The organism is Janthinobacterium sp. 75 (genome assembly GCF_004365495.1).
GTDB lineage: Bacteria > Pseudomonadota > Gammaproteobacteria > Burkholderiales > Burkholderiaceae_D > Janthinobacterium.
In genome coordinates this window covers 3,022,364-3,135,181 of sequence record NZ_SORD01000001.1, presented here as the reverse complement: position 1 = coordinate 3,135,181, position 112,818 = coordinate 3,022,364, and the positions used below count along the sequence as shown (strand labels likewise).

The window sequence follows — 112,818 nt, the reverse complement described above, 5'->3', positions numbered from 1 at the left end:
TCGCTCGAGCCAGGCCTGCTGCGAGCCTGCCTGGATGGCGGCCTTGTGTTCCGTCTCGTGCGCACCCATCTGGAAGCGGCCGCTGGGAATGAGCACCAGTTCCGGCCCCTGCCCCGGGCCATCGAGGAAATCATCGCGCAAGATGCCTTCGGCATTGGCCACCGGTGCCACGTGTTCCGTTTCTGCTGCCGGCACGGATGCCGGCGCCGGGACAGATGCGGCGGCGGCGCGGCTGGCCTCTTCCCTGCGCGCGCGTTCCTGCTCGGCGCGATAGGCCGCCTCCGCCTTGGCGACGATGGCCTTGCGCTGCAATTCCTGGTGTTCCTGCAAGGCGGTGGCGGCATCAGCTTCGCGGCGCGCGCGCAACTGGCCGCGCAGCGCTTCCTTGCGCAGCTTGCGCGCCTCTTCGGCTTCGAAATGGCGCTGCGCCTCCTGCTCGCGGCGCAGTTTGTCCTGCCGCTGCTTTTCCAGCGCAGCGGCCTGGATTTCCGCCTTGCGCCGCTGGTCCAGTTCTTCCTGGCGCGCGCGCGCTTCCTTCAGCGCCGCTTCGCGGGCCTGTTCGGCGGCCAGCGCCGCCTGCTTTTGCTGCTGCGCCGCCCGCGCCTGCTGCTGGCGCGCCTGTTCCGCCAGTTCTTCAGGCGACGGTCCGGCGGCGCGCTCCAGCCCTTCCAGCAAGGCTTGCACGGATTGCGGCCGCAATTCCGCCATCAAGGAAAAGCCGTTCTGCAGCACCTGCCACTGCGCTGCATTGAGCGACTGCGGTGACGACGGCAAATGGCTGGCGCTGCGCGCATCGTCGAACGGCATGCGCCCTTCGAGCATCTGGTAAATCATCACGGCCACCGCATAGACATCCAGGCGCGGGCTGGGCTGGCGCTGATTGGCGCCTGCCTCGGGCGCCCGATAACCGTGCGTGCCCGCATTCGGCGTTTCCAGCGCCAGGCTGCTGTCCGCATTGCGCACGCGTGTAGCGATGCCGTAATCGAGCAGCTTGATGTCGCCTTTCGCCGTCAGGAAGACATTCCCCGGCTTGATGTCGCGGTGCACCAGCTTGTGTTTTTCCCACGCATACGACAAGGCATCGGCTACCGGCTGCAGCAATTGCTGCACGGTCGACAGAGGCAGCGTGCCCTGGCGCCCAAGATAGTGCTCGAGGTCTTCTCCATCGAGGCATTCCATGATGATGAAATAGCTGGCCGTGGCCGGGTCTTGCGCCCACTCATAGACGCGCACGATGTTTTCATGCGCGAGTTTGCGCGCCTGGGTGGCTTCCTCGATCAGCAGCTTGGCATGCGTGGCGCTCTGCGTCAGCTGCGCCGGCAAGATCTTCAGCGCCACCATTTCGCTGCTGCCCAGCTCCGCGTGAGTGGCCAGGTCGGTGGCTTGCCACACCTGCCCCATGCCGCCCGTGCCAATCAGCCGTTCGAGCCGGTAGCGGCGGTTTTGCGGGCCGATTTCCTGGCCCGTCATGAAGCCCAGTTCCGTACCCTGGCGCACGGGCAGAGGCGCGGGCGCGGCGCCCGGCGGCGCGTACTCGGCGTCAAGGATGGCGTTCTTGCGGCGTTCAAATTCCTGCTCGCTGAGCAGCCCGTCGTCGTGAAGGGCGCGCAGTTCCCGCAGTTTGTCTCGTGCTTTTTGCATCATCTGGGGTGAAACGCTTCCATCAAGGCTGCAGGGCGACGCCGCAGGCGGCGCAGAATTTATCTTCCGGATGGCCCGCGCGCTGCGCATGGCCGTTCTTGCAGCGTGCCGGCGCGGCAGCGGCGGCACCGGGCTGCAGCGCCTGCGCCACGGCCACGCCCAGCTGCGCCTGCGCCGACAGGCCATGCGCGTGCGCAGCGTTGTGCAAGTTGATCAGGTCCAACTGCTGGCGCCGTTCACGCTCCGCCTGGCCTTCCAGGTAGCTGCGCTCCTGCGCCACGCTGTCCTGCGCCATGCGCATGGCATCCAGCGGCGCGACGCTGTTCTCGGCCGCCGCCAGCGCAGCCAGCGCGTGGATCTGCTCGGCGCTCATGCCTGCCTGCAACTGTACCTTCAGCACTTGCGCCAGCGCGGCCGCATTCTGCCCGGCGGCCATGGCCACCTTGCCCGTGTCGCTCAGCGTGCCGATTTTCTCGATGCGATCGATGTCGATGCGCGCCAGTTCGGCGGCATGCGCCTGTTGCGCCAGCAAGGCTTCATATTCGCCCTTCCAGCGCGCGTAGTCGCTTTCGCGCTGCTGCGCCATGGCCAGCAGATCGCGCTGCCATTGCGCTTCCTGCTCCAGTTGGCGCAGCTGCTGGCGCTGTTCTTCGATGGCCAGCGCGTCGAGCTGCGCCAGCTGTGTTTGCTGCTGCAACTGGCGTGCGTGCACGCCATCGGCCTCGATGGTGCGCAGCAGCTTTTCCTGCTGCGCGATGGCGTCCTCGCGCGCGCCGCTGCGCCGCAGCACCGCCACTTTTTCCGCGATTTCTGCCGCCTGCACCTGGGCCGCTTCATCCTTGTGCGCCTCGGCGCGCAGCAGCTCGCGCTGGCGCGCCAGCTGCATCTGGTCTTCCCACTCCTGCACCCGCTCGGCTTCGCGTTTGCGCGCCGCATTCGCCAGCATCAGGCCCTGCCAGGCTGCCTGGTGCTGCTCCGCCTCCAGCTGCGCCTCGCGCTGCGCCGCATCCGCTTCGGCCTGGCGCAGGCGCGCCAGCTGGGTGCGGCGCCCGGTTTCGTCGTCGATCAGCAGCGCGCTTTCAATTTGCTGCGCGATCGACTGCAAGTGGACTTGATGGGTAAAGCGCTGCTGCGCCAGCTGGATTTGCTCGCGCCCATGCAGTTGCGACAGTTCCAGCTCGCTGCGCATCTTGATGGTGGCCAGCGCGCGCACGTGTTCCCAGTTGGCCGCTTCATCGGCGCGCTGCGCGCCCTTTTGCGCCAGTTCCTGTTCCAGCTCACCCAGCGCCAGCGCGGCGCCATGGTCGAGCGCCTGGCGCCGCGATTTCGCTTCCAGGATGCGGCCATACAGGTCGATCTGGCGCCCGCGCAGCGCTTGCAGGCGCTCCGCTTCCTGGTAGCCCTGCTCCGCCTTTTCCACCGTCGCATCCTGCTGCAGCTCTGCGCGCCGGTGCGCATGGCGCGCCGCCAGCTCTTCGCGGCGAATGCGCTGCCACTCTTCCTCGTCATACAGCTGGTCGAGCTGCTTCATGCGCTCCAGGCTGTGCTGTTCCAGTTCCTGCGCCGGCAAGCCGCCCAGCCACAGGGTGCCGATGGCTGCGTCGCCGTTGCCCTCGCGCTTGTCGTGCCGCAGGCTGAGGGTGTCCACGCGCGCCACGGCCAGGCCGCTGGGCGCCAGGCGTTGGGTCAGGGCCGATTGCAGGCGTTCGTTCAATTCGGGCCGCAAGTCGGCATTCGCGTCCATTTCGCGCAGCGCGCGGCTGCCGATGAATTCCAGCGCAATCTGGCGCACGGACGGCAGCAGCAAGGCGTGCAGGTGGGCGCGCGTGACGGCGCCCGGCGCGCGCATGAACTGGCGCGCGAACGCATCGGGCTGGCCCAGCGCGATATCTACGCGCAGGGATGCGGCGACGTTCAGCAACTCCGTGCTTGCCAGGCCGGGCAGGTCGAATTCCAGGCTGACCGCGTCGGCGCGCGCAATCAGCACTTCCGCCGGACGCGCCGGCAGCAGCGCAGGCAGGCGCGCAAAGAAGGTGGCGCTATCGTAGTCGCCGGCTGGTATCAAGGTGAAAGCGTCCGATTGCACGATCCAGGCACGCGACTCGGCGGGCACCTGCAGGCGGCGCGCCGCGCCGCCGAACAGCGAGGACAGTTCGCGCACGCCGAAGAACAGGGCCAGTTGCCCATCGGCAAGATGCCACTGATTGGCGTGCAGCACCGCGTCGCTGTCGGGGGCGCCCAGCGACAAGCCGCAATGCGCGCAATAGCCGGCGGCAGCGCCGTTCTTGTGCTCGCAGCGCGGGCAGCGGGCGCCGCCAAAACCAAACAATTGGAACATGTGTGACTCCTGATGAGAATGATTGTGTGCACAAGCATGTGCAACACCGCTGCCATGCCGATTCTAGCAGGACAGCTGGCGCAGCACCTGGCACGCGCCATGTGTGCGCGACGCGGCTCACAACAGGCGCACAACACTGTGCAGTGTCAAATAATGCCATAGGGCAATTGCATTCATATGCAGGGATACAGGGCGAATTAGGCCTCAATTCAAGCGGTCGCCCGCCAGCACAGGGCGCAGGCATTTCAGCGCCGTTTTTTTGCAGGCCATCCCGCCAAAACCACGGCTGGTCGCATGCGCATGGCGCATGGGCGCGCGCATGGCTACAGTGCAGACATACCCACCCGCCACCAGAAAGGAACGATCATGAAAGCCTTGAAAAACATGGAAGCCATCTTTACCGTCGCCGTCGCCATCGCCTGCGGCGCCAGCTATGCCAGCTTCGCCCAGCCAACGGCCACGAAAACAGCCGCTGCGACGCAAGCCGGCGCCATCCCCGTGGTGGTGGTCAGCGCCAAGCGCCTGACGGAACAGGAAAAGAAAATCTCGCTGATCGAGGAACGGCAAGCCTTGCTGGGCAACGCCACCGCCAGCACCATGTGAAGCATCCATGCTGACTCCACGCCGCCTGGCGCCCCACGGCTAGCCAACGCGTCAGGCCGCCATTTGTATCTGCCACGGATACACGGACACACATTATTGTGTCAATTGTAATAAGTTGAATCAAAGGCGAAAAACCGCCAGCAAGCGCCTATAGTCCATTTCATGCAATCACCGAAATGGAGAACACCATGAAACCCATCACACTCTACGCAGCAGCCATGCTTGCCATCAGCGCCGCGGCCTTCTTGCCCGTGCAGGCCATGGCACAGAATCAGCTCGGCGTCAGCATTGTCGTCGGCAACGCCCCGCCTCCCCCACGCTTTGAAAGCGCGCCAGCTCCGCGTGCCGGCTATGTCTGGGCACCGGGCTACTGGAACTGGGATGGCCAGCGCCATGTCTGGAACAGCGGCGAATGGCTGCGCGAACGCGGCGGCAACGAGTACCGCCGGGCCGCCTGGATACAAGAAAACAACCGCTGGCGCCTGGACCGTGGCGGCTGGGTCGCCGCGCAAGTGCAGCCCGTGCGCTATGACGAGATCCGCATCGCCCCGCCGCCACCGCGCCGTGAAGCCATCCCGCGCGCGCGCCACGGCTACATCTGGGCGCCCGGCCACTGGGAATGGCGCGGCCAGCGCTACGCCTGGACGCCAGGCGTGTGGATCGCCGAACGCCCCGGCTATGTGTATGCGCCGCCCGCCTGGAACCAGCGCGATGGCCGCTGGCAGATGGAGCAAGGCCGCTGGTCGCCACGCGGGCCGAACGGCGACCGCGACCGCGACGGCATCCCCAACCGCTATGACCGCGACAATGGCAATCGCCACGACCGCGACGGCGATGGGGTACCGAACCGCGACGACCGGCGTCCGAACAACCCGAACCGCAGCTAATACGCGGCAGTAGTTCTCACCAAGGCCACCCATCGCGGTGGCCTTGTCATTTTCCGGACATATCCGTGTATTAAAATCGCGCGACGATCAATCACACTGCACGAGAAAGATTCACGATGGCGATGGAAACTGCCGGTTTCACCTATGGTTCGGACACCTCGGGCCTGGTCTGGGGCTTCCTGTTTGGCCGCGCGGTGCAGCCGCTGGCGCTCGACTCGACGGCCGCGCTGGCCTGGCTGGCCGATGGCGCAGCCAGGCCGGCGCAGGAATTTGTCTGGCTGCATTTCAATTTGTCGCATGCGGCCAGCGAAAAATGGCTGATGACGCATACGCAGCTGGCCGACGAATTCTATGAAACCCTGCACCAGGGTTCCCGCTCCACGCGTATCGAACAGGCGGAAAACACCCTGATCGCCGTGGTCAACGATGTGGTGCACAATTTCTCGTTCGAAGCGTCCGATATTTCCACCATGTGGGCCAGCGTGGCGCAAAACCTCGTCATCACGGCGCGCCGCGCGCCACTGCAGTCGATCGAGCGCCTGCGCCAGGCCGTCATCAAGAACCACGAGCCGATCCGCTCGTCGGTGGAACTGCTGATCCATCTGCTGCGCGACCAGGCCGACGTGCTGGTCAACATCGTGCGCGATGCCGTGGCACGGGTCGACGATATCGAAGACCATTTGCTGGCGGGTCGCCTGGTGCCCAAGCGCGAAGACCTGGGCGCCATGCGACGCGTGCTGGTGCGGCTGCAGCGCCTGCTGGCGCCGGAACCGGCAGCCCTGTTCCGCCTGCTGCAACGCCCGCCGGCGTGGGTATCGGAGCTGGACAGCCTGGAACTGCGCCAGTCTACGGAAGAATTTTCCGTGGTGCTCAGCGACATGTCGTCCTTGCAGGAACGCATCAAGCTGCTGCAGGAAGAGATTGCCGCCAGGGTCAACGAGGAAAACAGCCGCAGCCTGTTCGTGCTGACCATCGTCACCGTGCTGGCCTTGCCGATCAATATTATCGCCGGCATGCTGGGCATGAATGTGGGGGGGATTCCGCTGGCCCAGCACCCGCAGGGTTTCTGGATCATCGTTGCCATTATCATCACGTTTACCGTCGTGGCGGGATGGCTGGTGGTGCGCGTGCAACGCAATAGCTAATGATTGGAAACACGGCCAGACAGGCGAACGGCAGGCGCCGTCCGCCATCACGATTTAACGGTGGTATTCGCCGGCCCGTTCAGGCTGATAAACGATTTCCTCGATCTTCACCTTCACCACGCCGCCCGGCATGGGCCAGGCGATGCTGTCGCCGATGGATAAGCCCAGCAGTGCGCTGCCGACGGGCGCCAGCACGGAAATGCGATCAGCCTGGCCTTCCACATCCTTCGGATACACGAGCGTCAGGCAGAATTCCTCCTTGTTTTCTACCGTGAAGCGCACGGTAGAATTCATCGTCACGACGGTGGGCGGTATTTCTTGTGGCTCGAGCACCTCGGCACGGCCCAGCTCATCGAGCAAGGCGGCCTTGTCCGGCGACAAGTTATTTCCCAAGGCATACAACAACGCTTCCAGTCGTTCCAGGTCTTGTGACGACAAAATAATTTTTGGTTTTTTTTCCAAGATATCCTCACTATTGATCATTAGGGCGACGTCCGGTTTTGCTGGCGGCAGTTTACTTGGCCGCGGCAGACAAAACAAACAGCATCAGAACGTCCATCATCAGCGGATTATGGACGAACTCGCGGAGCAAGGCCATAGCGTTCTCGCATTCTTCATTAAAATTTATTAAAATCAATGACTTGCAATGCCCGATACAGACAAAAATATTAATCCCTGCTGAGATGACAGGAGGCAATCAAGTTATTCTTCATGACATTTTGTTTACCTGCAGCATGTTTTTAAGAGAAAAAACCCACTAGCAAAAAAAGGATTAAAATTCAGTCTGCATTATTATTAGAAAGACACGCCCCGCATTTTCCGCCTGACTTGTCGCCTTGCATGCGGCCATCGGCCTGCGGCATGGCCACTAAATTGCCGCGCACCCTGTACTTTCACGCTGCGAAATGACAATATATCGGCCTTAACAACACGTTGAGAGTTCCGGCTCACTTCGGTTTTCATCAGACTGGAACGTAAAGTATGGCAGGGCGAGGCGGGATCACACGGGGCGGCGGCAAGCGGGGCCGGCAGGAGAATGCGTCATGATGGCGCCATTGATGCTGCCCTTGGTGCAGTTGCGTGGTGACCGAATAGCCAGGCTGAATCTGCTGGCCGCAGCGGCCATGCTGGCCACGGCCAGCATGCTGCTGATCCTCTTCCAGTTGTTTTCCCTCCAGGCATCTTTCCAGCGCAATCTGCGCATCCACGCCGACATGCTGGCGCCTGCTGCGACACTAGCCATGCGCCGGGATGATCGTCTTGCGGCGCAACAGCTGCTCGCTCCCCTCGCCGCCGTCCCGCATGTCCAGCAAGCGCTGCTCTACAGTCCGTATGGCACGCCATTCGCCCGCTACGCACGCAGCGCCAGCGACGCCGCGCCCACGGCGCCGCGCACCGGCCTGCAGATCGATTACCTGGACGGCAGCGCCGCCCTCCTCCAGACCTTGCCCGGCGGCGGCGCACTGTATCTGCGCGCCAGCCTGGCGCCGCTGTTTGGCAGCCTGGCGCAATTTGCCACCTTCACCCTGCTGGTCTGCCTGTGTGCCTTCGGCCTGACGCTCCTGATGGTGCGGCGCACGCGCACCGCCGCCGAGCAAGCGGAAAGCCATTTGCACTACCTGGCCCACGTCGACCCTGTCACGCAACTGCCGAACCGCCATGAATTCAACGGCGCCCTGGCCTACGCGCTGGCGCGCGCCGACCGCCAGGACAGCAGCGTGGGACTGCTGCTGCTGGACCTCGACAACTTCAAGGTGGTCAACGATACGCTGGGTCACCACTGCGGCGACCAGCTGCTCAAACTCGTTGCCGAACGCCTGGTGGAGATCCTGCGCGGCACCGACATCACCTGCCGCATCGGCGGCGACGAATTCGTCGTCATCGTCGAACCGGCCGACGACGCCTCGGAAATGGCCAGCGTGGCGCGCAAGATCCTCGCTGTGCTGGCCCCGCCGTTCGCACTGGAAGGCCACCAGCTGTATGTCAGCGCCAGCATCGGCGTAAGCCTGTATCCGTTTGACGCGCAGGACGTGGCCACTCTGACCCGCAATGCCGACACGGCCATGTACCACGCCAAGCACCAGGGCAAGAACCGCTACGCCGTGTTCAAGGCCGAAATGGAATTGCGCGCCCAGCGCCGCCTGCGCATGGAAGCAAACCTGCGCAAGGCCCTGCAAAACGAAGAACTGTATCTGCACTACCAGCCGCAAATCGACTTGCGCAGCGGGCGCATCGTCGGCGTGGAAGCGCTGATACGCTGGCATTGCCACGAGATGGGGCAGCTCAGCCCCAGCGAATTCATTCCCGTGGCCGAGGAAAGTGGCATCATCGTCGAACTGGGGCACTGGGTGCTGCAAAGCGCCTGCCGCCAGGCGGCCCTCTGGTGCAAGGCCGGCCTGCTCGATTCGCTTGAACACGTGGCCGTCAACCTGTCGGCCTGCCAGGCGCGCGACCCAGGACTGATGGACGGTATCCGCGCCATCCTGCAGGAGACGCAACTGCCGCATGGCTTGCTGGAGCTGGAAATCACGGAAGGGGTCTTGATGGACAATATTCACGCCAACGTGGAACTGATGCGCCGCCTGCAGGAAACGGGCATCCACCTGTCGATCGACGATTTCGGCACTGGCTATTCCTCGATGTCGTACCTGAAGCGCCTGCCCATCGATCAATTGAAAATCGACCGCAGCTTCGTGCACGACCTGCCCGGCGAGGGCGAAGCCATCGTCACGGCCATCATCGCCATGGCGCACAGCCTGCATCTGAAAGTGGTGGCCGAAGGCGTGGAAACGGTGCAGCAGGTGGAGTTTTTAAGAAAGGCCGGCTGCGACAACGTGCAGGGCTTTTTCTTTGCGCGCCCCATGACGGCGGCGCAGTTGACGGCATTGCTGCTGGAGCGGCGCGACTGGAGTACGCGCACCGTCATGACGGCATAAAAAAAGGCAGAACCGCTGGTTCTGCCTCTCAAGCTTACTGCAGATGCATCAAGCCAGCTTGGCCGAGTGTTCCCGCGTCGCATGGAACGTCAGCTTCGGCCAGCGCTCTTCCGTCAGGCGCAGGTTGACGCCCGACGTGGCCAGGTAAGCCATGTTGCCGGCCGCATCGTAGGCCACATTGTGGCCCAGTGCGTTCTCGAAGTCCTGCAGGACGCGCTTGTCGTCGCAGCTGACCCAGCGGGCGCTGCTGATGCTGGTGCCCTCGAACACGGCATCGACGCCATACTCGTTGAGCAAACGGCTGGCCACCACTTCGAACTGCAGCACGCCGACGGCGCCCAGTACCAGTTCGCCGCCCTGCACCGGCTTGAAGACCTGTACCGCACCCTCTTCGCCCAGCTGCTGCAAGCCCTTGTGCAACTGCTTGATTTTCAAGGGATTACGGATGCGCACGGAGCGGAAGAAGTCTGGCGCAAAGTACGGAATGCCCGTAAAGGTCAGCATCTCGCCTTCGGAAAAACTGTCGCCGATCTGCATGTTGCCGTGGTTCGGCAAGCCGATGATGTCGCCCGCGTATGCCTCTTCCACCTGTTCGCGCGAGGACGCCATGAAGGTCACCACGTTCGATACCTTGATCTCACGCCCCAGGCGCAAGTGCTTGACCTTCATGCCGCGCTCGAAACGTCCAGAGCACACGCGCAAGAAGGCGATGCGGTCGCGGTGCGCCGGGTCCATATTGGCCTGAATCTTGAAGACGAAACCGGTAAACGGCTGCTCGGACGGCGCCACCGACCGTACGGTCGCGTCGCGCTCGCGCGGTGCGGGCGCCCAGTCGACCAGCGCGGAGAGAATCTCGCGCACGCCGAAGTTGTTGATGGCAGAACCGAAGAACACGGGCGTCTGCACGCCGGAGAGGAATTCCTCCAGGTTAAACGGATTCGACGCGCCGTGCACCAGCTCCACTTCCATGCGCAACTGATCCATCTCCAGCGGGAACATCTCCTGCAGGCGCGGGTTGTCGATGCCCTTGATGATTTCGAAGGCGCCGTCAGCTTTTTCTTCGCCGGCCTTGAACAGCATGATCTCGTCATTCAGCAGGTGATACACGCCGCGGAAGTTCTTGCCCATGCCGATAGGCCAGGTGACGGGCGCGCACTGGATCTTCAGCACCGATTCGAGTTCGTCGAGCAGGTCCAGCGGATCGCGCGTCTCGCGGTCCATCTTGTTCATGAAGGTGACGATGGGCGTATTGCGCATGCGGCAGACAGCCAGCAGCTTGATCGTCTGCGCTTCCACGCCCTTGGCCGCATCGATCACCATCAGCGCCGAGTCAACTGCCGTCAGCACGCGGTAGGTATCTTCCGAGAAGTCCTGGTGGCCCGGGGTGTCGAGAAGGTTGACGACGTGGTCGCGGAATTCGAACTGCATCACCGAGGATGCGACGGAAATGCCGCGCTGCTTCTCGATCTCCATCCAGTCCGATGTCGCGTGGCGACCCGATTTACGGGCCTTGACGGTACCGGCCATCTGAATCGCACCCGAGAACAGCAGCAGTTTTTCCGTCAGGGTGGTCTTGCCCGCATCCGGGTGGGAAATGATGCCGAAGGTGCGGCGGCGTTGTACTTCACGCGCGATCACGGCAGGCGCCTTGCTGCTGACTGACGCTGCGGCGTTGTCCGCATTGTCAGTGGAATCGGGGGTAGTGATGTCGTTCTCGTTGGCCATATTGGTGACCATAATATGGCCCTCGCAAAAAACCCTCGATTTTACAGAAGGATCGCCCTTCCGTGTGAACTGCTTCACTGTGGCGGAAAGCAAAATCGCCCACTTCATCAAGGGGTCACAATCCGCAGGCAACATTGCACTGCAGAAATGTTGTAACCCTACCCTGGAAACCCGATGAAAATCCTCCTCACTCCCGCCATCCGACTCATGCAGCGCTTGCGCCTGCTGCCCAAATTCATGCTTGTCTGCCTGGTCTTCCTGCTGCCGCTGGCGCTGGCGACCACCTTGCTGATCTCGGAGCTGGGCAAGTCGCTGGCCCAGGCGCAGGATGCGCAGCGGGGCGTGACCTATGTGCGCCAGCTGCAGGAAAGCACGCGGCTGCTGCAGCAGCGGCGCGGCCTCGAGCACTTGCGCCTGAACGGCAAGTCGGGCATGGACAACTCGGCCCTGAATGCGCGCATCACGGCCGCGCTGGCCTCCCTGGCGCGCTTGCCCGCAGGTGCTGGCCTGCCCCAGGCGGCCGAGCTGACGAAGCAGTGGCAAGCCCTGCTGGGCCGCCAGGCGGGCCTCGCGGCGCGCGACAGCTACGCGGCGCACACGGCGCTGCTGCGCCAGGCGGCCAAACTGGGCCAGCTGGTAGCCGACCGTTCGCACCTGAGCCTGGACCCGGACGCAGGCGCCAACCACCTGAGCGCGGCCTTCACCGCCACCCTGCCCGACCTGGCCGAGAGCCTGTCCGACATCGCCGGGCGCGGCGCCGCCTACATCGACACGGGCCTGTTCGAAGCGAACGAAGATCAGCTCGTCAACGCCAACGCGCTGATCGCGCGCCACGAACTGGAGCGCCTGCCGGCACGCTTCGACGAAATCATCGCTGCCAAGCCGGAATTGCGCACCAGTCTGCAAGGGGTGCTGAAAGCAGTGCCTGCGGCGCTGGCCTTCCTCGAACGCACGAAAAATGAAGTGACGAATTCCTACGACCAGACCTCGGGCGCGCAATTCCACGCCGGTGGCATGCAAGCCATCGACGCCTTGCAGGCGCTGTCCGGTGCCTCCGCTAGCGCCCTGGACACCCTCCTGGCGCAGCGCATCGCCCGCGACGAGGCGCGCCGCGGCCTGATCCTGGCGGCCATGCTGCTGGTGCTGCTGGCCGCCGCCTACCTGTGCGCGGGCTTCTACGCCGCCTTCGCGCGCGACGTGACGCAACTGCGCGTGGCCGTCGGCGCGGCGGCGGCGGGCGACCTGTCCCAACGCATCACTTCGCAGGCGCACGACGAGATCGGCGACCTGGTGCGCGACTTCGGCGCCATGACGCATGGCCTGGCCACCCTGGTGCAGGAAATCCGCGGCGGCGCGGCCGTCATCGCGGCGGCAGGCGCCGATATCGCTCAGGGCAATGCTGCCCTGTCCGGCCATACGGCCACGCAAGCGGACGCGCTGGGCGCCACCGTGGACTCGATGCGCGAGCTGACGGCCACCGTGGGCCGCAACGAAGCCCATGTAGGACAGGGGCGAACCCTGGTGGCCACGGCGGCCGACGTGGCCCTGCGCGGCGGGCAGAGCGTGGGCGCCGTGGTCGAGACCATGGCCTCGATCAAGGCCAGCTCGCACAAGATCGTTGACATCATCGGCGTCATCAACGGCATCGCCTTCCAGACGAATATCCTGGCCCTGAACGCGGCCGTGGAAGCGGCGCGCGCGGGCGAGCAAGGGCGCGGCTTTGCCGTCGTGGCTTCCGAAGTGCGCAGCCTGGCGCAGCGCTCGAACGAGGCGGCGCTGGAAATCAAGCGCCTGATCGGCGATTCCGTGGCCACCGTGGATGCGGGTGGCGACCTGGTCAATGCCGCCGGCAGCACCATGCGGCAAGTCGTCGATGCGGTGCAGCAAGTAGCCGTGGTGATCGGGCGCATCAGCAGCGCCGGCGCCGAGCAGAATGGCGAGATCGCCCGCATCAACCAGGCGCTGGCACAAATCGACGACATGACGCGCCAGAACGCAGGCCTGGTCGACGAGGCGCGCGCCGGTTCGCAGCGCCTGCACCAGGAAGGCGAGGCCCTGACGCAGGCGGTCAGCCGCTTCCGTCTGGGTGAACACGAGGTGCCTGGCGCGCGCCAGGCGAGCGCCGCGACCATGCGCGACGGCTTGCCCAGCGTGCGTCCGGCCGGCCTGCGGAGCGCCAATAAACCACGCGTCATATCACAAAATCGCGCAGAACGGCGCAAGGCTAGCTAGTCAAAAGTGTGCGCGTAGGACAAGGACTACAAATCCGCCTCAAAAGAGACTACAAAGTGGCGACTGCTAATCTTATGTTCGCCACTTACATAAGCTTTTAAAGTAGCTACATCGCGATCTGCAGCGCGCGGTCGAAAAAAACGTCGTTACCACTTTGAGTCGGCGGCTTTTTTGACCAACAACGCGGCAGTCGCACTCCGATGTAAAAAGCCTGTGAGGAATACTATGAGCCATACTCAACTTATCGCCCCGGTCCAGAAGAACCAGTTGCTGCCGCGCGCCATGCCGGCGGCAGGACGGGAAATCAAGCTTGCGTCGCGGGTTAGCCTCAGCAGTGCACAACAAAATGAATTGCTGGCCGCCCTGCCGCGCGCCGCGCTCGAATCGCTGTTCGAAGACCTGGAACTGGTGGAACTGCCTTTCGGCAAAGAACTGTATGCCTACGGTAACAACCTGGAATACAGCTATTTCCCCACTACAGCCATCATTTCGCTGCTGTATGTCATGGAAGATGGCGCCACAACGGAAATCGCCGTCGTCGGCCATGAAGGTGTGGCTGGCGCCTCGCTGCTGGCAGGCGAGCGCGCCATGTGCACGGCTGTCGTGCAAAGTGCCGGCTACGGCTACCGCCTTAAAACGCAAAGCTTGCGCGATGCCTTCAATCAAGGTGGCGCCCTGCCCCAGTTGCTGATGCGCTATACCAACGCCTTGTTTGCGCAAATGGCGCAGAACGCTGTTGGCGGCCGCCACAGCTCGATCGAGCAAAAACTGTGCCGCTGGCTGCTGGACCGCCTGGACCGTTCACCATCGAACGAATTGAAAGTGACGCAAGAGCTCATTTCCATCATGCTGGGCGTGCGCCGCGAAAGCATCACGGCCGCCGCCGGCAAGCTGCAGGAAGAAGGCTTGATCCATTATCGCCGTGGCAATATCACGGTGCTGGACCGCGCCGGCCTGGAATGCTATGCGGGCGAATGCTACAAGGTCGCCAAGACGGAATATGACCGCTTGCTGCGCGACGTGTCACGCTGCTGATGCGAAACGGCCGCTGACACGGCAGCATGAACAAAAAAATGGCCGGGCTATATGCCCGGCCATTTTCTTGCATCCAGAAACACTCAAACGCTGGCGTCTTCGTCGATCTCTTCCGGTTCCGGCGTCAGCGGCAAGGGAATCACGGCTTCCACACAAGTTCCCTTGCCTTCCGGCCCCTGGCGCACAGTCAGGGTGCCGCCCAGCAGCAAGGCCCGTTCGCGCATGCCCAGCAAGCCGTGCGACATGGGTTTTTGCAGGGCATCTTCGGTGATGCCGATGCCGTCATCGGTCACGCGCAGCACCAGGCCATGTTCATTGCGTTTCAAGGTCACGCTGACCATGCCGGCGCGCGCATACTTGAGGATATTCGTCAGCGATTCCTGCACGATGCGGAACAGGGCGATCGTCAGGGTCGCTTCGCGGTTGTCGATATTGATGGCCACGTCCGTTTCGCAGCGCACAGAGCTCATGCGGGCAAAATCCTCGCAATAGCTTTCAATGGCAGCACACAGGCCCAAGTTATCCAGCAGGCTGGGGCGCAAATCCTCGACGATGCGGCGCTTCAGTTCCACCGTTTCCAGCAAGGTGGCCTTGGCGCGGCGCAATTGCGCGGCCAGTTCCGGCCGCGTGTGGGCCAGTTGCTGCGTGACGGCGCCCAGGTCCATGCTGATCGAGGTCAAATTGGCGCCCAGTTCATCGTGCAGCTCACGCGCCAGGCGCGCCTTCTCCACTTCATTGACGCTGATCAAATGGCGCGACAGCACGGATAGCTGCTCCGTGCGCTTGCTGACTGTCGATTCCAGGTTGTCGTTGGCATTTTGCAGCGCATACTCGACGGCCGCGCGGTTCTGGAAGCTGCGCCGCACCAGCTGGTAAAACATGATCAGCACGAGGATGGCCAAGGCATTGATACCGATGCCAAGCAGCACGGCTTTCTGGTACTCATGATAAAAAGCCGCACTGCCGGACGACAGTGCCTCATTCTGCTCGCGCGTCATGATCACCACCTGCAGTCGGATTTCGTCCATGGTGGCGCGATCATCGGTCACGCGCGAGATATTGACGATTTCGGCCAGCCCGCCCTGCTTGTAGACCTCGATCGACTCTTGCAGCATCGACATCTTGCGACGGATCAAGCTTTTCAGCTGGCCCAGGTTTTTCAGCTGCGTGGGACTGCCAGCGAGCAAGGTTTGCAACTCCTTGAATTCGTTTTCGATTTCGGTGCTAGCCGTCTTCGACGGCCCCAGATATGTTTCGGAGCCGGAAATGAAATAGCCGCGCAAGCTGCTTTCCGCGTCCAGCACGAGCACGTTCAAATACTGCAGGCGGTCCGCCACACGGGCGCTCTGGCTGAGCAAGGCGTTCGTGCCCTTCAGCGATTGCAGATTATGGAAGAGACTGAAACCATTGAGTACAAGCAACAAGGCGCAAGCCACGCACAGTATCGTCTTGTAGAGGGGCAGGCGGTGATTCGGGGCCGGTTCAACGGTGAAATACATCCTGATGTGCATCCTTAGCAAGGTTCGGCGCGGGAGAAAGCGCCGGCGCCGGCCAATTATAGTCCTCGCCACAGACTGCTGCACCGCACAAATCGTGCTGGCTAGCTGGCTGAGCGATCATGTTTCCATGATCGCACTGCAGCGCTAGTCAAGCAAATTGTTTTTCATTGCGTAATAGGTCAAGTCGCTGTTCGATTGCAAGCCCATTTTTTCCATGATGCGCGTACGGTAAGTACTCACCGTCTTGATGCTCAGCGACAAGGCCACACCGATATCGGACACGGTGGCGCCACGCGCCAGGCGCAGGAAGACCTGGAATTCGCGGTCCGACAATTCTGTATGCAGTGCGGCATTCGTGTCGCGGTCGAACGACTGCGCCAGCAACTCGCCCACGGTGGAACTGACGTAGCGGCGCCCCTGGAACACGGTGCGCACGGCCGTCATCAGCTCATCGGCTTCGCATTCCTTGTTCAAATAGCCATTCGCGCCCATCTTGAACAGGTTCAGCGCGTATTGTTGCGCGGGATAGCCGCTGAGTATCAGCACGGGCAATTCCGGCTGGCCCTGGCGGATCGTGCGCAAGGTATCGATGCCGCTCTGATCGGGCATGGCGATATCGAGCAGCAATACATCGCATATTTCGCGGCGGGCGATATCGAGCGCTTCACGCCCCGTACCGGCTTCCGCCACCACACTGAAATCGCTTGACGACGAAAAAATTTGCTTGAATCCAGCTCGTACTATTTGGTGATCATCACAAATGGCAACGCGTATCATTGTTTCCCCTTAAATTTTCCTGGCCTGGGAAAGACTACCGGAACCTGAACGCTGCTCCGGCTTAGCGTCACTAACAAAAACGCAACATTAACATTATATTCAAAATAGGGCGCGCCGCAGGCTACCGGCAGCGCCCGGGCAGCCAGCCCATGCAATATAGTCAGCCCGTATTGGACAACCCCACCTATATTGGTACAAATCTTATTTTAGCAAGTTTAAAATCGCAATTAATTCATTGCGTATCCACGCGCGGTCCAGCGGCTCTTCCTGCGGCGCGACGGGCATGGCCGGCAGCACAGGCAACTCATCAAGGATGGCATGCGATGCACCACGGCTATCGAGCTTGTTGCGCGCACCACTGATGGTAAAGCCTTGCTCATACAGCAATTCGCGGATACGACGTATCAGCAGCACCTCGTGGTGCTGATAATAACGGCGATTGCCACGTCGTTTGACCGGCTTGAGCTGGGAAAACTCCTGCTCCCAGTAGCGCAGTACGTGCGGTTTGACGCCGCACAACTCGCTCACCTCGCCGATCGTGAAATAGCGTTTCGCCGGAATGGGCGGCAAGGCGATCAACTCGGTTTTACTGATGCGCTCGTTCATCGCCACTCACTCAGGCAGCACGTGCCAGCGGACTAGTCTCTTCGACCATGCTCTTCAGCTTCTGGCTCGCATGAAAGGTCACGACACGGCGTGCGGTAATGGGAATCTCTTCGCCCGTCTTCGGATTGCGGCCCGGCCGCTGCGGCTTGTCGCGCAGTTGGAAATTGCCGAAACCAGACAGCTTGACGGCCTCGCCACGCTCGAGCGCATTGCGGATCTCATCGAAAAAGGTCTCGACCATATCCTTCGCTTCGCGCTTGTTCAGACCCACTTGCTCGAACAACAGTTCGGCAAGTTCCGCCTTGGTCAAGGTGGGTAAATCTTTTTCCGCTTCCTGGCGCACTTTGGCAACCAGCATGGCCCGATGCAGATCGGCGGCCAGTGCTGATTGCAGTACGGCGGAATCAACGTCGCTGTTATTAATTTTCCTGCCCTGCCTTTTCTGTGCGCCCGAGCCCGCCACATGGCAGGCTCGTCTACTGTTGACGACGGAAAGGCCGTCACGCTAGGCGACGGCCAGTCCGCAAATTACGAACGCAGTTTAGCGTCGTGGCCCTGCTTGGCGGCATCGATCAGAACAGCCATCAAGCCATCGACGACATCGTCCTGCAGGGTGTTTTGAGTATCTTGCAAGCTAATCCGGAAAGCAAGGCTTTTTTCATCCGCTTCCAGCCCTTTTCCACGATATTCATCAAATAAAACAATGGCTTGCACGATACGCGCTGCAGGGCTTGCCTTGACGGCAACGTGGAAGCTGTCGAGCAGATCCTGCACCGCCACCGATTGCTTGACGACCACGGCCAAGTCGCGGCTGGCGCCAGGGAATTTGGAGATTTCCTGGTACACGGGCACGACTCTTTGCGTCAAGGCAGCGGCGTCGACTTCGAACAGCACGGGCGCCAGCGGCAAGTCGTACTTTTGCATCCAGCGCGGGTGTAATTCGCCGATGAAACCGATGACTTTGCCATCGAGTTCCACGTTGGCCGAACGGCCCGGATGCAGGGCCGGGTGCTCCGCCTTGGTGAAACGCAAGACCAGCGGCGCGAACAGCGCTTCCAGGTCTGCCTTCACGTCAAAGAAATCGACCGTGCGTGTAGCCTGGCCCCACTGCTCGTCGGCCACCGGGCCATACGCCATGGCTGCCACACGCTTCGGCTGGGCGTAGCCAGCCACCGACAAGGGGCCGTTTTCCACGCTGTCATCGCGCTGGTAGATGGCGCCCACTTCGAAGATGCGCACGCGGTTCGTCTTGCGGTTCAAGTTGTAGCGCACATTGGCGATCAGGCTGCCGATCAGCGAGGAACGCATCACGCTCATCTGACTGGCGATCGGATTCTGCAATTTGATAGGATTCGTGTTACCCGAGAAATCGCGCTCCCATGCCGTATCGACAAAGCTCATATTAACCACTTCCTGGAAGCCCAGGTCGGCCAATTCATGACGTACCGCAAACAGGGAGCGAGTATTTTCTGGTGCAATCTGCATCACGTTCGCTGCCACGGGCGGCAGGGTCGGGATGTTTTCAAAGCCGTACACGCGCGCCACTTCCTCGATCAGGTCTTCCTCGATCTCGATGTCGAAACGGTAGCTGGGCGACGTCACGGAAAAAACGCCGTCCGCCAGGGTGAATGGCAGGGCCAAACGCGTGAAGATATCGGCGATCAACTCATCGTTGAGCGGCACGCCGATGACCTTTTGCGCGCGCGCCGTGCGCATGGACACTGGCTGGCGTTGCGGCAAGTTCACAACATGGTCGTCCACGGGGCCGACGGTCGTTGCCGGCGTACCGCAAATTTCCACGATCAGGGCCGTGATGCGCTCGATGTGCTCGACGTTGGTGGCGAAATCGACGCCGCGCTCGAAGCGGTGCGCCGCATCGGTGGAGAAATTCAAACGGCGGGCGCGGCCTTGAATCGCGTTAGGCCACCAGAATGCCGCTTCCAGGTAGATGCTGTCCGTATCGTCCGATACCGAACTGGCGTCGCCACCCATGATGCCTGCCAGCGATTCGATTTCCTGGTCATCGGCAATGACGCCGATCCACTCGTCGACGGCGACGGTATTGCCATTCAACAGCTTGACCGATTCGCCCGCCTTGCCCCAACGCACGTCGAGGCCGCCGTGGATCTTCGCCAGGTCGAACACGTGGCTGGGACGGCCCAGTTCCAGCATCACATAGTTGGAAATATCGACCAGGGCCGACAAAGGACGCTGGCCGCTGCGCTCGAGGCGCTGCTTCATCCAGTCAGGCGTGACGGAACGGGCGTTCAAGCCGCGGATGACACGGCCCGTGAAACGGCCGCACAGGTCCGGCGCGCTGACTTTTACGGGCAAGACTTCGTCGCTCGACACCGGCACGGTGCGGAACTGCGGCACATTCAGCGCCACGCCCGTGAGCGCCGACACTTCACGCGCCACGCCCAGCACGGACAGGCAGTCCGCTTTGTTCGGCGTCAACTTGATGGTGAATTTCAAGTCGTTCAAAGCAAAGTAATCACGGAAATTCTGGCCGATCGGCGCGTCATCCGGCAATTCCATCAAGCCGGCGTTTTCTTCCGACAATTTCAATTCGCGCGCGGAGCACAGCATGCCTTGCGACTCGACGCCGCGCAGCTGGCCAACCTTGATTTCAAACGGCTTGCCATCGGCGCCAGGGGGCAGCACGGCGCCCGCCATCGCGCAAACGACTTTCAAGCCCGGGCGCACGTTCGGCGCGCCGCAGACGATGTTGAGCATGGTGCCCGTGCCGACATCGACCTGGCACACATTCAGGCGGTCCGCATTCGGATGTTTTTCCATCTCCAGGACCAGGCCTACCACCACGTTCGAGAACGGTGGGGCGACGGGATCGACGTCCTCGACTTCAAGACCGGACATGGTCAGCAGATGGGCCAGTTCGTCCGAAGTCATCTTCGGATCGACCATGGTACGGAGCCAGTTTTCGGAAAATTGCATAATCAAGCCTTCAAAGGGTCAAAGCTCACAGCGCGAGCGCACAGGCGCTCAAGCGCCATGAATCAAACGGAACAACGCTTTAGTTGAATTGCTTCAAGAAACGCAAGTCGCCTTCATAGAACAGACGCAGGTCGTTGATGCCATAGCGCAGCATCGTCAAGCGTTCCAGGCCGGAGCCGAAAGCAAAACCGATGAATTTCTCAGGGTCGAGGCCGAAGTTCTTCACCACGGTCGGATGGACCTGGCCGGCGCCTGACACTTCCAGCCAGCGGCCCTTCAATGGACCCGAGCCAAAGGCGATGTCGATCTCGGCCGACGGTTCCGTGAACGGGAAGTACGACGGACGGAAGCGCACTTGCAAGTCGTCCGTTTCAAAGAAGGCCTTGACGAAATTCAGGTACACGCCCTTCAGGTCGGCAAAGCTGATGTCTTCGGCGATCCACAGGCCTTCGACCTGGTGGAACATCGGCGAATGGGTAGCATCGCTGTCGACGCGGTAGGTGCGGCCCGGCGCGATAACCTTGATCGGCGGCGTATGCGTGCGTGCATAGCGCACTTGCATCGGGCTGGTATGCGTACGCAGCAGCAAAGGCTTGCCATCCGTGTCGTTACCGTCGATATAGAAGGTGTCCTGCATGGAACGGGCTGGATGGTTTTCCGGGCTGTTGAGCGCCGTGAAATTGGTCCAGTCGTTTTCGATTTCAGGGCCGTCGGCCACGTCAAAGCCGATCGAGCGGAAGATTTCCTCGACCCGCTCCCACGTACGCATCACGGGATGGATGCCGCCGGGCATGCGGCCACGGCCTGGCAGGGTCACGTCGATCGCTTCGGCGTTCAGACGGCCTTGCATCTGTGCATCGGCGAGTGCATCACGGCGCGCCGTCAGCGCATCCTCGATCTGCACTTTGACGGCATTGATCAGGGCGCCCTGCGCCTTGCGCGCGTCCGGGTCCAGTTTGCCCAGGCCCTTCATCATTTCGGTAATCTGGCCAGTCTTGCCCAGGTAGCGGGCTTTGGCGTTTTCAAGTGCGGCAGCGTCTGCGGCGGCGATAAAGTCAGCCTGAGCCGAGACGACGAGTTCTTCTAGGGAGTTCATGCGGCATTTCCTGTTTTGGACATCAATTCTGGACTCGGTTATCAAAAGTCCAACAATCAAAAACGGAAACGGGGCATAAGGTTCACACCCCTGCCCCGCTCTTTATGACGTCACCCTACGGATGACGTTGTGCAATCACCGATGCTTACGCAGCGATTTTTGCTTTAACTGCGTTGACAATCGCAGCGAATGCTGGCTTGTCCATCACAGCCATATCGGCCAGGACTTTACGGTCCAGTTCGATATTTGCTTTTTTCAAGCCGTTCATGAATACGCTGTACGTTACGCCATGCTCACGGGAAGCGGCGTTGATACGGGCGATCCACAGGCGGCGGAAAACGCGCTTCTTGTTGCGGCGATCGCGGTAAGCGTATTGGCCAGCGCGCATAACTGCTTGCTTGGCAACACGGTATACACGGCTGCGGCGACCACGGTAGCCTTTAGCTTGAACAAGAATCTTTTTATGACGGGCACGAGCTGTAACCCCACGTTTTACTCTAGGCATAGTAACTCCTTAAATTGAGTGTGAGATTAAGCAGTCGGCATCATGCGGTAGACGGATTTCACGTCAGACGCAGCGACATTGGTGGTACCGCGCAGAGCGCGTTTCAGCTTGGTGGTTTTCTTGGTCAAGATGTGGCGTTTGAACGCATGACCACATTTAACAGTTCCACCCGGACGCACGCGAAAACGTTTTTTCGCAGAGCTTTTGGTCTTCATTTTAGGCATAGCAATCTGTCCTCTTACGGACAGCTCCATTTATAACAGGATTGCAGGTGGCAACACGACGCTGCGCTTAGATGCCTGCTTTCACATGTTGTGCAGCGGATGCGAGTCCGCTACAGTTTGCGCGGCCCGCACATTGCTGAGCGGGCCGCGCAAATTCTGCCTGGAATCTGGTGTCGCACCAATGCTGGCACAAACCACGTCGATCCACAGTAAAACGCTATTGTAGCTTACTTCTTCTTCTTAGGCGAAAGAACCATGATCATTTGGCGCCCTTCCATCTTCGGGAACTGCTCGACCTGGCCGTACGGCTCCAGATCGGCTTTCAGACGTTCCAGCATGCGGAAGCCAATATCCTGATGCGCCATCTCACGACCGCGGAAACGCAGCGTGATTTTGGTTTTATCGCCATCCTCAAGGAACTTGATGAGATTACGCAACTTGATATTGTAGTCACCATCATCAGTCCCCGGACGGAATTTGACTTCCTTCACGAGGATGATCTTTTGCTTCAATTTGGCTTCGTGAGCTTTCTTTTGCTCCGAATACTTAAATTTGCCGTAGTCCATCAAACGGCACACCGGTGGCTGCGCGGTAGGCGCAATTTCCACCAGGTCGACGTTTGCCTCTTCCGCCAGGCGGAAGGCTTCAGCCAAACTTACGATACCGAGTGGCTCGTTATCGACCCCGCTTAAACGCATTTCAGGGGCAGTGATTTCGCCATTGATGCGATGTGACTTGTCAGTAGCTATTGTAATTTCCTTTAAAAATCTTGTAAGACGGTCGTGCAGCGAGTTTCCTCGTCAGGCCTTGGTGTCGACTTCATGTTTGAGTCGCTCAATCAGGGCATCGACGGACATGACGCCCAGATCGACATTGCCCCGCGCCCGCACGGCCACTGTATTTGCATCCCGCTCTTTGTCGCCAATTACTAAGATGTAAGGCAATTTTTGTACGGAATGTTCACGTATTTTATAGGTAATCTTCTCGTTACGCAAATCAGCCTGTACGCGCAGCCCCGCTTTGCGCAGTTTTGTTGTAACTTCCTGTACATAGTCAGCTTGAGCGTCGGAAATATTCAACACCGACACTTGCACCGGCGACAACCACAACGGCATGGCACCCGCATAGTGCTCGATCAGGATGCCGATGAAACGCTCCAGCGAACCCACGATCGCGCGGTGCAGCATGATCGGCACCTGGCGCGTGTTGTCCACGGCCACGTATTCGGCGCCCAGACGGCCTGGCATCGACGGATCGATCTGCACGGTACCCACTTGCCATGCGCGACCCAGACTATCTTTCAGGTGATATTCGATCTTCGGACCGTAGAACGCGCCCTCGCCCGGCAATTCCGTCCATTCCACGCCGCAGGCGCGCAGGGCCGAACGCAAGGACTCCTCGGCGAAATCCCAGGACTCTTCCGTGCCGATGCGATTATCGGGGCGCAAGGCCAGTTTCACGTCGATATTCGTAAAGCCGAAAGCCGTGTACACATCCATGGCCTGCTGGTGGAAAGCCGTCACTTCGCCGGCGATCTGTTCTTCCAGGCAGAAAATGTGACCATCATCCTGCGTAAAGCCGCGCACGCGCATCATGCCGTGCAAGGCGCCCGATGGCTCGTTGCGATGGCATTGACCGAATTCGCCGTAGCGCAATGGCAGGTCGCGGTAGCTGCGCATGCCATTGTTGAAAATCTGGATATGGCCAGGGCAATTCATCGGCTTCAGCGCATACGCGCGGTTTTCCGATTCCGTGATGAACATGTTTTCACGGTAATTGTCCCAGTGACCCGTTTTTTCCCACAGGCCGCGGTCGAGGATTTGCGGCGCCTTGACTTCCTGGTAACCATTGACTTGGTACACATTGCGCATGTATTGCTCGACCTGCTGCCAGATCGACCAGCCCTTCGGGTGCCAGAAGATCAGGCCTGGCGCTTCTTCCTGGAAATGGAAGAAATCGAGTTGCTTGCCCAACTTGCGGTGATCGCGCTTTTCGGCCTCTTCCAGGTTGTGCAGGTACAGTTCCTGGTCTTCCTTCTTGGCCCAGGCCGTGCCATAGATACGCTGCAGCATCTCGTTTTTCGAGTCGCCGCGCCAGTAGGCGCCAGCCAGCTTCATCAGCTTGAAGACTTTCAGCTTGCCCGTCGATGGCACGTGGGGGCCGCGGCACAAGTCCGTAAACTTGCCTTCGGAATACAGCGACACTTCCTGGTCGGCCGGAATCGAACCGATCAGCTCAGCCTTGTAGGCTTCGCCGATACCCTTGAAGTATTCGATGGCTTCATCGCGGGCAACAACCTTGCGCGTGACTTGCTCGTCCTTCTTGGCCAGTTCGGTCATTTTCTTTTCGATCGCCGTCAAATCTTCCGGCGTGAACGGGCGTTTGTAGGCGAAATCGTAGTAAAAGCCGTTGTCGATCACGGGACCGATGGTCACTTGCGCTTCCGGGAACAATTCCTTGACGGCATACGCCAGCAAGTGAGCCGTCGAGTGGCGGATCACTTCCAGGCCATCGGCGTCCTTGTCCGTGACAATCGCCAGTTCCGCGTCTTGCTCGATCAAATAGGAGGTATCGACCAGCTTGCCATCGACCTTGCCGGCCAGTGCAGCCTTGGCCAGGCCAGTACCAATATTGGCCGCAACCTGGGCCACGGTGACCGGCCCGTCAAATTGACGGACGGAACCATCGGGAAGTCGGATTGTAAGCATATTGATCTCCATATCGGCGCTGACGCCAGGTAAAACTGCGATGTGATGGGTGAAATAACTGAAAGGAAAACGCAGACGCAAAAAAACGCGGACTAGCCGCGTTTTTCACTTTCTTGAGACAAAGGAAACCCGTTCGACTAGCGTCACTCCCAAAGCTTGGTAGTAGTTCGCGGTGTCATAACCGGTTTTACCTTTCTCTCTAACTGCATTCTGGTGGGCGGTGAGGAATTCGAATCCCCGACCCCTTGGATGTCGACCAAGTATTCTAACCAGCTGAACTAACCGCCCGTAAAACTTTTGTTGATCATTGTATTTCAAATGACCGCTTGCGGCTTGCGCCAGCTTAAAACCATCTACTGCCAAATTCTGGTGGGCGGTGAGGAATTCGAATCCCCGACCCCTTGGATGTCGACCAAGTATTCTAACCAGCTGAACTAACCGCCCCGAAGACCAGCATTATAGAGAGGCTTTCCCAGAATGACAAGGGCTGTTTTGCAGGAAACTTTAATCTGTTTTTCATCCGCCTCCCAGGCGTCAGCCCCCTTTATACAGAGTCGGCCCGGCGCACGCGGAATGCCGCTAGAATCGCGGCATGAACTCCACCTTATTAGCCTGGCTGAAAACCCTGAGCCGCGTCTGCGGTTTCGAAACGGCCGATTCCTTCCCGCCCGGCCACCCGTATGCGCGCACGCGCTGGAATGCGGCGTACTTCGATATCGCTTCCGACGTGAAACCGGACGAGATGGAACGGCGCATCTGCGCGGCCATTGCCAACACGCCGAGCGTCTTCGCCTACATCAGCAATCCCACGCCGCGCATGCAGCGCGCGCTGCTGAGCGTGATCCACGACCGGCTGCGGCGCCAGCCCGGTGCGGGGGCCACGGACCTGGTCTTGTTATTGATCAATGCCTACGCCAGTCCCCACATCACGGAAGCCGTGCCCGGCCTGCGCACCCTGATCTTCAACACGGAACATGAAGACACAAATCTGCGCGTGCATGCCATCCTGGAATTGCTGGTGGGCACGCCACGGGGGCTGGACGTGATCGATATGTAGTGAACGAGCTGTCAATCAGGCGTGATTGGCGGGCACATAGCGCGCCCGCAAGCGCATGAATGGTGTTTCCACCACTCTATACAAGAGCCAGCCCGTGACGATGCTGAGCACTATCATCACCAGCATGGCCGGCAAGCTGTCCGGCCCGTAACCCATATCCTGCAAGATCGGGCGCAGCAGGATGCACAACTGCTTGTGCAACAAATAAATCGCATACGACCACAACGCCAGGCTGGCAGCACCCGGCACGCGCACTGTGTAGAGGACACTGGCGGGACTCAGCGCGGCAATCAGCAGCAGGGTAAAGCTGGCGGCCAGCACCGGATAGCCGAACACCGTCACCCAGTAGCCATAATGATCGGCAAGAAACACATAAAACATCAGTGCCGTACCAGCGATACCCGCCAGCAAGGCGCGGTTGCCATATGAGGTCAGGCGCGTCCAGGCGCCCGGATGGTAGTTTTTCAGCAGCGCCAGCGCCACGCCCGCCACCAGCTCGTCGAAGCGGCACCAGGATGCGTAGTAAATGTACTTGTAATAGCCGAGGCCGCCGCGCGGCACTTGCACATATTCATCCCACAGAGTCGCGCGCACCAGCATGCCGACGATAAAGCTGGCGGCCACGGCCACCCACGCCCACAGCAGCGACTTGCGGCAGGCGGCGACAAGCAAGGCCACGGCCGGCAGCAGCACATAGAACTGCTCTTCCACACATAGCGACCATGCATGGGAAAACGCCGTGCCCGGTGTCAAATTGATGTTTTGCGTAAAGGTGAGGAATTTCCACAGGGGCAGCAGCGCACTATCGCCGCGAAACGCGGGCCACAAATAATACAGGGCCAGCACGACATAGAAATTGGGCAAGGTGCGAAGGAAGCGCCGCGCATAGAAGCGGGGCAAGGAAAAGCCGCGTTCGCTGCGCAAGGAGGCGAAGATCTGGTTGCCGATCAGATAGCCGCTAAGGGCAAAGAACAGGTCCACACCCGTCCAGCCGATTTCTCCCCAGAAACCAAATGCCCCGCCATCGCTGACGAACAACAAATAGTGGTTCATGAATACCAACACGATGGCCAGCGCGCGCAAGGTATCGAGACCGTACAGGCGTGAAGAAGATGAAGACGACATGGATATCAGCAATGGAAAACAACGGTGGCGCCGATCATGCCATGCCGCACACTGCCATGGTCAACTTTTTCCAGGCGGCCAAGGCGAATCCCGCTAAAATATGCCGACCCCGCTTTCCCTTCCCGCAACCGCATAGGATATGTCCAGCATGAGCAGCGCACTCCACTTCAAGTCCATCAACTACACGGGCCAGGGCAGCGGCCCGCGCCTGATCGTCACGGGCGCCGTGCACGGCAATGAAACCTGCGGCACCAAGGGCATCCACCGCGTAATGGCTGAACTCGACAGCGGCGCCCTCTCCATTCTGGCCGGCAGCGTCACCTTCGTGCCCATCACCAATCCACTGGCCTACGCCAAAGGCGTGCGCAGCGGCGACCGCAACCTGAACCGCAATCTGTTTCCGAACGACAATCCGCAGGATTTCGAAGACCGCATCGCCAACTGGCTGTGCCCCTTGCTGGGCCAGCACGACGTGCTGCTGGACTTGCACTCGTTCAATGCCGACAGCCAGCCTTTTGTCATGGTGGGACCGCGCAACAACGACGGCCCGCTGCAACCGTTTCAACATGAAGACAAGGAACGCGCGCTGGCGCGCCGCCTGGGTGTGCGCCGCTTCGTTGATGGCTGGCTGCACGCTTACGGCCAGGGCGTGCAACGCCGCCTGGGCAATAGCGACCAGGTGGGCCTGGTCTTGCGCTACGGCGTGGGCACCACTGAATACATGCGCTCGACGGGTGGCTACTCCTTGACCCTGGAATGCGGCCAGCACGCGGACCCTGCTGCGCCGGATGTCGCCTACCGCGCCATCAAGAATACGCTGGCCTTCCTCGGTTTCATTGATGCACCGCAACCGGAAGCCATCGCGGACGCCGACATGGAAGCACTCAATATGGTCGTCGTGCACGACAAGCTGCACGCGGACGACCGCTTCATCAAGACCTGGTCCAGCTTTGACAAGCTCAAACAGGGCGAGCAGATCGGCGTGCGCGCGGACGGCACGCCCGTGACGGCCGAATTCGACGCCTACATCCTCTTCCCGGACGTCAACGCGCAAGCCAATGCCGAGTGGTATTACCTGGCAAGAGTTGCCGCCAGTTTCTGATTAATGACCCACTGACTTGGAGAAAAGGTTAATCACCAGCACGCCGGCAATGATCAGCCCCAGGCCGATCAAGGCTGGCGTATCCAGGCTCTGCTTGAACCAGAACCAGCCCACGGCAGAAATGAGCACGATGCCCACGCCGGACCAGATCGCATACACGATGCCGGTAGGAATGACCTTCAAGGTCAGGGACAAGCACCAGAAGGCGATACTGTAGCCGACCACGGTGATGACGCTGGGCCACAAGCGGCTAAAGCTCTCGGACGCCTTCAAGGCGCTGGTAGCGACGACTTCGGCGACGATGGCGATGGCCAGGTAGAAATACGTCATGGCAAGGCTCATGCGACAGTCCTTTCAAGGTAAATAGGAACAACAACGCCCCGCCCGCCCACCGCCTGTTCGATCATGGCGGCACGGCGGCGCAGGGCGCATCGGGGAAAACCACGTTACTGCGGGCTGAGCAGCTTCAAGCCCAGGATGCCGGAGACGATCAATGCGATGCAAGCCAGCGCAGCCGCCTTAGGTATTTTTTTGCTAAATACGGAAGCGATGCCCTCCCCCACCAGCCAGCGCCCGTCGCGGACTTTGCAAACCTGCACCGCACTGTTTTCAGCAAAACCTGTCTGCGCCGGTACGAAGGCATTCGATCAACTGTCGCTGAAAAAAGTAGCGCTCTGTTTTTTCGAAGACAACCTTGGCATCAGTCATGATGCGAAAACGCACGTCATTGATTTCAGTCTTTCCGTAATTTCATCCATGGCGATTCCCAGCTGCAGCAGACTCGGAGCCTCACCCTGGCAACCGCCATTATGACCCATATGGTGTTATCAAACTTCAGGATGCCGCAGCCGCGCTCGCATGGCCGGCGAATGCCGGAAGCAGTGAGGGCCCTCTTCGAGATCTTCGCCACCGAATAGTCCGGCAGATACCCTCTTCGCCACTTGAACACAATGTTAGATCGCTCGCTCCAACTGAGATTGCAATATGACCGGTGCATAAACCTCAACAGTCACCGTCAGCCTGAAGCTGCGTGGATGGTTCAGCCCTCCATTGCGACTCCCCGATGTACTACTGTATCCATTCTGCATCCCTTCGGAAAATAATGAGCGCCACTTTGGGCTCTGGCACGAAGAAGGTACAGCCGGTGTCGCTAATTCGCCCACTTTGTCTATGTCGATCAGAAATTCATGGATGGAAAGATTGACCCCTTACAGCCAAGCTAAATTATGCCCCCTGAAGCAGTCAATTTGATCTGACAGTCACAGGCTTGAAACCGAATAATTGTCAATGATAGCTCGATCATTACAGCTCGATCCGTTCGCATGTCACTAGCCCATGAAATGTCTACCTGGATTTCCTCAACTCCACCGAAGAATTCGAACTCTTAATGGCCTTTATAGTTACATAAAAGATATTATTGCCATGATTGAATTTATAATGTAGAGTTGCAAGAAAATTCACTAAATACTTCCTGGAGTGGACTGTCAAGTGTGTACGATACTTCCCGTCGAGGAAAACACGATTTCTCAACGACTGATCCGGCGGATAGCCATTTTCTTGCGGGTTCGGCTCGCAATCACTAATGTGATTTTACTTATTCCAGTGGCATTTTGCACAAACGCGCTCGCGGAGAATTTTTCTTATATGCATAGCCTAAAGTCAGCTGAGAAGTCCATTGGGGATCTAGATATTTTTTCCAGGCTTGAAAACTTGAGCCCGGACAAAGTAGAGTCGCTGTACGAGAGCAAGGGCAATGACATTCAGAAACTAATGACAATGCGTTCTCTTACTGGAGACTCAACCGGTGCGGCTGAAGCCTTCCGCTGGCGGTATTTTCTGTCAAAATCAAAACCAAGCATTGCTCAAGAAAATCAGGAAACATTGGAATCAGTAACTGCAGAAAATGCACTTGAAGCGATTGTGGCAAAGGCAAAAATGCATCAAATCGTTATCCTCAATGAAGCTCACCAAGAACCGATACATCGTGTTTTTGCGGCTAAGGTCGCCCGCGAGTTGAAAAAAATCGGATTCAATTATCTGGCAGGTGAAACGTTCCGGCCGAACATTCCACAAAAGCCAGGGTACGTCGACACCAGTATGGGGTTTTATTTACGCGAACCTATGTTCGGAGAATTTATACGGAATGCGATTAAAGACAAATGGAACTTCGTTGGATATGACGTCTATCCAGAAGGACCAAATATCGCCGATCTGGCCAGGGAACGGGAATTTGGTGCGGCGCAAAATATCATCCGCCAGATTTTCTCCAAAGATCCTAATGCCAAGGTATTTATTTATGTCGGCTACGGACATGCCCGAAAAGAACCCGCATATACGGACGAAAAAACATACGCTTCATTGGCAGCAGTGCTGCAGCATCGGCTCGGTGTAGAACCACTCACAATCAATCAATCGGATATGTTTAGCCACGGCGATAAAGAAACAGATAATCCAGTATATCGGAAGGTTCTTGAGCGCTTTCCAAGTTCAAATCCCATTGTTCTCAAGAAAACAGAAGGAGAATATGCAGTTTTAAGCGGCCGACCGGGATATGACATGGAGGTATTTCATCCCGATGGCACAATGCTGTCAGAGACTGGACGCCCAATTTGGATGCAGAAAGCAGCTGGCCTGTATGCTCTCGCTATCCCGTCTGAGCTTTTACCGAAGGACAGGCGACGACTAATCCAGGCATTTCACGTAGAGGACGGTCCGAATGCCGTTCCAGCTGACATGGTAATGGTTGAAGTCGGTCGCCCGCCCAAGGCTTTAATGCTACCAGCAGGCAAATTTCGTCTGACTTACGAGGAGTGAACAACCAGTACCCCCCCCCCATTTTTAGAGCGCGCGAAAAGTAGCGGTTGAGCAGCAAAGACAAGCTTTTGTTTTGGCGTGATGCCGCCAAGTGCCATGTTGGGCCGGTCGTGATCGTAAGCCCACCACCAGCGGCTTGCGAAATCCTGAATCTCATCGAGCGTTTCAAACAGGTGATGGGCCAACCAGTCATAGCGCGCCGTGCGGTTATAGCGCTCGACATCAGCGTTCTGCTGCGGCTGGCCAGGCTGGAAAAAACGATGCGTATGGCACGCCTGGCGGCCCAGGCCAGCGTCACAGCGCCGATGTACTCCGGGCCGTTATCGCCGCAAATGACCTGGGGTTTGCCACGCCATTCGGTGATCCTGTCGAGGAACCGGCTGACTGGAGGATTACCACATGGCGCATCAGGAAATGTATTACTGCGGGCTGAGCAGCTTCAAGCCCAGGATGCCGGAGACGATCAATGCGATGCAGGCGATGCGCGCGGCGCTGGCCGGCTCACCGAGCACCATGATGCCGAAAATGGCAGTGCCGACAGTACCGATGCCGGTCCAGATGGCGTACGCCGTGCCCAGCGGCAAGGTGCGCAAGGCCAGGCCCAGCATCACCACGCTGCCCAGCATGGAAACGGCCGTCAGTACGGAGGGCACGAGGCGGGTAAAACCGGCACTGTATTTGAGACCGATGGCCCAGCCAATTTCAAGCAAACCCGCCAATACCAGAATGATCCACGCCATCTCTTTTCTCCCGAGGCGGCAGGGTCGTCCCCGCCATACAGCCCCCACATCGAGCGGGGTCGTCCCCACAGGAGCAAAGGGAAAAGTATACCATTGGGTGAAAAGTCTTGCCGCAAGCACACTATCGCTAGTACGGCCGCTCTAATCGAAAATTGCCAGAAAACAGGCGCTTGGCAGCATAATTGCTGCATCCATTCACTCTCGGGAACAATGATGCTGCTTATGGCCCAAATCCTTACCGCCCTCATCTTGCTGCTGCACGTCTACATCGTGCTGCTGGAAACCGTGCTGTTCGATGCGCGCGGACGCAAGGTGTTTGGCCTGTCCAAGGAAAAAGCGGAGATCGTGCGCCCCGCCATGTCGAATCAGGGTTGCTATAACGGCTTTCTTGTCGCGGCGCTGGCGCTGGGCTTTTTTCACCCGGACGCCGCCATCGCCCATGCGTTCACCGTGTTCGGCCTGGCCTGCATCGCCGTGGCCGGCGCGTGGGGTGCGGTGACCGTCATGACGCGCATCCTTTACCTGCAAACCGTGCCTGCCGTCATCGCCCTGCTGCTGTTCCACTTCAATTGATTCCTGCCGGGCGGAGCTGACGGCCGCCCATCCCCTTCCCTCCTTGAAAAATGCACGCCGCCAGCACGTTATTTACATATATCGTACTATAGCGATATTGAAATTTGCAAAAGACGATACATATATCGTCCACAGACGAACATCGACAGGAGAAACACCATGGACATCGACGCCATCCACAAGGCGCTGGCCAATCCCGTGCGGCGACAGATCCTGCAATGGCTGAAGGAGCCGGAGCAGCATTTCGCCCAGCAAGACCATCCGCTCGAATTCGGCGTCTGTGCCGGACTGATCGACCGCAGCCTGGGCCTGTCGCAATCGACGGTCTCGGCCCACCTGGCCACCTTGCAAAAGGCCGGCTTGATTTCCGCCAGAAAAGTCGGGCAGTGGAGTTTCTTCAAGCGCAATGAAGCCACCATCCAGGCTTTTCTGGAACATATGCAGCAAGGTTTGTAACCGTAGCCCATCCATATCGCCGTCCGCGGCACTCTCGACAGGAAAAATAGCAATCATGACAACCTTATTCGACCCCATCACCATTGGCAGCCTGCAACTGAAAAATCGCATCATCATGGCGCCGCTGACGCGTTCGCGCGCCGGCAATCCTGGCCGCGTCCCCAACGCCCTGATGGCCGAGTACTACACGCAGCGCGCTTCGGCCGGCATGATCATCTCGGAAGCGACGGCTGTCACGCCGCAGGGCGTGGGCTATGCCGACACGCCGGGCATCTGGTCAGAGGAACAGGTGGAAGGCTGGAAACACATCACCAAGGCCGTGCATGACGCAGGCGGCTTGATCGTGCTGCAACTGTGGCATGTCGGCCGCATTTCGGCGCCCGCCTTCCTCGATGGCGACTTGCCCGTGGCACCCAGCGCCGTCAAGCCGGCCGGCCATGTCAGCCTGCTGCGCCCGAAACAGGAATTCGTCACGCCGCGCGCGCTAAATACGGAAGAAATTCCCGGCATCGTGGCGGCTTACCGCCTGGGCGCCGAGAATGCGAAAAAAGCCGGCTTCGACGGCGTGGAAATCCACGGCGCGAACGGTTATTTGCTCGACCAGTTCCTGCAGGACAGCACCAACTTGCGCACCGACAACTACGGCGGCTCGATTGAAAACCGCGCACGCCTGATGCTGGAAGTGACGGATGCATGCATCGAGGTATGGGGTGCCGACAAGGTGGGTATGCATCTGGCACCGCGCCGCGACGCGCACGACATGGGCGATTCCGACCCGCGCGCCACCTTCGGTTATGTGGCACGCGAGCTGGGCAAGCGCGGCATCGCCTTCATCTGCGCGCGCGAAGCGCTTGGTGAAGACCGCCTGGGTCCGTACTTGAAGCAGGAATTTGGCGGCGTATACATTGCCAACGAGAAAATGGACAAGGCGGCGGCCGATGCCTTGCTGACCAAAGGCGAAGCCGATGCCGTGGCCTTTGGCCTGTGGTTCATCGCCAACCCCGACCTGCCCATCCGCCTGCACAGCGACGCGCCATTGAATCCCCTGAATCCGGACACGCTGTACGCACCCGATGCGGCCGGCTACACGGACTACCCGGCACTCGCGGCACAGGCTTAAACAACACTCCGGACGACAGCAGCGGCACTTCGTCGCTGCTGTCTGTCCCTCAGCGCCATCGGCGCCTTGCCGGCCGGGCCGGGCGGCGCGCGTGCACACTGCTGAACACACGGCGTATCACCTCGGCCGGCACCGCGAGCCCACGCAAGCAGGCTGTCGCCACCGTCCGGCCAAGGGCGTGATGAAACGCCACACCCCGCTCGACGAGCCCGGCCATCACCTTGTCCGTTCGGACATGCTCCCCCGCCACTTCATCGATACTGTTTTTCATGCCATGGCTCCCTGTCGCGTGGATCTACCTTGCATCAAGTTTTGACCACATTGTGTGCATTTGGTGCCCGGCACTGTGGCAAAGCATCGTTAAAATAGCAGCAATAAACACCCCGATGCCGCATGAATAGCGGCCTCGGCTGCTTGTCGCCACCGCCAGCCCCGTATAGAATGCCTGCGCAGAATTTTTGCTTCAAGGAAAATGGCCGCTAGCGCCATCCCATTAAGAATAGTGTCACTGAAGGGTATCAATGGACGATTTATTTGTACAAGCGGGCGACTTGCCGACCTGGCACCAGCGTTGCGCGCTGCGCGTGCTGCAGCTGTTTGGCTGGCGCATGCGCTTCCGCCCCTTGCCGGGGCCGCGCGGCATCGCCGTCGTCTACCCGCACACGTCCAACTGGGATTTCATGGTGGGCCTGTTCGGCAAATGGGCGCTGTCCCTGCCGTTCCGCTGGCTGGCCAAGGATTCCTTGTTCCGCGGCCCCATGGGCAAGGTGCTGCGCTACCTGGGCGGCGAACCCGTCGACCGCAGCACCACCAGCGGCACCATCGGCCGCCAGGCCGAGCGCATGCAGGCCGCCGACTGGTACTGGCTGGCCATCACGCCGGAAGCGACGCGCAGCTACCGACCGAACTGGAAAAGCGGCTTTTATCACCTGGCCCTGGCCGCCAAGGTGCCCTTGCTGCTGGTCTATATCGACTATCCGAACAAGGTGCTGGGCGTCGTCGACCATTTATACTTGACGGGCGACAAGGACGCCGACATGGCGGCCATCGCCGCCGTGTATGCGGGCCACCAGGGCTTGCACCCGGAAAAGGCGGCGCCCATCGTCTTGTCGGACAAGCGCCCCGGCGCTTAAGCAAGCCCCATCAAGACCACGCCGGCGGCCGTCAAGGCCACGCCGGCCACGCGCAGCATACGCTCGGCCAGCACCTGGCCAAGGAGACGCCCGGCACACAGCAAGCTGGCCGAAGCCAGCATGAAGCCGCACGCGGCCGAGGCGGCTGGCAATTCCTGGCCATGCGCATTGCCGTGCGCCAACGCAAATACGCCCACCAGGCCCATGCCGAGCCAGTTCGGCAAGGCCAGCGCCAGCGCGATGGCCAGCCCCACCAGGGCCACCGTGGCGGCGACGCCCGTTTCCAGCCCGGGCACCGTCAAGCCCGCCATGCCGGCCAGCGCACCGAGCAGCATCATGCCGAGGAAGGTGGCGGGCTGGGCCAGGCTGCGGCGCTGCTGGCCGCCCCATATGCCCACACCCAGCATGGCCAGCAAATGGTCGATGCCCGTGAACGGATGGGCAAAACCAGCCAGGAAACACGCGCTCTCGCCATGGCCGGGATGCGCCATGACTGGCAAGGCCAGCAGGCACAGTGCCGCCACGGCGGCTGTTTTTATCATCACTCTTGCGCTCATTGCAGCTCCTTGCCTGGTTGGTCGAGCAAACCTTGCTCGCGGATAAAATCGATGACGACCTGCACACCGTCGCCGCTGCGCAGGTTGGTAAACACAAAGGGGCGCTCGCCGCGCATGCGCTTGGCATCCTGCGCCATCACGTCCAGATTGGCGCCCACATACGGTGCCAGGTCCGTCTTGTTGATAATGAGCAAATCCGAGCGCGTGATGCCGGGACCTCCCTTGCGCGGGATTTTTTCGCCACCCGCCACGTCGATCACGTAAATCGTCAGGTCCGACAGTTCCGGGCTGAAGGTGGCGGCCAGGTTATCGCCGCCCGATTCGACCAGGATCAAGTCGAGATTCGGAAAATCAGCTTGCATGCGCGCGATCGCTTCCAGGTTGATGGATGCATCTTCGCGGATGGCCGTGTGCGGACAGCCGCCCGTCTCCACGCCCATCAGGCGCTCGGCCGGCAAGGCGTCCGCGCGCAGCAGAATTTCCATGTCTTCCTTGGTGTAGATGTCATTCGTGATGACGGCCATGTCGTAGCGCTCGCGCATGCCCTTGCACAGCATTTCGCACAGGGCCGTCTTGCCCGAGCCGACCGGGCCGCCGATGCCTACGCGCAGGGGATTTGAGGTAATCGATGTCATGTTGTAGTCTCTCGGTGTAGTGTTCAGGAACGGTACAAACGGCTGTACTGCACTTCGTGCCGCATCGACAGCAGCGACAGGCCGGGCGCCCAGTTGTCCATCTCTTCGTCTTGCAAGGTTTGCGCCGTGCAGGCCGCCGCTTCCAGCTCCGGCCGCAGCGACAGCAGCAAACGCTGGCCCGCTACCTGCCCCAGCGGTACGGATTTCACGCAGACCAGCACCTGGTTTTCCGCCCAGGCGAACAGCATGGCCAGCAGCGCCTCTTCGCGCGGAATGGCCAGCGCCGCCACGGCGCAGGCATAGGCCGTGGGCAGCGCCACTTCCGGCTGGCCCTGCAGCATGTCGATCAACACGCCATCAGCCACGCCCAGCTCGGCCAGCAGCTTGGTCAATGAATAACCCATCTGAATGGTTTCGGCGCGAAATTCCGCCGTGTCGCGCGAGGCGATGAAGCGTTCGCTCCAGCGCTGCACGCCATACAAATCCTGCGCTTCGAAGGCCTGTATCAAACGCCAGCACAGGGGCGCTTCCCAGCGCGCCACCACCAGCGTCAGATGCTGCGCGATCCAGTCGCGCGCCGTGGCCGCATCCACCACCAAGCCGCATTCCAGGGCCGCTTCCAGCCCCTGCGAATAGCTGTAGGCGCCAATCGGCAAGGCCGGGCTGGCGAACTGCAGCAAATGCAGCAGGGCCGATGCCTGCATCATGCGGTGCCCGGTGTGTCGCTGGGGCGGTGAATCTTCTGGCGCAGCGGCACGGGCGCCAGCAAGTGCTGGCCATGGCCGTCGTGGTGGCCATGGCCGCCGCCATACGCGCCCGCTTCCGGCTCGAATGGCGCGCTTTCCTCCGTCACACTCGCCTGCAAGCCTTCCAGCATCTCCTTCAGCACCACGTCCTTGCGGATGCGCAAAAAGCCGTCACCCACCTGCGCCTGCGTGTGGCGGTTACCCAGGTGGAAAGCGCAGCACAGCAGGGTGTGGGCGTCAAGGCAGCGCACCAGGTAGGTCGGTTCGCGCGCGGCGACGATCTGCACTACGAGCCCTTCCGGTCCCGTCATGCGCTCGCCGTCGCGCAGCACCGTGCCGCGCACGGTGAACACGGCTACCTCGTCGCCATTCGACAGCACGGCGCGCAGCCGGCATTTTTCGCGCTGGTCGTAGGGCAACACAAGTTGGGCAACGGCGGCGCGACTATCGTCAGCCGCCAGCTTGGTATGCAAAGTGAGCATGATGTCTCCTGCTTAAAATAGAAAATAGCGCTGCGCCATGGGCAGCACGGCGGCCGCCTCGCACACCAGCAGCTGGCCGTCGGCGCGCACGGCATAGGTTTCCGGGTCCACTTCCATGTGCGGCGTGGCGCTGTTATGTATCATGTCGTGCTTGCGCAAGCCGCGCATGTTCTTCACGGCGATGACGGATTTATTCAGTTTCAGCTGATGCCCGATATCGAGGTCGTAGGCCGCCTGCGAGACAAAGGTGAAAGACTTTTTCAGACCGCCGCCGAAGGCGCCGAACATCATGCGGTAATGCACGGGCTGCGGCGTGGGAATCGACGCATTCGGGTCGCCCATCTGCGCAGCGGCGATCATGCCGCCCTTTAAAATCATCGATGGCTTGACGCCGAAGAAGGCGGGCTTCCACAGCACGATGTCGGCGATCTTGCCCGCCTCGATGGACCCGACCACGTGGGAAATCCCATGCGTGATGGCCGGGTTGATCGTGTACTTGGCGATATAGCGCTTGGCGCGGAAGTTGTCGCTGCGCGCCGTGTCGGGCGCCAGCGGCCCCCGCTGCACCTTCATCTTGTGCGCCGTCTGCCAGGTGCGCATGATCACCTCGCCGACCCGGCCCATGGCTTGCGAGTCGGACGACATCATCGAGATGGCGCCGATGTCGTGCAGGATATCTTCCGCGGCGATGGTTTCGCGGCGGATGCGCGACTCGGCAAACGCCACGTCTTCGGCAATCGCCGGGTCCAGGTGATGGCACACCATCAGCATGTCCAGGTGCTCGTCGAGCGTGTTGACGGTAAACGGGCGCGTCGGGTTGGTCGACGAGGGCAGCACGTTGGACTGTCCCACGGCGGCGATGATGTCTGGCGCATGGCCGCCGCCCGCCCCTTCCGTGTGAAAGGTGTGGATGGTGCGGTCCTTGAAGGCGGCAAGGGTGTGCTCCAGAAACCCGCCCTCGTTGAGGGTATCGCTGTGCAGCGCAACCTGAATATCCATGCGGTCCGCGACGGACAGGCAATTGTCGATGGCGGCCGGCGTGCTGCCCCAGTCCTCGTGCAGTTTCAGGCCGATGGCGCCCGCGCGCACCTGCTCTTCCAGTGGCAGCGGCAAGCTGACGTTGCCTTTCCCCATGAAGCCAAGATTCATCGGGAAGGCGTCGGCGGCGGCCAGCATGGCGTGCAAGTGCCATGGTCCCGGCGTGCAGGTGGTGGCGGCCGTGCCCACGGCCGGCCCCGTGCCGCCGCCCAGCATGGTCGTCACGCCGCTCATCAGGGCTTCCTCGATCTGCTGCGGGCAAATGAAATGGATGTGCGTATCGACGCCGCCGGCCGTAACGATCATGCCTTCACCGGCGATAATCTCGGTCGCGCCGCCGATGGGCAAGGTTACGCCAGGCTGGATGTCCGGGTTGCCCGCCTTGCCGATGCCGAAGATCAGCCCATTCTTCAAGCCGATATCGGCTTTCACGATGCCCCAGTGGTCGAGGATGACGGCATTCGTGATGACGGTATCCATCACCTCGGCCGCGCAGCGCTGCGACTGGCCCATGCCGTCGCGTATCACCTTGCCGCCACCGAATTTCACTTCTTCGCCGTAGATCGCATAGTCATGCTCGATCTCGATGAACAGTTCCGTGTCGGCCAGGCGGATGCGGTCGCCCGTGGTGGGGCCGAACATTTCGGCGTATGCGCTGCGGGGAATGCTGGCCATCTCAATCCTTTCCTGGTGGAGTGTCTTGCAGTTCGCCCATGACTTCACCATTGAAGCCGTAGACCTTGCGCTCCCCCGCCAGCGCCACCAGTTCCACCGTGCGCTGCTGGCCAGGTTCGAAGCGCACGGCCGTGCCGGCCGTGATGTTCAGGCGCATGCCGTAGGCGCGCCAGCGCTCGAAGGCCAGCGCCGGGTTGACTTCAAAAAAGTGAAAGTGCGAACCGACCTGTATCGGCCTGTCGCCCCGGTTGGCCACCACCACGGTGGCCGTGGCGCGGCCCACATTGAGGCTGATTTCGCCTTCTTCCAATTTGTATTCGCCTGGGGTCATGAGGGACTCCTTCAAAGATCGCGTTACGCTTGCCGGCGGGTCGCCAGCGCAAAAACAGCCATGACGCGGGTGGCGCCCTGGCCAATCAAAAAACTACGGTATCGGGTGGTGCACGGTTACAAGCTTGCTGCCATCGGGAAAGGTCGCTTCCACCTGGATATCGGGGATCATCTCGGCGATGCCATCCATGACGTCCGCGCGTGAGAGTATTTTCGTACCGTCCGACATCAGCTGCGCCACCGATTTTCCATCGCGCGCACCTTCCATGATGGCGGCGCTGATCAGGGCCACCGCTTCCGGGTAATTGAGCTTCAAGCCGCGCGCCAGGCGCCGTTCGGCCAGCAGCGCGGCCGTAAAAATGAGCAGCTTGTCTTTTTCGCGGGGAGTCAGGTCCATGGTTTTCCTTGCGCTTCTTTCCTGATTAAGTGTTCCAGATGCGGGGCACGACGGCGTCGCGTCCCAACATGGCGGGGCGTAGCAGCTGCCAGGCGGCCAGCATGATCGTGCGCGCCGCCTCGCTGTCGCCGCACAGCAGGCGCACCACCACCAGCGATTTCATCTGCGTGGCGCCAAACGCGGCGCCGGCAGGCACCTTGATCTCGCGCAAGGCAGCCAGCACGGCGGCAGAAACGGGTGTGCCGACGGCGATCAGGGTGGCGCACACCGTGTGCCCCCCCAGTCCCAGTGGGCTGGCCATCAGCGCGCCGCCGGCGGCCAGCACGCCCTGCTCCCACCACAGCAGCTTGCCGCCGCGGCGGATCTGCACCTGCTGGGCGATGCTGCCTTCATTAAAAATTTCGCCAGAGGCGCTGCGGCCCAGGCAGACGATGTCGCAGCCGATATAGCTGGCGTCCGCCGCCAGTTCCACCTCGTGACGCAGGCGCACGCACGCCTGGTCGAAGAAAATGCTTTCCTGCGGCAGCCACTCGATGGAAGCGCCGCTACCGGCGCGCAGCACGATGTGCTGGCCCGAGACGTGGCCATTCGCGCGGTACCACTTGGCCGCCCCCGGCGACGTGAGAAACGCGTGCGCGCCTTCGCCCACCGTGACGTCGACAGCCAGCTGGTCGCCGCCCACCACGCCGCCGGGCGGATGGATGATGATGGCGTGGCAGACGGCATCGCCTTCCGGATACAAAGGCTTTTGCACGCGCAGGGGGCCGCTGTGCGTGCGCTCGACCAGACGGCTGACGCCATCGTGCCAGGCAAATCCCAGGCGCAAGTGCGCCTGCCAGGCGTCATGTGCGCTGGCCTGTGAGGGCATGGCTGGGTGAGTACTGTCTGGCATGCGGGGCAATCGCGTAAATAAGCGATTACCTAAGCAGGATATGTGCCAGCATCAAGGGATGGAACCGTGAGAATTGCGCACCACGCTGCGGCAGACGCACCCGCATGGTGCATCGGCCGCACCGCGGCGTCTACGCCACGGCCAGCGCGCGCCGTTCGCGCAGCAAGGCCGTGAATGGTGCAGCAGCCAGGGGACGGCTGAAATAATAACCCTGCATTTCGTCGCAGCCGTGTTCCGTCAGGAAGTCCACCTGTTCGCGCGTTTCCACGCCTTCGGCGATGACGCGCATGTCCAGGTTGTGCGCCAGCGAGATGACGGAACGCGCGATGGCCGCGTCGCTGCTGCTGGTGGTGACGTCGTCGACGAAGGATTTGTCGATCTTCAGCACGTCGATGGGAAAGCGCTTCAGGTAACCCAGGCTGGAATAGCCGGTGCCGAAGTCATCGAGCGAAATGCCCACGCCGATATCCTTCAGGCGCGTCAGGGCGGCCACCGCCTTGTCCGGGTCGCCCATCACCGTGCTTTCCGTGATCTCGATGCCCAGGCAGGCGGGCGCGATGCCGTATTTGCGCAATGCCGCTTCGACGAAAGGCACCGTACGGTCCTGCGCGAACTGTTTACCAGACAGGTTGACGGCCACCTTGATGCTGCCCAGGCCCGCGTCGTGCCAGGCACGGATCTGCGCGCAGACGGTTTCGAGCACCCATTCGCCGATGGCGGTGATCAAGCCGTATTCCTCGGCCAGCGCGATGAACAGACCGGGCGGCACCTTGCCCAGCACCGGGTTATTCCAGCGCAGCAGAGCCTCCGCGCCCAGCATGGCGCCCGTGCGCAAACACATTTGCGGCTGATAGTGCACTTCGAATTCCTCGCGGCCGATGGCGCCGCGCAGCTGCTGCTGCATGGCCAGGCGGGCGCGGATATCGCTGCCCATGCGCTCCGTGAAGAAAGCGTAATGATCGCGCCCCATTTCCTTGGCGCGCACCAGGGCCGTGTCGGCGTGGCGCAGCACGTCGTCGAGGCTGTCGCCGTCGGCCGGGCACATGGCGATGCCGATGCTGGTGGTCAGCGCCAGGCGCTCGCCACCGACACTGAGCTCTTCGCGCAAGCCGGCCAGGATGGTCTGCGCCAGCGCCAGCGTGCGGCCCAGCAGGGCATCGTCCTGCAGCAGGATCTGGAATTCGTCGCCGCCCTGGCGCACCACGGTGTCGCCCTCGCGCACGCAGCCGGACAGAAAACGCGCCACCACTTGCAGCGCCTTGTCGCCCACGGCCTGGCCGTGCGAATCGTTGATGTTCTTGAAGCGGTCCAGGTCCAGGCACATCAGCACCACTTGCTGGCTGTCGCGCAGGGCGTTGGCGCGCGCCTGTTCGAAGCGCTCGCGCAGCAGCACGCGGTTCGGCAAGCCAGTCAGCGCGTCGTGGTAGGAGAGGAAGTCGATCAGATGCTGCTCGGCCTTGCGCTCGCTGATATCGAGGAAGACGCCCACGTAGTTGACAACGCCGCCGTCCGGGCCATGCACGGTGGACACGCTGAGCAAACAGGGATAGGTGTCGCCGCTCTTGCGCCGCGTCTGCACCTCGCCCGACCAGCAGCCGCTGCTGCGCAAGCCCTGGCGCATGGCCAGCAGCACCGCTTCGCCCGTATATTCGGCGTGCAGGCGCATGATGTCCGTGCCCACCACATCCTGCGCCGCGTAGCCAGTGATGCGGGTAAAGGCGGGATTGGCCGTGACGATGATGCCGGCCGGATCCGTGATCAGGATGGCGTCCTGAGTGGCTTCGAAGACCTGGCCCGAGAGGCGCAGCAATTCCTCGTTGGCGCGGCGGATCTGCACTTCGCGCGCCAGGGTGCTGGCCACCTGTTCCAGTTCGGCCGTGCGTTCGGCCACGCGCCGTTCCAGGTTGGCACGCTCCTGCGCCAGCTGCAGCTGCGCCCGCGCCAGGCGCACATGCGCATCGGTGCGGGCCAGGATTTCCTCGGCCTGGAAGGGCTTGGCGATGAAATCGACGGCACCCAGCGCAAAGCCGCGCACCTTGTCGTCCGTATCGTACTGGGCCGACAGGAAGATCACTGGCACCTGGCGCAGGGACGGAATCTCCTTCAGGCGGCGGCAGACTTCAAAGCCGTCGAGACCCGGCATGCGCACGTCGAGCAGGATCAGCTCAGGCGGGCGCGCCTGAGCCGTCCACAGGGCCAGCTCACCGTTCGGCGCCTGGCGCACCGCATAGCCGGCGCCGCCCAGCAAATCGCTCAACAGCTTCAGCGAAGCCGGCGTATCTTCAACGATCAGTACTTCGCCCTTAGCATTCACTTCGGAAAAATCGCGGTGCATGTAGCAGTTCTCTCAGCTTTGGATGAGGCGCGGCGGTCAGTTGCCACGCTGGACAAGACATTTCTTTGCGGTGAACTACGTACTATCATCATAATCTTTATTGCAATTTAGCACCATCCATCGGCGGCACTTAGTCCGTCTTTTCATCGAATCCGATGTTGTCAGCCCACACTTTCAGGCATGTGCCAGCGCGCCCTCGCTATCCAGCAAGACACACAACTGACGGTACTGGTGCTGGTCGAGCATGGCCTGCAGCGGCGCCAGCAACGGCGCCGCCGACGCAGGCAGGGCCGCCAGCAGCTGTGCCACCCTGGCCAGGTTCAATTCGCGCAGCGCCACCAGCAAGGCGGCGCGCTCTTCCCAGGCCAGCAGACGCAAGTCTTGCGCCTGCAGTGCCGGCAGTACTGCCGCCTGCGCTGGCGGGGCCGGCGGCACGGATGGCAGCATCCGTACCTGCGCCGCCTGCGCTGGAATACTGAAACGGAAGGTGGCGCCCATCCCCGGCGAGGACTCCACCGTCAGTTCGCCCTTCATTAACTGCACGAATTCGCGCGAGATGGCCAGGCCCAGGCCCGTGCCATCCTTCGGTCCCGCGCTATCGGCCTGCACGAAGGGTTCGAAGATGCGCTGCTGGTCTTCCGGGGCGATGCCGATGCCCGTGTCGCTGACTGCGAAAGACAGGCGCCACGTGGCATCGTCGCGCCGCTCGCCGCGCACGCGCAAGGTAACCTTGCCGCTGCCGGCGAACTTGACGGCGTTCGACATCAGGTTCAGCAGCACCTGGCGCAAGCGCGTCGCATCAAGCAGTACCGCAGCCGGCAGGTCCGCGCAATCGAGTTGCAGGACCAAGCCCTGCTGCTCGGCGGGCATGCCCAGCATGTCCATCACTTCCTGCAACAGCGGCGCCAGCGCCACCACGGTCGCCTGCGCCTGCAAGCGCCCCGCCTCGCCCTTCGACAGTTCGAGGATTTCATTGATCAATGTCAATAAATGATTGCCGGAGCGGTGGATGATGGCCAGGTTGCGCTTTTCATCGTCCTGCATGTTGGGCGAGGCGGCCATCAGGCGCGAAAAGCCGATCACGGAATTCAAGGGCGTGCGCAGTTCATGGCTCATGTTCGCCAGGAAGGTGCTCTTGGCGCGGTTCGCCGCCTGCGCCTGGCTGACGGCCACCGACAGGGCGCTCGTGCGCTCGACCACCAGTTCTTCCAGGTGATGGCGGTGGCGCAGCAGTTCCAGTTCGGCCTCGCGGTGCGCGGTGATGTCGTAGTTGGAACCCACCAGGCGCATGGGGCGGCCCCGCCCGTCGCGGAAGATCACGGCATCGGCCTTGATGTAGCGGATGGCGCCATCGGGCCACAGGATCCGATACTCGTGCGTGAACGCATGGCCTGTGCCCAGTACGGCGCGCAAGGCCTCCTTGGCGGCCGGCACATCGTCCGGCACCAGCGCCGCGCGCCAGATCGCCGCCGGCGACATGTTGCCGGACGCATCGGCCTTGAATTGCGCGTACATCTGTTCATCCCACTGCAATGCGTCGCTGCTGACGTTCCAGTCCCATATGCCGATGCTGGCCGCGCCCGTCGCCATCTGCACGCGCTCCTCGCTGCGTTGCAGGGCGCGGTAACGGCTGTCGAGCAGCGCCACCATGTCGCGGATGGAACGGTACAGGGTGCGCAGCTCGCCCAGGAACCACGCTTTCGGCGGCGTGCCGAAGGCTTCGCCCTGCCCCGCCTTGACGCCGGCCGCATACTGGCCAATCGCCTTCAGGGGCTTGAGCATCAGGCACCACATGAGCAGCCAGATGCTGGCCACCAGGATCACGTCGAGCGCCACGATCATGGCGCCGATGCCCAGCGCGCGCTGCCGCAGCTGCGCGTGCAGCAAGGCCGGCGTCGCATACACGGCGACGCTGCCGATGACTTGTCCACCCATCGTCACGGAGCGCCGCTGCACCAGCCAGCCCGGTTCGGCGGGCAGCGCGGCGAGGCTGTCGATGGCGCCGTCCGCATTGCGGCGCAGGACCAGCGCTTCCTTGCCGATGCCCGGCGTCAGGGAGCTGGCCACCAGTTCGCGCTTGCCCAACATGCTGCGCATGATGGCCTGCATCTGCTTTTCATCCAGGTTCCACAAGGGCAGTTCGATGGCCACGGCCAGCTGGTCCGCGCTGACGGCCAGGCTTTGCTGCAGCTGCTGCCAGCGCTGTTCGCGCTCGGATTGGTAAAACAGCACGGCAAACACCAGCAGCAGCACGGTGACGACAAAGGTCAACGTTACGCTGACGGCCAGCACGATGGACACGCCGCCCAGGCGGGCGCCCTTGGGTGCGTAAAAAGTCATGCGTCTTCGCCCTGCGGTTCGCTGGCCATCTGCGCCAGCAAGGCGCACAGTGGCTGGTACTGGTGTTGTTCCAGCATGGCGGCGATATGCGCGGATAGCTGCGGCAGGCCAGTTGCCACGCTGGCCAGCACAATGGCGCTGCGCCGCAAATCGAGCGCCTGCACGGATTCGAGCAGCGCCTGCCGTTCGGCTGCACCCAGCTGGCCCAGCGCCTGCGACAGGTCAAAGGCCGGCGCGGGCACGCGCGGCGACGCGGCGGTGGTGCGCTGGAAGCGCACGCCCAGTTGCTGCTCCAGCATGGCGAACAGGTGTTCCTGTTCGATCGGCTTGCGCAGGAAACCGTCGGCGCCGGCCGCCAGCGCCTCCTGCTTTTCTTCTTCGAAGGCGGAGGCGGTCATGATCACCAGGCGCGGCTGCACCAGCACCGGCTGCGCGCGCAGCCAGCGCGTCAGCGCCAGGCCATCCATGCCTGGCATGCGCCAGTCGCTCAACACCATGTCGTAGCGCTGCGCCGCCAGCATGGCTTGCGCCTGCGCGCCGCCCGCCGCTTGCTGCAACTGGAAGCCCAGTGGTGCCAGCAAGCCGGCCAGCAGCTTGCGGCAGTTGTCGTCATCATCGACCAGCAGCACCATGCGCCCGCGCTGGCCCGGCGGCAGGCGCGCCACGCGGCCCGGCGCCAGCGCCGCGATGGCCGGTTGCTGCAGCACCGGTGCGCGCAAGTCGAAACGGAATACGGAACCCGCTCCCAGCGTGGAATCGACGCGCAACTCGCCGCCCATCAGGCGCACGAATTCGCGCGAAATGGTCAGCCCCAGTCCCGTGCCGGCCTGCGCCACGGCGCTGTCGGCCTGCACAAACGGTTCAAAGATACGTTCCAGATCCGCTTCCGCGATGCCGCTGCCCGTATCGCGCACGGCAAACGACAGCGCCGTCTGCCCATCTTCTGCCGCCTGGCACGCCAGCGACAAGATCACACTGCCCTGCTCGATGAATTTGAGCGCGTTCGACAACAAATTGAGCAGCACCTGGCGCAGCTTGGCGCCATCGAGGCGCACCAGCGGCGGCACGCCGGAACGTTCGATCTGCAGCGCGATGCCCTGGTCGCTCGAGCGCATGCGCACCATCTCGAGCACCTCGTCGAGCAAACCATTCAAGTCCACGGGTCCCGTTTGCAGCTGCATGCGGCCCGCTTCGATTTTCGACAATTCCAGGATATCGTTGATCAAGGTCAACAAGTGGTGGCCGGCGCGGTTGATGATGGCCAGGTTATGCTTTTCTTCCTCGAACATGCTGCTCGAATCGGCCATCATCTGCGAAAAACCGATCACGGAATTCAATGGCGTGCGCAATTCGTGGCTCATGTTGGCCAGGAAAACGCTTTTCGCGCGATTCGCCGATTCGGCCTCGGTGACGGCCACAGACAGGGCGGCCGTGCGCTGCTGCACCAGTTCTTCCAGGTGGTCGCGGTAGCCGAGCAATTCCTGCTCGCTGTGCTTGCGCTCGGAAATGTCGACGATGCCGCTGCGCACCAGGCGCCGCCCTTCCATGGGCAATTTGACCAGCCGCACCTCGCAGGGAAAAGTGCTGCCGTCGGCACGCCGCACATTGCGCTCCACCAGGACAGGCTCGCCCAGCATGGCGCGGCGCAGATGCTCTTCCATCATCAGTCCCAGCGGAAGGCCATCGGGCTGCTTGCCGGTATACAGGTCGAACGGCCCGCGCGCCAGCAGCGCTTCGCGCGACAGGCCCAGCATGCACTGCGCGCTGCTGTTGGCGTCGACGAAGCGATCCAGGTCCAGGTCGTACACCAGGATGGCTTCCGGCGCATGCTCGACCAGGATGCGAAAGCGCTGCTCGCTCTCGCGCGCATCGCTCTCGGCGCGCCGCAGGCGCCGCCGCTGCAGCAGCAAGGCACTCAGCAAGCCGACCATCACGATAAAGACGCCGCCCACCAGCAGCACGGCAACGCGGTGTTCATGCCACAGTTGCGGCGGCCGGTTAAGGAACAGCGTGTGCGGCGGCAGGCGGCTGATGTCGGCATCCCAGCGCTGCAGCTGTTTCCAGTCGTACATGGGCACCGGGCGAGCGGGCTGCAGCAAGGCGCCCGGTGCGGCGGGCGCCTTGCCCGCCAGCACTGCGAGCGACATTTGCGCCACCTGCTGCGCGGCCTGTTCGATGTGCAGGATGGAGCCACCCAGGATGCCCTTGCCGACCGTCGCGTTGTACATGCCAAAGGTGGGCACATTCGCCAGCCGCGCCAGTTGCACGGAAAACTGCACGGGCGTGGCGATGGCGCCGTCCACGTCGCGGTTGACATTGCCCGCCACCAGCACGGCATCGGAGGGCAGCCGCGCCACGGCCGCGCGCATCTGCTCCAGGGTCAGGTTGTCGAGGTAGCGCATGGCCACCTTGCCCTGCCACGCCAGCGCCGCCTGCTGCATGTTGCGCTTCAAGACCTGGTCGGCCTCGCTGGTGCCGACGGCCATGACGATGGTCTTGGTGTCAGGGAACAGCGCCATGGCTTGCGCCAGTGTGCCGGGAAAATCGACATTCGCCTTTTGCTGCCAGATGGCAGCCGGGCTGCCGGCAGGCAAGGCCATGCCTGAGGTGTTAATCGCCAGCACGGGCACGTCGCGCGCCAGCGGCGCCAGGTCCGACAGCAAAAAATCGAGCGCTGGCTGCTGCATGGCGACGATCAGGTCGGCCTTGCGTCCCATTACCTCAGTGTATCTTAAAAGCAACAAATCGCGCATCTCATTGCGCAGCGCCGGGTCTCCCTGGGTATTCATGTTCAGGTGCTCGACCATGATGTCTTCGCTGGCCAGGCCCGCGGCGGCCATGGCGGCGACATAGGTGCGCGTGTACGATTCCACGCCGGCGCGGCCATAATCGTAAGCGTTGAGGAACAGCACGCGCTGCCCCTGGTGCGGCGACGCGGCGGCGGGCGCCGATGCCGGCAAAGCGGCGCAGGGCGCGGCGACACAGAACGCCAGCAGCAATACGCGGCAGCAACGGCGCACCGCTGCCCTGCCCTGCCCTCCGCCCGGCACTTCACGCATCACTCGCCATGCCCATGCTCACTCCCGCCTGTCACCATGTTTCAACCATGCGCTGGCTGGTCAGCCACCGACACTTACAAAAACATGATAACGTCAACTGCAGGGGCAAGTCTATTGCTTAGGACAATCTTTTCACGATGCACCCAATCCCAACGCCAACCATCGTTACGCGGCGGTGCCGCTGATACCGAACAATTCCAGCTTCAGCCCTTTTATACCAGACGGCACATAAATCGCAATCGCCTGGGCCTTGATCATGCTGTCATAAATACTGCCCTTGTTATCGATCGAAAAGTAATACGTATTCGGGCGCACCGGCACTTCAGCAGGAACCTGTGCCATATGGCGCAACTCAGCACCCGGAAGTGCCCGGCTCAGTAATAGTTCGATATTGTCCGGAGACGAAATTTTGAATTGCAACGGCACCGTGGCGACCAGTTCCAGCGCAGGCATATCGGCGTTTACCGCAAGACAGAATTCGGTCTGACGGTCAATCCGCGTGGCATCGAGCAAGCCGTGATAGTGGGTGTTTTGTTGCATGTCATTGTTCAATGCAATCGGGAAGTAACGCGACAGGAGCACAGTATCGATCAGGTCGCGAATGATGCCATCGAGCTTGCCGAAACCGGGAGCAGCGTCATCGTGACGATAAGCCGGCAAGTCGCTCAATGTGTATTTTTTGGAAAATGTCATCAAGCCGCCAGCCAATGCCATCAATTTTTCAAACAAATACACGGGATGGTGGCGCCGGTAACTGGCGCAATGACTGAGCGTGGCACCCGCCGTGCTCAACGTATTGAGCATCCAGAACGAGGAGACGTCCCCGCCATGAAATTCAACCGTATTTTTACCGGGCTGACGGTGACGGCTGTACAGCGCTTCAATTTTCGCGCCCATACGATCGATCAGCGAATCGAGCATTTTCTGCAGCGAAGACTCGGCGCTGATGGTCAGGCAAGGCGGAATGAAGGAAGTATCGATTTCAAAGCCGCCGTTACCCGCGCGGTACAAGCGGATCACCGGGATGGCAAGGTAATCATTCAGTGGGTCCAGTTGCGACAGCAGGTGCACGCGTTTTTTCAGGTAGGCCACGTCTATGCTGACTGCCTCGCTGTACAAATCCGGGGTCTCGATATCCGCCTGGACATAGCGCGCGCCCGCAGAGCTCAAATTGCCGCCATGTGCCTGCATCCCGGGCAGCGCGGCATAAAAAGTAAAACTATGTTCACTGGAAGGTAGCTTGGACAGGTCTACAGCACTGGGCAGTACATCGCCAAGCGGCGCTTCGAACAGTTCTCCATCCTGAAAGACGAGCGACATGGTGTCCGCCCGCAGGCTATTGTTGGCCAGTGCATCCGCATTCCAGCTGACGCCATGCACGCCCCATAAATGTGGATTAATTAATGAGGCCAGACGCTGCAGGCGCGCTTCATGGTAGCGGTCCAGTTGCTGGAATTGCTGGGGACCGATGGCCAGGCCCTCGGACCACAGTAATTTGGATGGCAATGTCATTGCGTTCTCCATGTTGACCGTTGGAATCTTGCTGCCTTGCCATTTTGATGTTGCCAGCTTGGACGTCCTTGATGTTGCGCAGCAACCCTGTTCAATTATTTGCGCAAACGCAATTTCCCCTTGAGCAAACGCTCGGATACTGGCCATTCCACCGCAAAGACACAGGGAAAGTGAGATGGAGGACTTGCTGCCGTATTTCGAACGCGAGCTGGTGATGCTGCGGCGGCATTGCCGTGAGTTTGCCGAACGTTATCCGAGAATCGCAGGCAAATTGCACATGTCCGGCGAGTCTTGCGAAGATCCGCACGTCGAACACTTGATCGAATCGGTGGCCATGCTGGCGGCACGCATCTCAAAACGGCTTGATGACGACTTTCCGCAATTTACCGAAGCCTTGTTCGAAGCCCTGTTCCCACATTATCTGCGCCCCTTCCCATCGTGCACCATCGTGCACCAGTCCGCCCCGACAGCCGGAGCGGGCGTATTGCACCTGCCGGCCGGCAGTGAAATGGACGCAACGCCTGTGCGCGACGTGCGCTGCCGCTTCAAGACGGCCTACGACATGACGACAGGAGCATCGATACTGGAAAGCGCAGGTTTCGATGCGAAGATCAAGGCACCGCCTGGCGTACGCCTGCCAGCATCGGCCAGCTCCTCGCTGAACATCGGCATCCGGCATCTCGATGCGGCGCCCGCATCCCTGCGCGTGTTCATTGATGGTGAAGCTTCTTTTTCCGCCGCATTGCGCGATGCCTTGTTCATGCACACAGTCTGCGCTTTTGTGTCAATCGACGCGGCACAATGGATGGCATTGCCCGCCGTGCCTTTGACGCCCGTCGGCTTCGCCGACACGGATGCCTTGATACCTTTCGGTGCCCGCTCGCAGCCGGCCTACCGCATCTTGAGCGAGTATTTTGCATACCCGGAAAAATTCAATTTCTTTGACATTGATATCGCGGCGCTGGGTGCGGCCCTGCCACCTGGTTGCCAGCGCTTTGGCCTGCATCTGTGCATGGCCGGCTTGCGGCCCGATTCCGCTTCGGCACGCATGTTGTCCAGTATTTCCAGCGCAAACTTGAGACTGGGCTGCAGTCCCGCTGTCAATCTCTTCCGCCAGGAAGGCGTGCCGATTGCCGTCACCCGGCAGAAAACCGACTATTCCGTGCTGGCACATGCTACCCATGCCCATGGTTACGAAGTCATCACTGTCGATGCGGTGCGTTTGTTGCGCCAACGGGGAGGCGAAAGCACGCTGACCGAATTTCGCCCGCTGTACAGCCTGCGCCATGGAGAGGGTTCGGCGCAACAAGGCCATTACTGGATCATGCGGCACGACATGGCTTTGGCCATCAGAAGTCCTGGCCATGAAAAGAAAATCACATTGGTCGATAGCGACTTCAATCCCCTGATCCATGAAAAGGCAAGCCTGTCGCTGTCGCTGACATGCAGTAACCGAGATCTTCCCCTTGCACTCAAATACGGCCAGCCGCAAGGAGACTTGCAGCCGTGTGACGGCGGACCTGCGCTGCACATGCTGCGACGCCCCAGCCAGCCACGGCGTTTTTCACCGGGCGCGGGCCTGCACTGGCGCCTGATTTCGCATCTGGCGCTGAATCATCATGCACTGGTCCAGGAAGGCATGCCGGCGCTGCGCGAAATGCTGACGCTGTACGACTTATCCCAATCGGCCACCTCGCAACGCCAGATCAGCGGCATCGTCGCGTTGGCGCACTCGCCGACCACGACGTGGCTGCGACACAAGCGCGGCACCTCTTTGGCGCATGGCGTGGAAGTGCGCATCACGCTTGACGAGGAAGCGTTCGTCGGCAGCGGCATGCACCTGTTTGTGCAGGTGATCGATCACTTCCTTGGGCTGTATGTGCAAATCAACAGTTTCATCGAACTGGTGGTGCTATCACTGCAAAGCGGAGAGGAGCTGATCCGATGCAAACCAAGAAGCGGACTGCAGAATCTGGTGTAGTCCGACACTTGCTAGCCGAGCCGTACCGTTACCAGTTCGTGCAGGCGGTACGTATTCTGCTGTGCTGGCTACGTAGTCAGCATGTGTCACAGGCGCAAGCCTTCAGCCAGGTGTTGCGCTTCAAGAACAGCATGTCCTTGAATTTCCCCGCCAGTGAAATTGAGCACCTCTCGCTCGACGACAATGAACAACTGATATTGATACCGACGTTCATGCGTTTTCTGGGCGTCGGCGGCACCTTGCCCTTGCACCACTCAGAACGCATTGCCGCCTACCGCATGTCGAGCAAAGACGCTGGCGTCTCGGCCTTCCTCGATATCTTTTCGCACCGCATGGTCGTGCTGTATTACCAGGCGTGGGAAAAGTATCGATTGGAATCCACGCTCCAGACCCAGGCAAACGATGCCCAATTGCCCTTGTTGCTGGCACTGGCCGGCGTGCGGCGCACTGCGCTGCCGTCGAGCGCCGAACCTGAAGCCGTGACACAGGACGTCGCGGCCTGGTACGCGGGTCAGCTGCGCTGCCGCCCCGTCTCCGCGCAAGCGATTGGCCCCGTACTGGCCGAGTACTGCGGTGTGCCAGTCGTCCTGCAACAATTTGTCGGTGGCTGGGACTATCTGGGAAAAAATCGGCGCAGCCTGCTGAGCAGTGCCAACTTTACCCTGGCGCGCGGCGCAACCGTTGGCCTGCGGCTTTGGCGCCAGGACATGCGCGTATGCCTGCATATCGGCCCGCTGGATCCCGCCGGCCTGCAACGTTTCCTGCCGCGCAGCGCAGGTGCGGCGGCACTGGCAAAGATGCTCGCGCTGTTCGGCGTACCAGACTTGCAGTATGAAGTTCGGCTGATATTGAGTCCGCCATGCATTACGCCCCTTCTCCTGAGCTCCCAACCTTCAGAAAGGCGGCGCCTTGGCTGGACGACGTTCTTGCAGACCGCACAAGGCAAGGCAGGCGGCGCGGAAGTGCGTTACTTGCTGCAACTGACTTGAGCAGTCATCCCTGGAAAGCGAGGCAAACATGAAACATGCGGGACGCGGCGTCATCCGGCTAGGAGACGCAACTGATCACGGCGGGAAGGTCACCAGCGCATCGTCTGGCAGCACCGTGATGGGGAAGACGGCGGCGCTGGCAGATGACACGACCTTCTGCCCAAAGTGCAAAGGCAGCTTTCCGATCACGCCGGATGGCGCTGGCGCAAAACACATGGGCAAGGCGTACGCCTATGACGGCGATGCCACCGCCTGTGGCGCCCACCTGATCACATCCCTATAACGGAGGCAGGCCATGCATGCAAGCATCCAGGCGGCACTGTCGGCCTTCGACCTCGCCGCGCAAGAACGGCGCCTGCTGAAGATCGACTTCCCCCATGAAGATGGACCGGGCGGCACCATCCTGCTGGTCAATTCGCTGACCGCCAGGGAAGAGGTATCGCGCGACTTCCGTTTCGAGGCCGAATTGCTGTCCGATGACGCGCACATCGCGCTCAAGGCCATGATGGGCCGCATGGTAACCATTTCCATGGTGCGCGACGATGGCACGCTGCGCCACTTTAACGGCTATGTGGGCGAGTTTTGCCTGCTGCGCGCTGATGGCGGCTTTGCCTGGTACCGCATGGTGCTGCAACCCTGGCTGGCCTTCGCCCGGCTGCGTCAGGACAATGTGTCCTTTCATGGCAAAAGCGTGATGCAGTTGACCGAAACAACATTTGCGCACTACGAGCAGCGCGACTGGAAAACCAGCATTCAGGGCGACGATCCACAGCTCACCTGCGCCAATCAGCACAATGAAACCGACTACAACCACCTGCACCGGCGCTGGGAAGCGCTGGGCTGGCATTACTGGTATGAGCACCGCGCCGACGGCCATACGCTTTGGCTCGCAGACAACAGCACCCTGGCGGACATGATCGCCACGCTATCGGGCGACGGCGCGATGCGCTTCCACTGCGAATCGGGTTCCATGGAAGACGATGGTCTGCAACAGTGGCAAGCCGTGCGCCGGATCGGCTCCGAGCAGCTGACCTTGGCCAGTTTCGACTATAAAAATCCGCAGCCACGCCTTGCCAGCGGCTACTCCCTGAACCGCCAGGGTGATGTATTTGCCCACGAACTGTACGAAAACACGGGCGCCTATGGCTATAAGAATGTCGATGTTGGGGAATCGCTGGCACAACGCCGCATGGAAGAAAGCGACCATCTGCGCCAGTATTTCGAGGCGGCCGGCAATCACCGTGGCGCACAGTCTGGCCTTTGTTTCCGGCTCGATGGACATTTCAGCGCCGAGGAAAAACGCTACCAGCCTGGCCAGGAGCGCCCTGACAGTATTGCCGAACGCGAATACCTGATCCTGTCAGTGCTGCATAGCGCCAGCAATAATTATCAGGTTGGCCCGAACGCCCCCTCCCACTATGTCAACAATATGATGTGCGTGCGCCGGGACATCCGCTGGCGGCCGGGCCGTGGCTACAACAGCGCGCCATGCATCGTTGCCGGCGTGCAGACGGCGCTGGTGGTCGGGCCGGCCGGAGAAGAAATCCATACCGATGCCCTGGGACGCATCCGCCTGCAATTTCACTGGGACCGCCTGGGTACATTCGATGAGCGCAGCTCGCCATGGATACGCGTCATGATGCCGATGGCGGGCCCGCAAATGGGGCAAATCGCCTTGCCGCGCGTGGGTCAGGAAGTCGTCGTGCAATTCCAGGACGGCAATATCGACCATCCCATCGTCATCGGCGTGGTCTACAACAGCGCCAATCCGCCTCCTTGGCAATTGCCACAGCAACGCGCCCTGTCCGGCTTGCGCAGCCGCGAACTGGGCGCCCGCAGCGCCAACCATCTCGTGCTCGACGACACCAAGGGCGCGATCCAGGCACAGCTGCGCAGCGCGCACCAGGATAGCCGGCTTTCATTGGGCAATATCACCCGCATCGACGACAATGCTGGTCGCAAGGAAGCGCGCGGCGTTGGCTTTGAATTGGCCAGCAACGCCTGGGGGGCACTGCGCGCAGCCAAAGGCATGCTGATCACCACCGAAACATCAACAGGAACGGAATCAGTCAAACAGCTCGACGAAACACAAGCCCTCCTGGCGCAGGCACGCCAACTGCAAGAGGGACTGGCCGGCATGGCCGTTGACGCGGGTGCGCAAGACAGCGCCGCACAACAGGGCGCCGTCGCCGTATCCATCCAGCGGCAAAACGCCGCCATCAAAGGTGCCGGCGACGATTTCCCTGAGCTGTCCGAACCACATCTGCTGCTGGCCAGCCCGGCCGGCATCGAACTGAGCACCGCGCAGTCCATCCACCTGGCCGCCAGCGAGCATGTGGCGCTCAGCAGCAGCAAGCATATTTCACTCGCCAGCGGCGACAGCATGTTTGCCAGCATCGCCAAAACCTTCAGCCTGTTCGTGCACAAGGCCGGTATGAAACTGATCGCCGCCAGCGGCAAGGTGTCCATCCAGGCGCACAGCGACGAGGTCGAAATCCTCGCCCAAAAAGTGCTGTCGCTGATCAGCGAAGCAGACTGGGTCAACATCAAGGGCAAGAAAGGCATACGCCTGCACGGCGCCAACCACATGCTGGAAATCAGCGACAAGGTGCAGTTCTTCACCTCATCCCCCGTGCTCTTCAACGGCAACCTGGAAACCTTGGCGCCGAAGAGCGTGTCGCAGGAATTTAATGAACGGCCAGTAGCGCGTTTTGATCAGGCCGTTCGACTGCTGCAAGTCGATGGCACACCCGCTCCCGATATAGCTTTTGAGTTAATACGCGAAGATGGCCACAGAATCAGTGAAAAGAGTAGCAGTGGTGGACTTACCCCAGTACAGAAAGGGGACGGCATGGATAGCTACACAATACGCTACAAAGGAGAACTTCCATGAATGACGATACGGATCTGAATGAACACGGCAATCACCAAGACGAGTTTCGGCAGAGTGTTGGCGGATGGGCTGAATACACCGTCAATATGACTGAAATAATAGATACGATTCGTCATGACGTAACTATTCCGCCCAGGAAAATAATACCAATCATATTTCTACCGGGTGTTATGGGTAGTAACTTAAGAATGACAAAAAAACGTCAAGATGATCTGAAGCGACCAGATAACAGATCATGGAGGCCTGATGACATGGTAGACAAATCTGGAAATTTGGCGGTTGCAACCGGTAGCGGTCTAGGTGGTTGGTTCAGGAGTGCGTCCCCCAGAGATCGACAATTGGCTTTTGATCCGAATGAAACTGAAGTTGAGTACTATCAATATTCAATTGAAAATGAACGCTTCTTTCCAGGTGGTGATATCACCAAAGGATCCGACGTACGCCACAATAATGTTCCTGACGATTTCCTTGGAGTTCCACCATTGATTTCTGTTAGCACTAAAAAGAATGCACAAGTAGATTCTATTCAGAAACCTGGAGTAATGGGAAGATTTATTCCCCGCGAGGTACGTGAAACGCCAGCACATATTGCACGGTGGCGCGGATGGAGTGAAGTTCTTTTCGCCGGAGCCTATGGAGAAATGCTTCAAAAGACAGAATTTTTCATGAATAATATAACAAGAAAAGGACAAGTTTTACCTCATTGGAAAATTGATCCTTCCGATCAACAAACTGGTAGATATTCATTTGGCCAACAAGCCTACCCACCTATTGCCAAGCTTCTGATAAAAGATCCAAAAGAATTTGGCGGTTCTTCCGGAGTACCAATTAACAATTCTGACATGCTAAAGATTGCTCCATGTTGGTATCCGGTTCATGCGTTGGGATACAACTTCCTACAGAGCAATGCCATTTCTTCCACTGTTATTGCCGAACGCATACGCGGCATAGTAAAAGGATATCAGAAATGCGGCTTCAAATGCGGCGAGGTCATTCTCGTCACGCATAGTATGGGAGGTTTGCTCGCCAGATCCTTGATGCACCCTAGATATGGAAATATGCTTAATGACAAGGATATAAAAATACTTGGAATATATCATAACGTGATGCCTACCTTAGGCGCCGCCAGTGCATATAAACGCATGCGTTTCGGTTTTCAGGAAAAGAGTGGCCCATTAAATACTCTCGCAGCCCAAGTTCTTGCCATTGACGGCGAACATGCCACAGCAATTCTCGCAAATACGCCAGCTCCTCTAGAGATGATGCCCGGCATGGCATATGGTCAAGAGTGGCTCAAAGTTGTTGACGCAAGTGATAAGTTGCTTTGGAGTTGGCCACGAGATAAGGAGAGTGCGCTGGAGGGCATTTACCTGCAACCTGCAAATGCTTGGTGGAGGCTAATAAATCCTTCGTGGGTGAACCCGGCAAATATTCCACTTAACAAAGGAGGAGGCATCGACAATGTCATGCAACGATTGAAAGATGCCTCTGCCTTATTAAAGGAAATAGAGAAAATTTTTCATCCAAATACATATGCAAGCTATTGCGCATCAAAAGAGTTCCTAAGCTATGGAGAAATAACGTTCAAAGTCATTGAAGGTCTTGAAATAAAAAAATCAGCCAACCAGGAAAATACAACGCCCCCACCAAATAAATGGAGGCTACTGACTGATGATGCAAAAGGCAACCTTACTATACAGGCGGGAACACGTGTTTTGAAGCTAAAATTACAACCAGCAAATTCCGCTGGCGATGAAACCGTCCCATCGGATCGTTCAGCAAAACACATACCTGGAAAAAAATTTGTCCATGGAGAGAAAGCTGGAACTGGATATGAACATCAAAATAGCTATACTCATCCACATGTTCTAGCATCTATGCTTTATTCAATTGTGCAAATTGCAAAAACAGCCAAATGGGAATGAGTATGCCAAATTATAAAAAAGTCCTTATATTCATCATTTCTATTCTATCGATCCAAACAAAGGCAAATGAGATTGAGCCGCAAAAAATACATGAGGCAAAAGAAATGAACGAAAACAGCATTCAAAGAAGAAAAATAGAAACATTATTCCAGAGGACAAAAAATATATGCTTCGGCAGATACCTGTTAAATCTACCGAACGAAGCAGAATTAATAGTCGGAAATTCGGCAGTGGATTTATTTAAAGGAGGCCCGGATAATTTAAAACGCCAGGCAGAAATTGATTTAAAAAAGATTCAATCCTTGAACATCTCACCTGAAATTATTTACAATGACAATGGTCCAATAGAAAACAGCTGGCAACTTCGATACTACAATAGCAGCTCAGCCAAAGAAGCCAATTTTATAATTTACCGGACGTTAATCAACAAAGGGGATTTCATATTTGCCATAGGCGATGCTGTAGGTAATGGCGACACCGAAAGAGCAACTGCAGAAAGACAGCTCATTCAAGCAAAAAGTCTCCGCTTGCGCGCTACTGAAGAGGTGCCAACCATGCCAGGCATTTGCGTAGAACACGGATTCATGAGCGAAAATCAGTATAAATATCAAGAAATAGACGACGTAGGTATTTATTTACCCAGCTTGCCAGATGTTACTTTCTCCATCAGCTCAAATAAAGATGCATACGGTGACTACCCACCGGCAGAATTTGAGTCAAGATTGCGCGGAGAACTATCGCTACTCCATCGCATACAAGACGCAAAAAAAATTCAAGGCAACAACTACCCCAAGCGCACTCTGCTGCGCGAAGGCAAGCGCACAGTTCAACACTGGAAAGGCGAAGAGTCGCTGATACGACGTACCGATGGCGTACATGATTTTGAATGGGCATTGGTGGGCAAACCGAAAGACATCGCAAATCCGTCTGTGCTGGAAGTCAAGATGTACACCAAAGTCGCCCACAACATGGTCGGTGCCGCCGAAGCCGCGTCGCTGACCGACGAGGAGGCGATTGCCTTGTGGGACAAGCTGCTGTCCGGCCTGAAGTTCCGGGTGAAAGTGCCGGGTGCGCCGCCGGGTTCGTACTATTTCGATCCGGACAAGCCAGCGCAGCGTTGACTGGACAAACATGGCAGGCACTCTTGCTGGCGTGATCCTGGCGATTACGCTAGCATGGCCTTTTTCCCGGAGCTTCCATGCCCATCACCCTGCGCCCTGCCCTGCCCGACGATATAGTTGCCCTGTGGGCCTTGCGCACGGTGGCAGTGCGCGTCAGTTGTGCCACGCATTATGCGCCGGAGCAAATTGCTGTATGGACGGCTTCGACCGTGCCGCCTGCGTATGCCGCCATGCTGGCCGCAGGTGGCGGCATCGTGGCGATGCAGGATAATGCCATCACCGGCTACGCCATGCTGGACGCAAATAAGCAGGAAGTCGATGCCGTGTTTGTCGACCCCGCGTGCGCGGGCCTGGGCATCGGCAAGCGGCTGCTGGCGGCGCTGGAGCTGCTGGCGCGCCAGCGCGGCATAGTCCGCCTGCACCTGTCCGCGTCGCTCAATGCCGTGCCGTTTTACGCTGCCGCCGGCTTTGTTGCCTTGCGCGAGGAAGCGTATGCGCATCCCAGCGGCATCAGCCTCGCCAGCGTGGCGATGGAAAAGGCGCTGGCGGCCGCCTGAGCCGTCAATCGCCTGTCGCAGCAGCTTCAGACTCGGCCAGGCAGTGCTGCAGTTTCGCGATCAGGGCGCGCACTTCGTCGTCGCCCAGGTCCAGCGGGTCGCCCTGCGCGCCGACGGCGATCAGGCAGATGGCCGAGCCGTCGTACCAGGCGTCGAGGCGTTCTTCCTGATTATTCATAGTGTCTGGCTTCCTCTCGCAGGTCGGCAAGCAGATCAGCAGGCGCCGCGATGCTGGCGCTGCCCTGCGGCACGGGAAACACGGAAGCCAGCTGGTGATTGCTCGCCATGCCAGGCAGCCACTTGTTCAAAAAATCGTCAAGGGCGATGGTGCGCGGCTGGAAATACTCCCAGTCGCCGCTGGCGCACGCTTGCGCGAATACCGCTTCCGGCCAGAACGGGATGGCGATCTTGCCGTCGACTTGCGCCGTGGCCCAGCCGTCGTGGTATAAGCCCCACACTTCTTGCGTATCGGCCACTTTGCGCACAAAGTAGGCATGGCGTTCGGCGGACGGCAGCCCCGCCACCTGCTTGAACTTTTCAGGATGCACGGTTTTCCCCTACCCCGTCCCAAACCCGTAAGTGCGGCGCGCACCAGCCCGTCACCATGTCGAGGGCGTCCAGTATCACGTCTTCCAGCGGCCCCTCCTGCGTGGCGGGGCGCAGTTCGTGCAGCAAGGCGGCCACTTGCGCAGCCGTCACGCCGCTGGCCTTATAGCGCAGCAAGATGGCGCGCAGCGTGAGCAGACCTGCCCTGGCGTCCAGCGCGGCGAACAAGTCCCGGTCGATGTCGGCGATGATGGTTTGCGTGGTGTGCGCCATCTCAATCCGCCTCCCATGCGATGGCGGCCGGTCGCGCGCCACCTGTCCTGAAAAACGCGACAAAGGCACGCTGGCAATGTTCCACCTCCACGCACCAGGCTTCCGGATACTCGTCCACCTGGCCGTTGGACAGCAGATAGCTGCAGGTGCCCTCTGCCTCCTCGTCACCCAGTGTATGAAAACTCAAGTCGTCCTGCCCCGACAGATACATCAGCCAGGCATTGCCGCCATTGCGCAGCATGCACAGGGCCGGGCCCTGTTCCGCCTCCGTGGCCCTGGTCAGCCACAATTCGCATTGCGCCAGCGCACGCGCTTCCTGCAGTGCCTGTTCCAGCGCCTGCACGCTGTCGAGCACACGCGGCTCGCCATGCAAATTCAATTCCATCATCATGTTTTGCTCCCGCTCAGATCGTTTGTCGCCAGCGCCGTGCTCAGGTACAGCTTGCCGCTCAGGTCTTGCAGCAGGCTGCTCTGGCGCAGGCGGTCCATCACGGGCCCTTTCACCTCGGCCAGGTTCAGGCTGATGCCGCGCTTGATCAGCGCGCCGTTGAGCTCGATCAAGCCCAGCAAGGCCGTGCTGTCGATCTGGTTGACGGCCGACAAGACCAGCACCAGGTGGCGCGCCGTCGGATGGCCACGCAATTCGTCCTCGACGCGCTCCGTGACGGCTTCCACATTGCCGAAGAACAGGCCGGCATCAATACGCAGCAGCAACACGTCCGGCAGGGTCTGGGCCTCGTAGCGCTCCACGTTGCGGAAGTGCTCGCTATTCGGAATACGCCCCAGCACGGCGATGTGCGGACGGCTCGCGCGCCAGATCAGGGTGCCCATCGACAGCAGCACGCCGATCACCACGCCCGCCTCCACGCCCAGCACCAGCACGCCGGCCGTCGTTGCCAGCAGGGCCAGCGCATCGCTGCGGTCGTAGCGCCATGACAATTTCAAGGTGTCCCAGTCCAGCAGGCTGGCCACGGCAAAGATGATGGTGGCCGCCAAGACCGGCAGCGGCAACAGGGCCAGCCAGCCCGTGGGCGCCACCAGCGCCAGCGCCAGCAAGCCCGCAGTGATGATGCTGGCCAGCGGCGTATTCGCGCCCGCCTGGAAATTGACGGCCGAGCGCGAGATGGAACCGGTGACGGGGAAGCCGCCCGACAGCGCGCTGGCCACGTTGGCGGCGCCCAGACCCAGCAGTTCTCGGTTCGTGTGCAGTTTTTCACCGCGCTTTTGCGCCAGCGTCTGGGCGGCGGACATGCTCATCAAAAAGATGATGAAGGCGATCAGCAGCGCCGGCGACAGCAAGGTGCGCCAATGAGCGCTGGAGGTGGCCAGGTTCAGGCCCGGCAAGCCGCTGGGCACGTGGCCCGTCGTCTGCACGCCCATCGCTTCCAGGCCGCCATAGGCGACGAGCGCGATGCCGGCCAGCACCAGCGCCATCGGCGCCAGGCGCGCGCCCACGTCGGCCGCCACCTTGTTCAAGCCGCAACGCCGCATCAGGCGCGACGCGTAGCGCTTGGCCAGCCACAGGAACAACAGGCCGGACAGCCCCAGCACGAGGCTGGGCGCATGCCAGTGGGGAATGCTGGCGCCCAGCAAGGGCGTGATCTGGCCCCAGATGATCAGGATGGCGGCGCCATTGCTGAACCCGCTAATCACGGGGCGCGACAAAAAGCTGGCCATGAAGCCCAGGCGCAGCACGCCGCACAGCAGCAGGACCAGGCCGCTGATGAAAGCCAGCTGGGCGGCCAGGACGATATATAAGGAGGAGCCGGGGTCGGCCAGCGGCGCCAGGGCGGCCGCCGTCATCAGCGAGACGATGGCCATGGGGCCTACCGATTGCGTCATGCTGCTGCCGAACAAGGCGTACAGCACGGGCGGCAGGATGCTGGCATAGATGCCCACCACGGGCGGCAAACCGGCCACCAGCGCGTAGGCCATGCCTTGCGGCACCATCATCATGGCGACAACGATACCGGCAGTGATGTCCCCGGCCAACAGAGGACGCCGGTATTGCCTGAGCCAGAGCAGCATGATGAAATCCCAAAATCTGAAAACCGAAGCCTATCATGCGACGAGGCCGGCTGACAGGGGGTACTTGGCTGCTGTGCTCAGTCGGGCAGCAATTGCGCCTTCACGGCATCGAGGATTTCCGCCGACAGGGCCTCGTCATCGACGGAACGGGCCAGCACCATGGCGCCCACCATGGCGGCAAACGTGGCGATCGCCTGCTGGCGCCGCTCTTCCGGCGCACTATCGGGCAGCAAATCCTGCAGCAGCGCGAACTGCTGCTGCGTGGCTTGCGTAAACGCAGGACGCGCGCCAGGCGACATGCGTGCCGCATCGACGCCCATGGCCGCCGCCGGGCAACCGCTGCCCGGCTGGTCTCGGTGCCTGGTGGTCAGATAGTTCTCGATAATGGCCGGCAGCGCCCGCTGCGGGTCGCTGGCAACCTTCCCACGCCAGCCTTCCAGCGATTTATTCAAGGCATGCTGGCACGCCTCGATCATCAAGTCTTCCTTGGACGCGAAATGACCGTAGAAGCCGCCATGCGTGAGGCCAGCGTTCTTCATCAGGTCAGCCACGCCGATGCCGTCGTAACCCTTTTCGCGGAACAATCTGGCCGCCACGTCCACGATGCGCTCGCGGTTCAATGCCGCCTGTTCCCTGCTCACTTTCATGCTGGCCTCCCACTATGATGTCAATCATCATATAATTTTACACCCGTTTGCGCCACTCTGTTAGCAAGCGCACCGTCGGATGCTGGCGCCGCGCCGATACTGAATCTTCGTTTCCACGGAGGCCAGCATGAACGAGAACAAGGACCAGTCCGCCGGTAACTTGCAGCGCCGCATACAGCAGGAGCAGGATGGCCGCGATGCAGCCAAGCCCACCGAGCAAAAAAGCAAGTCCCCCGTGCAGACAGGCAGCCGTAGCCAGCCAGTCCCTCCCCTGCCCGCCCAGCACCTGGCCAAGCCCGGCATCGAAGCGCAGATGCAGTTGAAACCCCGCTTCCTGGCACCCGACTACTGTGGCAGCGGCAAGCTGGCCGGCATGGTGGCCATCATCACGGGCGGCGATTCGGGCATCGGCCGCGCCGTGGCCGTGCTGTACGCGCGCGAAGGGGCCGATGTCGCCATCATTTACCTGAACGAACACGCGGACGCCAACGAGACGCGCCGCTATGTGGAAGCGGAAGGCCAAAGCTGCCTCCTGATCCCCGGCGATGTGCGCGAACAGGGCTTTTGCCAGCAAGCCGTCAGCCAGGTGATGGAACGGTTCACACACATCGACGTGCTGGTCAACAACGCGGCCTTCCAGGAACATGCCGAATCGCTGCTGGACTTGAGCGAGGAACGCTTCGACCTCACCATGAAAACCAATGTGTACGGGTACTTTCACATGGCCAAGGCCGTGCTGCCCCATTTGCAGCGCGGCGCTGCCATCATCAACACGGGGTCCGTGACGGGTTTGCGAGGGTCGAAGCACTTGCTCGACTATTCCACCACCAAGGGCGCCATCCATGCCTTCACCATGGCGCTGGCCGGCAACTTGCTCGACAAGGGCATCCGCGTCAACGCCATCGCACCGGGCCCCGTCTGGACGCCGCTTAACCCAGCCGACAAGACGCCGGAGGACATCCAGAAATTCGGCGCGGACACGGACATGCGCCGGCCGGCCCAGCCGGAGGAATTATCACCCGCCTACGTCTTCCTGGCTTCGCCCGCCTGTTCCAGCTACATCACGGGCATCGTGCTGCCCGTCACCGGCAGCGCGGGAGAATAAGCGATGGCGCGCGCACTGTGGAAAGGCGCCATCAGCTTCGGCCTCGTGCACATCCCGGTCGAGCTGATTTCAGCCAGCCTCGAGCACGAACTGGATTTATCCATGCTGGATCGGCGCGACTTCGCGCCCATCGGCTACAAGCGCTACAACAAGCGCACGGGCAAGGAAGTCGAGTGGGACGACATCATCAAGGGCTATGAGTACAAGAAGGATGAATACGTGGTGCTGTCCGATGAAGATTTAAGGCAGGCGAATGTGAAGGCCACGCAAACCATCGCCATCGACACCTTTGTCGATGCGGTCGAGGTGCCGCTGACCTTTTACGAGCACCCGTATTACCTGCTGCCCGCCAAGGGCGGCGAAAAAGTCTATGCGCTGCTGCGTGAAACCTTGCGCAAGGCCAATAAGGTGGGTATCGCCAGCGTGGTCATGCGCACCAAGCAGCACCTGTGCGCGCTTGTGTGCGTCGGCGACGCCATCGTGCTCAACACCCTGCGCTACGCCGATGAACTGCGCCCTACGGATGACCTGGACTTGCCCGGCAGTACCCTGAAGGCAGCGGGCATATCCGAGAAAGAACTCAAGATGGCCATGTCGCTGGTGGAAGGCATGAGCGACACGTGGCAAGCGGCGCAATACCACGACAGCTATCGCGCAGACGTGCTGGCGCTGGTGAAGAAAAAGATCAAGGCGAAACAGACCAGGACCATCACGCCGCCTGCGCCCGAAGCGGCCGAAGAACGCAGCGGCAATGTGATCGACCTGGTCGCCCTCTTGCAGCAAAGCCTGGGCAAGAAAATGCCCGCCGCGCCAGTGCGCAAGCGCACGGCCTCCTCCACCTCCCGAAAACCGCCGCCAGCCAGACACAAGGCGGCCTGAAGCACGTATGGCCCCCGGGAGACTCTTTAATAATATAAATGCATTGACTTTGATCAAGCTTCTCGCTAGCGTATGCACACAGCCTGCCGCCCGGCAAGCCCTGTCATGCCTGCGGAAGAACAATGGATGCCGAGTTAGATCAGCTTATCCTCAACGGCGCCCCTGGCGGCGTTGTCATCACCAACGAAGAGCATGTCATCGTGCGGTGGACCGCCGGGGCGCAGCGCATTTTTGGCTATGCCATCGACGAAGCGCTGGGCCGCACACTGTGGGAACTGGTCTCGCTGCCGGGTCAGGCGGAAGCGGCCCCGCTCATCAACGAGCAACTGGCGCTGCATGGCTGCTATGACCGCGAATCGCTGCGGCGACGCAAGGATGGCGAACTCATCTACGTCGATGTGGCCTGCCAGGCCGCACGCGCCACGCCCGACTCCCCCTGCTACCTGATTTCCACCATGAAGGACACGACCTTGCTGAAGGCGGCGCGCGACGCCCAGTTTGTCGATGTGCGCTACCGGGTGCTGTTCGAATCGACGCCGGACAGCGTCATCATGGTCAATGCCACGGGCGCCATCGTGCTGGCCAACGAGCAGGCGCAGCGCCTGTTCGGCTATGCGGAGGGCGAATTGAGCGGCCGGCAAATCGATACCCTGTTGCCGCAACGCCTGCGCCACGCGCATGTGGGACACCGCGTGCGCTACTTTGACCAGCCCCGTACGCGCACCATGGGCGCCGACCTGGAATTGCTGGGCTTGCGCAAGGACAATGTCGAGTTCCCCGTCGAAATCAGCCTCTCTCCCATCCAGACGGAGATCGGCACCTTCGTCATCAGCGCCATCCGCGATGTCAGCGACCGGCGCCGGGCCGAGCAGAAGTTCCGCGGCTTGCTCGAATCGGCGCCGGACGCCATCGTCATCGTCAACGGCAATGGCGAGATTGTGCTCGTCAACTCGCAAACGGAACGCCTGTTCGGCTATTCCCGCGCGGAGCTGCTGGGACGCAATGTGGAAGTGCTGATCCCGGCCCGCTACGCGCATGATCATCCGCAACACCGGCAAGCCTTTTCCACGGCGCCGCGCGCCCGCTCCATGGGCGCAGGCCTGGAACTGTATGGCTTGCGCCGCGACGGCACCGAATTTCCCGTCGAAATCAGCCTGTCGCCGCTGGAAACGGACGAAGGCGTGCTGGTTTCGTCAGCCATCCGCGACATCACCGAGCGCAAGCGCATCGAACACACGCTCAATGAGCAGAAAATCGAACTGGAACGGGCCAGCCAGGCGAAGGACCGCTTTCTCACCAGCATGTCGCACGAATTGCGCACACCGCTGAATGCCATCCTCGGCTTTGCCCAGCTGCTGGCCAACGAATCGCTGCCCGCGACCGTGCTGCAAAAGCGCGCCTTCGTGCAAAACATCGTCACCTCGGGCCGCCACCTCCTTACCCTGATCAATGAAATCCTCGACCTGGCGAAGATCGAGTCAGGCAGCCTGAGCCTGTCGATCGAGCCGGTGGCGCTGCCCGCGCTGATCGAGGAAGTGCGCGTGATGATGGAAGAACAGGCGCAGCAGCGCCAGCTCGAGATGGCCTTTTCGGACTGCGAGCAGCTGACCGTCAGGGCCGACCATACGCGCCTCAAGCAGGTGCTGCTGAACCTGCTGTCGAACGCCATCAAATACAACCGTCCCTCCGGCAAGGTAGTGCTGGAAATTTCGCAGCCCGATGTGCAGCGCGTGCGCATCGCCATCCGCGACACGGGCAAGGGCCTGGACGAGGCGCAGATGGAAGAACTGTTCCAGCCGTTTAACCGCCTGGGGCAGGAAGCGGGCAGCGAGGAAGGCACGGGCATCGGCCTGGTCGTCACCAAGCGCCTGGTCGAACTGATGGGCGGCACCATGGGCGTGCACAGCTGCGTCGGCGTGGGCAGCGTGTTCTGGATAGAACTCGACACCATGGCCGCGCCGCCCGAAAGGATGTCACTGGCCACGGAGGGGCTGGCCGAGCCTGCTGGCGACGCCGCGACCGATGCCGGCGGCCAGGCCCTGCTGCTGTACGTGGAAGACAATCCGGCCAGCCTGCGGCTGGTGGAAGACATTGTCAGCTTCCTGCCCCATCTGCGCATGATCTCGGCCACCGACGCGCGCCAAGGCATCGCGCTGGCGCTGGAGCGCCGCCCTGATGTGATCTTGATGGATATCAACCTGCCCGGCATGAATGGCAACCAGGCGCAGCGCATCCTGCGCAACGATCCGCGCACGGCGCACGTCCCCGTCATCGCGCTGACGGCCAATGCCATGAAAGGCGACATCCGGCACGGCCTGGCCGCGGGCTTTTTCCGCTACCTGACCAAACCCGTCGAGATCCCCCAGCTCAACGCTGCCATCGACGAAGCCCTGCAACTGGCGCGCGCCGCCCTGCCATTCAAGCCGGCGGACTGAAACCTAGCTTTTTCATGGCCGCATCGATGCCCTTCGCGCTGCGCGCATAGCCAGCCCAGGGCGTATTGCCCACGTCGAGGCGGCTGTGGACATTGCTCACCGTCCATTGATCGCCCGCCTTCAACTTGTCGAGCTCATCCCAGGCCAGCGGCACGGAAATGCCCAGCCCTGAGCGCGTGCGGGCCGACCACGCGCATACGGTGGTGGCGCCCCGGCCATTGCGCAAATAATCGATGAAGATCTTGCCGACGCGGTTGGCGGGACCGCTCTTGACGACAAAACGCGCCGGTATATGCTGCGCCAGGTGCGCCACGATGGCTTGCGAAAACGCCTTTACCGTGTCCCAGTCGTATTTCGGGCGGATCGGCACGACCACATGCAAGCCCTTGCCGCCGCTGGTTTTCAACCAGGCGGGCAGCCCCAGCTCCGTCAGGAAGGCGCGCAGCAGCACCGCCGCTTCGCGGATGGCTGGCCAGGCCACGCCCTTGCCCGGGTCCAGGTCGAACACCAGGCGGTTCGGCATGTCGTAGGCGCTGGCGAGCGCGTTTTGCGTGTGAAATTCCACCACATTCCACTGCGCCGCCGACAACAAGCCCTGTACGCTGGCCACTTCCAGCATGGGGGCATGCTGCGGGTCCAGGCCGGGATCGAGCTGTCTGATACCCGGCATTGTCGCGGTATCCGCGTGCTTCTGGAAAAACAGTTCGCCGCCCACGCCGGCCGGCGCGCGCACCAGCGACACGGGCCGGCCCCGCAGATGCACGAGCATCAGCTTGCCCACCAGCGCGTAGTAGCGCACCAGGTCGATCTTGCGCGCGCCGCTGTCCGTGTCGATCACCCTGTCCGCATGGCTGACCTTGAAACTGGCCGGCAAGACGCTGTCGGGCGTGGATTGCTTCTGCATGGCCTTCTCCCTGTCGATAGCCTGCGCCCGCTCGCGCACGATGGCGGCCGGATTTTTATCTCCGCGCAAGCCGTGGAACACGCCATGGCGCACGGCACCGCCACTGGTCCATTGCGCAAAACTCACTTCGGCCACCAGCTGCGGCTTGACCCAGATGGGCTGGCGCACGCCGCCCGCCTTGCCAGCAAACGGACTCGTCCCGATAGCCAGCGCTTCCAGGCGGCGCCGCAAGTCGCGCAAGACGGCATCGTCAAAGCCGCTGCCCACATTGCCTGCGTAGCGCAAATCCCCGTGCACATCATGCACGCCCAGCAGCAGTGAACCGATCCCTACGCGCCCGCCCTGCGGCGCCGTATAGCCACCGATGACGAATTCCTGGCGCAACCCGCATTTGAGCTTGATCCAGTCGCCGGAGCGCCGCGTGACGTAGGGCGAACCGCGCCGCTTGCCGATCAACCCTTCCAGCCCCAGGCGGCAAGCCTGGTCCAGCAGTTGCTGCGGCGCAGCATCGAGCGCCACACTGAAACGCACCAGGGGCGAGACGGGCAATTTTTCCAGCAACCCCTGCAGCAGTGCCCTGCGCGCCTCGACGGGCTGGCTCCGCAAATCGTGACCATCGAAATACGCCACGTCGAACAGGTAATACACAATGTCGCTGCTCGTTCGCGCATCGAACGCGCGCTGCAAGGCACCGAAATCCGGATGCCCGCTGGCGTCGTTGACGACGATCTCACCGTCGTACCAGCCTGGCGGCAAACCCATCTTTTCCAACGCCTGCCGCAGCGTCGGCAATTTGGCCGTCCAGTCATTGCCATTGCGCGTGATTAAAACAACATGATCACCATCGCTACGCGCGAGCAGGCGGTAGCCGTCGAATTTCACCTCGAACAACCATTCCTGCGGGTCTGGCGGCGGAGCGTCAACCAGGGTGGCCAACTGGGGCGACAGGGTGGCGGGCAGCCTGGCGGCTGGCGCTGCAGCCTGCTCCACGCTCTTCTTACGCCTGGGCATGGCCTTGTTCTTGACGCTGTCGGGGAATTCGTCCACGACGGAAAATTCCACTGCCGGCCGGGCAAACGCGTCTTTTTCCTTGATCAGCAGCCAGGCAGGCTGCTTTTCGCTGCGCTTGTCTCCCCCGCCTTTCATGCGCACCAGCACCCAGTTCCCCTGCATCTTATGGCCATGCAAGGTGAATTTCAGCTCGCCGGCCGCCAGAGCCGCGCGCGCGTCCGGCGTCGCAGACTGCGCTTGCCATGTCCCGTGGTCCCATATGATGACCTTGCCCGCGCCATACTGTTTTTCGGGGATCGTGCCTTCAAAACCGGCGTAGGCCAGGGGATGGTCTTCCACCTGCACCGCCATGCGCTTGTCGCGCGGGTCGTAGCTGGGCCCTTTCGGTACGGCCCAGCTTTTCAGCGTGCCATCGAACTCCAGGCGAAAGTCATAGTGCAAACGGCTGGCCCAGTGCTTCTGGATCACGAAGGTGAGCACCTCATTCGCATCCTCGCCGCCACCTGCCGGCTCCGGCGTGGCGGCGAAATTGCGCTTGGCTTGATAGGTTTTCAAGGCGGCTTTCATGGCGGACCCATGCGGTGACGATGGCATCGAGTCTAGGCTGCCGAAGGCTGTGGCGCGGTACGCCAGCTAACAGAGTGCGTCGACGCGGCAGGCCATGCGGCAAGGCAGTCACACGGCAAGTGTAAGTATTTGTAATGGCGTGTCAACGCAATTGCCGCACGGCGCGTTTTTGGCTCAGTGACAGGGGAAATGCATCTCCTGAACGACAACCCACTTCTCGAGGAACTGCACCATGAAAAAAGTAATCGCAACTCTGATCGCCGGCTTGTTCGCTACCGCAGCCTTCGCTCAAACGCCAGCAGTGCCTGCCAAGGCAGAAGCCAAGCACACCAAGGAAGTGGCTAAAGCAGAAGCGAAAGAAACCAAGGCTGTCGTGAAAGCCGATGCCAAGGAAGCCGCCGTCGCAGCTGATGCAAAAGCCGATGTCGCCAGCGCCAAGGCCGATGCCAGCGCCACCAAGGCCAAAGCCCATAAAAAAGCGAAAAAAGCCAAGGCCAAGGCTGACGAAGCCAAAACTGAGGCAACCGCAGCAGCAGCCAAGTAATCAGTTCCGCGCGTTTTTCGCGCCACATAAAAAGACAGCTTCGGCTGTCTTTTTTCGTTTTCATGCCGCCATCATTCAGCAACAGCCGATAAAGCAGCTGATTGTAAGAAAGTGTAAACAAGGTCAACGGCAAGCTTGCGGGGCGCGTTTTATGCTCAGTGACACGGGAATCATCCCGGCACCAACAGACATACCAGACAAACCACCACTGAGGACTGCACCATGAAAAAACGCATTTTCAACCTGAGCGCTACCCTGATCGCCGGCCTGTTCGCTACCGCTGCCTTTGCTCAAACACCCGCAGCGCCAGCAGCCTCGGTTCCCGCCAAAGTGGAAGCGGCCCATACCAAGGCTGTCGTGAAAGCCGACGCCAAGGAAGCGCAAGCCGTTGTGAAAGCGGATGCCAAGGAAGCGAAAGCCGTCGTCGCCGCGAAAACGGAAGTGGCAAGCGCCAAAACCGAAGCAACTGCCACCAAGGCAAAGGCCCATCACAAGGCCAAGCACACCAAGGCCAAGGCCGACGCAAAAATAGCTTCGGCCACCGCTGAAGCAGCACCAGCAGCAGCCAAGTAATCATCGACACACCATCGCTCACCACTCGCCAGGAAAACAAAATGAAAAAAGTTATCGCCACCCTCGTCGCCAGCCTGTTCGCTACCGCAGCCTTCGCCCAAACCCCTGCCGCCCCGGCAGCGCCCGCCAAGGCGGAAGCGGCCCACACGAAAGCCGTGGCCAAGGCAGAAGCCAAGGAGACCAAGGCTGTCGTGAAAGCAGATGCCAAAGAAGCGGTCGTCGCCGCCGATGCAAAAGCCGATGTCGCCAGCGCCAAGGCCGATGCCAAAGCCACCAAGGCCAAGGCCCATCACAAGGCAAGCAAAGCCAAGATGAAAGCGGATGCAGCGAAAGCGGCAGAAACCGTTCCGGCAACGCCAGCACCAGCGAAGTAAACGCGAACACAGCCACGGGAGCGCGTCCGCCGGGTCTGCGCTAGCGTGGCCAGTTCGCCTGCAATACCAGGGACAGCTTCGGCTGTCCCTTTTGCATGGCGCAGTCTCCGCCGCGCCTTCATGCGAACTTCATCGAACAGGTCAGCTTGCGCGCGACAAAGCGCTGCACATGAGCGACACTGGCACTCCGTCCATCGCCACGAAAGCTGTCCATGCGCCGCCTGCCCCTGTCATTCCTCGCTACTCTCCTCATGTCCTGCGCCGCCCTGGCGCAGGACAGCGCCTCCGCCACCATCGCGCAAGTCCTGCAAGCCCAGGACGGCGACAGCCATGGCGACCTGCGCGCCGTCGTCGTGCTGCGCGACGGCGCCATCGTGGCCGAGCGCTATTACAACGGCGAGACGGCCGACACCCTGCACGACATCCGCTCGGCCGGCAAAAGCATCACCGCGCTGCTGGTGGGCGCGGCCGTGGAGCGTGGCCAGCTGGCGACAACAAAAACGGCGGGCGACTACTGGCCGGCAGTGGCAGGCAGCCCCGCAGGCAAAATCATCCTCGACGACTTGCTCACCATGCGTTCGGGCCTGGCCGCCTTTGACGAAGACGATCACTCGCCGGGCAATGAAGACAAGCTCGATGAGGCGTCCGACCCCGACGCCTTTGTGCGCGGCGTGCCGGCCGCCGCGGCACCGGGCAGCATCTACCGCTACAACTCGCTGGGTTCGTATATCGCCGGGCGCGTGGTGGAAAGCGCCAGCGGCGCCGACCTGGAAGACTATGCCGCCAAGGTCCTGTTCGCGCCGCTGGGCATCACCCGCTGGAGCTGGGGCCGCGACGTCGCCAACCACCCGAAAGGACAGGGCAATCTGTCGCTGCGCGCACGCGACACGGCGAAGATTGGCCAGATGGTGCTGGACAAGGGCACGGTCGATGGCCGACCGGTCATCGACGCCGCTTGGCTGCAAGCCGCGCTGGCGCCGCGTGCATCCATCGGCGCCGTGGACCGCTACGCCGACAGCTACGGCTATTTCTGGTACGCGAAAACGCAGGACATCGGGGACAAGAAGATCGCCGTGCATTTCGCCTCGGGCAATGGCGGCAACAAGATCTATGTGATCCCCGCGCGCCGCATGGTGGTGAGCATCGCATCGAGCGCGTATGGAAAGGGCTATGGACAGCGCCGTTCGGAAGACATCCTGAAGGCCATCCTGAAGGCGGATGCAACGCAGATGTAAGCGTTTGTAATGACCGTCAACGCAAGCGTTCGGGGGCGCGTTTTATGCTCAGTGACACGGGAATCATCCCGGCACCAACAGACACACCAGACAAACCACCACTGAGGACTGCACCATGAAAAACGTAATCGCCACCCTGATCGCCGGCCTGTTCGCTACTGCTGCCTTTGCTCAAACGCCTGCAGCTCCTGCCACCCCGGCAGCCTCGGTTCCCGCGAAAGTGGAAGCGGCACACACCAAGGCCGTCGTGAAAGCGGACGCCAAAGAAGCCAAAACGGTCGTCAAAGCCGATGCGAAAGAAGCGAAAGCAGTCGTTGCCGCGAAAACGGAAGTAGCCAGCGCGAAAACCGACGCTGCAGCTACCAAGGCCAAGGCGCACCACACCGCCAAGAAAACCAAGGCCAAAGCTGACGAAAAGCTGGCATCGGCCACCGCCGCTGCACCAGCACCGGCACCAGCCAAGTAATTCCGACACACTATACTGACCACACCATACCAAGGATCTCATCATGAAAAAAGTTATCGCCACCCTGATCGCCAGCCTGTTCGCCACCGCCGCTTTCGCCCAGACGCCAGCCGTCGCGCCAGTCGCTCCCGTGGCACCGGTTCCTGTCGTCGCCCCTGTCGCCAAGGCAGAAGCGCCGGCAGCCGCAGTCAAGCCAGCGGCGCACAAGAAAGCCAAGCATCACAAGGCGAAAAAAGCCGCAGCGGCAACGCCAGCAGCTCCGGCCGCAGCGGCAGCTTCCGCACCGGCAGCAGCGCCAGCCAAGTAATCGCAGCGGCACCAAGCAAAAAGACAGGGTTTTCCCTGTCTTTTTTTTCGTCCGATTTTTCGTCTGTTTATTTCGGCATCAGCACCGTGTCGATGACATTGATCACGCCATTCGATTGATACACATCGTAGGTACTGATGTTGGCGCTATTGCCGCCCTCATCCATTACGACGATGTTGTGCATGCCGTTCATGGCGAACATCAGCTTGCCCCCGCTGGCCGTGGGCAGGATCGCTTTGCCGTCGTGCATCTTGATTTCCTTGGCCAGCGCCTTGAAGTCATATTTGCCGGGCACCACGTGGTAGGTGAGGATTTTGCTCAGCGTCGCCTTGTTTTCGGGTTTGACCAGGGTCTCGACAGTGCCGGCGGGCAGCTTGCCGAAGGCCGCATTCGTCGGCGCGAACACGGTAAATGGCCCCTTGCCTTTCAAGGTATCGACCAGGCCGGCAGCCTTGACGGCAGCCACCAGGGTCGTGTGGTCAGCCGAATTGACAGCGTTATCGACGATGTCCTTGGACGGATACATGCTCTGACCACCCACCATGGTCGTCATGTCGGCGGCAAAGGGGGCGCTGGCGGCCAGCATGGAAGTGATGAACAGTGCTGCGGGAACGAAGGTGCGCATGGTGATATCTCCTGGATGACTGCGTTTGCGTGATTGCAGGAGTATTTACGCGCCCTTTGCGCAAACGGATTCAACTGACTGCAAACAAAAAAACGGCGCCGTGCAAACGCACGACGCCGTTCCCGATATGCATCCCTTGCCGCGGGCAGGACACTCCAGCCCGCGGTGCCGGGAAACTAGTTGGCCGCGACCTGCGGCTCCGCCTCGCCCCAGCCGCCGCCCAGGGCGCGGATCAGCGCCACCGTGGTGACGGCGCGGTTTCCGCGCAATTGGACGGCGTTGCGCTCGATGGTCGCCAGGTTGCGCTGTGCGTCGAGCAGATCGAGGTAGCTGGAACGACCCGCGTCGTACAGCTTTTGCGCCAGGTCGGCCGAACGGCGCGCCGAGACGACGGCTTCGTCGATCTGCTGCGTCTGGCCCGACAGGATGCGCAGGCCGGCCAGGTTGTCTTCCACCTCGGCGAAGGCCACCAGCACGCTCTGGCGATACGTCGCCACCGACTCTTCCAGCTGCGCTTCGCTGCGGCTCACGGCAGCTTTATTACGTCCGCCGTCGATGATGGGCATCGACATCAGGGCGCCCAGCAGCCAAGAGCGGCTGCTCCACTTGAAGATGTCCGAGAAGGTGTCGGACGCACCGCCGCCGGAAGCGTTCAGGGTCAGGGCCGGGAACATGGCAGACTTCGCCACGCCGATGCGCGCATTCGACGCTTCCATGGTGCGCTGCGCCGACGCGATGTCGGGACGGCGCTCCAGCAGGGACGATGGCATGCCGGCCGGGATCACGGGCAGGAAGCCGCTGTCCTGCAGCGGGTTGACGGTCGCCGTGAAGCTGGCGGCCGGCTTGCCCAGCAGGACGGCCAGCGCATGTTCGCTGGTGGCGCGCTGGCGCTGCAGACCGATGGCTTCGGCGCGCGTCGTCGACAGCTCCGTGCGGGCACGGGACAGATCGAATTCGCCGATGTCGCCCAGGTCATAGCGGCGCTGGTTCACATGCACGCTTTCCTCGCGCAGGCGCACCGTCTGTTCCAGGGTCGCCAGTTCGGCATCCGTGGCGCGCAGCTGGAAGTAGGTTTGCGCCACGTCCGCCTGCAAGGACAGCAGCACCGAACGGTAGGTCGCTTCCACGGCCAGCGCATCGCTGCGCGAGGCGCTGACATTCGATGCCACCCTGCCGAACAAATCGACTTCGTAGCTGGCCGTCAGGTTGGCCTGGTAGACGTTGGTCGCCGCCACCGGTGCGCCGTTCGGCAAGCCGAGCGACACGGCCGAAGCGCGGTTGCGCTGGCCGCCCACGTTGACGCCCACTTGCGGAATGCGGTCCGCTTCTGCGATGCCGGCAATGGCCCTCGCCTGCTTGACGCGGGCCGCGGCCACCGCCAGATTGGCGTTGGCTTGCGTGGCTTCGTTGATCAGGCTGGTCAACGCCGGATCATTGAAGGCCAGCCACCATTCGCCGCGCGCCTGGCGCTCGGCAGGCACGCCCTGCTTCCAGCGCGTGCCATCGGCTGCTGTCTGCACGGCCGGCAAGGTTTGCGCTTCCTTGAACGCCGTCGGCGTCTCGATCTGCGGCTGCTTGAACTCCGGCGCCGCGCAGGCGGCCAGCAGCACGGCGGCGGCCATGGCGGTCAGCACGGGCTTGACGCGCCCGACGATTTCCTTGGTTTTCAATATATATCTCCTTCCAGGTCCAGCGCTGGCGCGGCGACAGGCTTGGCGGCAGCGGCGGCTGGTTTTTTCTCAAAACGCTGCGCCAGGGTGCGCAGCAGTACATAGAACACGGGCGTCAGGAACAGGCCGAAGAAGGTCACGCCCAGCATGCCGGCGAACACCGCCACGCCCATGGCATGGCGCATTTCCGAACCGGCACCGTGCGAGAACACGAGGGGCACCACGCCCATGATGAAGGCGATCGACGTCATCAAAATCGGACGCAGACGCAAACGGCACGCTTCCAGCGCCGCTTGCACGACGGTGCGGCCATGTTCTTCCAGTTCGCGGGCAAATTCCACGATCAGAATCGCATTCTTCGACGCCAGTCCCACCAGCACGAACAGCGCGATCTGGGTGAACACATTGTTGTCGCCACCGGTCAATTTGACGCCCAGCAAGGCGCACAGGATCGACATCGGCACGATCAGGATCACGGCCAGCGGCAGGGTCCAGCTTTCGTACTGGGCAGCGAGCACCAGGAACACCAGCAGCACGCACAGCGGGAACACATAGATCATCGTATTGCCGGACAAGATGTCCTGATAGGTCAGCTCCGTCCATTCATACGAAATCCCCTGCGGCAGCACTTCCTTGGCGATGCGTTCCAGCGCGACTTGCGCCTGGCCGCTCGATACGCCAGGGGCTGCGCCGCCGTTGAAATCGGCTGCGGCGTAGGCGTTGTAGCGCTGCACGCGGTCCGGACCATAGCTATCCTTGACGCGCATCAACGACGACAACGGGATCATTTCGCCCTTGTTATTGCGGACTTTCAGCTGCGCGATATCCTGCGCATGCGAGCGGAACTCGGCATCGGCTTGCACGCGCACCTGGTAAGTGCGGCCAAACTGGTTGAAGTCATTCACGTACAGCGAACCGAGGTTGATCTGCAAGGTCTGGTAAATCGTTTGCAGCTGCACGCCCATCTGCTTGGCCTTCACGCGGTCGACGTCGGCGAACAGCTGCGGCACGTTGATCTGGTAGCCCGAGAACACGCCCGCCAGTTCCGGCGTCTGGTACGCTTTCGCGGCCAGCGCCTGGGTGGCGTTGTACAGCGCGTCGTAACCGAGGTTGCCGCGATCTTCGATCATCATCTTGAAGCCGCCGATGGTGCCCAGGCCGTTGACCGGCGGTGGCGGGAAGACCATGATGAAGGCGTCCTGGATGCCGCCCAGGCGTTTGTTGATCTCGGCCGCGATGGCACCGCCCGACAATTCCTTGGTGGTGCGCTCGTCGAACGGCTTCAGCGTGGCGAAGACGATGCCGGCGTTCGGCGCATTGGTAAAGTCGTTGATCGACAGGCCGGGGAAGGCGATGGTCGACTCGACGCCAGGCACCGACTTGATGACGTCGGACATACGGCGCACGACATCTTCCGTGCGGTCCAGCGAAGCGGCGTCAGGCAATTGCGCAAAACCCACCAGGTATTGCTTGTCCTGCGCTGGCACGAAGCCGGCCGGCACGGACTTGAAGGTGAAAATGGCGGCGACGACCAGCAGTGCATACACGCCCAGCGAGGCGCTCTTGCGGCCCAGGACGCCCTTCACCCCCGCTTCATAGCGGTGAGAAGCGCGGCCGAAGAAGCGGTTGAACCAGGCGAAGAAGCGGCCGAAGATCATGTCCATTCCGCGCGTCAACGCGTCTTTCGGCGCATCGTGCGGTTTCAGCAGCGCGGCCGACAGGGCTGGCGCCAGGGTCAGCGAGCTGAAAGCGGAGATCACGGTCGAAATGGCGATGGTCAGCGCGAACTGGCGATAGAACTCGCCCGACAAACCAGGCACGAAGGCGATCGGCACGAACACGGCGCACAGCACCAGGGCGATGGCGACGATGGGACCACTGACCTCTTTCATGGCCTGGATGGTGGCGTCGCGCGGCGACAAGCCTTCCTCAATGTTGCGCTCGACGTTTTCCACCACCACGATGGCGTCATCGACGACGATACCGATGGCCAGCACGAGGCCGAACAGCGACAGCGTGTTGATCGAGAAGCCAAAGCCCAGCATCACGGCAAAGGTACCAACGATGGAGACAGGAACAGCCAGCAGCGGAATGATGGACGCGCGCCAGGTTTGCAGGAAGATGATCACCACCAGCACCACCAGGGCGATCGCCTCGAGCAGGGTATGGATCACGGCTTCGATGGACGAGCGCACGAACTGCGTGGGGTCGTACTCGATGCGGTATTCCACGCCCTGCGGAAAGTCTTTTTTCAGCTCGTCCATCTTGGCGCGCACGTCGGAAGACAGTTGCAGCGCGTTGGCATTCGGCGCCTCGAAAATACCCATGCCGACGGCAGGATTATTGTTCAGCAGCGAACGCAACGAGTAGCTGTTGGCGCCCATTTCCACGCGCGCCACGTCCTTCAGGTGCGTCACGGCGCCGTCGGCATTGGTGCGCACGATGATGGCGCCAAATTCCTCGGGCGTCTGCAGACGGCCCTGGGTATTGACGGTCAGCTGGAAGTCCGAGTTCTTCGCTGGCGAGGCGCCGATCACGCCGGCGGCCACCTGCACGTTCTGCTCGCGGATGGCGTCGACGACGTCATTGGCCGTCATGCCGCGCGCCGCTACCTTTTGCGGGTCGAGCCAGATACGCATGGCGTAATCGCCCGCGCCGAAGATCTGGATGTCGCCCATGCCGGGCAGACGGGCCAGCTGGTCCTTGACGTTCAGCACCGCATAGTTACGCAGATACATGTCGTCATAGCGCTTGTTCGGCGAGACCAGATGCACCACCATGGTCAGGTTGGGCGAGGACTTGACGGTCGTCACGCCGATCTGGCGCACTTCCTCGGGCAGGCGCGGCAAGGCGCGCTGCACGCGGTTCTGCACCTGCGTCTCGGCCTGCTCGACGTTGGTACCGATCTTGAAGGTCACGGTCAGCATCATCGAACCATCGGACGTGTTTTGCGAGGACATATAGAGCATGTTCTCGACGCCGTTGATCTGTTCTTCGAGCGGCGCGGCCACGGTTTCGGCGATCACTTTCGGGTTGGCGCCCGGGTACTGCGCGCGCACCACCACCGATGGCGGCACGACGTCGGGATATTCGGAGATGGGCAGGCCGAATATCGACAGCAGCCCGGCCACGAATATGACAATCGACAGCACCGCCGCGAAAATCGGCTTGTCGATGAAAAAGCGGGAAAAATTCATGTTTATTCCTTGGAAGTCGATGCTGCTTTCGCGGCGATCTTGGCGTCTTTTGCTTCAGGTTTTGCGGGGGCGACAGGCGCGGTCGGGTCAAAATCCATGGCCACCATCTGCGGCGTCACGGGCGCGCCGGGGCGTACCCGCTGCAAGCCGTTGACGACGATCTTTTCGCCCGCTTTCAAGCCTTCGCGCACGACGCGCAAGCCGTCCGAGTTCGGACCCAGCTTGACGGCACGGTATTCGGCCTTGTTGTCTGCGCCTACCACGTAGACGTATTTGCGGCTCTGGTCCGTGCCGACGGCGCGGTCGGAGATCAAGAGCGCCGTGCTTTGCGCCTGAGGGCCATTGCCGCCGTCGAGCTGGATGCGCGCGAACAGGCCGGGCACCAGCTGGCGCTCTGCGTTGGCGAAGGTGGCGCGCATGCGCACGCTGCCTGTGGCCGGGTCGAGCTGGTTGTCGACGAATTCCAGCTTGCCTTCATGCGGGAAGCCCGTTTCATTGGCCAGGCCCACCTTGACGGTGACGGGCGTGCCCTTTTGCGCCGTGCCGGCCACGCGCAGATACGTATCTTCATCGCCGTCGAAGCTGGCGTAGATGCGGTCCGTCGATACCACGGAGGTCAAAATGGCGGAAGCGTCGATCAGGTTGCCGACCGTGATTTCCGCCTTGCTGGCACGGCCGCTGATCGGCGCCTGCACCTGCGTGTAAGACAGGTTCAGTTTGGCCGCTTCATACGCGGCTTGCGCCGAGCGGGCGTTAGCGTCCAGCTCTTTCAGGCCCGAGGCCTTTTCATCGAATTCGCGCTGGGCGATGGCTTTTTCAGCCAGCAGCTTTTCAGCACGCGACAGTTCCAGCTTGGCCAGTTCCGCCTTGGCACGGGCCGAGGCGGCCGTACCTTCGGCGCGCGACACTTCGGCCTGGAAGGGGCGTGGATCGATGACGAACAGCACATCGCCCTTTTTCACTTCGCTGCCCGGCTTGAAGTTGACGGCGGTGATGAAGCCGCCGACGCGCGAGCGGATTTCCACGCGCTCGATCGCTTCCAGGCGGCCCGAGAATTCCTGTGTTTCCGTGATCTGTTTTTCGATGACGGCGGCGGCCGAGATGGGCGGGCCGCCGGCCGCTGGCGCGTCGGGCACCTTGCTATTGGCCGTATCGCAACCGGCCAGGCTCACGGCCACCAGTCCTGCCAGCGCGAGCGAGGCAGCCAGGGGCTTCAGCAGAGTGGAAAATTGTTGAACGTTTTTCATTTTATTTCCCTGTTTTATGAAAATTTCTAATGGTATGGGCGACAGAAAGCAACCCAGCTAAAAGTGGAAACTACAGCGTATGGTGGTGCCATGGCGCCCGACGGCGCTCGATCAAAAGGTAAACAGGCCGCCAGCTGCGTAAAAGCGGACGGGGACGACGAAGCTGGCTGTGCGAGCGCACAACGCAGACAAGATGGGAACTACACTGCGTAGTGTAGCAACCGAAACTCAAAAAGTAAACTAGTTAGTGTAAGTTTTTTTGCGTTGCCGCAGATGGCGGCGTCATGACTCGGGCTCCTGCCCCAGTCCAGCGACAAAGCTGGCGATTTCACCCAATACCTGCACCTTGCAGGCGCACTCATTGCGGGCACCTGCATCCTGCAGCGGCGCGGCGGCCATGCGCCGTACGGTGGTCTTGATGCCGCAGGCGATCAATTTGCTGCCGTATTGTTCAGCCTCGTCGCGCAATGGGTCATCTTCGCTGGACAATATCAAGGCTGGCGGCAGGTTCTTCAGGCGACTCGACTGCAATGGCGACGCGTACGGATGGGTACGGTCAGCGGCATTCGGCAGGTAGCCACGATAGGCGGCGGCGCATTGATCGGCCACTTCCGCCAGGTCCGGACAGGTCGGCAAGTGGCGCATCGAGCAGGTCGACAGGCCGGGGTCGAGCATGGGCATGATCAGCACCTGGCCCGCGAGGGGCGGTCCGCCCCGGTCGCGCGACATCATGGCGCATACGGCAGCCAGGTTGGCGCCCGCTTCGATGCCCGACACCACCATCTGCTTGCCCGTCCAGCCCAGCTTGGACTTGTTCTTTTTTGCCCACAACAGCACGGCATGCGCGTCTTCCACGGCGGCGGGGAATGGCCGCACCTTCGCCAGCGTGTAGTTCGCGGCCAGCACCACGTGGTCGGGATTGCTCAGTACGAGGCAGCGCAGGAAATCGTCCGCGTCTTCCAGGTCGCCGTCGACAAAACCGCCGCCATGGAAGAAGACGATCAGGCTGGACTGCTTGGCGCCCGGCACGCCGGCCGTGTAGACGCGCGCGGCGAGCGCATCTTGCGCGCCCTGCACCTGGATGTCGCGTATCTTCAGCGCCTGGCCAGGTGCCAGTTCGGCCGAGGTCTCGGCAACGCTCATTGCGCTACCACCGGCTGCACCGCAACATCGCGTACCGCGTCGTTCAGGCACAACAGGGCGACGCCGCCCACCTCATGGGTCAGGGCGCTATACGCACTGGCTTCGCTTTGCGCCGCCAACGAATATGCATCCGTCGATACCATCGCGGCCAGAGCGAGCGAGCTCATGGCGAGAGCAAGCACTGCAAAGATTCCATTCCGATGACCCATGATTTTTCTCCTGTTGTACTTCCTGCGGCATCACATTTATGCTGCAGTACAACAACTATAGACTTGATCTACAATCTAATAAAGAGTGCAATGACGAATTGATTGTTCAGGATTACGAACAATCGCGCATAACATGATAAGGAATCAAGTGAACAAGCTGCAAGCCATGGAAGTTTTCATCCAAGTCGTCGATGCGGGCGGCTTTACGCGCGCGGCGGAAAACATGCAGCTGCCGAAAGCCACCGTATCGACGCTGATCCAGTCGCTGGAAGCGAGCCTGTCGGTCAAGCTGCTCAACCGCACCACGCGCCATGTCAGCATCACCTCCGACGGCGCCGCCTATTACGAACGCTGCGTGCGCATCCTGTCGGACGTGCGCGAGGCCGAGGAATCGCTGTCGCGCACGCGATTGAGCCCCAGCGGACGGCTGCGCGTGGATGCGCCCACGGCCCTGGCCAGCGAACTGATCATCCCCGCCCTGCCCGACTTTTTCGCCCGCTACCCCGACATCTCGCTGGAGCTCGGTTGCAGCGACCGCCCCGTCGACCTGATCGAGGAAGGCGTCGACTGCGCCGTGCGCGGCGGCGAGCTGGGCGACCTGAACCTCATCGCGCGCCGGGTCGGCGTGCTGCATTTCATCACCTGCGCCGCGCCCGGCTATCTGGCACGGTATGGCACGCCCCTGCACCCGAACGACCTGGCGCAGCACCGGGGCGTGAATTTTTTCTCCGCCAAGACAGGCAAGACGTTCGATTGGGATTTCACCCGGGCCGGCGAACGCATCCAGATGTCCATGCCCAGCCATATCGCCCTGAACGACTCGAACGCCTACGCGGCGGCCGGCCTGGCAGGCCTGGGCATCGTGCAAATGACGCATTTCATGCTTGCGCCGCTGATAGAACAGGGCAAAATGGTGGAATTGCTCGATGAATGGGAATCCGACCCGCTGCCCATCCACGTGATCTATCCGCCCAACCGCCATCTGTCCGCCAAGGTCCGCGTGTTTGTCGAGTGGGTCGCCGACATGTTTACCAACCACCCGGCCACGCAACTGAAGGGCAAGAGCAATCTTCCCGCGCGTGCCGCCCAGACCGAGGCCCAGCCATGACCGCAGCAAGCACAACGCCCCACCGCATCGTCTTTCTCGACCGCGACAGCCTGATCGCCAAAGTGCGTCCGCCCGCCTTCGACCACAGCTGGGAAGAGTATCCGCACACCAAGGGCAGCGAACAGACGGTTTCCCGTCTGCAAGGCGCCAGCATCGCCATCACGAACAAGGTGCCGCTGCGCGCAGCCGAGCTGGACCAGCTGCCGGACCTGAAGATGATCGCCGTGGCCGCCACCGGCACGGATATCCTCGACCTGGCCGCCTGCCGCGAGCGGGGCATCGTGGTGGCGAATATCCGCGACTATGCGCGCGCCACCGTGCCCGAGCATACGCTGGCCCTGATGCTGGCCCTGCGCCGCCAGCTGGTCGCCTACCGGGCGGACGTGGACGCGGGCCTGTGGCAGGCATCGGACCGCTTCTGCCTGTTCGGCCACCCGATCCGCGACCTGGCCGGCAGCCGCCTGGGTTTGCTCGGCTATGGCGCGCTGGGCAAGTCCGTGGCCCAGCTGGGGCGCGCCTTCGGCATGCAAGTGCAGGTGCACAATCGCTCTCCCATCGAGGACGACGGCGTGACGCAGGTGACGTTCGACGAGCTGCTGGCCACGTCCGACGTACTGAGCCTGCACCTGCCCCTGACGGACAAGACGCGCAACATCATCGGTGCGCAAGAACTGGCGCGCATGCAGCCCACGTCGCTCCTGATCAACACGGCGCGGGGCGGCCTTGTCGACGAGGCGGCCCTGGCCACAGCATTGACGAACGGCGTGATCGCCGGCGCCGGTTTCGACGTGCTATCGAAGGAGCCGCCGCAGCCCGACAACCCGCTGTTGAACTTGCGCCTGCCCAATTTCATCCTCACACCGCACACGGCCTGGGCCAGCGGGGAAGCCATGCAAAAACTGGCTGACATCTTGATCGGCAACGTGGAAGCGTTCGAACGGGGCGCCCCAACGAACGTCGTGGCATGAGCGTATTGCACGAGCTCGATGAACTGCTGTGCAGCGAGGACGAATACGACCGCCTCGACCTGTTTCTCGAAGCGGCCGAGCTGATCGGGCAACTGCGGACGGCTGACGTGCCTGCGCTGCTGGCCCTGTGGCAGCAGCGCGATCTATCTTGGCAGCAGCGCTACACGCAAGCGAGCGCTTCCATCGACGGCGCCGTGCTGCGCGCACTGCTGGCGGGCTTGCTGCAGATCAAGGAGACACCGCACGGCGTGTTTGAACTGATGACACGCTTGCCTGCGACAGCCGACGCCTCCCCGCTCAGCGACGCCCTGCTCGACTACGCCGAGCAAGCCTGGCATGCGAACCAGGAGCGGCAGCGGCAAATCCAGATGAGCTGCTGGAGCTGCGGGCTGTCGGGCCGGCTGCTGAAGCGGTTGGGACTGGCATCGTGGAAGGATGCGGGCCTGTAGGAACTAAGGCGCGTCGGGCCGCTCGAATGAAAATCCCGGCGCATAGGCATGATAGCCGTCGAAATCGCCCTTGCCGATGGCCGCGCCGGCGCTGCGGGCGATCGCATACGCCATGCCGAAGTGAAAATAGAAATTCGGCAGGATGTACAAGTTCAGATATTCGCCGGAAGGCAGCGCGATGTCGGCGAAGCCGGCGCGGTCGCGGCAGATGCGGCCGGGCGGCCCGTCAAAACGTTCCGCAGGAATGGCCATGAGGTAGCACATGGTTTGCGCGATCTGTTCCTGCAGGCTGGGGGCGGCGCTGAAATCGGCCACGTCCAGCCCCGCCAGCGGGCAGCAGCCGCGCAGGGAAAAGCTCACGGCCGCGCGCACTTGCTGGGCGAATGGCAGCATGTCCGGGTGCAGACGCGCCGCCAGCAGTTCCGGTGCGGTGCCGGTCTTGTCGAGCATGGCGGACAGCTGTGCCAGCGAGCGGCAAAAGATGGTGGCGGGGTTGGTCCGCATCAGCTCCGTCATGACTGGCCCTCCTGTGTGGCCACCTTCTTCAGCACGCGAATCAGCCGGCGTTCATGGCGACCCACGGCATCCCAGTGCCAGGCGTCGGGCGAACCGAATGCCGGGTAATGGCGCTGCCATTTTTCCGCGCGTTTCTGCGTATTGACGCTCACGTTCGAGTCCAGGCCCTTGCCGCTGGACAAGCGCAGGTAGACGCGGATGACGCCCCAGCCTTCGCACACGTAGCGGTAGGTGAGACCATCGCACTTGGCCGGGTCGAGCGCGATACGGGTCGGGGCAAACTGCCCGCCCATGTCCGGGTAATGCACGGCCAAAAGAACCTCGCTGGCGCCTTCGGCCTCCAGCCTGGCCGCATACGCACACAGTTCCGTCGCCGAATGAAAATGCAGCGTTTCCTGTTCCGCCTCCGAATACGCTTCTGCCACGGCTGCGCCGGGCTTGGCGAAGATTGCCTCGGCCATGGCCGCGATACCTGCCTCTGACATTGCCAACGTGCTACCCCTTCCCCTGATTTGCCGCATAGCACTGCAGCGATGGCCGCCATCCTAGCATGGCGTCAGCGGCGATGGCGGCTGAAAAATTCCCACATCACCTCATTCGCATCGATGGCGCGCGTGGTCTTGCCGATGGGCAGGCCGATATTGAAGGCATCGGCGCCGGGCCACGTGTGGCCGCCGTCCTGGACGGTGAGCAAGGCTACACTGACGCCGCCGGCACCCTGCTCCAGCCAGCTCACCTGCGTGGTGTCGCCAGCCGCGCCAGGGAACAAGCGCGGTTGCGGCGTGGCACCGCCGATGCCGTTGTGCCTGCGCCAATAGGCGAAGGTGTCTTCCGCCGACAGGTAGCTGGCAGCCTTGCCCTCAAACAGCACCACCTTGTCGGCCCTGCCCTGTATCAGCAGCATGCCCACCTTGTCCGTCTTCTGGTGATGCTGCAGCACCGGTTCCGGCATGGGCGCGCCCACCGAGGCGACGGCAGCGAACTGCTGTGGCAGCTCGGCCGCCAGGCGCAGGGCAAAGAAACCGCCGCGTGACAGGCCCGTGGCATACACGCGTTTGTCATCGATGCGGTAATCCTGCTTGAGTTTACGCAACAAGGCTTGCGTGAAACCGACGTCATCCGTGCCCGCCAGATAATCCATGCCGAAACCCACGTTCCAGTCCTGCTGGATGCCTTGCGGATACACGACGATAAACTGGTGCCGCTCGGCCGCCCCGTTCATCTGCGTGTACAGCATGTGTTCCGCCATGCTCATGCCGCCGCCATGGAAATTGAAGACGACGGGAAAGGATTGCTGCGGCTGGCTTTGGTAGGCTGCGGGCGTATAGACGATGTAGCGGCGTTTTTCGCCTTTATGGACGAGGCTGCTCACTTGCGCCAGCGCAGGAATGCATGTGCACGCCAACACGAGCAGGCTGATAAACAATTTCATGCGGCTTTCTCCGTTGATCAAGAGCTTGCAGCTTAGGCAAGCGCCGGTGAAATTGCGGTGAAATCCGTCTGGTTTTTATTGTTTTTGGAGAGTGAAAATATCGACACGGTAGTGCGCCTCGCCTGGATGAAAACGGATGTCCCAGCGCATGGCCTGGGCCAGGCGCAGCAGCAGGTTCTGGCCGTGCGCAAAACCCTGGACGCGCTGTGGCTGTCCCGGCGGCACGGTATTGACGATGCTCAAACGGCCTTGCGCAAACGCCATGCTGATGCGGCAATCGGGACCGCCATGGAACAGGGCATTGGCCAGGCAATTATTGATGAGCAACATGATCAGCTGCCCGTTGCCGGCCACGTCCAGCCGGTCGGGCAGCTCCAGGGTCAGCAAACCGGCATCCCATGAGAAATCGTCAAGCAAGCGCAACAGGCACTGCTCTATGCAGCCGCGCAATTCCACCAGTTCGCCGGGCAGCTGCTCGGCCCGAGCCAGCGCGAACAGCACCTCGATGGTGGCGCGCATGTCGTCGACGCCCTGCTGCAGCTGCGCCTGCCCTTCTGCCGTCAAGGGATGTGCATCGGCCAGCGCCAGGGTGTTGTGCATCAGGGTCAGCGGCGTGCGCAGTTCGTGGCTGACGTCGCGCGCGAAGGCGTGTTCGCGCTGCAACGCCGATTGCAAGGCGTCGAACGTGGTTTCCAGGCGACGCGCCAGGAAACCGATTTCGTCGGGGCGGTCGCGCGCGCTGAAATGGACGGCGCTGCCGGGCGCGCATTGCTTTGCTTCCTGGGCCAGGCGTTGCAAGGGCTGCACGAGACGCCGCGCCAGCCAGTAGGCCAGCAGCAGGGCCAGGGCGATCAGCGCCAGCGCTACGCCCAGCACGACGCCGCCCACTTCCGGCACCAGGCGGGACACCACCAGCACGGGCGCCACGTCGGCCAGCAGATAGCTGCGTTGCGGCTGGCCAGCGGCAACGAGGTCCAGCGCCAGCACGTGATAATGCTGGCCCGTCGTGGTAAACACTTCGGCACGCGTGGCCGATGCTGGCATCTTCTCACGCACCGCTTGAGGCAATGCAAGGTAGCTGCCATAAATCGTGATGAGGTCGCTGCCAGACGGCGTCAGCTCACCGTGCTGTCGCAGGCGCTGGCCGACCGCCACCGCTTCGCGTTCGAGCAGGCGCTGCACCAGCATGTCTTCCGTCACATACGCAATCACCAGCGCCAGGCCCGTATAACACAGGCACAGCAGAACGGTGAAGCCGGCCAGGGCCGCGAACAGGCTGCGGCGGATCGACTTGCTCATGGGGGCGCCGCAGAATCGAGCGCAAGGCGGTAACCCAGCTGCGGTATGGTGACCAGCACACCCGCCGCGCCGGCCAGCTCCAGTTGCTTGCGCAGCGCATAGATATGCGATTTCAGGGCGTCGCTATCGGGCGGCTGGCTGCCCCACAGATGTTGCAGCAAGGCCGAGCGCGATACGGCATGCGGATGTTCGCGGCACAGCAGCAGCAAGATCTTGACACCCGTCTGCGTCAGCGGCATCGCCGTACGTGGCGCGTCCTGTGCGCGTCTGCAAGGTGAACGGCCCCACGCGCATTTCCTGGTGCACGTGCAACTGGTGGCGGCGCGCCAGCGCTTCACAGCGCAAGGCCAGTTCACGCAAGTCGAAGGGCTTGGTCAAATAATCGTCGGCGCCATCGCGAAAGCCCCGCGCCTTGTCTTCGTAGGCGTCGCGTGCCGTCAGCATCAAGATCGGCACATTGCTGGGCGCTCCCGCCTTGATGGCGCGGCACACTTGCAAGCCATCGATGTCAGGCAGGTTCAAGTCCAGCAGCACCACGTCATAGCCATTGCGCGTCGCCAATTGCACCGCTAGCGCACCCGTGCCCGCATGGTCCGTCTGCCAGCCCAGGCCGTCGAGAAAATCGAGCACCTGGCGCGCGATGCCCAGGTGGTCCTCCACCAGCAGGATGTTCAAGGGAAGCTTGCTCATGACATGCCGGCAATGCACGCGTACAGCCAGAAGTTACCGGATTTTCCACGAATTTGCCGGTAGCTGCGCAGATAACCTTCGCGTGCAAAATGGCAGCGTTCCAGCACGCGGATCGAACGTTCATTGCTCTCCAGTACGGTCGCCTGGATGCGCAGCAAGCCGAGGCGCTGGAAGCCCCAGCCCACGACAGAATTCACGACGGAGGTGGCCACGCCCTTACCCCACACGACAGGCGACAGGTCGTAGGCGATCTCCGCCGTGCGATGCTGGAGGGAAATGGCATTCAAGCCGATGGTGCCCACCAGTTGGCCACCGTCGCGCAGCACGACGGCCAGGCGCATGGGCGACGCTGGCCGGGCCGATGCATAGTCATCGAAATTGGACTGCAAGTCGTCTATGCTGCGCAAGTCCCAGCTCGTGTGCTCCACGACAACAGGGTCGGCCAAATACGCATACCAGGCGCGCGCATCGTCGCGCTCCAGGTGGCGCAAGGTCACCAGCGGATGGGCGGAACAGGGCAAGTCAGCCGGTTTCATCGTTCGCTCCTGCAATACTTCAATCGACCGGGCAATCATCGGCCAGCCAGGCCGCGAAATCATCGGCCGCCAGTTCGAAATCGTCGCGCTGCATCGAGCCATGCCCCACCAGGTACACAGCCGTTGAGGCGCCATCGAGCGCCAGCATGACGGCGCGCCCGCCGCTGTCATCGCCGATGGCGATATAGCCGGGACATGCTTGCTGCGTGTCATACGTTTCGTTACGTTCCCGCAAGCTGTCCAGTCCGTACAACATGACCTGTTCGCCGCGCAGGCCATCTTGCCAGTCCGCGAGAAAACGCAGGTAGTGCGCCGGCAAGGCGTGGCCCAGCCAGCGCTGCACGGCGTCGATGTCTTGCCCGCTCACGCGGCGCCCTTGCGCCGTGCTTCCCACGTGCGCCGCAGCAAACCATACAAGGCCGAGTCGCTGACATGGCCGTCGACGATCCAGCGTTCGGGCAGGATACCCTCCTGCTTGAAACCCTGGCGCTCCAGGGCGCTGGCCGAACCGGCGTTGTGCGGGTCGATATCGGCTTCCAGGCGGTTCAGGTCGCGCTCGATGAAGGCAAATTCCAGTAGTGCCGACAGGGCTTCGTGCATATAACCGTTGCCCCAGTACTGACGGCCCAGCGCATAGCCGATCTCGGCGCGGCGGTTCTGGCGGTGCTCGGAAAACAGGCTGCAACTGCCCAGGTACTCACCCGTCGCCTTCAACTCGATGGCGAAGCGGAAAAATTCCTCCTTCTCGAAAGCGGCGATGTCTTCGGCAATCTGGCGCGTGGCGCGGCTGGCATCGGTCCATGGCGGTTCGCTGAAGTAGCGCATTACTTCCGGGTCGGCATGCATGGCGAATTGGGCCGCTTCATCGGATGGCTGCGGCTTGCGCAGGATCAGGCGTTCAGTGGTGATGGTCTTGCTGTAGGTCATGGCGCTCCAGTGTGGCGGCAAACGGACGAAGGCTTATTATTTCATGCAACTATAACGATGTGGCAACTTTGTGATCTTGTTTTTTAATGTAGTATGGCAAGGTTTTACCATATCATTGATGCAACTTCATGATCCGCTTATGCATGCAGCAGAGAATGCCACACAGACCGAAGCCGACCATGTCCATCCCTAGAATCCACCTCACCATGCCGCTCGCCGTCGGCGCACTGGCCGTCTGGCTGTGCTTGAGCCTGGGCGGCCGCTGGCTGGAATCGGCCGGCTACGCCTTACCGGGCGCAGCCGTCACCGGCCGTATCGGCCTGTCGTGGGCGCTGGCCGCCGTGTTTGCACTGGCGCTGCTGCTGGCATCAAGCCGGCGCCGCGAAGCGGGCCTGGGTGTGCCGCAGCCATGGAAAACGCTGTGGCTGGTCTGGCCGCCCCTGCTGTATGCGCTGCTGATGCTGTTGCTGGCCTGGGCAGGCGGCTGGCCACAGCCGCGCGTGCTGCTGATCGTGGCCTGCAATGCGGCGCTGGTGGCCATTTCGGAAGAACTGATGTTCCGCGCCATTTTGCTCCAAGGCATGCTGGATCGGTACGCCATCTGGCCTGCCGTCTTGATTTCCTCGGCGCTGTTCGGCCTGGCCCACACGGCCAATGGCCTGGCCACGGGCGACGTCAGCGGCGCCCTGTGGCAAGCCGTCGCCGCCACCTTGCAGGGCGTCGGCTATGCCGCCATCCGCCTGCGCACCCGCTCGGTATGGCCCATGGTGCTCGTGCATGGACTGTGGGATTACGCGCTGGTGACGGCCACCTTGCCGAACCCTGCCGAAGACGGCGCGTCTATCCTGCCGGCTATCGCCCTGCTGGCCGTGCTGCCCTTGTGCCTGTATGGCGTCTACCTGCTGCGCCCCAGCCAGCGCGCCACCATATCGCAGCTACAACGATAATATTGCGACTAGATTTTCCATCCATAGACTGAGGAAGGTGCATGGCGTTTTTTTCACGTGATTACGAAGTGTTCCTGCTGCTGGCGGCGCCCGATGCTCCGCCGCTGTGGGAGGCGGCGCAATGGCTGCCGTTTGCCGCCAGCCTCGATGGTGTCGTGGCGCAAGCACGAGGCAAGGCCAGCGTGCGCAGCCATCAATACAATCCCAAGGGCAAGCCGATTCCCTTTGGCCGCCTGGGCTGGGACGCCAAATCGCACGCCAAGTGGACGCACACGCCGCAGACGACGGAAGCCCGCTTCATGAGCCTGGAAGCGTGGGCGCCCACCTGGACCATTTGCGAAAAAGACGACCAGGCACCCGATCTGTTCCTCGCACTGGCCAATGAATCGTTGCTGGGACTGGCAGGCAAAACCTTGCAGTTCAGCCAGCGCCTGGTGTGCGCCATCGCCACGGACATGGGTCCGGAAGCGGCCGCCACCTTGCGGCTATCGCTGGCCCAACTGGCCGCGCAGCAAGAGGCCGTCATCTTCGCCCACACGCAGCGCCAGTGGGGCCGCGCCGCGTACGGCGGTTTCACGGGCGCCATCCAGGATATGCTGATCGGCGGCCTGTTCCAGCCCGACGACCCGCATGCGCGGCCGCTCGATGCGGCCACGTTCCGCGAGCCATGGACGCGCATGGAGCAGGCTTGACAGTGCGAGCCATCGCATGGCATCGTTCAGCCATGCAATCGACATTTCCTCCCCTGACCACCATTATTGCCACCATTCGACCGATGGTGGCTTAGCAGGATAATGATTGCCAAAGCCGCCTGCAGGGCGGCTTTGATATACAGCAACTGGTCAAGACGTCTCGCAGGTTTTATTTTTCACTTCAGCGAGCGACCATGCAAACCACTTCCAGCACCCCAGTTACCCCCACCCTGCACCTCGTGTGCGGCAAGATTGCATCCGGAAAATCCACGTTGACGGCCCGGCTGGCCTGCACGCCGCAGACCGTGCGCATCAGCGAAGACAGTTTGCTGGCGCAGCTGTATCCGGGCCAGATCGCCAGCCTGGCCGACTACGTGGCTTGCGCGGCGCAGCTGCGCGCAGCCATCGCCCCTTTGTGCTTGCAGATGCTGCAGGCGGGCGTGTCCGTCGTGCTCGATTTTCCCGCGAATACGCCCGCCAGCCGCGCCTGGATGCGCGAACTGTTCCAGCAGGCGGGCACGCCGCACGTGCTGCATTACCTGGACGTGCCGGACGACGAATGCAAGGCGCGCTTGCGCCTGCGCAATGCAAGCGGACTGCACCCGTTCTCCACCAGCGATGCTGATTTTGACGCCATCACGCGCCACTTCGTGCCGCCCGACGCGTCGGAAGGCTTTGATATCGTGCGGATCGCCCCTTAAAACGTGCCCGGCAGCAGGATTTTCTTGTCCACATGCTGCAAGTCGCGCAAGCCGCAAAAGGCCATCGTCAAGTCCAGTTCATTGCGGATGATGTCCAGGCATTTGGTGACGCCGGGGCCGCCCATGGCACCCAGACCGTACAGGAAGGGGCGGCCGATGTACACGCCTTTCGCGCCCAGGGCCACGGCCTTGAGCACGTCCTGGCCCGAGCGGATGCCGCCATCCATGTGCACTTCGATCTGGCTGCCGACGGCGTCGACAATGGCAGGCAAGGCTTCGATCGACGATTGCGCGCCGTCGAGCTGGCGCCCGCCGTGGTTCGAAACGATCAGCGCGTCGGCGCCACTGTTGACGGCCAGGCGCGCATCGTCCGGGTCCATGATGCCCTTGATGATCAGCTTGCCACCCCAGCGCTGCTTGATCCATTCCACGTCCTCCCACGACAGGCTCAGGTCGAACTGCTGCTGCGTCCAGGCCGACAGCGAGGACATGTCGGAGACGGACGTGGCGTGACCGACGATATTGCCGAAACCGCGGCGTTTCGTGCCCAGCATGCCCGCCACCCAGCGCGGCTTGGTGGCCATGTTGATGATGTTGGGTATGGTCAGTCTCGGTGGCGCCGACAGGCCGTTGCGCAAATCCTTGTGGCGCTGGCCCAGCACCTGCAAGTCCAGTGTCAGCACCAGCGCGCCGCACTTGGCGGCCTTGGCGCGGTCGATCAGGCGGTTGATGAATTCGCGGTCTTTCATCACGTACAGCTGGAACCAGAACGGTTTTGTCGTGTTCGCCGCCACGTCCTCGATCGAGCAAATGCTCATGGTCGACAGGGTAAACGGCACGCCGAATTTTTCAGCGGCCTGGGCGGCAAGGATTTCGCCATCCGCATGCTGCATGCCCGTCAGGCCCGTGGGCGACAGGGCCACCGGCATCGATACGTGCTGGCCCACCATGGTCGAGGCCAGGCTGCGGTTTTCCAGGTTGACGGCCACGCGCTGGCGGAACTTGATCCTGGCGAAATCGCTGTTGTTGGCGCGGTACGTCGATTCCGTCCAAGAACCGGAATCGGCGTAGTCGTAAAACATGCGCGGCACCCGTTTCTGGGCCAGCACGCGCAAGTCTTCGATGCAGGTGATGATACTCATGCGTTTCCTCGGTCGATGGCAAGTCGAACCATGATCGTGCATTTGCCGGCAATTGTCTATCCGACAGGCAATGCCAGCGGCCCTGGCGCCACACTTACCAGTCGCGCGCGCCAAGGATCTTCTCGCCCAGCGCAGTCAAGCGCGCCTGCGGATAGCGCAGCTTTTCCTTTTCTTCGGGGTCGCCGGGAAACGCATAGCCCTGCGGCGCGCTGCGCTCGCGCCAGCTTTGCACACGCCAGCCGCGCAAGGTTTGATTGTCTTGCTGGGCTGGCGTAAAGGAAATGTATTGTGCCAGGCGCACCTGGTGAGTCGATGTATTCGGGCGGATGCCGTGCGCCAGCAGGCTGTTGAAGATCAACAACTCGCCTTTCTTCATGGCGATGAATTCCATCGGGTATGGCACCGTCGCCAGGTCCGGTTGCCACGGATTGCGATCAAGCGGCACCGTCTTGCGCCAGGCCAGCAAGTTGTTGAACAATTCTGGATAGCACTGAAAACCGCCGCTCTCGGGCGAGGTGTCGGACAGGGCCAGCACGCCCTGCACGTTGACGGGCAGCGGGTCGAGCGTGGTGTCCGCATCCCAGTGGATGAAGCCGCCAAACTTGCGCTTGCCCTTGTTCGGCGTGTTCAGGTTGGCGCGGTCGATGGTCACCCACAAGTCTTCGCGGTCCCAGATATCGACAAAAGCGTCGTACACGCGCTGCGTCTGGCGGTTATCCCACAAGGTCTGGTTGTGATAGGCCTCGACCATGCCGGAACCATTGAGTTCCTTCATCGCGTGGTCGCGCAGCTGGTCCCGGTTCCAGGTGGCGGGGTCGTGCTGGTCCAGCCCCTGGAATTCCCACAGGAAATCCGTCGTGCGCCGTACCTGCTCGGGCGACACTGCATCCTTGACGATGACGTAGCCATAGGTTTGCCAGTGCAAAAAATCACTGTCGGACAGCACGCGCAAAGGCAGCTGTTTCTGGATGTCGCGCAACTGGGTCTGCTCCGTGTAGGCTACGGACGGATTGCCGGGACGGCCTTCGCCGTATTGGTATGGGATCTGCATCGCTGTCTCCTCTGTTGGTATGGGACAGATTGTGCGATGGCACGGCCAGTTGAAATGCGCGCTAAGCGGCCAATACTGATACTATCCTGACTATCCATACCATCAAATCGTCACAATGACGCCTTTATTCGAACAAGTCACGATCCCCGTGGGCCACTCCTGGGGCTTGCTGTGGCGCGAACTCGAGGCCATCCCCTTCATCTGGCATTACCACCCGCAGTTCGAGCTGACCCTGACGGTCAATGCCAGGGGCCAACGCTATATCGGCGACCACCTGGGCGACTTCGAGCCGGGCGACCTGGTGCTGCTGGGGCCGAATTTGCCCCACACCTGGTCAGCCAGCGAGCGCATCGATCGCGCGCAGCCCATGCTGGCCGTCGTCGTGTGGTTTTCACTGGAATGGGTGGAGCAGCTGGCGGCCTGTTTTCCCGAGTTGCACAGCTTGCGGCAACTGGCGGCACGCGCCGGTCCCGCACTGCACTTTTCGCCGGCAACGAGCGCGCACAGCGCGGCCAAACTGCTGCAACTCAATGCCCTGACCGTGCCGCAGCGCTTGCCGCTTCTGCTCGACGTGTTGCTGGCACTGGCCGGCGATGCAGGTGCGCGGCCGCTGGCCTCAACAGCGCAGGCGCCGATGCCCGATGGCCAGCAAAAGCGCATGGCCAGCGTGTTTGATTTCATGCACGGGCATTTCAGGGAAGAGATCGCACTGGAAACCCTGGCGCGGCAGGCGGCCCTGTCGCTGGGCGCCTTTCACCGCTGTTTCAAGCGCCACGCGCATTGCACGCCGGGCGAATACCTGGCGCGGCTGCGTATCGGCCGCGCCTGCCAACAGCTGATCGAAAGCGATCTCGCCATCGCCGTCATCGCGCAAGAGGCGGGCTATCGCAACCTCGCGCATTTCAACCGCCAGTTCCGCGCCGCCAGGCAAGTCACGCCGCGCGCGTTCCGCCTGCAATACCGGCGCGGCGCCAAAGGCGCATCATAAATCCATTCGGAAACGAAAAAGGGGATCAGATTTTACAATCTGACCCCCAATATTCTGGTGCGGCTGGCAGGAATTGAACCCACGACCCCTTGGTTCGTAGCCAAGTACTCTATCCAGCTGAGCTACAGCCGCCTAAGACAAGATTATAGCAGGGCTTTGCAGAATGGCAAAGGGCGTCGCGGCGATATTTCACAATTGACGGCCGCCCCTGTTTTTCAACAGCAGGCAGCACCGCTGCCGACCGGACGGACGAACGAAAAAAACCCGGAAAGTCACCTTTCCGGGTTTTTTCTTTACTGCTGATACTGGTGCGGCTGGCAGGAATTGAACCCACGACCCCTTGGTTCGTAGCCAAGTACTCTATCCAGCTGAGCTACAGCCGCAAACTCTGACACACTTCGCCGAACGGCACGAAGCTTGAAACTTTCATCAAAACCAGGCAGACCTGATCTTGGCAATACTGGTGCGGCTGGCAGGAATTGAACCCACGACCCCTTGGTTCGTAGCCAAGTACTCTATCCAGCTGAGCTACAGCCGCAAAACTTCTACAACAGCTCCGGTACAACATGGAGGTCAAACTTTTTACAACAAAACCAGGCAAAGTCTGATTTTCAGTATTCTGGTGCGGCTGGCAGGAATTGAACCCACGACCCCTTGGTTCGTAGCCAAGTACTCTATCCAGCTGAGCTACAGCCGCGCAGGCAAACATTATAGCGTATTCATTTCGCTTTGAAAAGTTCGATTTTTCAATCGCTTAGCTGATTTTGCAGAATACCGCCCCGCACCATCGCCTACCTTTTCACTGCCGAAAAGCCTACGCCTTTCATCGATGTACACCGCTGCTTTCACAATGGTATCCAGCGTATCGAGAAGTTGCTGTCTCGAAAGAAGCGGGATTATAGGGACTGCCTTCCCGCCTGTCCAGTGCTATCTGCAGGCGGCAGGCAAGCGTGCGGTGGCGCCGCCCCGCTTGGGGCTACAATACCAGCCAGACAGGGACACTTGTGCCTCCTCTGCTTCATGACGGCAGGCACTCCCCTCATGACCCATTAACTGAGCTTAGCGACGGCGGCCCGGCTGGGCAAAAGCCCGTGCGGCAGACTCACCGTTGCAGGATTTCCGATGGCTAAGCATGACCGCAAGCAAGATCTGCTACCCCCATCAGCGCCGCTGAGCCTGTCAGACGAGCGCTTGACCAACTTGCTGGAGAGCATAGCCGACGGCTTTTGCCTGCTCGACCACGACTGGACCATCCGCTACATCAATACGCGCGGCGCCGACATGCTCGCGCCGCAGCGTCCGCCCGGCAGCCAGCTGGCAGGCAGCAGCCTGTGGCAAGCCTGTCCCCACTTGCAGGGCACGGAACTGGAAGTGCAATACCGCCGCAGCATGGCGCAGCAGCACAGCGGCAGTTTCGAGCTGCAGTATCCGCCGCTGGGGCGCTGGCTGGAAGTGCGCATCTTCCCGTCCAGCGAAGGCTTGACCACGCATATCCAGGACATCAGCCAGCGCAAGGCGGCCGAGGAAAGCTTGCGCCAGAGCGAGGACGATTTGCGCACGCTGGCCAATTCCATCCCGCAACTGGCCTGGATCGCCAGCTTCGACGGCACCATCGCCTGGTACAACCAGCGCTGGCACGACTACACGGGCACCAGCGCGGAACAGATGGCGGGTGACGGCTGGAGCATCGCCTATGACGCGCAATACCTGCCGCCCATGCTGCAAGGCTGGAAGGCCGCTTTGCACGATGGCACGCCCTTCGAAATGGAATTTCCCATCCGCGGCGCCGACGGCCAGTACCGCTGGTTCCTGACGCGCGCCAATCCCGTGCGAGACCGGGGCGGCCAGCTGCTGCGCTGGTTTGGCACGAGCACCGACGTCGACCAGGTCAAGCGCGCGCAGGAAGCCTTGCGCGATGAAACCTGCGTGCTGGAACTGCTCAACAACACGGGCGCGGCCCTGGCCGCCACCCTGGACTTGCCGGCCCTGCTGCAGGAAACCGTCGATGCGGCCACGCGCATCAGCGGCGCGCGCTTCGGCGCCTTTTATTATGACGATGCGGGCGATGTCCACCCTGCGGCGCGCGCCGTCAACGGCATCAGCCTGCGCCAGGCCGAGACCATCGCCACGGCACTGCGCCAGGGACCGGCTATGTGCCAGAACGACTTGCTGGCCGCGCCCGAAGCCAGCGCCGATGGCGCGCCGCCCCTGCGCAGCTGCCTGAGCCTGCCCATCAGCTCGCGCTCGGGCCTGTTGCTGGGGCGCTTGCTGCTGGGCCATCCACAGGCGGGCATGTTCAGCGCGCGCAGCGAACGCATCGTCTCGGCCATCGCGGCGCAGGCCGCCGTCGCGCTCGACAATACGCGCCTGTACGCGGCCGCCACGCGCGCCGCCGAAGAGCGCAAGGTGCTGCTCGACAGCGAACGTGAGGCGCGTGCCGAGGCCGAGCGCACGAACCAGCTGCAGGATGATTTTCTCGCCACCCTGTCGCATGAACTGCGCACGCCACTGTCGGCCATCCTGGGCTGGGCGCAGGTGCTGCGGCGCGGCACGCGCGACCAGGCGGACCTGCACCGTGGGCTGCAAAGCATCGAACGCAATGCGCGCGCGCAGGCGCAACTGATCGAAGACTTGCTCGACATGAACCGCATCACCTCCGACAAAGTGCTGCTCGACCTGCAGCCCCTCGCGCCCGCCAGCGTCATCGCCTCGGCCATCGAAACCCTGCGCCCGGCGGCCGACGCCAAGCACATCACCATCCACAGCAGTATCGCCAGCGATGCGGACACGATCATGGGCGACCCCGGCCGTATCCAGCAAGTGATCTGGAACCTGCTGTCGAATGCCCTGAAGTTCACGCCGCAAGGGGGACAGGTCGATATCGGCGTGTGCCGCGAGGCGACCCGTCTAGCCATCACGGTGGCCGACAATGGTGTGGGCATCAAGAAAGACTTCCTGCCCCACGTATTCGACCGCTTCCGCCAGGCCGATGCCTCCACCACGCGCAAGCATGGCGGCCTGGGGCTGGGACTGTCGATCGTCAAGCACCTGGTGGAGCAGCATGGCGGCACGGTCACGGCCAGCAGTGCCGGCGACATGCAGGGCGCCAGTTTCACCGTGCGCCTGCCGCTGGGCACGCCGGCCACTGCGGCGCGCAAGGCGGTCGGCGTCCCGTCCGCCAGCCATGACTTGCGCGGCATCAGGGTGCTGCTGGTCGATGACGAAGCCGATGGGCGCGAACTGACGCAACGCATCCTGCGCGACCACCACGCCGAAGTGCATGGCGCCGGCAGCGTGGAGCAAGCGCTGCAACTGCTGGCGCAGGTGCGCCCACATGTGCTGGTCAGCGACATCGGCATGCCCGATGCCGACGGTGTCGACTTGCTGACGCAAATCCGTGCGCACACTTCCCCGGGTACCGCCCGGCTGCCTGCGTTGGCGCTGACGGCGTTTGCGCAAGCGCAAGATCGCCAGCGGGCGTTGGCCAGCGGCTTCCAGGCCTGGGTCGCGAAACCGCTGGACCCGGCCGAATTGGTGGCAGCCGTGGCGCAACTGGCGGCGACGCGCGTCACGGCTACGCCCTTAAAAAGATGATGCAAAGAAATACATAGTGCAGAATAAAATGACTATTTTTGTGGGTTGGCCTTCCTACTTCCAGACGCGGCACTGTCCTACAAGCAACTAAGCTGAAGTTTGCTACACTTAAATGCAGTAGCACACCTGCACGGCAGGCAGGAGACAGGCAGCCTTGGCTGCCATCAGTGGCAGAAGCGAGTTCAAGCGCTGTTGTGCGCCTCATCTTGTTGCAAGGCGCTACTATCTTTCTCACCGCCGTCAGCCGATCACCAGCGGTAGAAGCCAGCGTTGCATAGACCGTATTAACCGAGACCCTACATGCCCAGCCAAGATGAGATTTTGAAAGCCAAAATTTTGGTCGTCGACGATTCGCCCGACAATGTCGACCTGATGCTGGAAATCCTGCGCGATGCCGGCTATACCAATGTCACGGCCACCATGCGTCCGGCCCAGGTCTGCCCCCTGCACCGGGAGCATTGCTACGACTTGATCTTGCTGGATCTGCAAATGCCGGAACTGAATGGTTTCCAGGTCATGAAGGGCTTGAAGGAAATCGAGCATGGCGGCTACCTGCCCGTGCTGGCCCTGACGGCGCAGCCGAGCTTCAAGATCGCCGCCCTGGAAGCGGGGGCGCGCGACTTCATCAGCAAGCCCTTCGACCTGATGGAAGTGCACAAGCGCATCCATAACATGCTGGAAGTGCGCCTGCTGTACAAGGAACTGGCCCAGTACAGCAAGCAGCAGCAGGAACTGGCCCTGCACGACCCGCTCACGGGCCTGCCCAACCGGCGCCTGCTGGAAGACCGCATCGAACATACCTTGCGGCAATCGGCCCGCAACCGGGGCAAGTCGGCCATCCTGTACCTGGACCTGGACGGCTTCAAGACCATCAACGACAGCTACGGCCACGGCTATGGCGATGAGATCCTGAAGATGGTGGCGGCGCGCCTGGTGGGCGCCTCGCGCAAGGAAGACACGGTGGCGCGCATCGGCGGCGACGAATTCGTCATCGTGCTGGGCAACCTGGCCGGCAAGGGCGACGCGCGCGAACCCGCCGCCAAGCTGATCGAGGTAATTTCCGAACCGTATTTCATCAATGACCTGACCCTGCGCCTGTCGACCAGCATCGGCATCGCCATCTACCCGGACGACGCCAGCACAGTCGAATCGCTGCTCGGTGCAGCCGACACGGCCCTGTATGAAGCCAAGCGCGCGGGCAAGAACCGCTTTTGCTGCTCGCCCCACGAAGTAATCGCCTCGCAGGTGAACATGCAGAAAAGCGGCATGCCCTTGATCGCCTGAGCTTACTTTCCGCGCGACACATGAAAAAACCGGCAAGCCTCACGGCCAGCCGGTTTTTTTCTGCCTGGGAGGCTTTATTTCTTGCCAGCCGTCACTTGATGCTGGCCCGCGTGCTGATGGTCCGTTTGCGCATTCACGGTGTCCGGCGCCACTTCGATGCGCGTGATACCCGCATCGACGGAAATCGGGTCGCTGGCGGGGAAAGTCATTTCCACGGCGTCGTCGAGCAGTTCTTCCTTGGCCCGTTCTTCGCCGCTCATGCCCTCCTCATCGGCCAGGATGGCTAGCGCACTGGCCCATTTGACGAAATTGAGGTTGGACAGTTCGCGCACGGTGTGCACGCCAAACGCCTGCTGCAAGGCCTTGGCATCCTTCGCGCTGACGCCGCGCAGGGCGCTGATGGGGGCATTGACGATGTCGCGGAAGCTTTTGTCGGCATATTCCTGGTCGACGATGGTATCGATATTCATGGCATGTCCTTTCGTTTCGGTAAGCGGGCCTCTGCGCCCTGCGCCGCGAGGCGCCAAGGCTGCATGGGGTAATGCACAACCCCACTATGGCAGCGTGCGGTGCCCCGGTATGTGCGCAGCCGTACGTAACGACGGTAACTGTGCCCCCTTGGCGCAAACGATAATCTTGCCTATGATATAAAAATGATGGGAGGAGATTAAAATTGCCGAAAAGACAGAAATTTTCCATCCATGCGCCCTGCGATGAAATCCTCATGTATGATCCACCACTTGAATTTGGTCCACCTTTCACCATTCACGGGGCGCTATGTCCGCACAAACAGATCCGAACAAGGAAGCGGCCCAGGCCGATGCGGAACGCGCCGCCGATCTCAGCGAGTTGCTGGGTCATGTCAACACCAGCTGGGATAATGAACGGCGCGCCCTGTCGCGCCAGCTGCACGACAGCCTCGGTTCATCGCTGACGGCGCTGACCATGCACCTGTCGCTGCTGACGCAAAAAATGCCGCAGGAAGCGGCCCTGCTTGACCGTGCTGCGACCATGAAGCAATTGCTGCTGAATGTGATTGAAACCAACCGGCAAATGCAGATGAAGCTGTGGAACGACAAGCTGGAGTTTCTTGGCGTCAATGTGGCGCTGGGCGAACTGGCCGCGCAATTTGCCGAACAGCACAAAATCACCGTGCGCTGCAGCCTGCCCGACGATGAACTGATTTGCCCCCGTAACGTGGGCGTGGCGCTGCTGCGCACACTGGAAGAGGCGCTCAGCAACATCGCCACGCACGCCAACGCCACAGAAGTGGACATCATCATCGATGACAATGACGAAGCGCTGATGATGACCGTCAAGGATAACGGCAATGGACTGCCGGCCAGGGAAACCGTCGAAATGAGCAAGCACGGCCTGCGCTCCGTGCGCGAGCGCGTGCACTACCTCGGCGGCAGCCTGAGCCTGACCGCCAACCCGCAAGGCGGCACGGCCCTGACCGTCGTCTTGCCGCGCATTAGTCCGAAAGAATAGTGCTTACCAGGCAGCACCAAGCCAGATGCCTGCGGGAGCGCTCTGCCCCGCGCAGCGATTCGACGACAGGAGACCTCATGCAACGACTCATCCCCACCCTGCTGGCAGCGCTGCTGGCCATGAGTACCGCCCAGGCTGCGGAAAAAACCGTGCCGCCGCCCGAAACCGTGGACAAGCTGGCCTGGCTGGCCGGCTGCTGGAACGTCGACGGCGCCGAACCCGGCTCCGGGGAACAATGGAGTACGGCCGCCGGCGGCACCCTCCTCGGCACCAGCCGCACCGTCAAGGGCGGCAAGACGACAGCCTTTGAATTCGTGCAGATCCGCCTCACCGAACCGGGCCAGTTGGCCTACATCGTGCAGCCGTCAGGCCAGCCGCCTGTGATTTTCAATCTATTGCGCCAGGACAAGCCGAATGAATTCATCTTCGCCAACCTGGACAATGACTTTCCCAGCCGCATCATCTACCGCCACGACAGCGAGCGCATCTTGCACGCCAGCATCACCGGCACGATGAAAGGCAAGCTCACCACCATAGCCTTCCCCATGACGCGGGGCCGCTGCGAAGCGGCGCCAGTGGCGCGAAGCAAATAAAAAGGGGCCGCAAGGCCCCTTTTTATTGTTGACATCAACGGTTTAATGCAGCTTGACCTGCGGCGTACTGCGCTTGATCAGGAAGCGCCCCATGGCCATGACGGCCGTGCGCACGCTGCCCAGCACGGCATTGTGGTGCATCAAATGCAGGCTGACATACATCATGCGCGCAACAAATCCTTCCACGAACCAGCTCAGCCCCTTCAGGGAACCCATCAGGGTGCCCACGGAGGTAGTACGTCCGAACGACACGAGCGATCCGTAGTCGAGGTACTCGTACGGCTTGGTTTGCGGCGGCTTGCCCTTCGCTTGCAGAAGGAAGGTTTTCAGCAGGTAATCGGCTTGCTGGTGGGCAGCCTGGGCGCGAGGCGGCACCAGCTTGCCGTCCGGCCCCGTGCAGGCGGCGCAGTCGCCCAGCGCGAAGATATTCGCATGGCCCTGCACATTGAGCATGCCCGTCACTTCCAGCTGGCCGGCGCGGTTGGTCGGCAAGCCCAAAGTCGACAGGAATTCCGGCGCGCGGATGCCGGCGGCCCACACGCAGATATCGGCCGCATAGCTGGTGCCGCTGGCCACCGTCACCTTGTCGGCTTCGATCGTGGTGACGCGCGTATCGGTCACCACGCTAATGCCATGCTTGTGCAGCAGTTTCGAGGCGGCGATGGACACACGCTCGGGCAGCGGCGCCAGGATGCGCGGCGCCCCTTCGAGCAGGGTGATGCGCACGTCCTTGATGGCGTTGAGATTCTGAAAACCATACGCGGCATACACGCCGCTCGCTTCGCGCAATTCGGCCGCCAGTTCCACGCCCGTGGCGCCGCCGCCGATGATGACGATGTCAACCCCAGGATGACCTGCATCGCCCTGGCGCTGCTCGGCCATGGCCAGCAGTTTCAACAGCGTCAAACGGAAACGTTCGGCGTCTTCCGTGGCATTCAGGGAAATGGTGTTTTCCTTGGCACCGGGCACGCCGAAGTAATTCGAGGTGCTGCCCACGGCCAGCACCAGTTGGTCATAGCTGACCGTGCGCTGCGGCAAGAGCTGTTCATCCTTATCGGTGGCGATGGCGCCCACGGTGAGGCTGTTCGACGCGGCGTCGAGCGCGATCAGGGGGCCATAGACATAGGTAAAACCATTGTCATGCGCCAACATCTGGTACGACAGACCCTCTTGGTGAATATCCAGGGTACCGGCCGCCACCTCATGCAGCGACGGCTTCCATATATGGTAGAGGCGGCTGTCGACCAGGGTCACCTGGCCGGGGCCGAGCTTGCGGCTGAGTTTGCAGGCCAGCTCCAGGCCGCCTGCGCCGCCACCTACGATGACGATTTTACTATGCAAAGATCCTCCTGCTTGCTTGTTTAGTCCCTGCGCCCGTTGCCGTTGCCGTTGCCATGGCCTCTGCCCGGATTATCATCATGCTTGTCGCGCTTGCCTTCATGCTTGTCGCGCTTGTCATCATGCTTGTCATCATGCTTGTCATAATGGCCGCGATCACGGTCATGGTCATGGTCATGGTTGCCGTAGTCCGGGCGGCCATGCTGTTGCGGCGGACGTCCACCGGGACGGCCATGATCGCCATGCTGCTGGCGATAGCGGGGAGCATATTGATTGTTATACCAACTATCTTGAACGAAATACACCTCTTGGTTACAGGCATTATACCTGCGGCAGTGCTTGGACCAGTTTTTCGCATGGCCGGGCGGCACGCGCAAATAGATGGGCCGGGCCGAATAGTATTGCGGGCGCTGCACGATGACTGGCTGGGCGTAGATCAATTGCGGCGCGGGATAATCGCCGATGTCGAGGCGTCCGTAAAAGCCGGGCTGGCCGACGGTGACGGAGACACCGACCTGGGCAACAGCGGCGGTGGCGGCCGACAGCAAGACGGCGGCAAGCACAAGGGTTTTCATGGGGACATTCCTTTTATCAGTTATGCCGCCATTGTAGACCTTGTGCGCCACCCTGTTTGTTCGCAAGGACACATAAGCACTGGCGTTACCATCTCACCACAGCTTGCCCAAAGGCACGACCAGTCCGCTGAATAGCGACCAGTCCGGCGACGACGCCGTCAAGCCGCGCGCCATGCCGATATCGACGGCCAGCCGTGGCGTGGGACTGTAAGTGGCTGCCAGCAGCAACTGCGCCGTGGCCGGCGCACCGCGCAAACGCGTGCCAGACACTTCCGCCGTGGCGCCCCAGCGCGCGCTGACTGGCGTGGAAAAGGAGGCCGCCCAGCCCGTTTGCACCCTGCCCGTCGCCGGGTCGGATGCGCCCAGGCGCGTGGCATTCAGGTTGACGTCCATGTGCACGGCGCCCAAGTCGCGGCTGACAATGCCGTTCAGCGACACGTCGCTCTTGCCGCTGCCGATGGCGTCCTTGGCCGTCGCTAACTTCCAGCCCAGTTCCAAGCCCAGCGCCGTGGCGCTGTCGAGCTCAAAGGCGCGCTTGAGCACGACGGTCGTGTCGCCCAAGCCCGTCTCGCGCCGGCCCGTTTCATCGCGCGCACGCACGATCCCCTCGCCTTCGAGCAGCACGCCCCATTCGGGCGTGAACGCCAGCTTGAAGGTGTATGGCAGGCTGGCGCGGCGCGTATCGTCCGTTTTCGACAACAGGCCACCGGCCTCGAATTCCAGCTGGCCCGGCACGGGCAGCTGGGCGGGGCTGGCCACGGAAGGCCGGTAAGGCAGGACAGGATCACCGTCCTGCGCCAGCGCCAGGGCCGGCAAGGACAGCAGGGAGAAACACAGCAACGGCAAGCGGAGAGAAGACATGGAAGACCCGGAAGTGGCAAATGCGCAAAAGCGACAGCCTACCACCAAGCCCAGGCGTGCGTGTTGCGCCCGGTACTGCCGCGGTCAAGCCAGGCGCCGCACTCCCTGCCTGGCGGCGGGCGCTGGCCGGCGCAGCGGCGTGACGTTGCTGGCCGGGGCCGCGGCCAGCTGTTGCGCCTGGGCATGCAGGCGGAACACGCCCACCAGTTCCGTCAAGGTCTGCGCCTGGTCTTGCAGCGATTCGGCGGCGGCGGCCGCCTCTTCCACCAGGGCCGCATTCTGCTGCGTCACCTGGTCCATTTGCAAGACGGCCTGATTGACTTGCTCGATGCCTGCGCTCTGTTCGGCGCTGGCGGCCGTGATTTCCTGCATGATATCGGCCACCTGGCGCACGCTGGCGACGACTTCATCCATCGTCTTGCCCGCGTCATGCACGAGCCTGGAACCGATTTCCACCTGTTCGACGGAGTCGCCGATCAGGGTCTTGATTTCCTTGGCGGCCTGGCTGGACCTCTGTGCCAGGTTGCGCACTTCTGACGCCACGACGGCGAAACCACGCCCCTCCTCGCCCGCCCTGGCCGCTTCCACGGCCGCGTTCAAGGCGAGGATATTGGTCTGGAAGGCGATGCTGTCGATGACGCTGATAATGTCGACGATCTTGCGCGAAGAGGCATTGATCGATTCCATCGTCTGCACCACCTGCCCCACCACGGCGCCGCCCTTGCCGGCCACGTCGGACGCGGCGCCGGCCAGCGTATTGGCCTGGCGCGCATTGTCCGCGTTCTGGCGCACGGCCGAGGTCAGCTGCTCCATCGAGGACGCCGTTTCTTCCAGCGAACTGGCCTGCTCTTCCGTCCGGGATGACAGGTCGAGGTTGCCCTGGGCAATTTCACTGGAGGCCGTATGGATGGTGTCCGTACCCGAACGCACCTGGCTGACGATGCCCACCAGCTTGTCGCGCATGGTTTTCATGGCGAACAGCAGGCTGGCGTTGTCATGGCTGGCCGTGCGGATATCCACGGTCAGGTCGCCCTCGGCGATGGCGCCCGCGATCTTGACGGCATACGCCGGTTCGCCGCCCAGCTGGCGCGTCAGTCCGCGCGTAATCAGCGCCCCCAGCGCCAGCCCGGCCGCCATACTGCCCAGCACCAGTGCGAGCATGAAGCTGCGGCTGGCCTGATACACGCCCGACGCCTGCGCCGCTGCGGCCTTGGCGCGCTCTTCTTTCTGCAGCGAGAGTTTATCCAGCATGCCGTCGAGCTCGTCCGCATGCTGGCGCGTCTTGTTGAGCAGTTCAATCAGCTGCGCGCTGCGCTGGGACAGCGGCTCGGCTGCAGCCAGCGCCAACGCCTGTTGCATGGTGGCGATATATTCCGCTTCGACGGCGGAAAAACGGGCAAACAGCTCCTTGGCGGCCGGCGTGACAAACAGCGGTTCCGCCTTGGCAAGGTAGCTTTTGTTTAATTCGAGGAATTTTTCGATGTCGGCCTGGCGCATGGCGCGCTCCTCGGCGGTAGTGGCCAGCAAGAAATTACTACGGGCGCGCCCCACTTTGATCAGGGCGATGTTGGCTTCCTTGATGTGCGACAAGCCCAGCAATTCGCTGTTGTACATCTGCCCCGCCATGGTATCGATCTTGCCCATATTGAAGATGCCGATACCGGCCACGACGGCCCCCATCAGCGCAACACAAAAAAATGCCGCCAGCAAGCGCGTTCCCACCTTCATCCGGTTCAACATGTTTTCTCCCGTAGACTGGCCGATACTCGATGCAACTGGAGCTTACTGGCTTGAATATAAAGAAAAAACACAGAAAAAAATGCTCGGATTGTCACCAAATAATAATTCCTTGATATGCAACAACATGCAAAACGGCTTGCCATGCTAGGCAAGCCGTTCGACCTGACACCGGTCATGCGGGAGACTAATGCCCGCTGTGGCCGGCCGGCTTGCGCACCGTCATCTCGACGCCGCCCTTCACGGCCGGTTTGCCGGCGCCCTGGCCGCGCACCGGCTCCGGCAACGCGCCCGTCCATTCATAGGCCACGCTGCCGGCCGGGTGCTTGTACCAGCCCGGGTCGCGGTAGTCGCCCGGCTTCTGGTCCTTGCGCACCTTCACCGTGGTAAACATGCCGCCCATGCCGATGGCGCCGAAGGGGCCGTCGCCGGCCATCATCGGCAAGGTATTGTCGGGAATCGGCATCTGCATCTCGCCCATGTCGGCCATGCCGCGCTCGCCCATCACCATGTAGCCGGGCACAAGCTGGTTGATCTTCGCCGCCACGCCCTGGTGGTCGACGCCGATCATGGTGGGCACGTCATGCCCCATGGCATTCATCGTGTGGTGCGACTTGTGGCAGTGGAAGGCCCAGTCGCCCAGGTCCGTGGCCATGAATTCCACGGCCCGCATCTGGCCCACGGCCACGTCCGTCGTCACTTCGGGCCAGCGCGATTCGGGGCGCGTCCAGCCGCCATCGGTGCCCGTCACCTCGAATTCATGGCCATGCATGTGAATCGGGTGGTTGGTCATGGTCAGATTGCCCACGCGCACGCGGACCTTGTCGCCCTGGCGCACCACCATGGGATCGATGCCTGGGAAGACGCGGCTATTAAACGTGAACAAATTGAAATCCGTCATGGTCATGATCTTCGGCGTGTAGCTGCCGGGATCGATGTCGTAATTACTGAGCAAGAAGACGAAATCGCGGTCCACCTTCATGAAGTTCGGGTCTTTCGGGTGCGTCACCCAGAAGCCCATCATGCCCATGGCCATCTGCGTCATTTCATCCGCATGCGGGTGGTACATGAAGGTGCCAGGCCGCTTGGCGACGAATTCATACACGAAAGTCTTGCCGGGAGGAATGCCCGGCTGGGTCAGGCCCGTGACGCCATCCATGCCGTTGGGCAAACGCTGTCCATGCCAGTGCACGCTCGTGTGTTCCGGCAATTTATTGGTGACAAAAATGCGCACACGGTCGCCTTCCACCACTTCGATGGTGGGGCCAGGCGACTGGCCGTTGTAACCCCACAGGTTGGCTTGCATGCCGGGCGCCAGTTCGCGCACGACAGGCTCGGCCACCAAATGGAATTCCTTGACGTTGTTGTTCATGCGCCAGGGCAAGGACCAGCCATTCAGGGTGACGACGGGGTGGTACGGACGCCCGTTCGGTGGTGGCGGCGGCGCCTTGGTGTCGGCGCCAGCCATGCTGACGGCTTCCGGCAACGATGCCGCACCCACGCGACTCACCGCTGCCGCACTCAGGGCGACGGCACCCGCATTCATGAAAAAGTTTCTACGTGTAATCATCATTATTCCTTCGCGGCTGGGCCGCTGCCATTGATGGCCGATTGCAATTCGGTTTGGGCGATCCAGAAATCGCGCTGGGTCTCGATGGCGCTGTTCACGCTGGCGACCTGTTCGCGCGCATCGGCCAGCAATTCGAACACGCTGGCCAGCATGCCGTTGTAGCGCAGTAATACTTCATGCGAGATCGTCTTGCGCAGCGGCACGACTTCATCGCGGTAGTGGCGCGCCAGGTCGTAGGCCGTGCGGTAGCTGGAATACGCTACGCGCACTTCGGAGCGGGCCTGCACCGCCGTGCCTGCCGTGCGCTGCAGCGCCTGCTCATACAAGGCTTGCGCCCTGGCGTTGCGCGCCGAGCCCCAGTCGAACAGGGGCAATTCCAGCGACACCTCATAGCCATTCTCGCGCGGCGCCTCGCTCGTGCTCTTGTTGGTATAGCCCACGTCGAGCACATTGACGAAACCCGTGACCTTGGCCAGGCCCAGTGCGTCGGCCGTGGCGTGCGCATCAAGTTTCGCTCTTTGCACGTCGAGGCGCTGTTCCATGGCCTGCGCCTCGATATTGCCCGCCTCCACCGCCTGGGCCGGCAAGTCGGGCAGGCGCGACGGTAAAGTAAAGCTGGCCTGCTTGCCCCACAGGCCCAGCAGACGCGTCAGGTGCTCGCGCGTCACCAATGCCTGATGGCGCGCGCGGGCCAGGTCGCCGACAGCATCCGCATAAAACACTTGCTGGCGCGCCTGGTCGAGGCGGCTCCAGTTGCCCGCCTGCTGCAAGCGTGTGGCCAGCTCGGCGCCCGCCTCGGCCGACAGCAGTGCCCGCTGCATGAAAGCTTCCGTCTGCACGGCGGCGACAGCATTGAAGTAGGCGCGACGCGTGTCCGACGCCAGTTGCACGGCGCTGATGGCTGCCTGCAGCTTGGCTTGCTCGAAACGGCCCCGCTCGATATTCACGCGCATCGGCATGGTCAGCAAGCCGGCCAGGTCGAAGCTGACGCCCCGGTCGATTTCATTGCCATGGCTACCATGCGAGCGGCCGAATGACAGGCCGGGATTGCGCAAGCGCCCCGCTTGTACCAGGTCCGCCTCGGACGCGCCCAGTTCGGCCAGCGCCACTTTCATGCCGTGGTTGTTCATCAGGGCGATGCGCACGGCGCTGTCGGCGTCCAGGGGCTGGGCCAGCAATTGCGCCAGCCTGTCGTCGCCTTTGTCAGCCAGCGCTGCGGGGACACCCGTGCGGGCGTCGGCCAGCGCGGACACCGTTTGCATGCCGCCATCCGGGCTGAAGCTGGCGCAACCACTGAGCAGCAGGACGGCCGCCAGCGCCAGCGGCGTGAGGCAAGTTGATTTTGTGGAACGGGCCATGTCAATGTCCTTCATGCTGGTGTTGCTGAGCCGGCTGCGGGGCCGGCTTGGCACTGGGCTTAGCCATTGGCGTCTTGTGGCCTTCCATCTTGTGGCCCTCCATCTTCATCATGCCCATGTGGCCGCCCGCCTTGCCGACTTTCTCGTTGAGGGCACGCCAGGCCTGGTCGGGCGTGGCGTCGTCTTCGGCGGCGGGTCGGTAGCCCGCGAAGGCGGAGCGGTATGTGGTGGCAGGCACGGGCGCTTGCGCCTCTTGCGGGGCGGATGGAACTGGCGTCGATGCCGCAGGGCTGGCAGCACTGGCGGCCAGCGGCAGCACGGCCAGCGCGAGGCTGAACAGGTGTTTCATGGTATTCCTTGATTGACAGGGTATGGCGCGGCAGGCGCGCTACTGGAACGCTGGCGCGGCCGGTGCAAGCTGCAAGATCAAGATGCAGGGACGTGCGACGGCGGCACCGCCAGGTTCAACGGGCGGTCAGGCGGAGTGCGTGCTTCTCGGGGGACGTTCGGGACCAAGCGGGATATGCCCGGCGAACAGGGAATCGGGCGCCAGCGCCGGAGGCGGCGCGCGCAGGGTCAAGGCGTGCAACACTGGCATGCCGGGCGGCGCTGTGGCGCCCACGGTACACGCCCCATGGTTGCTGCAATCGTGGCCATGGTGCGTGGCGCCGCCATCGTCCATGGCCATTTTCATGGGCTGGTCCGTCATCCGCATGTCGGCCATACTACCCATATTGCCCATATCGTGGCACTGAGGTGCCTGCGCCTGCGCTGCCACGACGGTGACCGTCGCCGCCAGCTCGCCCACACAGCAGCTGCGCATGGCCGACGCAAAGCCCTGCAAGGGCAGCGTGACGGCCAGCAGCCAGAGCAGCGAGCGGGCGAGAAAGCGGAAAAAGGCGTGGTTCATGACAGGACTATAAACCTTCCCACACGAGGAAGGTCAAGTCCCTGTCAAGCGCGACGGCCGTGCGTCAGCCAGATCACGTACACGCCGTAGTAGCCCTGCCCCTCCAATATGACCTGGCCATCGGCAAAATGGATTTTCTCTACTTTATTGACGGTGAAATACGCGCGGCCATCGGACGCCTCCACGTCGCCCCGGTAACGGGCGCGGGGCCGGCAGTAGCCGCTGGCGCGCCCGATGGCCCACATCAGGTCGCCGATCATGAAGTCGTCAATCATTTCGGCCAGCAGCGGCCGGTGGCCCGCCAGCATGCCCGTGATGTCGGGGTAGCCGGCGTCTCTGAGCGCGGGCAAGTCGCTTTCCTCGTATTGCAGGTCGTCTTTGCGGCAATCCTGCACGAAACTGTTGAACGGTTCGTCGAGCAGTCCCGCCAGCGCCGCTTCCGGCACGCTCAGGCGGAACGGGTGCAGCGGCAGCACGCTGTGCTGGCCGTAATTGAGTTCGCGGCAACCGAGATAGGCCAGCGGGTGCAACTGGCCATTGACCTCGCAGCGGATGCCAAGTTCTTGCTCAAACGTCATCAATACTCATCCCTGCCATTTCTGCCATGCCCATTACTCTCTCGTTGCACCTTATCTTGGCCTCATGGTAAGCGCTGGCGGGCAAACCGGACAGACTCAGATTCAACAAAAAACAGCGGATCAGTTTATGCCGCACGGCACGCCTGTCAGGCCGGCTCGGCGAGACCCACCCGGTTGCGCCCATTTTCCTTGGCCACATATAGGGCCGCGTCGGCCGCCAGCAGCACGGCGTCCGCGCCGCGCTCCCCGTGCGCCGACGAGACCACGCCCAGCGAGACCGTAACGGCGCCCGCGCCGGGAATCACGGCGGCGGCCACCTTGGCGCGCAGGCGCTCGGCCACCTGCATGGCCACGTCCAGGTCGGCATCGGGCAACAGCATGATGAATTCATCGCCGCCATTGCGGCACAGCACGTCGGCATCGCGCGAACAGGCGCGCATCAGCTGCGCCAGGCGCAGGATGACGTCGTCGCCCACGGCATGGCCCCACTGGTCGTTGACTTGCTTGAAATGGTCGATGTCGATGGCGATGACGGAAAACGGCCGCGCCTGCGCCTGCCACTCTTCCAGCGCTGCCGCCATGCCACGCCGGTTCGACAGGCCCGTCAGCGGGTCCGTCTGCACGTCGGTCTTCAGCTTGCCGATCTTATTCTGCAGCAACGCCAAGCCTTTCAACAGAGCCTTCTTGATCTGTGCCGCCTCCACATACCAGGAGCGGATGGCGGCAATGTGCTCGGCCGTGCCCGCTGCATCCATGCGCCGTGCGCTCTCGGCCAGCTGCACCAGGGGCCGCGATATCAGACTGGCCAGCCACCAGATGAATGGCAAGCTCAGCAAGGCGATCGGCAGGGAATACCATATCGTATTGGCCATCAGCTGGTTCAGCGGTGCCAGGGTCATCGCCGTCGGGCGCTGCGCCACGATGCCCCAGCCCGTCGACGGCATGACGGCGTAGCCGGCCAGCATATCCACGCCCAGGCTGTTATGCATGCGCCGGCTGCCACCGCCCTGCTGCGCGATGATGGTGTCGATGACATCGTTGCTGCCAGCCACGTCGCCCAGGCGCCCGGGGTCCGGGTGGTACAGCAGGCGCCGGTTCTGGTCCACCACGTACAGATACGAGCCATCGCGGTAGTAATGCTGGCCCAGCATGGTGTACAGGATGTTTTTCTGTTTCAGGTAGATGCTGCCGCCCACATAGCCCAGGTAGCGGCCATCCTTGTCCAGGATGGGATGGGAAATGAAGACCACCAGGTTGCCGGCAGAGGACATGTACGGCTGCGTCACCAGCGGACGCCGCTCGCGCAGCGCTTGCACGGCGCCAGCCGAATCGAGCGTGCGGTACTTGAGGGCCAGGGTTTCCGGCGACACCCCCAGCACCTTGCCCTGGGCGTCGACGATGAGCACGGAGTTGAAGCTGTTCGTTTGCAGGCGCAGGCGCTGCGCCTCGTCCGTCAGCCAGGCGTCATCCCCCATGCGCCGCGCCAGGCCGCCAGCGCTGTAGGCCAGCTGCTGGCGCGCCGACTGCAGGAAATCCTCGGCCGTGCTGGCCAACTTGCTCGCGTAGGCGTGGTTCGCTTCCAGCGTGGTATCGATCAGCAACTGGCGCTGCACGCTGTAGCTGGCAAAGAACGTATTGGCCAGGGACACCAGGGCGCTGGCAAAGGCCACGAGCACGATCAAACGGCGCAAATTCATGCGCAGAACAGGTTTAGTCCACATGGCGTCGGCAAGAGATAGGGAAATATTGCGCTAAAGAAAGGGCGCATTATACCGAGACACCCGTGCCAATATTGAAATGTTGGCATCCATAATCAAGGAACGTGTACAAGCGGCAACGCAGAGCGCTGCCGCCTTGACCTGCATCAAGCGTGGATGGCGTGCTTGCGTACCCAGTCCACATAGCGCTGCATCCAGCCCTGGAAGAAGCCCAGGCTGGCCGGGCCTATGCCGCCATGCTCGTCGAACAGGCCTTCCTTGGCCTGGATAAACATCTCCGGCTG

At 61.5% G+C, this 112,818-nt stretch carries 107 protein-coding genes, 6 tRNA genes and 1 pseudogene (2 of these 114 only partly in view); 41 read left to right on the top strand and 73 right to left on the bottom strand.

The annotated features are described in order from the left end of the window. Together C8C89_RS14320 and C8C89_RS14315 are read right to left on the bottom strand one after the other, a co-directional pair. A protein-coding gene (locus C8C89_RS14320; protein ID WP_166674741.1) for an SUMF1/EgtB/PvdO family nonheme iron enzyme crosses the window boundary here: on the bottom strand, positions 1-1,644 show its 5' portion. The gene continues 663 nt to the left of window position 1, outside the view; only the first 1,644 of its 2,307 coding nucleotides appear in the window; the start codon lies at positions 1,642-1,644; its stop codon lies beyond the left edge, outside the window. A gap of 19 nt (positions 1,645-1,663) precedes the next feature. Then, the gene (locus C8C89_RS14315; RefSeq protein WP_133990509.1) at positions 1,664-3,979 is read right to left on the bottom strand and encodes a hypothetical protein; all 2,316 of its coding nucleotides are present in this window, start codon (positions 3,977-3,979) and stop codon (positions 1,664-1,666) included. Positions 3,980-4,345: 366 nt separating this feature from the next. On the opposite strand from C8C89_RS14315, the gene C8C89_RS14310 reads away from it, so the two are divergent. The 3 genes from C8C89_RS14310 (at position 4,346) to C8C89_RS14300 (ending at position 6,614) form a co-directional block, all read left to right on the top strand. Next, the gene (locus C8C89_RS14310) at positions 4,346-4,582 is read left to right on the top strand and encodes a hypothetical protein (RefSeq protein WP_133990507.1); all 237 of its coding nucleotides are present in this window, start codon (positions 4,346-4,348) and stop codon (positions 4,580-4,582) included. 188 nt (positions 4,583-4,770) lie between these two features. After that, positions 4,771-5,469, top strand: coding sequence for a YXWGXW repeat-containing protein (locus C8C89_RS27345; RefSeq protein WP_243858018.1), 699 nt, complete (start codon positions 4,771-4,773; stop codon positions 5,467-5,469). Positions 5,470-5,585: 116 nt separating this feature from the next. Beyond that, positions 5,586-6,614 carry a transporter gene (locus C8C89_RS14300; protein ID WP_180338485.1) on the top strand — a complete coding sequence of 343 codons (1,029 nt, stop codon included), beginning with the start codon at positions 5,586-5,588 and terminating at the stop codon, positions 6,612-6,614. Positions 6,615-6,668: 54 nt separating this feature from the next. Here C8C89_RS14300 and rnk read toward each other — a convergent pair whose 3' ends face one another. Further along, the gene (rnk, locus tag C8C89_RS14295; RefSeq protein ID WP_166674740.1) at positions 6,669-7,076 is read right to left on the bottom strand and encodes a nucleoside diphosphate kinase regulator; all 408 of its coding nucleotides are present in this window, start codon (positions 7,074-7,076) and stop codon (positions 6,669-6,671) included. Between the two features lie 581 nt (positions 7,077-7,657). On the opposite strand from rnk, the gene C8C89_RS14290 reads away from it, so the two are divergent. Next, positions 7,658-9,550, top strand: a complete 1,893-nt coding sequence (locus tag C8C89_RS14290) for an EAL domain-containing protein (protein WP_133990505.1) — start codon at positions 7,658-7,660, stop codon at positions 9,548-9,550. 48 nt (positions 9,551-9,598) lie between these two features. Here C8C89_RS14290 and C8C89_RS14285 read toward each other — a convergent pair whose 3' ends face one another. Then, the gene (locus C8C89_RS14285; protein ID WP_101484606.1) at positions 9,599-11,275 is read right to left on the bottom strand and encodes a peptide chain release factor 3; all 1,677 of its coding nucleotides are present in this window, start codon (positions 11,273-11,275) and stop codon (positions 9,599-9,601) included. 174 nt (positions 11,276-11,449) lie between these two features. On the opposite strand from C8C89_RS14285, the gene C8C89_RS14280 reads away from it, so the two are divergent. Next, positions 11,450-13,507 (top strand): methyl-accepting chemotaxis protein, encoded by a 2,058-nt coding sequence (locus tag C8C89_RS14280; protein WP_133990503.1) that lies wholly within the window; start codon positions 11,450-11,452, stop codon positions 13,505-13,507. A gap of 225 nt (positions 13,508-13,732) precedes the next feature. Further along, positions 13,733-14,542 (top strand): Crp/Fnr family transcriptional regulator, encoded by an 810-nt coding sequence (locus C8C89_RS14275; RefSeq protein WP_034783188.1) that lies wholly within the window; start codon positions 13,733-13,735, stop codon positions 14,540-14,542. Between the two features lie 83 nt (positions 14,543-14,625). Here C8C89_RS14275 and C8C89_RS14270 read toward each other — a convergent pair whose 3' ends face one another. From C8C89_RS14270 to C8C89_RS14215, 12 genes are all read right to left on the bottom strand, one after another. Continuing rightward, a complete protein-coding gene (locus tag C8C89_RS14270; protein WP_133990501.1) occupies positions 14,626-16,041 on the bottom strand; it encodes a CHASE3 domain-containing protein in 1,416 nt (471 codons plus the stop codon). A gap of 144 nt (positions 16,042-16,185) precedes the next feature. Beyond that, positions 16,186-16,818, bottom strand: a complete 633-nt coding sequence (locus C8C89_RS14265) for a response regulator transcription factor (protein WP_034783185.1) — start codon at positions 16,816-16,818, stop codon at positions 16,186-16,188. A gap of 201 nt (positions 16,819-17,019) precedes the next feature. Beyond that, positions 17,020-17,424, bottom strand: coding sequence for a MerR family transcriptional regulator (locus C8C89_RS14260; protein WP_133990499.1), 405 nt, complete (start codon positions 17,422-17,424; stop codon positions 17,020-17,022). 10 nt (positions 17,425-17,434) lie between these two features. Continuing rightward, on the bottom strand, positions 17,435-17,782 hold the full coding sequence (locus C8C89_RS14255) for an integration host factor subunit alpha (protein WP_010399205.1): 348 nt from the start codon (positions 17,780-17,782) through the stop codon (positions 17,435-17,437). 170 nt (positions 17,783-17,952) lie between these two features. Further along, the gene (pheT, locus tag C8C89_RS14250; protein ID WP_101481819.1) at positions 17,953-20,379 is read right to left on the bottom strand and encodes a phenylalanine--tRNA ligase subunit beta; all 2,427 of its coding nucleotides are present in this window, start codon (positions 20,377-20,379) and stop codon (positions 17,953-17,955) included. Positions 20,380-20,458: 79 nt separating this feature from the next. Then, positions 20,459-21,475 (bottom strand): phenylalanine--tRNA ligase subunit alpha, encoded by a 1,017-nt coding sequence (gene pheS, locus C8C89_RS14245; RefSeq protein ID WP_034751917.1) that lies wholly within the window; start codon positions 21,473-21,475, stop codon positions 20,459-20,461. 145 nt (positions 21,476-21,620) lie between these two features. Beyond that, entirely contained in the window at positions 21,621-21,980 is a 360-nt protein-coding gene (gene rplT, locus C8C89_RS14240; protein WP_010399214.1) for a 50S ribosomal protein L20, read from the bottom strand. A 26-nt stretch (positions 21,981-22,006) separates the two neighbouring features. Beyond that, positions 22,007-22,204: a 50S ribosomal protein L35 gene (gene rpmI / locus C8C89_RS14235; RefSeq protein ID WP_010399216.1), complete on the bottom strand. Its 198-nt coding sequence runs from the start codon at positions 22,202-22,204 to the stop codon at positions 22,007-22,009. A gap of 227 nt (positions 22,205-22,431) precedes the next feature. Next, a complete protein-coding gene (gene infC / locus C8C89_RS14230; protein WP_071650129.1) occupies positions 22,432-22,953 on the bottom strand; it encodes a translation initiation factor IF-3 in 522 nt (173 codons plus the stop codon). Positions 22,954-23,004: 51 nt separating this feature from the next. Then, positions 23,005-24,912, bottom strand: a complete 1,908-nt coding sequence (gene thrS, locus C8C89_RS14225) for a threonine--tRNA ligase (RefSeq protein ID WP_101484607.1) — start codon at positions 24,910-24,912, stop codon at positions 23,005-23,007. 211 nt (positions 24,913-25,123) lie between these two features. Then, a tRNA-Val gene (locus tag C8C89_RS14220) sits at positions 25,124-25,200 on the bottom strand. A 79-nt stretch (positions 25,201-25,279) separates the two neighbouring features. After that, positions 25,280-25,356 (bottom strand) — tRNA-Val (locus C8C89_RS14215). A gap of 148 nt (positions 25,357-25,504) precedes the next feature. On the opposite strand from C8C89_RS14215, the gene C8C89_RS14210 reads away from it, so the two are divergent. After that, on the top strand, positions 25,505-25,969 hold the full coding sequence (locus tag C8C89_RS14210; RefSeq protein ID WP_101481820.1) for a hypothetical protein: 465 nt from the start codon (positions 25,505-25,507) through the stop codon (positions 25,967-25,969). 15 nt (positions 25,970-25,984) lie between these two features. Here C8C89_RS14210 and C8C89_RS14205 read toward each other — a convergent pair whose 3' ends face one another. After that, positions 25,985-27,094: an acyltransferase gene (locus tag C8C89_RS14205; RefSeq protein ID WP_166674739.1), complete on the bottom strand. Its 1,110-nt coding sequence runs from the start codon at positions 27,092-27,094 to the stop codon at positions 25,985-25,987. A 148-nt stretch (positions 27,095-27,242) separates the two neighbouring features. Here C8C89_RS14205 and C8C89_RS14200 point away from each other — a divergent pair, with 148 nt between their 5' ends. Then, a complete protein-coding gene (locus C8C89_RS14200; RefSeq protein ID WP_243858017.1) occupies positions 27,243-28,196 on the top strand; it encodes a succinylglutamate desuccinylase/aspartoacylase family protein in 954 nt (317 codons plus the stop codon). Here C8C89_RS14200 and C8C89_RS14195 read toward each other — a convergent pair whose 3' ends face one another. Beyond that, positions 28,197-28,526 (bottom strand): SMR family transporter, encoded by a 330-nt coding sequence (locus tag C8C89_RS14195; RefSeq protein ID WP_133993388.1) that lies wholly within the window; start codon positions 28,524-28,526, stop codon positions 28,197-28,199. It lies immediately after the preceding gene. A gap of 147 nt (positions 28,527-28,673) precedes the next feature. Here C8C89_RS14195 and C8C89_RS26990 point away from each other — a divergent pair, with 147 nt between their 5' ends. Both C8C89_RS26990 and C8C89_RS14185 read left to right on the top strand, forming a co-directional pair. Then, the gene (locus C8C89_RS26990; RefSeq protein WP_166674737.1) at positions 28,674-29,009 is read left to right on the top strand and encodes a hypothetical protein; all 336 of its coding nucleotides are present in this window, start codon (positions 28,674-28,676) and stop codon (positions 29,007-29,009) included. A 771-nt stretch (positions 29,010-29,780) separates the two neighbouring features. After that, a complete protein-coding gene (locus C8C89_RS14185) occupies positions 29,781-31,010 on the top strand; it encodes a hypothetical protein (protein WP_133990495.1) in 1,230 nt (409 codons plus the stop codon). A 50-nt stretch (positions 31,011-31,060) separates the two neighbouring features. Here the strand turns inward: C8C89_RS14185 and C8C89_RS14180 are convergent. Together C8C89_RS14180 and sugE are read right to left on the bottom strand one after the other, a co-directional pair. Beyond that, positions 31,061-31,395 (bottom strand): annotated as a pseudogene (locus C8C89_RS14180) (integrase core domain-containing protein); the annotation flags it as partial. A 34-nt stretch (positions 31,396-31,429) separates the two neighbouring features. Beyond that, a complete protein-coding gene (gene sugE, locus C8C89_RS14175) occupies positions 31,430-31,750 on the bottom strand; it encodes a quaternary ammonium compound efflux SMR transporter SugE (RefSeq protein ID WP_070217981.1) in 321 nt (106 codons plus the stop codon). A 213-nt stretch (positions 31,751-31,963) separates the two neighbouring features. Here sugE and C8C89_RS14170 point away from each other — a divergent pair, with 213 nt between their 5' ends. From C8C89_RS14170 to C8C89_RS14160, 3 genes are all read left to right on the top strand, one after another. After that, on the top strand, positions 31,964-32,323 hold the full coding sequence (locus C8C89_RS14170; protein ID WP_101484609.1) for a DUF1304 domain-containing protein: 360 nt from the start codon (positions 31,964-31,966) through the stop codon (positions 32,321-32,323). A gap of 159 nt (positions 32,324-32,482) precedes the next feature. Further along, the gene (locus C8C89_RS14165) at positions 32,483-32,779 is read left to right on the top strand and encodes a helix-turn-helix transcriptional regulator (RefSeq protein ID WP_133990493.1); all 297 of its coding nucleotides are present in this window, start codon (positions 32,483-32,485) and stop codon (positions 32,777-32,779) included. Between the two features lie 55 nt (positions 32,780-32,834). Then, complete coding sequence (locus C8C89_RS14160) at positions 32,835-33,899, top strand: alkene reductase (RefSeq protein ID WP_101481827.1); 1,065 nt, start codon at positions 32,835-32,837, stop codon at positions 33,897-33,899. A 49-nt stretch (positions 33,900-33,948) separates the two neighbouring features. Here the strand turns inward: C8C89_RS14160 and C8C89_RS14155 are convergent, their stop codons facing one another. Further along, a complete protein-coding gene (locus tag C8C89_RS14155) occupies positions 33,949-34,170 on the bottom strand; it encodes a hypothetical protein (protein WP_101481828.1) in 222 nt (73 codons plus the stop codon). Positions 34,171-34,420: 250 nt separating this feature from the next. On the opposite strand from C8C89_RS14155, the gene C8C89_RS14150 reads away from it, so the two are divergent. Further along, on the top strand, positions 34,421-35,032 hold the full coding sequence (locus C8C89_RS14150; RefSeq protein ID WP_101481829.1) for a 1-acyl-sn-glycerol-3-phosphate acyltransferase: 612 nt from the start codon (positions 34,421-34,423) through the stop codon (positions 35,030-35,032). On the opposite strand, the gene C8C89_RS14145 is transcribed toward C8C89_RS14150, so the two are convergent. The 12 genes from C8C89_RS14145 to tssK form a co-directional block, all read right to left on the bottom strand. After that, the gene (locus C8C89_RS14145; protein ID WP_133990491.1) at positions 35,029-35,574 is read right to left on the bottom strand and encodes a HupE/UreJ family protein; all 546 of its coding nucleotides are present in this window, start codon (positions 35,572-35,574) and stop codon (positions 35,029-35,031) included. The two genes, C8C89_RS14150 and C8C89_RS14145, sit on opposite strands and share 4 nt — an antisense overlap. Positions 35,575-35,585: 11 nt before the next feature. Further along, the gene (gene ureG, locus C8C89_RS14140) at positions 35,586-36,224 is read right to left on the bottom strand and encodes an urease accessory protein UreG (protein WP_092714505.1); all 639 of its coding nucleotides are present in this window, start codon (positions 36,222-36,224) and stop codon (positions 35,586-35,588) included. A 23-nt stretch (positions 36,225-36,247) separates the two neighbouring features. Next, entirely contained in the window at positions 36,248-36,928 is a 681-nt protein-coding gene (locus tag C8C89_RS14135) for an urease accessory protein UreF (protein ID WP_133993384.1), read from the bottom strand. Further along, positions 36,928-37,452 (bottom strand): urease accessory protein UreE, encoded by a 525-nt coding sequence (gene ureE, locus C8C89_RS14130; protein ID WP_133990489.1) that lies wholly within the window; start codon positions 37,450-37,452, stop codon positions 36,928-36,930. The genes C8C89_RS14135 and ureE overlap by 1 nt, the downstream gene beginning before the upstream one ends. A 12-nt stretch (positions 37,453-37,464) precedes the next feature. Then, entirely contained in the window at positions 37,465-39,165 is a 1,701-nt protein-coding gene (gene ureC, locus C8C89_RS14125; RefSeq protein WP_101481832.1) for an urease subunit alpha, read from the bottom strand. Between the two features lies 1 nt (position 39,166). Next, entirely contained in the window at positions 39,167-39,496 is a 330-nt protein-coding gene (locus C8C89_RS14120) for an urease subunit beta (RefSeq protein ID WP_101481833.1), read from the bottom strand. 93 nt (positions 39,497-39,589) lie between these two features. Further along, a complete protein-coding gene (locus C8C89_RS14115) occupies positions 39,590-39,892 on the bottom strand; it encodes an urease subunit gamma (protein ID WP_034751936.1) in 303 nt (100 codons plus the stop codon). A gap of 25 nt (positions 39,893-39,917) precedes the next feature. Further along, positions 39,918-40,784, bottom strand: a complete 867-nt coding sequence (locus tag C8C89_RS14110; RefSeq protein ID WP_166674736.1) for an urease accessory protein UreD — start codon at positions 40,782-40,784, stop codon at positions 39,918-39,920. 130 nt (positions 40,785-40,914) lie between these two features. Beyond that, positions 40,915-43,119 carry a GGDEF domain-containing response regulator gene (locus tag C8C89_RS14105; RefSeq protein WP_133990487.1) on the bottom strand — a complete coding sequence of 735 codons (2,205 nt, stop codon included), beginning with the start codon at positions 43,117-43,119 and terminating at the stop codon, positions 40,915-40,917. A 174-nt stretch (positions 43,120-43,293) separates the two neighbouring features. After that, positions 43,294-45,459 carry an ATP-binding protein gene (locus C8C89_RS14100; RefSeq protein ID WP_133990485.1) on the bottom strand — a complete coding sequence of 722 codons (2,166 nt, stop codon included), beginning with the start codon at positions 45,457-45,459 and terminating at the stop codon, positions 43,294-43,296. Further along, positions 45,456-48,518 carry a PAS domain-containing hybrid sensor histidine kinase/response regulator gene (locus C8C89_RS14095; protein WP_133990483.1) on the bottom strand — a complete coding sequence of 1,021 codons (3,063 nt, stop codon included), beginning with the start codon at positions 48,516-48,518 and terminating at the stop codon, positions 45,456-45,458. Before C8C89_RS14095 ends, C8C89_RS14100 begins: the two co-directional genes overlap by 4 nt. Before the next feature lie 165 nt (positions 48,519-48,683). Beyond that, on the bottom strand, positions 48,684-50,030 hold the full coding sequence (gene tssK, locus C8C89_RS14090) for a type VI secretion system baseplate subunit TssK (RefSeq protein ID WP_133990481.1): 1,347 nt from the start codon (positions 50,028-50,030) through the stop codon (positions 48,684-48,686). Positions 50,031-50,205: 175 nt separating this feature from the next. On the opposite strand from tssK, the gene tssF reads away from it, so the two are divergent. The 7 genes from tssF to C8C89_RS14055 all read left to right on the top strand — a co-directional run bounded on the left by tssF (position 50,206) and on the right by C8C89_RS14055 (position 59,496). After that, the gene (gene tssF / locus C8C89_RS14085; protein WP_133990479.1) at positions 50,206-52,011 is read left to right on the top strand and encodes a type VI secretion system baseplate subunit TssF; all 1,806 of its coding nucleotides are present in this window, start codon (positions 50,206-50,208) and stop codon (positions 52,009-52,011) included. After that, entirely contained in the window at positions 51,975-53,000 is a 1,026-nt protein-coding gene (gene tssG / locus C8C89_RS14080) for a type VI secretion system baseplate subunit TssG (protein WP_133990477.1), read from the top strand. Before tssF ends, tssG begins: the two co-directional genes overlap by 37 nt. Positions 53,001-53,028: 28 nt before the next feature. After that, positions 53,029-53,283 (top strand): PAAR domain-containing protein, encoded by a 255-nt coding sequence (locus C8C89_RS14075; RefSeq protein WP_101481840.1) that lies wholly within the window; start codon positions 53,029-53,031, stop codon positions 53,281-53,283. A 12-nt stretch (positions 53,284-53,295) separates the two neighbouring features. Continuing rightward, on the top strand, positions 53,296-55,893 hold the full coding sequence (locus tag C8C89_RS14070; protein WP_133990474.1) for a type VI secretion system Vgr family protein: 2,598 nt from the start codon (positions 53,296-53,298) through the stop codon (positions 55,891-55,893). Then, positions 55,890-57,818, top strand: a complete 1,929-nt coding sequence (locus C8C89_RS14065) for a hypothetical protein (protein ID WP_133990472.1) — start codon at positions 55,890-55,892, stop codon at positions 57,816-57,818. Before C8C89_RS14070 ends, C8C89_RS14065 begins: the two co-directional genes overlap by 4 nt. 2 nt (positions 57,819-57,820) lie before the next feature. After that, entirely contained in the window at positions 57,821-58,939 is a 1,119-nt protein-coding gene (locus C8C89_RS27340) for a T6SS immunity protein Tli4 family protein (protein WP_243858016.1), read from the top strand. Positions 58,940-59,016: 77 nt separating this feature from the next. Then, the gene (locus C8C89_RS14055; protein ID WP_133990470.1) at positions 59,017-59,496 is read left to right on the top strand and encodes a GNAT family N-acetyltransferase; all 480 of its coding nucleotides are present in this window, start codon (positions 59,017-59,019) and stop codon (positions 59,494-59,496) included. Positions 59,497-59,500: 4 nt separating this feature from the next. Here C8C89_RS14055 and C8C89_RS26980 read toward each other — a convergent pair whose 3' ends face one another. The 6 genes from C8C89_RS26980 to C8C89_RS14030 all read right to left on the bottom strand — a co-directional run bounded on the left by C8C89_RS26980 (position 59,501) and on the right by C8C89_RS14030 (position 62,990). Continuing rightward, positions 59,501-59,674 (bottom strand): hypothetical protein, encoded by a 174-nt coding sequence (locus tag C8C89_RS26980; protein ID WP_166674735.1) that lies wholly within the window; start codon positions 59,672-59,674, stop codon positions 59,501-59,503. Then, on the bottom strand, positions 59,667-60,044 hold the full coding sequence (locus C8C89_RS14050; RefSeq protein ID WP_133990468.1) for a DUF2750 domain-containing protein: 378 nt from the start codon (positions 60,042-60,044) through the stop codon (positions 59,667-59,669). Before C8C89_RS14050 ends, C8C89_RS26980 begins: the two co-directional genes overlap by 8 nt. Beyond that, positions 60,034-60,315 (bottom strand): hypothetical protein, encoded by a 282-nt coding sequence (locus tag C8C89_RS14045; protein ID WP_133990466.1) that lies wholly within the window; start codon positions 60,313-60,315, stop codon positions 60,034-60,036. The genes C8C89_RS14050 and C8C89_RS14045 overlap by 11 nt, the downstream gene beginning before the upstream one ends. Position 60,316: 1 nt before the next feature. Continuing rightward, positions 60,317-60,706, bottom strand: coding sequence for an Imm1 family immunity protein (locus tag C8C89_RS14040; protein ID WP_133990464.1), 390 nt, complete (start codon positions 60,704-60,706; stop codon positions 60,317-60,319). After that, complete coding sequence (gene sulP / locus C8C89_RS14035) at positions 60,703-62,343, bottom strand: sulfate permease (protein WP_133990462.1); 1,641 nt, start codon at positions 62,341-62,343, stop codon at positions 60,703-60,705. Before sulP ends, C8C89_RS14040 begins: the two co-directional genes overlap by 4 nt. 77 nt (positions 62,344-62,420) lie before the next feature. Next, positions 62,421-62,990: a TetR/AcrR family transcriptional regulator gene (locus C8C89_RS14030; protein ID WP_133990460.1), complete on the bottom strand. Its 570-nt coding sequence runs from the start codon at positions 62,988-62,990 to the stop codon at positions 62,421-62,423. A gap of 127 nt (positions 62,991-63,117) precedes the next feature. Between C8C89_RS14030 and C8C89_RS14025 the strand changes: the two genes are divergently transcribed. The 3 genes from C8C89_RS14025 (at position 63,118) to C8C89_RS14015 (ending at position 67,409) form a co-directional block, all read left to right on the top strand. Next, on the top strand, positions 63,118-64,095 hold the full coding sequence (locus C8C89_RS14025; RefSeq protein WP_101481850.1) for an SDR family oxidoreductase: 978 nt from the start codon (positions 63,118-63,120) through the stop codon (positions 64,093-64,095). 3 nt (positions 64,096-64,098) lie between these two features. Continuing rightward, the gene (locus C8C89_RS14020) at positions 64,099-64,974 is read left to right on the top strand and encodes a Ku protein (protein WP_101481851.1); all 876 of its coding nucleotides are present in this window, start codon (positions 64,099-64,101) and stop codon (positions 64,972-64,974) included. A 122-nt stretch (positions 64,975-65,096) separates the two neighbouring features. After that, a complete protein-coding gene (locus tag C8C89_RS14015; protein ID WP_133990458.1) occupies positions 65,097-67,409 on the top strand; it encodes a PAS domain S-box protein in 2,313 nt (770 codons plus the stop codon). Here C8C89_RS14015 and ligD read toward each other — a convergent pair. Next, complete coding sequence (gene ligD / locus C8C89_RS14010) at positions 67,393-69,891, bottom strand: DNA ligase D (protein ID WP_133990456.1); 2,499 nt, start codon at positions 69,889-69,891, stop codon at positions 67,393-67,395. The genes C8C89_RS14015 and ligD overlap by 17 nt on opposite strands. A 232-nt stretch (positions 69,892-70,123) precedes the next feature. Here ligD and C8C89_RS14005 point away from each other — a divergent pair, with 232 nt between their 5' ends. The 6 genes from C8C89_RS14005 to C8C89_RS13980 all read left to right on the top strand — a co-directional run bounded on the left by C8C89_RS14005 (position 70,124) and on the right by C8C89_RS13980 (position 73,390). Continuing rightward, the gene (locus tag C8C89_RS14005; RefSeq protein ID WP_101481853.1) at positions 70,124-70,435 is read left to right on the top strand and encodes a hypothetical protein; all 312 of its coding nucleotides are present in this window, start codon (positions 70,124-70,126) and stop codon (positions 70,433-70,435) included. A gap of 222 nt (positions 70,436-70,657) precedes the next feature. After that, complete coding sequence (locus C8C89_RS14000; protein ID WP_133990454.1) at positions 70,658-71,008, top strand: hypothetical protein; 351 nt, start codon at positions 70,658-70,660, stop codon at positions 71,006-71,008. Positions 71,009-71,049: 41 nt separating this feature from the next. Beyond that, positions 71,050-71,382: a hypothetical protein gene (locus C8C89_RS13995; RefSeq protein ID WP_133990452.1), complete on the top strand. Its 333-nt coding sequence runs from the start codon at positions 71,050-71,052 to the stop codon at positions 71,380-71,382. A gap of 212 nt (positions 71,383-71,594) precedes the next feature. Next, positions 71,595-72,617 carry a serine hydrolase gene (locus C8C89_RS13990; RefSeq protein WP_208327701.1) on the top strand — a complete coding sequence of 341 codons (1,023 nt, stop codon included), beginning with the start codon at positions 71,595-71,597 and terminating at the stop codon, positions 72,615-72,617. Between the two features lie 115 nt (positions 72,618-72,732). Then, positions 72,733-73,083, top strand: a complete 351-nt coding sequence (locus tag C8C89_RS13985; protein WP_101481857.1) for a hypothetical protein — start codon at positions 72,733-72,735, stop codon at positions 73,081-73,083. A 43-nt stretch (positions 73,084-73,126) separates the two neighbouring features. Further along, the gene (locus C8C89_RS13980) at positions 73,127-73,390 is read left to right on the top strand and encodes a hypothetical protein (RefSeq protein ID WP_101481858.1); all 264 of its coding nucleotides are present in this window, start codon (positions 73,127-73,129) and stop codon (positions 73,388-73,390) included. 67 nt (positions 73,391-73,457) lie between these two features. Here C8C89_RS13980 and C8C89_RS13975 read toward each other — a convergent pair whose 3' ends face one another. The 6 genes from C8C89_RS13975 to C8C89_RS26975 all read right to left on the bottom strand — a co-directional run bounded on the left by C8C89_RS13975 (position 73,458) and on the right by C8C89_RS26975 (position 81,439). Further along, on the bottom strand, positions 73,458-73,976 hold the full coding sequence (locus tag C8C89_RS13975) for a fasciclin domain-containing protein (RefSeq protein ID WP_101484613.1): 519 nt from the start codon (positions 73,974-73,976) through the stop codon (positions 73,458-73,460). A gap of 215 nt (positions 73,977-74,191) precedes the next feature. Next, the gene (locus tag C8C89_RS13970) at positions 74,192-75,637 is read right to left on the bottom strand and encodes an efflux transporter outer membrane subunit (protein WP_133993378.1); all 1,446 of its coding nucleotides are present in this window, start codon (positions 75,635-75,637) and stop codon (positions 74,192-74,194) included. A 44-nt stretch (positions 75,638-75,681) separates the two neighbouring features. Continuing rightward, positions 75,682-78,882, bottom strand: coding sequence for an efflux RND transporter permease subunit (locus C8C89_RS13965; protein ID WP_133990450.1), 3,201 nt, complete (start codon positions 78,880-78,882; stop codon positions 75,682-75,684). A gap of 2 nt (positions 78,883-78,884) precedes the next feature. Further along, positions 78,885-80,129: an efflux RND transporter periplasmic adaptor subunit gene (locus tag C8C89_RS13960; protein ID WP_133990448.1), complete on the bottom strand. Its 1,245-nt coding sequence runs from the start codon at positions 80,127-80,129 to the stop codon at positions 78,885-78,887. 282 nt (positions 80,130-80,411) lie between these two features. Then, positions 80,412-81,272: an alpha/beta hydrolase gene (locus tag C8C89_RS13955; RefSeq protein WP_101481861.1), complete on the bottom strand. Its 861-nt coding sequence runs from the start codon at positions 81,270-81,272 to the stop codon at positions 80,412-80,414. Next, complete coding sequence (locus tag C8C89_RS26975) at positions 81,269-81,439, bottom strand: hypothetical protein (RefSeq protein ID WP_166674734.1); 171 nt, start codon at positions 81,437-81,439, stop codon at positions 81,269-81,271. Before C8C89_RS26975 ends, C8C89_RS13955 begins: the two co-directional genes overlap by 4 nt. Before the next feature lie 190 nt (positions 81,440-81,629). Between C8C89_RS26975 and C8C89_RS13950 the strand changes: the two genes are divergently transcribed. The 3 genes from C8C89_RS13950 to C8C89_RS13940 are packed head-to-tail and all read left to right on the top strand — an operon-like array spanning position 81,630 to position 84,006. After that, entirely contained in the window at positions 81,630-82,589 is a 960-nt protein-coding gene (locus tag C8C89_RS13950) for a LysR family transcriptional regulator (RefSeq protein ID WP_101481862.1), read from the top strand. Continuing rightward, positions 82,586-83,557 (top strand): D-2-hydroxyacid dehydrogenase, encoded by a 972-nt coding sequence (locus C8C89_RS13945; RefSeq protein WP_133990446.1) that lies wholly within the window; start codon positions 82,586-82,588, stop codon positions 83,555-83,557. The genes C8C89_RS13950 and C8C89_RS13945 overlap by 4 nt, the downstream gene beginning before the upstream one ends. Continuing rightward, complete coding sequence (locus C8C89_RS13940) at positions 83,554-84,006, top strand: hypothetical protein (RefSeq protein ID WP_133990444.1); 453 nt, start codon at positions 83,554-83,556, stop codon at positions 84,004-84,006. The genes C8C89_RS13945 and C8C89_RS13940 overlap by 4 nt, the downstream gene beginning before the upstream one ends. 3 nt (positions 84,007-84,009) lie before the next feature. Here the strand turns inward: C8C89_RS13940 and C8C89_RS13935 are convergent, their stop codons facing one another. The 9 genes from C8C89_RS13935 to C8C89_RS13900 form a co-directional block, all read right to left on the bottom strand. Then, positions 84,010-84,522, bottom strand: a complete 513-nt coding sequence (locus tag C8C89_RS13935; protein ID WP_243858015.1) for a DUF1993 domain-containing protein — start codon at positions 84,520-84,522, stop codon at positions 84,010-84,012. After that, positions 84,519-84,983: a hypothetical protein gene (locus C8C89_RS13930; protein WP_133990442.1), complete on the bottom strand. Its 465-nt coding sequence runs from the start codon at positions 84,981-84,983 to the stop codon at positions 84,519-84,521. The genes C8C89_RS13935 and C8C89_RS13930 overlap by 4 nt, the downstream gene beginning before the upstream one ends. A gap of 95 nt (positions 84,984-85,078) precedes the next feature. Continuing rightward, a complete protein-coding gene (locus tag C8C89_RS13925; protein ID WP_133990440.1) occupies positions 85,079-85,954 on the bottom strand; it encodes an alpha/beta hydrolase-fold protein in 876 nt (291 codons plus the stop codon). Between the two features lie 75 nt (positions 85,955-86,029). Beyond that, a complete protein-coding gene (locus C8C89_RS13920) occupies positions 86,030-87,253 on the bottom strand; it encodes a HAMP domain-containing sensor histidine kinase (protein ID WP_133990438.1) in 1,224 nt (407 codons plus the stop codon). Then, positions 87,250-87,492, bottom strand: a complete 243-nt coding sequence (locus tag C8C89_RS27335; protein WP_243858014.1) for a winged helix-turn-helix domain-containing protein — start codon at positions 87,490-87,492, stop codon at positions 87,250-87,252. The genes C8C89_RS13920 and C8C89_RS27335 overlap by 4 nt, the downstream gene beginning before the upstream one ends. Then, complete coding sequence (locus C8C89_RS13915; protein ID WP_243858013.1) at positions 87,377-87,943, bottom strand: response regulator transcription factor; 567 nt, start codon at positions 87,941-87,943, stop codon at positions 87,377-87,379. Before C8C89_RS13915 ends, C8C89_RS27335 begins: the two co-directional genes overlap by 116 nt. Beyond that, positions 87,940-88,479, bottom strand: a complete 540-nt coding sequence (locus tag C8C89_RS13910; protein ID WP_133990436.1) for a GNAT family N-acetyltransferase — start codon at positions 88,477-88,479, stop codon at positions 87,940-87,942. Before C8C89_RS13910 ends, C8C89_RS13915 begins: the two co-directional genes overlap by 4 nt. 19 nt (positions 88,480-88,498) lie before the next feature. Further along, a complete protein-coding gene (locus C8C89_RS26970) occupies positions 88,499-88,846 on the bottom strand; it encodes an SMI1/KNR4 family protein (RefSeq protein WP_166674733.1) in 348 nt (115 codons plus the stop codon). After that, positions 88,843-89,406, bottom strand: a complete 564-nt coding sequence (locus C8C89_RS13900; protein ID WP_133990432.1) for a GNAT family N-acetyltransferase — start codon at positions 89,404-89,406, stop codon at positions 88,843-88,845. The genes C8C89_RS26970 and C8C89_RS13900 overlap by 4 nt, the downstream gene beginning before the upstream one ends. 179 nt (positions 89,407-89,585) lie before the next feature. Here C8C89_RS13900 and C8C89_RS13895 point away from each other — a divergent pair, with 179 nt between their 5' ends. The 3 genes from C8C89_RS13895 (at position 89,586) to C8C89_RS13885 (ending at position 91,746) form a co-directional block, all read left to right on the top strand. Next, entirely contained in the window at positions 89,586-90,353 is a 768-nt protein-coding gene (locus tag C8C89_RS13895; protein ID WP_166674732.1) for a CPBP family intramembrane glutamic endopeptidase, read from the top strand. A gap of 41 nt (positions 90,354-90,394) precedes the next feature. Beyond that, on the top strand, positions 90,395-91,045 hold the full coding sequence (locus C8C89_RS13890) for a hypothetical protein (RefSeq protein WP_133990428.1): 651 nt from the start codon (positions 90,395-90,397) through the stop codon (positions 91,043-91,045). A 194-nt stretch (positions 91,046-91,239) separates the two neighbouring features. Continuing rightward, a complete protein-coding gene (locus tag C8C89_RS13885) occupies positions 91,240-91,746 on the top strand; it encodes an ATP-binding protein (RefSeq protein WP_133990426.1) in 507 nt (168 codons plus the stop codon). Here the strand turns inward: C8C89_RS13885 and C8C89_RS13880 are convergent. Both C8C89_RS13880 and C8C89_RS13875 read right to left on the bottom strand, forming a co-directional pair. After that, entirely contained in the window at positions 91,743-92,888 is a 1,146-nt protein-coding gene (locus tag C8C89_RS13880; protein WP_133990424.1) for an alpha-hydroxy acid oxidase, read from the bottom strand. The genes C8C89_RS13885 and C8C89_RS13880 overlap by 4 nt on opposite strands. Positions 92,889-92,982: 94 nt before the next feature. Then, positions 92,983-93,939 (bottom strand): phytanoyl-CoA dioxygenase family protein, encoded by a 957-nt coding sequence (locus C8C89_RS13875; protein ID WP_133990422.1) that lies wholly within the window; start codon positions 93,937-93,939, stop codon positions 92,983-92,985. 115 nt (positions 93,940-94,054) lie between these two features. Here C8C89_RS13875 and C8C89_RS13870 point away from each other — a divergent pair, with 115 nt between their 5' ends. Continuing rightward, positions 94,055-94,927 (top strand): AraC family transcriptional regulator, encoded by an 873-nt coding sequence (locus C8C89_RS13870; protein ID WP_133990420.1) that lies wholly within the window; start codon positions 94,055-94,057, stop codon positions 94,925-94,927. Between the two features lie 55 nt (positions 94,928-94,982). On the opposite strand, the gene C8C89_RS13865 is transcribed toward C8C89_RS13870, so the two are convergent. From C8C89_RS13865 to C8C89_RS13850, 4 genes are all read right to left on the bottom strand, one after another. Continuing rightward, a tRNA-Arg gene (locus tag C8C89_RS13865) sits at positions 94,983-95,059 on the bottom strand. A gap of 174 nt (positions 95,060-95,233) precedes the next feature. Next, positions 95,234-95,310 (bottom strand) — tRNA-Arg (locus tag C8C89_RS13860). A gap of 78 nt (positions 95,311-95,388) precedes the next feature. Next, a tRNA-Arg gene (locus C8C89_RS13855) sits at positions 95,389-95,465 on the bottom strand. 82 nt (positions 95,466-95,547) lie between these two features. Next, positions 95,548-95,624 (bottom strand) — tRNA-Arg (locus C8C89_RS13850). 425 nt (positions 95,625-96,049) lie between these two features. On the opposite strand from C8C89_RS13850, the gene C8C89_RS13845 reads away from it, so the two are divergent. Both C8C89_RS13845 and C8C89_RS13840 read left to right on the top strand, forming a co-directional pair. After that, a complete protein-coding gene (locus C8C89_RS13845; RefSeq protein ID WP_133990418.1) occupies positions 96,050-98,521 on the top strand; it encodes an ATP-binding protein in 2,472 nt (823 codons plus the stop codon). Positions 98,522-98,821: 300 nt separating this feature from the next. After that, positions 98,822-99,805: a diguanylate cyclase gene (locus tag C8C89_RS13840; RefSeq protein WP_101481878.1), complete on the top strand. Its 984-nt coding sequence runs from the start codon at positions 98,822-98,824 to the stop codon at positions 99,803-99,805. 74 nt (positions 99,806-99,879) lie between these two features. On the opposite strand, the gene C8C89_RS13835 is transcribed toward C8C89_RS13840, so the two are convergent. After that, positions 99,880-100,275: a hypothetical protein gene (locus C8C89_RS13835; RefSeq protein ID WP_101481879.1), complete on the bottom strand. Its 396-nt coding sequence runs from the start codon at positions 100,273-100,275 to the stop codon at positions 99,880-99,882. A 307-nt stretch (positions 100,276-100,582) separates the two neighbouring features. Between C8C89_RS13835 and C8C89_RS13830 the strand changes: the two genes are divergently transcribed. Together C8C89_RS13830 and C8C89_RS13825 are read left to right on the top strand one after the other, a co-directional pair. Next, on the top strand, positions 100,583-101,296 hold the full coding sequence (locus C8C89_RS13830; RefSeq protein WP_133990416.1) for an ATP-binding protein: 714 nt from the start codon (positions 100,583-100,585) through the stop codon (positions 101,294-101,296). 77 nt (positions 101,297-101,373) lie between these two features. Beyond that, positions 101,374-101,889: a DUF6265 family protein gene (locus C8C89_RS13825; RefSeq protein ID WP_101481881.1), complete on the top strand. Its 516-nt coding sequence runs from the start codon at positions 101,374-101,376 to the stop codon at positions 101,887-101,889. A 42-nt stretch (positions 101,890-101,931) separates the two neighbouring features. On the opposite strand, the gene C8C89_RS13820 is transcribed toward C8C89_RS13825, so the two are convergent. The 11 genes from C8C89_RS13820 to C8C89_RS13770 form a co-directional block, all read right to left on the bottom strand. Next, on the bottom strand, positions 101,932-103,230 hold the full coding sequence (locus C8C89_RS13820) for an NAD(P)/FAD-dependent oxidoreductase (protein WP_133990414.1): 1,299 nt from the start codon (positions 103,228-103,230) through the stop codon (positions 101,932-101,934). A gap of 20 nt (positions 103,231-103,250) precedes the next feature. Continuing rightward, positions 103,251-103,853, bottom strand: coding sequence for a hypothetical protein (locus C8C89_RS13815; protein ID WP_243858012.1), 603 nt, complete (start codon positions 103,851-103,853; stop codon positions 103,251-103,253). A gap of 42 nt (positions 103,854-103,895) precedes the next feature. After that, complete coding sequence (locus C8C89_RS13810; protein ID WP_243858011.1) at positions 103,896-104,663, bottom strand: transporter; 768 nt, start codon at positions 104,661-104,663, stop codon at positions 103,896-103,898. A gap of 84 nt (positions 104,664-104,747) precedes the next feature. Next, positions 104,748-106,403: a methyl-accepting chemotaxis protein gene (locus C8C89_RS27515; protein WP_208327700.1), complete on the bottom strand. Its 1,656-nt coding sequence runs from the start codon at positions 106,401-106,403 to the stop codon at positions 104,748-104,750. Between the two features lie 184 nt (positions 106,404-106,587). Then, positions 106,588-107,970: a copper oxidase gene (locus C8C89_RS13800; RefSeq protein WP_101481884.1), complete on the bottom strand. Its 1,383-nt coding sequence runs from the start codon at positions 107,968-107,970 to the stop codon at positions 106,588-106,590. A gap of 2 nt (positions 107,971-107,972) precedes the next feature. Then, complete coding sequence (locus C8C89_RS13795; protein WP_243858010.1) at positions 107,973-109,328, bottom strand: TolC family protein; 1,356 nt, start codon at positions 109,326-109,328, stop codon at positions 107,973-107,975. Between the two features lies 1 nt (position 109,329). After that, a complete protein-coding gene (locus tag C8C89_RS13790; RefSeq protein ID WP_133990410.1) occupies positions 109,330-109,677 on the bottom strand; it encodes a hypothetical protein in 348 nt (115 codons plus the stop codon). 126 nt (positions 109,678-109,803) lie between these two features. Further along, entirely contained in the window at positions 109,804-110,238 is a 435-nt protein-coding gene (locus C8C89_RS13785; RefSeq protein WP_133990408.1) for a hypothetical protein, read from the bottom strand. 44 nt (positions 110,239-110,282) lie between these two features. Next, on the bottom strand, positions 110,283-110,816 hold the full coding sequence (locus C8C89_RS13780; protein WP_133990406.1) for a hypothetical protein: 534 nt from the start codon (positions 110,814-110,816) through the stop codon (positions 110,283-110,285). A 146-nt stretch (positions 110,817-110,962) separates the two neighbouring features. Further along, positions 110,963-112,537: a sensor domain-containing diguanylate cyclase gene (locus C8C89_RS13775; protein WP_133990404.1), complete on the bottom strand. Its 1,575-nt coding sequence runs from the start codon at positions 112,535-112,537 to the stop codon at positions 110,963-110,965. A gap of 143 nt (positions 112,538-112,680) precedes the next feature. Further along, positions 112,681-112,818, bottom strand: the 3' portion of a protein-coding gene (locus C8C89_RS13770) for an NAD(P)H-dependent oxidoreductase (RefSeq protein ID WP_101481890.1). Its footprint extends 420 nt past the window's final position; the window shows 138 of its 558 coding nt (coding positions 421-558); its start codon lies off the right edge, out of view; it ends in the stop codon at positions 112,681-112,683.

Bases quoted from the DNA above. Each gene is read 5' to 3' on its own strand.
- C8C89_RS14315 (WP_133990509.1), bottom strand. From the start codon at position 3,979: ATGTTCCAATTGTTTGGTTTTGGCGGCGCCCGCTGCCCGCGCTGCGAG.
- C8C89_RS14310 (WP_133990507.1), top strand. From the start codon at position 4,346: ATGAAAGCCTTGAAAAACATGGAAGCCATCTTTACCGTCGCCGTCGCC.
- C8C89_RS27345 (WP_243858018.1), top strand. From the start codon at position 4,771: ATGAAACCCATCACACTCTACGCAGCAGCCATGCTTGCCATCAGCGCC.
- C8C89_RS14300 (WP_180338485.1), top strand. From the start codon at position 5,586: ATGGCGATGGAAACTGCCGGTTTCACCTATGGTTCGGACACCTCGGGC.
- C8C89_RS14290 (WP_133990505.1), top strand. From the start codon at position 7,658: ATGATGGCGCCATTGATGCTGCCCTTGGTGCAGTTGCGTGGTGACCGA.
- C8C89_RS14285 (WP_101484606.1), bottom strand. From the start codon at position 11,275: ATGGCCAACGAGAACGACATCACTACCCCCGATTCCACTGACAATGCG.
- C8C89_RS14280 (WP_133990503.1), top strand. From the start codon at position 11,450: ATGAAAATCCTCCTCACTCCCGCCATCCGACTCATGCAGCGCTTGCGC.
- C8C89_RS14275 (WP_034783188.1), top strand. From the start codon at position 13,733: ATGAGCCATACTCAACTTATCGCCCCGGTCCAGAAGAACCAGTTGCTG.
- C8C89_RS14270 (WP_133990501.1), bottom strand. From the start codon at position 16,041: ATGTATTTCACCGTTGAACCGGCCCCGAATCACCGCCTGCCCCTCTAC.
- C8C89_RS14265 (WP_034783185.1), bottom strand. From the start codon at position 16,818: ATGATACGCGTTGCCATTTGTGATGATCACCAAATAGTACGAGCTGGA.
- C8C89_RS14260 (WP_133990499.1), bottom strand. From the start codon at position 17,424: ATGAACGAGCGCATCAGTAAAACCGAGTTGATCGCCTTGCCGCCCATT.
- C8C89_RS14255 (WP_010399205.1), bottom strand. From the start codon at position 17,782: ATGCTGGTTGCCAAAGTGCGCCAGGAAGCGGAAAAAGATTTACCCACC.
- pheT (WP_101481819.1), bottom strand. From the start codon at position 20,379: ATGCAATTTTCCGAAAACTGGCTCCGTACCATGGTCGATCCGAAGATG.
- pheS (WP_034751917.1), bottom strand. From the start codon at position 21,475: ATGAACTCCCTAGAAGAACTCGTCGTCTCGGCTCAGGCTGACTTTATC.
- rplT (WP_010399214.1), bottom strand. From the start codon at position 21,980: ATGCCTAGAGTAAAACGTGGGGTTACAGCTCGTGCCCGTCATAAAAAG.
- rpmI (WP_010399216.1), bottom strand. From the start codon at position 22,204: ATGCCTAAAATGAAGACCAAAAGCTCTGCGAAAAAACGTTTTCGCGTG.
- thrS (WP_101484607.1), bottom strand. From the start codon at position 24,912: ATGCTTACAATCCGACTTCCCGATGGTTCCGTCCGTCAATTTGACGGG.
- C8C89_RS14210 (WP_101481820.1), top strand. From the start codon at position 25,505: ATGAACTCCACCTTATTAGCCTGGCTGAAAACCCTGAGCCGCGTCTGC.
- C8C89_RS14205 (WP_166674739.1), bottom strand. From the start codon at position 27,094: ATGTCGTCTTCATCTTCTTCACGCCTGTACGGTCTCGATACCTTGCGC.
- C8C89_RS14200 (WP_243858017.1), top strand. From the start codon at position 27,243: ATGAGCAGCGCACTCCACTTCAAGTCCATCAACTACACGGGCCAGGGC.
- C8C89_RS14195 (WP_133993388.1), bottom strand. From the start codon at position 28,526: ATGACGTATTTCTACCTGGCCATCGCCATCGTCGCCGAAGTCGTCGCT.
- C8C89_RS26990 (WP_166674737.1), top strand. From the start codon at position 28,674: ATGCCGGAGACGATCAATGCGATGCAAGCCAGCGCAGCCGCCTTAGGT.
- sugE (WP_070217981.1), bottom strand. From the start codon at position 31,750: ATGGCGTGGATCATTCTGGTATTGGCGGGTTTGCTTGAAATTGGCTGG.
- C8C89_RS14170 (WP_101484609.1), top strand. From the start codon at position 31,964: ATGCTGCTTATGGCCCAAATCCTTACCGCCCTCATCTTGCTGCTGCAC.
- C8C89_RS14165 (WP_133990493.1), top strand. From the start codon at position 32,483: ATGGACATCGACGCCATCCACAAGGCGCTGGCCAATCCCGTGCGGCGA.
- C8C89_RS14160 (WP_101481827.1), top strand. From the start codon at position 32,835: ATGACAACCTTATTCGACCCCATCACCATTGGCAGCCTGCAACTGAAA.
- C8C89_RS14155 (WP_101481828.1), bottom strand. From the start codon at position 34,170: ATGAAAAACAGTATCGATGAAGTGGCGGGGGAGCATGTCCGAACGGAC.
- C8C89_RS14150 (WP_101481829.1), top strand. From the start codon at position 34,421: ATGGACGATTTATTTGTACAAGCGGGCGACTTGCCGACCTGGCACCAG.
- C8C89_RS14145 (WP_133990491.1), bottom strand. From the start codon at position 35,574: ATGATAAAAACAGCCGCCGTGGCGGCACTGTGCCTGCTGGCCTTGCCA.
- ureG (WP_092714505.1), bottom strand. From the start codon at position 36,224: ATGACATCGATTACCTCAAATCCCCTGCGCGTAGGCATCGGCGGCCCG.
- C8C89_RS14135 (WP_133993384.1), bottom strand. From the start codon at position 36,928: ATGCAGGCATCGGCCCTGCTGCATTTGCTGCAGTTCGCCAGCCCGGCC.
- ureE (WP_133990489.1), bottom strand. From the start codon at position 37,452: ATGCTCACTTTGCATACCAAGCTGGCGGCTGACGATAGTCGCGCCGCC.
- ureC (WP_101481832.1), bottom strand. From the start codon at position 39,165: ATGGCCAGCATTCCCCGCAGCGCATACGCCGAAATGTTCGGCCCCACC.
- C8C89_RS14120 (WP_101481833.1), bottom strand. From the start codon at position 39,496: ATGACCCCAGGCGAATACAAATTGGAAGAAGGCGAAATCAGCCTCAAT.
- C8C89_RS14115 (WP_034751936.1), bottom strand. From the start codon at position 39,892: ATGGACCTGACTCCCCGCGAAAAAGACAAGCTGCTCATTTTTACGGCC.
- C8C89_RS14110 (WP_166674736.1), bottom strand. From the start codon at position 40,784: ATGCCAGACAGTACTCACCCAGCCATGCCCTCACAGGCCAGCGCACAT.
- C8C89_RS14105 (WP_133990487.1), bottom strand. From the start codon at position 43,119: ATGCACCGCGATTTTTCCGAAGTGAATGCTAAGGGCGAAGTACTGATC.
- C8C89_RS14100 (WP_133990485.1), bottom strand. From the start codon at position 45,459: ATGACTTTTTACGCACCCAAGGGCGCCCGCCTGGGCGGCGTGTCCATC.
- C8C89_RS14095 (WP_133990483.1), bottom strand. From the start codon at position 48,518: ATGCGTGAAGTGCCGGGCGGAGGGCAGGGCAGGGCAGCGGTGCGCCGT.
- tssK (WP_133990481.1), bottom strand. From the start codon at position 50,030: ATGACATTGCCATCCAAATTACTGTGGTCCGAGGGCCTGGCCATCGGT.
- tssF (WP_133990479.1), top strand. From the start codon at position 50,206: ATGGAGGACTTGCTGCCGTATTTCGAACGCGAGCTGGTGATGCTGCGG.
- tssG (WP_133990477.1), top strand. From the start codon at position 51,975: ATGCAAACCAAGAAGCGGACTGCAGAATCTGGTGTAGTCCGACACTTG.
- C8C89_RS14075 (WP_101481840.1), top strand. From the start codon at position 53,029: ATGAAACATGCGGGACGCGGCGTCATCCGGCTAGGAGACGCAACTGAT.
- C8C89_RS14070 (WP_133990474.1), top strand. From the start codon at position 53,296: ATGCATGCAAGCATCCAGGCGGCACTGTCGGCCTTCGACCTCGCCGCG.
- C8C89_RS14065 (WP_133990472.1), top strand. From the start codon at position 55,890: ATGAATGACGATACGGATCTGAATGAACACGGCAATCACCAAGACGAG.
- C8C89_RS27340 (WP_243858016.1), top strand. From the start codon at position 57,821: ATGCCAAATTATAAAAAAGTCCTTATATTCATCATTTCTATTCTATCG.
- C8C89_RS14055 (WP_133990470.1), top strand. From the start codon at position 59,017: ATGCCCATCACCCTGCGCCCTGCCCTGCCCGACGATATAGTTGCCCTG.
- C8C89_RS26980 (WP_166674735.1), bottom strand. From the start codon at position 59,674: ATGAATAATCAGGAAGAACGCCTCGACGCCTGGTACGACGGCTCGGCC.
- C8C89_RS14045 (WP_133990466.1), bottom strand. From the start codon at position 60,315: ATGGCGCACACCACGCAAACCATCATCGCCGACATCGACCGGGACTTG.
- C8C89_RS14040 (WP_133990464.1), bottom strand. From the start codon at position 60,706: ATGATGATGGAATTGAATTTGCATGGCGAGCCGCGTGTGCTCGACAGC.
- sulP (WP_133990462.1), bottom strand. From the start codon at position 62,343: ATGCTGCTCTGGCTCAGGCAATACCGGCGTCCTCTGTTGGCCGGGGAC.
- C8C89_RS14030 (WP_133990460.1), bottom strand. From the start codon at position 62,990: ATGAAAGTGAGCAGGGAACAGGCGGCATTGAACCGCGAGCGCATCGTG.
- C8C89_RS14025 (WP_101481850.1), top strand. From the start codon at position 63,118: ATGAACGAGAACAAGGACCAGTCCGCCGGTAACTTGCAGCGCCGCATA.
- C8C89_RS14020 (WP_101481851.1), top strand. From the start codon at position 64,099: ATGGCGCGCGCACTGTGGAAAGGCGCCATCAGCTTCGGCCTCGTGCAC.
- C8C89_RS14015 (WP_133990458.1), top strand. From the start codon at position 65,097: ATGGATGCCGAGTTAGATCAGCTTATCCTCAACGGCGCCCCTGGCGGC.
- ligD (WP_133990456.1), bottom strand. From the start codon at position 69,891: ATGAAAGCCGCCTTGAAAACCTATCAAGCCAAGCGCAATTTCGCCGCC.
- C8C89_RS14005 (WP_101481853.1), top strand. From the start codon at position 70,124: ATGAAAAAAGTAATCGCAACTCTGATCGCCGGCTTGTTCGCTACCGCA.
- C8C89_RS14000 (WP_133990454.1), top strand. From the start codon at position 70,658: ATGAAAAAACGCATTTTCAACCTGAGCGCTACCCTGATCGCCGGCCTG.
- C8C89_RS13995 (WP_133990452.1), top strand. From the start codon at position 71,050: ATGAAAAAAGTTATCGCCACCCTCGTCGCCAGCCTGTTCGCTACCGCA.
- C8C89_RS13990 (WP_208327701.1), top strand. From the start codon at position 71,595: ATGCGCCGCCTGCCCCTGTCATTCCTCGCTACTCTCCTCATGTCCTGC.
- C8C89_RS13985 (WP_101481857.1), top strand. From the start codon at position 72,733: ATGAAAAACGTAATCGCCACCCTGATCGCCGGCCTGTTCGCTACTGCT.
- C8C89_RS13980 (WP_101481858.1), top strand. From the start codon at position 73,127: ATGAAAAAAGTTATCGCCACCCTGATCGCCAGCCTGTTCGCCACCGCC.
- C8C89_RS13975 (WP_101484613.1), bottom strand. From the start codon at position 73,976: ATGCTGGCCGCCAGCGCCCCCTTTGCCGCCGACATGACGACCATGGTG.
- C8C89_RS13970 (WP_133993378.1), bottom strand. From the start codon at position 75,637: ATGGCCGCCGCCGTGCTGCTGGCCGCCTGCGCGGCGCCGGAGTTCAAG.
- C8C89_RS13965 (WP_133990450.1), bottom strand. From the start codon at position 78,882: ATGAATTTTTCCCGCTTTTTCATCGACAAGCCGATTTTCGCGGCGGTG.
- C8C89_RS13960 (WP_133990448.1), bottom strand. From the start codon at position 80,129: ATGAAAAACGTTCAACAATTTTCCACTCTGCTGAAGCCCCTGGCTGCC.
- C8C89_RS13955 (WP_101481861.1), bottom strand. From the start codon at position 81,272: ATGAGCGTTGCCGAGACCTCGGCCGAACTGGCACCTGGCCAGGCGCTG.
- C8C89_RS26975 (WP_166674734.1), bottom strand. From the start codon at position 81,439: ATGAGCTCGCTCGCTCTGGCCGCGATGGTATCGACGGATGCATATTCG.
- C8C89_RS13945 (WP_133990446.1), top strand. From the start codon at position 82,586: ATGACCGCAGCAAGCACAACGCCCCACCGCATCGTCTTTCTCGACCGC.
- C8C89_RS13940 (WP_133990444.1), top strand. From the start codon at position 83,554: ATGAGCGTATTGCACGAGCTCGATGAACTGCTGTGCAGCGAGGACGAA.
- C8C89_RS13935 (WP_243858015.1), bottom strand. From the start codon at position 84,522: ATGACGGAGCTGATGCGGACCAACCCCGCCACCATCTTTTGCCGCTCG.
- C8C89_RS13930 (WP_133990442.1), bottom strand. From the start codon at position 84,983: ATGGCCGAGGCAATCTTCGCCAAGCCCGGCGCAGCCGTGGCAGAAGCG.
- C8C89_RS13925 (WP_133990440.1), bottom strand. From the start codon at position 85,954: ATGAAATTGTTTATCAGCCTGCTCGTGTTGGCGTGCACATGCATTCCT.
- C8C89_RS13920 (WP_133990438.1), bottom strand. From the start codon at position 87,253: ATGAGCAAGTCGATCCGCCGCAGCCTGTTCGCGGCCCTGGCCGGCTTC.
- C8C89_RS27335 (WP_243858014.1), bottom strand. From the start codon at position 87,492: ATGCCGCTGACGCAGACGGGTGTCAAGATCTTGCTGCTGCTGTGCCGC.
- C8C89_RS13915 (WP_243858013.1), bottom strand. From the start codon at position 87,943: ATGAGCAAGCTTCCCTTGAACATCCTGCTGGTGGAGGACCACCTGGGC.
- C8C89_RS13910 (WP_133990436.1), bottom strand. From the start codon at position 88,479: ATGAAACCGGCTGACTTGCCCTGTTCCGCCCATCCGCTGGTGACCTTG.
- C8C89_RS13900 (WP_133990432.1), bottom strand. From the start codon at position 89,406: ATGACCTACAGCAAGACCATCACCACTGAACGCCTGATCCTGCGCAAG.
- C8C89_RS13895 (WP_166674732.1), top strand. From the start codon at position 89,586: ATGTCCATCCCTAGAATCCACCTCACCATGCCGCTCGCCGTCGGCGCA.
- C8C89_RS13890 (WP_133990428.1), top strand. From the start codon at position 90,395: ATGGCGTTTTTTTCACGTGATTACGAAGTGTTCCTGCTGCTGGCGGCG.
- C8C89_RS13885 (WP_133990426.1), top strand. From the start codon at position 91,240: ATGCAAACCACTTCCAGCACCCCAGTTACCCCCACCCTGCACCTCGTG.
- C8C89_RS13880 (WP_133990424.1), bottom strand. From the start codon at position 92,888: ATGAGTATCATCACCTGCATCGAAGACTTGCGCGTGCTGGCCCAGAAA.
- C8C89_RS13875 (WP_133990422.1), bottom strand. From the start codon at position 93,939: ATGCAGATCCCATACCAATACGGCGAAGGCCGTCCCGGCAATCCGTCC.
- C8C89_RS13870 (WP_133990420.1), top strand. From the start codon at position 94,055: ATGACGCCTTTATTCGAACAAGTCACGATCCCCGTGGGCCACTCCTGG.
- C8C89_RS13845 (WP_133990418.1), top strand. From the start codon at position 96,050: ATGGCTAAGCATGACCGCAAGCAAGATCTGCTACCCCCATCAGCGCCG.
- C8C89_RS13840 (WP_101481878.1), top strand. From the start codon at position 98,822: ATGCCCAGCCAAGATGAGATTTTGAAAGCCAAAATTTTGGTCGTCGAC.
- C8C89_RS13835 (WP_101481879.1), bottom strand. From the start codon at position 100,275: ATGAATATCGATACCATCGTCGACCAGGAATATGCCGACAAAAGCTTC.
- C8C89_RS13830 (WP_133990416.1), top strand. From the start codon at position 100,583: ATGTCCGCACAAACAGATCCGAACAAGGAAGCGGCCCAGGCCGATGCG.
- C8C89_RS13825 (WP_101481881.1), top strand. From the start codon at position 101,374: ATGCAACGACTCATCCCCACCCTGCTGGCAGCGCTGCTGGCCATGAGT.
- C8C89_RS13810 (WP_243858011.1), bottom strand. From the start codon at position 104,663: ATGTCTTCTCTCCGCTTGCCGTTGCTGTGTTTCTCCCTGCTGTCCTTG.
- C8C89_RS27515 (WP_208327700.1), bottom strand. From the start codon at position 106,403: ATGTTGAACCGGATGAAGGTGGGAACGCGCTTGCTGGCGGCATTTTTT.
- C8C89_RS13800 (WP_101481884.1), bottom strand. From the start codon at position 107,970: ATGATTACACGTAGAAACTTTTTCATGAATGCGGGTGCCGTCGCCCTG.
- C8C89_RS13795 (WP_243858010.1), bottom strand. From the start codon at position 109,328: ATGGCCCGTTCCACAAAATCAACTTGCCTCACGCCGCTGGCGCTGGCG.
- C8C89_RS13790 (WP_133990410.1), bottom strand. From the start codon at position 109,677: ATGAAACACCTGTTCAGCCTCGCGCTGGCCGTGCTGCCGCTGGCCGCC.
- C8C89_RS13785 (WP_133990408.1), bottom strand. From the start codon at position 110,238: ATGAACCACGCCTTTTTCCGCTTTCTCGCCCGCTCGCTGCTCTGGCTG.
- C8C89_RS13780 (WP_133990406.1), bottom strand. From the start codon at position 110,816: ATGACGTTTGAGCAAGAACTTGGCATCCGCTGCGAGGTCAATGGCCAG.
- C8C89_RS13775 (WP_133990404.1), bottom strand. From the start codon at position 112,537: ATGTGGACTAAACCTGTTCTGCGCATGAATTTGCGCCGTTTGATCGTG.